This window comes from Flavobacterium anhuiense, from assembly GCF_004151235.1.
Classification (GTDB): domain Bacteria; phylum Bacteroidota; class Bacteroidia; order Flavobacteriales; family Flavobacteriaceae; genus Flavobacterium; species Flavobacterium anhuiense_A.
In genome coordinates this window covers 115343-230685 of sequence record NZ_JUIV01000006.1, presented here as the reverse complement: position 1 = coordinate 230685, position 115343 = coordinate 115343, and the positions used below count along the sequence as shown (strand labels likewise).

Below are 115343 nucleotides of genomic sequence, written 5' to 3'. Positions count from 1 at the left end.
CAATATAGAAAGAACTACCAGTTGAAATGTTCTTAGCGTATCTATACATAGCGCAGCAGCTTCGAACAATACCCTTAGCACCTCGCTCATCCATTCTTTAACTGAATTCCTAAAGCCGTAAGATGCTTTTTCCATTGCAAATTTCACATCATTCCCAATTCCTGCAAGCATACTCTCATCTGAAGGATCAGCGCCATCGTGGGTATATTTGTACCATCTGTCCCTATCACCGCTGCCAGTCCCGCCGACATACATTTTCCATGTGTCTGTTTCTTTGATTGCTTTTTCCTTTTCCTTTAAAAGAACAGCAATTGCATTATTCGATCCCGCAGCCATGGCAGCCGTTGCAGTTACGGTCGGTTTCATAACGCCGTTGATGAGTGCCAGTACAGATGGAAAAATCATAATGCTGAATCCGATCACAAACGGTCTGAACAAGGGATAAAAATCTATTGGTTCGGCATTGGCGATATGTCGCCAAACCCTTGAAGCTATGTACCAGATGGTTCCAAAACCCGCAATTCCCTGCCCCACACCGATAAGATTTGAGCACAAGGGCATCATTTCATCATAAAGCCTATCTAAAACGGAATGAAGGCTCTGCATTTCATCTCCCAATCCCTGAGCAGAACTAAAAAGAGGGATCATCACCAGAATTACAGAAAGGATTTTATTTCGAATTGACAGTTTCATACCCTTAGTTTTTAAGTTCCTGTATTGCTTTGGAGGCATAAACATCTTTTTTCTCTTTTGCTCTCTGGAGAAGCAATACGTTTGCAGATGAACTGAAATCTCGCATGAAAAACAGCTTATCCTGCATCTGCAGATAAATAGTATCAATAGCTTCCAATCTCTCGTCGTCCGACATTCTCAACTTATCGGCGGTAATAACCATTGTGAGCTCATCAAGATTCGTGAGGCTTTCACTCAGGAGGTTGGCATAAACTTGATCAAAATATATTATTTCCTTCTCGCTAAAATTCTCACTTTTTGTTAATCTGCCCAGTGCGTTCCTGCTTTCTTTTACCAGCAAAATCTGGTAATTGACAATATCTCCCACCCTTTTGTAATTCTTTACCATTGGACTTACCTGCATCAGGGCATCTAGAAAAGCCTTATGAAGACTGAAGTTTCCCTCGGACATATCTTTAACCGTCTTGTATCCATTAGACAGAAGTTCGTAACCCTTTTTCATATCGCTAAGTATCTTTTTGAACTGCGATAGTTTTTCAATATTCAATATCAGCTGCTGGATTTCTGCTGACTGTGCATTTGATTTGTCCGGTACAAATAAAAAGATGATGATTATTCCTAGAATTAATATCTTTTTCATAAGTTTTAATTTAATCCATATGAGGCTCTTATACTTTTAGAATCATTTAGATCTGCTCTCTTAGAAAGAGAAAGCAGTTTTGCATCATTGCTGAATGAAGTACAGAAATTGTAATCATCTGTCATTTTTTTGTGCAGCATATCAATCCGTTCAATTCTCTGGTCATCTTTTAGCTCCAGTTTCGAATCAGTTGTGAGGACTAAAAGCTGTTCTAGTGTGTCGTTGCAGCTTTGAAGCAGTCTTACAAAAGAACGTTCCACATAGTCCAGCTCACTTCCATGAAATAAATCGTGCGTTTTTAAACTGACTAAAGTCTCTTTACAGATTTTCAATATCTGAAACTGCAGCGAAATAATTTCTGCTGCTTTGTAGTAGGTTCTGACTTTTGGATTAACTTTTGCCAGAGATGCAAAATAATCACCATGAAGGTTTACTTCCCCTCTTTTGGCATCCCCTATAAAATTGAGTCCTTTCGAAACGGCAGAATAACCTTTTTTCGCATAATCAATATACACCTGAAGTGCTGCAATCTGCAGAAGCAGTTCCTTGCGCTGCTTGGCTTGCGCTTGTAGTCCCTGCTGAAATACAAGTATTAGAAACAAGGGTATTAATAATTTTTTCATGATTTTTATCTGAATTATGGTATTCCGTAAAATTCTTTGACAAGATTTACATCTGCTTCTGTTTTTGCCCTCTGCAGACTCAGTAAAACATTCTGCTGATTGAACATAGTAAGATCATCATAATTAGCATCAATCTGGTCAGCAGCCTTATTAATGATTTCCAGTCTTTTCAAATCAGTCATCTGGGTAGTGAACAAATCCAGTATCAAAAATATCTGATCGATATTCTTCATGCTTTCTTCTAAAATACCGGTATAGACCTTCTCCATGTACCGAATCTCACTTGCTTTAAAGTGCTTATTCTGTCTAAACAGATTCCATGCTCTTTCGTATTCCTGAACCAGCTTTGTCTGCTTCGCAGTAATTTCTTTTATCCTCTGATAGTAAGTGATAATGGATTTCACTTTCGCAAGCTCTTCATAATAACCTTTATAAAGGTCTTTCTGCTTTTGCGTCCATTCTGAGATTTCGTCGAGTTTAAGTTTAGAGAGCACATTTTCGACCTGCTTTTGGGCATTCTGAAGCCAAATCGTTTTGTTCTGCAGTTTTTGGATCCGAAGATCAATAGCTTTGATTACTTTCTTTGTCACAGCTTTAACGATTTCCAGTATTGGCAGTGCTGCTGTTTTTTCAGCTGGTCTGACCGGAGTTGCAACCAGCAGAATACAAATAAAACAACCCGCTAATTTCTTTTTCATTTTCTCTTTTCATTTAATTTCCACTTCGAATTTCCTGAGCCATTGCGGCAATTCCTTTTTTAATGTCCCCGCCGAATTTTTTGGCATAGGCATTCATTTTCACCTTTTCGCTTTCCTCTGTTGTATAAGCTAAGTATTCCTCTAAAGAAACTTCTGTTCTATACACTTTTGATAGCATACCCCCCAGCGAGATAAACACTTCCTTATATTTCTTGCTGGGATCGTTTGCCTTGTTTACCGAGAGCACAAGTGCTTTCTCTTTTTCAGTCAGTCCTAACAGCTCCTGAATCTGATCAAATTTATTCTGGTATTTGCTTTGGTCTAACAGGATTTTACAGTCACTATTGTTGATGATAGCCTGTTTTACTACAGGTGATGAAATTATATCTTCCACTTCCTGAGTGACTACTATAGCTTCACCAAAAAATTTACGGACAGTCTTGAAAAGATACTTTATATATTCGGCCATTCCTTCCTTCGCAATAGCTTTCCAGGCTTCCTCAATCAGGATCATTTTACGAACCCCTTTCAGTTTTCTCATCTTGCTGATGAAGACCTCCATAATAATGATGGTGACTACCGGAAATAAAATAGGATGATCCTTAATGTTGTCGAGCTCGAAAACAATAAACCTTTCTTTTAAAAGTTCCAGATTTTCCGTGGCATTTAACAGATAATCAAACTCACCTCCTTTATAATAGGGACGCAGTACGTAGAGAAAATTGTTGACATCAAAATCCTTTTCTTTAACCTTGTCACTTTCCAGAATGGGAACAAAATCATCTTTTAAGAATTCATAAAAACTATTAAAGCAGGGAAAGACATCTGAATTGATTTCTAACTTCTCATAATACAGCTGAAGGGCGTTAGAAAGTGCGACATATTCACTGCGGTTAAAAGTTTCATCATCTTTCTTCCAAAGAGCCAGCAGCAGTGTTTTAATGCTTTCTTTTTTTTCAGTATCGAGATTATCTCCCTCTGATATGTAAAATGGATTAAAACGAATCGGATTCTTTTCATCATAGGTGAAGTAATAGCCGCCAACCATATCGCAAAGCCCTTTATAACTGTGCCCGACATCTACCAGAACAATATGTGTGCCCTGCTCGTAATAACTTCTTACCATATGGTTGGTAAAAAAAGATTTACCGCTTCCTGAAGGCCCTAAAATGAATTTGTTCCGATTGGTGCAGATTCCCATTTTCACAGGCTCGTCGCTTATATCCACATGAACTGGTTTTCCCGTCAGTCTGTCTCCGAGTCGTATACCGCAAGGGCTAAGAGACGATCTGTAGCCAGTTTCCATATTGAGGAAGCATACAGCCTGTTCTGTAAAAGTGTCGAAAGTATCATTCATTGGAAAATCTGCAGCATTCCCCGGCATTCCTGCCCAATAAATCTGCGGTGCACCTACAGTCTCCTGTTTTGCAGCCGAATCCATCTGCGCCAGTGCTGATGAAACCTTGTTTTTAATATCTTTTAGTTCTTCTTTATCCGCACTCCAGGCAAGTACATTAAAGTGTGCTTTTACAGGAAGTCTCTGCTGGGATATAGCTTCATTAAGAAAATCATTCGTGGCATCTCTGGCAATCAAGTTCTCCCTGCTGTAGGCAGACAGCGACTGAAGCCTCAATCTTTTACTCTCGAGTTTCTGAATTGTTTTCTGCGCATCCTCAATAAACAGATACTGATTATAAATATGATTGCAGGACAATAGCTGACCCAGCGTAGATGCAAAACCAATGCTGAATTTTGTTTTATCGGTCGAATAACGGTCGAAATTAATCCTCGATCCGCATAGTCCAGGCAGGTCTGCAGCATCACCTAAAGTAAACAGCTGGCAGTATTTATCGCCAACCTTCAGCCCTTCATCAAAAACTATGTCGTTAAAAACAAAAGAATCTTCTCTCTCTGATAAAAGACTATACCGTTCAATAATACCAATCTTCCTGCCTTCACTTTTAATGGAATTATTTTTAAGGCGCTCAAGCTTTATAAATCCGCTGTCTTCCATAACCCTGCGAAACTGTCCCGTACAATCAATAAAATCCTGCAGTATTTGAGGGTCCAACGTTTCTTGAGACACCAATGTATTCCTCAAAAGACTGGAAAATAAAGAACTGGAATTTTTCCTCCCTGCCGGTTTCTTAGTCAGCATGATATAGCAGGTATGATCCAGAAAAGGTCTTTCATTAAAGAAGCGCTCACTGCTCCTTGTCAAAAAACTGCTGTCATCGCTTGAAAAGTCCGCGACATGCTTCTTTTCTAGAAACCAATCCTGTTTGTGAAAAATGCAGTGTTTAGGCAGCAATTTCAATGCCTTTATCCAAGACTGGTGAAAGGCTTCATACTCTTGGTCCGAGAGCGTAAAAATTTCGGGAAGCTCCGCCTTGAATACTACAGTTACATCACCTTGTTTTGATAATATGCAATCATGTTCTACTGCTATAATTGGCAATATATCTTCCATCCTCTTCCCCATCTCTCTCCTTTTTTATTTAACGTTTTACAGCTATATCTTTATGAAAACTTCCCTGCTCTTTACATTTATAAATTTTGGAATCTGTTTTTTTGCGAAAGCTTTCATCATTCCATATTCGCCGTATTGGTTGCTCATCCTGTAGATTTTAAAAACCAAAAATCCACCTGCCGTTCCAATTATACCAACACATATCAAAGAAGGAACACCTATGATATACAGAATTGCAAAGAGTATCATAAGAAATACGACTCCACCTCCTAAGTACCAGATGTATTGCGCTTTTAGGCCTTTAAATTCAATACTTTGATTAATTCCCTTATTAATCTGATACACACTGTTCATTAGACTCCGAAAAAAGATTTGATAACAGTTGCCACCACAACAAGAAATACACAGCTGCCAAACCAGGCGGCAGCTACTTTTCCGGTATCGGGATCACCGGCATTCCACTTTTGATATACTTTTACAGCCCCGATAAGGCCAAGAATTGCGCCTACTGCATACATCAGTTCCGTACCGGCATCAAAATAGCTTCTAACTTTTTGATTTGCTTCGTTAATTCCTGCTACTCCGTCTTGCGCATGAATTTTAGTTTCATACACTAGCAGTAATACCAAAATGCAATAGGACAATACTTTTTCTTCATTTACTTCCTTTAACTTCCACCAACATTTTTTCATCACACGTCATTTTAAAGATTATTTATAGTTAAAAAGCAGAGGAAAACCGCCGTTACAGCTCTATCATCTTGTCACACAAAGCCATACCGCACCAGAGAGAACAGGGGTTATTCCTCCGCTGAGTTTTAAGAAATAGTCTCCTCCCATAGTTGATCCGCTTCGGCAAACGTTAAAGAAAACTGAGGGTGCTTTTCGCTTTCGGAGACTATTAAATGATTTATATCTTCACGCAGTGAAGAGATCTTCACATACGGATATTCATCAAGAACCATTCGCAGGTAATTTTCGAATTGTTCTTTAAACAAGTTTTTCTCGGCACTTTCCTTCACAGCTTGAAGTATTCTGGCGGAAAGTTCTTCTGCGTCATCTAAAGTGTCAAAAGATTCTGAAAAAGATGATGACAAACCTGTGTGTATTTTTCTTTGCAGCAAAGATTTAGAACTTGTAGATTTCTTAAACGGGCCATTTCTTTTTTCGCTAGAGAAAAATTCCTTTAAATCGCCTTTATAGAATTTAAGCAGTACTATTAGATACCATACCACTAAGATTACACCTATGACAGTAAGGTAGCTGCCCCATGAAACACTTGCAAACATAATCATCTTCATTTATCATTCAACATTCATCTATCCAAATCAAAATCTTAGAGATATGATTTATTTTACATCCCAAAGGAACGACTACAATGAAGCTTCTACAAGTACAACTTTTCTTGTACCCTTTTGTACCCCTTGAATTTATTGGTCAGCAGAAGATAAAATGTACATATTCACACTGATAAATAAAAAAGGCTTCTGCAGTTAGAATAACCACAAAAGCCTTTCAAATAATATAAGTCGTTTTTATTTTGAACGCATAGCTTTAATTAATTTCGCATTACGTTTATCAGCTCGCGAATTCTGAAGCGATAAAACCGCCCAGATTGCCGCTGGTATCCAGCCAATCAAAGTAATCTGCAGAATGAGACAAATGATTGCTGTAAAAATCTTACCCCTTAAGAAAAAGGAAAGTGAAGGGAAAAATATTGCTATTAATGTCATAATCTAGAATGTTTAGTAGTTTGTCGTGAATATTCAATTTTGTTACGCAGATTGATTATTCAGTATGTCTTAATCTTTTCAATAATTTTTTTAAGTGTTTGGATAGCAATCTCCTTATCCCTGTCCTCAGCATTATAAGATTTACTTCGAACAGATTGATACGAAAGATCTTTTTTGAAAGGCGTAGATAAAAAAGGCACAATAGTTTTAAAAACCAAGTTCATTGATCTTGCTTTTAAAACCCTGGATTCATCACTTGCTCGTAAAATCAAAGCCATTTGATCAGTTGACAGAATGCATTCAACTTTATCATTTGATTTGCCTAATTGTTCTGAAACCAAATGTTCTGCATTAATCTGACTCTCAAGATACGCAGCCTCATAACTAAACCAGTCCAGTAGAATACTTTTAATTTTTTTTGTAGCAGGATTAAAAGTTACATTTTCATTAGAATACAGCTGATTTAACTCTTTTGAATTACACATAAGAAAATTCAGCCTTTCATTTGCATCTTCGATAAGACTAGTATTTTTAGATAAATTGTCGATAAGGAAATCAATATATCTCTTGCTGTTGAAATTAGTTTCAATTAAGATTTTATCTAATGCTGAAAATATAGATAAGGATTGATTGACGTACGATGTTTCCAATAGACGATTCATAAGCTGGCGTTCATACAAAATTTGTCTAAAAGAAGCTTTATTGTGTGAAATTTGAACAGATTCAGATAAAGCATCTTTAATAATATCAATTGTACTTCTTTCCTTTTCCGTTTCAAATGGCCTCTTTTCTAACATTGCAATTTTATGAATTAACTCTTTTCTCGTTACTGCAAGGTAAGTTATCGGTACTCTTTCATCAAGACTCAAAAAATTAGAAAATCTATTTTCCACAAAAGAAAGAAGCTCATCAAGCGTACTTATAATTAGTTCTATAACTTTTGCCAAGTCTTTTTTCTTTAGTTCCTTGCATTGCTGATTTTCAACTGCACTATCAAGAAGATATATTAAATTAGAATGGTACTTACGTACCTGTAATCGTATCTGCCTCTTTTTAACTAATGAAAAAATTTCATTCTTCATGCGAACCTGAATATGATTCGCTTCTTTTACAATATTTTCTGTAATTAATGTTACTTCTGTTTTAGTTAAAATGGTAACATTCGATTTATTTGGATTTAGTATTTGCAGTATAACATAATCTAACCATTCTAAAGGATATATAGTATTCATAGTACACTTGTTTAATGTAGGCCAGACAACGAAAACTATAGAGCAGTAAATCCTTCTGTAGATTTCGAGCGGTAAATAGATGGGGAGGTCGAGGTATGTTTTTTAAAAAAATTACTAAATACTGAAACACTGCTAAACTCCATTTCCTGTGTTATTTCAGCAATAGTATAATGAGGATCATCAAGCAGGATTTTAGATTCAGTAATTAAGGAATCAATTATTAAACTTTTAGGGCTTTTTCCGGTAATTTCTTTTACTACTTTATCTAAATATCCAGCAGTAACAAATAATGCACCAGCATAAAACTTTACATAGTGCTGTTTTTTATAATGTATTGACAAAATAGTTAAAAACTGCATCACAAGGTTTTCCTTTCTATTAAAACTGATTACTGAATTTGCTGAATGTTTCGAATAAATTAGTTTGAGTTCGTAAAGAAATAAACTTAAACTTATCCGAGGCAGATCGCTATCGTTGCCATTTCGCGTAGCATCTAGATTTACAAAATAAATAAGCTTGTAAATGAGTGATAAAACCTGATATTCCTTTTCTTCCAAGGCAATCTTGAGAGGTTCTTTAGTTATAAAAAAGTACAAAGATTCTACTAAATCTTTTTTAAGGCAGTTCTTATGTACAAAATCCGAAGAAAACAATATTAAATATAGCTGTAAGTTGTCACGAACTTCTAAAAAAGTGCAGTAAGAATCTTTAGGGATTACAATAAGTTCATGAGATATTAAATCTTGTGTTATTTCCTGAAGTTTAATTTTTAAACTACCCGATCGAATTAATAAAATCGATAAATTTTCAGTTTTAAACAATTCATCGTTTAAAGTTATTCTTTCATACTTTTTAATAATATGGATATCCAGCCCTTCTATAGGAAGTTTTTTTAGGTCAGTATTAATGAGATCTTTTATCATCTTAATTGGTATTTGATGCTTTTTCGTTAATCTTTAAATCTTATCCTAATCATGAGATAAGACAGTAAATAGAGATTAAGCAGACAGGTAATAAAAAACAGGTAAGCCAGGATGCGGACGGATATTGCACCCTCCTGTCCAGATCGAAGCAGGCTTTCTATTTCATCATACCGAAAAAGATCAATGATGAAATAGAGGCTTGCCAGATTAATTAAGATCAGACATGAATATAAAAAAAGCTGAAGTTTCATATTAAGAGATCTTATCATAATTTTTTAATACAGATTATTGAAAACAACGGCTAGTGTAACCAGTGTAATCTCATTTCCTTTGAGATTAATTCCTTTTGACGGCTTATTGGTTACAGAAGTTTCCCAGTCTCTGTCTCGCTTACGCGCTTCTGCATACAGCGAATACCTTGATATGGCAGAAACCTTTAAAATAGTGTCTTTTTCTTCCTGTATTAGGACAGAATCTGCAATTACGCCGTCTTCATAATCTAGAATGTAGTTATGGACATCATCGTAATCATCATCCTGTTTATCGACTAACTCACTAACGAAATAAGTCAAATTGTTTTTAACTGAGATACTTAAAGACGCATCATTGATAAGCTCAATTAACTTGTTTTCAGGGTCAGCGAGTATCACTGCTATCATTTCAGGTGTGATCGTAATAACACTTTTATTTGTTTTACGCTTTACATCTCCTTTATCGGTCAGATAAAGCAATTGTTCAATAAGTTGGGCTTGGTTTTTTACAGGCCCGTTTTCCAATTCAAAATTTTTAAAATGATTATAATAATCCAGTCCAATTTGATCAAATGGGTTGTTTGGATTTGCTGCATCTGTTACTTTAGAACTAGATTCATCTTTAAAATCTTTGGATAATGTTGGTAATGATTCTTGATCATTTGTACAAGAAAACATTGAAAGTGAAATTGCAATGCATAATAATAAACTTTTCATGATTAAATAGTTTTGAAAGTAAATGAGAATAGTTTCTCAGTTCATTTCATCCGGATTGGCAGAACTTTTATCCAGCACCCTGCTAAACATTTTTGCCCGTGAATTCGAAGCAAATCTATTTCGATAAAAATCCTCACACAAGGCGATATCTGTGGGTTTCCATGAATTTATGGTTTGGAATTCCGTGAATTCCATACTACTTTTAAACGTACATAATTACCTACAATTCAATTATTTAGTTTATATTTGAAGTTGCTTTTTATGACATTATCCTGAATCGTCCACTAATTTTCAAGATCAATTTATAGAAAGAAATGTCTCCCCTACATATTTAATCTATGAAACAATTTTTAATCCTCTTGTCATTACTGTACATTTCTAATTGTATGTTCAGTCAGAAAACCAGCATCAAAGTTCCTGACTCTCTTAAAAATAAAAGTTATAATTATCTCGATGATAAGATGTACAGCTTTAGGAAAGACAGCTCCAAGGCTGCACCATACCTTAACACTTATCTGTACAAGGCATTAAAGGAAAAAAACTGGGAAGAGGTCGTTTATGCGTACCAGAACATATTGCATCAATCTCCTGAAAAAATCAGAATTATTTATGCGGACAGTATGGTCTATGCAGCAAAAAAAAGTACAGATAATGCTTTAATAGGTTCTGCGTACCTTTCAAAAGGGATTGTGTATTATGGACAAAAAAAATATGAAAGCGCTTTTGATAATTACATTACAGCAAATAGTTACATTTCCCTAACTGATGATCAATACCAGCATAATAAGGTGAAATACCATATGGCTCAGGTCAAATATTTACTAGGCTTTTATGATGAGGCAATTTCACTGTTTCAGGATTGTTTAGAATATTATATAAAAGAAGATACAAGAGCCTATTTGAATTGCCTTCATTCACTTGGCGTCCTTAACAACAAAATTGGGAATTATGGATTATGCTCAGAAATTAACAAGAAGGGAATTTCTGAAAGCGAAAGACTAAAGAATTTGGAAATGATTCCTTATTTCAAGCACTCAGAAGGTATAAATTTATACTTTAAAAAAAATTATGGCACTGCAATAGCAGACATAGAATCTTCCCTTGACAGTATTAGGGAAAATAAGGATTTTGCAAATGAGGCCGTGGGGAATTTCTATATTGGTAAAAGTTATTGGGCTCTCAATAAAAAAGAGAAAGCTCTTCCCTATTTTTTAAAAGTTGATAAAACTTTTACAGAGAAGAATTATATGCGTCCTGATCTTCGTGAAGTTTATGAACTGCTTATCAATTATTACAAAAGTAAAAATGATCAGAAAAGCCAGCTTTTGTACATCGACCAATTACTAAAAGCGGATTCTTTACTAAATGAAACCAACAAATATCTAATTACAAAAATTCATAAACAATACGATACCAAAGAGCTGCTTGTTGAGAGGGAAAAAATTCATAAACAGCTTAAAAGGGAAAAATATTATGATGTTATTTTGATCACAATTGTTCTAATGCTTTTTACATTCTCAGTGTTCCTAACCTATCGCTATCATAAAAACAAAAAGTTTTACAAAAAGAAGTTCGACGAAGTAATGCAAAGTCCTGCTTCATTAGATAAACCAATCCTAAAACTTAAAAAAGAAAAAGCAGAAATTCTTGATATTCCTGAAGAAACTATTGCTTTTGTATTGAAAGAACTGGAAAAATTTGAATCAGAAAAGAAATTTCTAGCCAAAGATGTACGATTAACAACGGTAGCCGGTATGCTCCATACGAATTCAAAATACTTGTATAAAATTATATCCCATTATAAAAATAAACGGTTTATCGAATACATCAATGATTTAAAAATTGATTTTATTATTAATTTATTGAAGGAAAATAAAATGGCTCGAAATTATACTAATACAGCTCTTGCTCTTGAAGCTGGATTTAGCAGTACACAACAGTTTGTAAATGCTTTTAAGGCAAGGACTGAAATGCCTGTTAATTTTTTTATTGCAGAAATTAATAAGTAGAGTTCACTGAAGGTTAATATATAGTTTAATTTTAACCTAAATTGATCGTACGATTATCAACTTTATAATCTGTATTTAAATTTACCACATTATATAAAGATGTACCTAAGTGTTTTCTTGTTCTTTCATCAAAAACCTCTATGTGTGCTTTTGAACCAGCATGCTTAGGTGCGCTATCTACAACCCAAAGCTCATTTGAGTCTTTCTTCTTGTATACTGTACGTCCATTATTTTTAGGATAATTTGTCTTTTCAAAAATTAAATTATCTTTTAAAACGGTCTGATAATCTGTTGGAGGGTTTCTTGAATTTTCATCATATATTTCAGCAGGAATAATAAACCCTCTATTTATAAGCCAATTCTCTATATCTTCAGAAGAAATTACAGAGTCAATAAATATCTTTTCTTCCGTATTTTTTAGAACATTTATATTTTCATTACTCCCAAACTTTGACTCACTAAAATTTAAAAGAAAACCAAAAAAATCTTTTGTAACTAAAGATCTTTCTGAAATTTCTGCAACTGATGTACCAACAAAATTTTCTTTATTAAATTCATAACTGCAATCATCAATGTGCATTTGATTTTTTTGCCAGCTTTTAGGATTAAGTAATTGTAAATTCTGAGCAAAAGTTTGATTTAACGCTGGATTGTTTTTTATCAACGATTCGAGAAAAATGCCATCGATACCGGAAAAATAGAAAAAATAATCACTTTTAAAAATTTCCTTATGATTCTTAATTTCAGATATTTTGTTAAGGGATGAAAGAAATATTTTAAAAGCTCTGAAAAATTGATTATTATCATTATACTGACCATGCAGCGAGGATTCATTAATAAACAGCTCCATAACTATATCCCTAATAAATAATTCAAATCTTTCACTGCTTGATCAAAGAAATCAGTTGGCCAACGATCTACACCACCGTCTTCATCAATGATAATTTCCTCGAAGAAATCGACATTTTTATAATCGAAATACAAAACGCTTGTAGACTTAGGTTTGATTATACTATCTTTTATTGCAATTCTAAATCCATTTAGAATATGCTCACTATGCGTTTCAACTAGTACTTGAACTCCACATAGCGAAATTAAACTTAAAAATTTTGCTAATATAGATTGGGCATAAGGATGTAAATGCGCTTCCGGGTTTTCAACTATAAGAATTTCTCCTGGCTTAGCAATCAATCCAGCAACTATAATTGGAAGAGAGTAAGTAAAACCATATCCTACATTCGTAGGTTTAAAGTATGAACTTTTTCCGTCTGAATTAATACGAAGCTTAATTAAATCTTCTCCTTTAATATTAGTAATATCTATACTAGCGCCTTGAAAAATTTTGTTAATCCAATAATTAGTATTATCAAGTATAGTCCAGCTAAGTTCTTCAATGTTTTCCCTAAACAATTTTGCATATTGAGTAAGCATTACCTCATTAACTTTATCACTTCCTTTATGATGTAATACATTTACAGTATTTTCTCCTAATGCTCCGACACTAACAAAGTGACTTAATGATTTGTTTTCATAATAATTCTTTGGTCCAATTCTATCTGCAGAAACATAATGAATACCTACTAAATTAATTCCTGACTTTATCTCTGAGATATTTGTTTCCTTAAAATATTGTTCAATAGTTGCGTCACTAATAAATAAATCAAATAGCGGATACTGCAAAGCTGTTCCTGTTCCGTTTATTACATTTTTTGAATTTAAGTTCGCTTGATACCATTCGTCCATTCTTTTTAAGACGAACTCCGTTTTGTCACATTTGGTTTTAATCTCGTCTATGTAAACTTCAGAAGCATCTGTAGAATTATTATAGAAATAGTAATCAATTGAAAAATTATCAAATTCAAATCCAAAATGAATTTTTTCAGAAAATGAAACTTCTTTATTTTTCACGTCATCAAAACTTCCAAGCTTGACATTTTCACCATTCAGAAATATTCTGTTTGTCGCTCTATTAGAAAAAGCAGATTGACTTAAAAGTAAAAAAACTTGTAAAACAGTAGATTTTCCTCTACCATTGATTCCTGTAAACAGATTCAAATTTGACAAAGGAATTTTTACATTCTCCTTGTATAATTTAAAATTGTCTATTGATACTTGCTTTATCATTATTTGTCTAAAATTTCAAATGTTTTATTATATCTTATTTTCACATTACTTACGCTACCAGTGGAAATTCTTATCGATTCTCTAAATGAATGATCTTTTAAAAGAATATTGTTATAATTTTCCACAATTTTCATCTTTCTATCTAGTAGCTCTTTGTCACTTTTTTTATCAAAATAAACCGAAATACATTCCATCAAAGCTATATTAATCCTGCCACGACTATTTTGAGTTGGAAGTCTAAAATTAGTATATCCAAAAAAATCAAATGTTAATTTCATTACTCTAAAAAATCTATCTGACAAAGAATTAATTTCAGCTTCCGACATTCTATTAATTTTCCTCATCGTTTTACCCAAAAAGTCATCAAGATCTCCTTTATAATCCTCTTGCGCATTGGCTTCTGAAAAGGCAAAAAAACGTAAAATAGCTTCTCTATCTTTCATTCTTAAAGAAGGTATTCCTTTGTCAATAGCCATCTTAAATTCATCTTTCTCAGAAAGTTCTTTCAATAAGTTTGTGGCTTTGCCTATATATATACAATTTCTAATTTCTTGCCTTGTTAATGGTGTCCCGTTAGAATTTATACGATTAAAAATATCATAAACTATTGATAATGGTACGGAAGGTTTAAGAATATATAGTAATAGTTCACGATCCTCAATTCTAGCTTGTAATTCACCTAATTCTGAATAGTATTTGCCATTCAAAGATGGCAGAGCCTCAAGACCTACTAATGCATATTTACCCTTTAAAAAATCAAAAATTGCTGATGATCTCTGTAATCCATCAACAATTATCATTTTACCTTCTAAATCCTGACTAATATAAAAAGGTGGAATTGGAATATTTAAAATTAATGATTCTATAAACCTACTTTTCTGTTGCTGCTTCCAAACCTGATTTCTTTGAAAAGGAGGAATAACAATTTTATCTTGTTCATTTCTTCTCAAAAGAGTTACAACCTGCATGTGAACTTCTTTAATGTCAAGTTCGTCATCATTATTATAACTTGCCGGATAAATACTATCTTTAAAATCAGAATCTTCAATGAAATCATCTTCCTCTAGTTCTTCATTAACTTTGTAAACAGTTTCTTTTTCGTTTTCACCCAACTCTATAATATCGAGCACAATAAGATCTGAGCTTAAAAGCCAGTTAATAATTGTAAATAATCTTCGCGCTATTGTTGATTCAGCACCTTCAATTAAATTTCCTAGATAGTTTAAAATCTCGTTTCGTTTTTTTCCCTCATTTGAGCTTTCAATAAATTTCAATACACTTTTAAATAACTCATTGTCTTTTAAAATTGTTCGAATTTTTTTCTGTCTATGTTGATCATCGAGAACTATAAGCTCTGTTCCAAGCGGTGTAAGATTTGCATTGTTTTTGTTATTTTCAACTAATCCTAAAATCTCAGCAGCAAGTCTATAATATCTCCCTTGTCTGTCTGTAAAACCTACATAATCGGCAATTTGTAAGTCAGTAACACAGCCATTATAGATTGCTTCAACAGTATTGATCACTTTATTTAATTCATCCGCTTGCGGTACTTGTGTAATCGATATTCTCATTTTTAACTAGCTATAAATAAATATTCTTTAACTTTATTGGCATTATTTCCAACATTCTTATTTTGATTACCAATTGAGTAACTATAATCTATCTCTTTTAATTCCACTTTACTTTTATACTTTTTTAAAAGTTTAATCATTTCTTCTTTTGTGGGAATCGAATTTGAAGAATAAGACACCACTAATATACTGTTTTTGTGCAAATTAAACATTCTATCTAAAGCTTCATTTACAGTGTTTTTCGAATCAAATGGAGATGGATATTTTTTAAATTTCTTGGTTTTTGTTTCGTGCTGTATTTCAACACCTCTCCAATTCTTAGATAATCCCTCTACAAAATGATATCTTCTTACGTAATCATTATCTGAATTGGACGTTAAATATGGTGGGTCAAAATATACAAGATCAGCTTTAATATCTAATTTAAAAATATCGGAATTGAAAGATTTATTCTTTCTTCCATTGTCAAAAATTGCTTGATTGAAATTTTCAACATTTTCTATAAAATGTTCTTCAAGAGAAAGTTGCAAATCACGACGTCCATCATCATATCTTTGTCCAACATATGTAAATATGCCTCTCGCTCTTTTTTTCATACATGCTCTACTTATAGAAGATAATGCAAGAGATTTTTTAAATACATCCTCTATAAGATTAATATTCTCAAGTAAATTGTCCAAGAATTTATTGTCTTCGTCGTTGAAGTATAATCCTTCAAATGTATTTAAAATAAAATTTTTAGAATATTTGTTTTTAGATAATAGAAACTCTACATCCTGCTTAGTCAGTTTAATGTTAGAATTCTCTATTAGCGATTTTGTAATATTAGCAGAAAAAGTCATAAAGTCATTACTGTAAACTTCAATTCCTTTTTGCTTTAACATATATGAAACGCAACCACTTCCTGAAAACGCATCTAATACATTATCAAAATCATAACCTTTTATAGAATCCCATAAAAAATGTAAGATTTTGTATTTACTCCCCATATACCGTGTTCCAGGAAAATTTTCTAACAACTCATCGGTAGTATTGATTTTACTTTTCTCCGCAAGTGAATGAATTATTAAATCTTGTCCCGTGCGTTTATCAACTTTACTACTTATCATTCTTTTAGTTTCTATAACATCTCTGTTATAAACATTGTAAAGTTCATTAATAAAATCAGTGTTAGAATTTGTAGACAAAACTTTCACACCAAATTTCACTAGTCTATTTACTTCATTTCTTAAGTTGATTTGATCATCATCATAAAATGAGTGTTTTGTATATCTTTGAAAATCAGAAGTGGCATTTACTGCATCGTATGGGGGATCCAAAAAAACAAAATCACCTTTTTCCGAATATCTTCTTAAAGTGTATTTGTAATCAGCGCAAATTATTTTTGCATTTGCAAGCGCTAAACTGGCACTACGTAGAACATCTACATTTGCAATATTTACATTTTTATTTTTACCAAAAGGCACATTAAATTCTCCCTTCTTATTCTCTCTATAAAGCCCATTAAAGCATGTTTTGTTGAGAAAAATGAACCTAGCCGCTCTATCTAATTCATTAAGATTTTCTACTTTTAAAGACCTAACCTTATAAAACAACTCTTCATCATTAGAATATTTATTTAGAGCAATAATCAACTCTTCTACACGATCTCTAACTATGATGTAACAATTAATAAGCTCCGGATTTAAATCAGATAAAATTGCATTTTGGGGTTGAATATAAAAAAACATTGCACCTCCGCCGAGAAATGGTTCTATATATTTATTGTATTTTTCTGGAATATAGTTATTAAGTTCATCTAGCATTTGTGTCTTACCACCTGCCCATTTCAAAAATGGTTTTATTTTATTTTTAATCACAAGTTTTTCTCGTTTATTTTGCTTCCATACAAAAGTAATTTTTTTTAGTTAGTAAGTGAAGCTAAAATAAATATAAACATTCTTTAAGTTTTAATAACAATTAAAAAATGAAATACAGCATTGGAATTTGAAATTTGTAAAAGAAAATTTAAAATAAACTGAAATAATAATTATTTTTTAATTTTCAGTTCTTTATCCAACTCTTCAACTCTAGTAAAAAAATCTGAGACTGATATTTGGTAGTAATCACACAACTCATAAAGTGTACTAATTGTAATATTTAAATTAGCAGACTCATTTCGTGCTATATGTATAGACAAATTTTTATTCGCCTTAATATCATTAGATACTTGTTCTTGGGTCAAACCAGTTTTTAAACGTAGCTCTTTAAGAACCAACTTAACAGCATTTAGAAGTTTATCATTTTTAATTTGTCCCATAATTTTCAAAGCAACCAAGAAAAAAAATCACAAACAATGACATATTTGTCATTTTATTTTTTATCTTTACTGCAACATATTATTTTTTAATATATTAATTTTGCGATTCTTCATAAAAATATTTGAAGCATTCGCTTTGAATCTCGTTATCGAAAACTGGCGTTTAAAATAACCACGAGATGATAAGTGCTAATGCTCACGCCTTATATTAGGGCGTGGGCTCACTTATTCGTGGTAGGGTACCGCCAGTACCTCGATAACGTTTAAGTTGAGTACCTGCCCTTTTTATTTTAGGTCACTTCCTTTTTGATTCTAGCACTACTTCTATGTTTTTGAAATTGCATTTTGACATTTAACTTTCTTATGCAGTAATTTTAAAAATTTAACCTTATGTAATTATAAAAAAAATCCTCTGAACAGCGACCAAACTATAGCAGAGGACTTATAGCTAATCAAATCATCTTTAACTAACCAATTCCAATATTATGAATTATTTTTCATTTTACAAGGATGGGAAAGCGCTTTATTGCCTTTTTTTTGCTGGCATACTGCTGTCTTTTTCATCATCTATGGCCGGAAATTCGAAACGGCATTTCACTTTCTCTTATCAGCAGCATCAGGTTCAGGGAACCGTCAGCGATGGAACCGCTCCCCTTCCCGGTGTCACCATTGCCGTAAAGGGACGGGGAAATAATGCTGTAATCACAGACTACAACGGACAGTATTCCATAAATGTATCACCCAATGACACACTCTTGGTTTCATTTCTCGGTTTCAAGACAAAACTTGTTCCCGTGAAAGGCAATACTAAGGTTGACATTAAATTGGAGTACGACACCACAACCCTGCAGGAAGTGCGTGTCAATGCCGGCTATTATTCTGTTAAGGAAAGCGAACGTACGGGAAGCATTTCCCGCATAACCTCGAAGGATATTGAAACACAGCCTGTGACCAATGTCCTTGCCGCAATGCAGGGAAGGATGGCGGGAGTTTCGATCATCCAGACTACAGGAGTGCCCGGCGGAGGTTTTGACATTAAGATAAGGGGACAGAACAGTCTGCGGGCTGAAGGAAATGCCCCCTTGTATGTTATAGACGGCGTGCCTTATTCCTCTGACACTGTCGGCCATGGGCAGACCGCGACTCTTTTCCCGACATTGACCAGCCCTCTTAACGGAATCAATCCAGACCAGGTCGAGAGCATTGAAGTGCTTAAAGATGCCGATGCAACCTCTATTTACGGTTCACGGGGTGCAAACGGTGTAGTGCTGATTACTACAAAAAAAGGAAAAAGCGGAAAAACGACATTTACGGTAAATGCGACCACAGGAGCTGGGAGTGTTACCAAATTTATAAAACTAATGGATACTTCCCAGTATTTAGCAATGCGTCGCCAGGCTTATGCCAATGATGGTGTAACCACCTATCCTGCTTCAGCCTATGATGTGAATGGAAAATGGGACCAGAACAGATATACGGACTGGCAGAAAGAGCTCCTTGGAGGCACTTCTGTTTTTACAGATCTACAGGGTACAGTTTCTGGAGGATCACAAAATACCAATTTTCTTCTCAGCGGAAACTATCATACTGAAACTACCGTTTATCCCGGTGATTTCTTGTATAAAAAAGGCGGTTCACAGTTTAGTCTGAACCACCGGTCAGAAAATCAGAAATTCAAAATACAATTCTCAACAGGATATACAATTCAGGATAATGACCAGCCGTCTTCGGATCTTACTATTATAGCACAGACATTGGCTCCAAACGCTCCTGCTTTGTACAAAAGTGATGAAAGCCTCAATTGGGAAGGCAGTACATGGCAGAACCCGCTTGCTAATCTGCCGGCAAAATTCGAATCCAAAAGCTATGATTTCCTTGCCAATACGGTACTGACTTATGAAATAACAGAGAAGCTTCTAATAAAAAGCAGTTTTGGATACAGCGATCTGCGTCATACCGAAACGAGGATTTCGCCTTCTACAATATATGACCCTAAACTTAATTACAACAGTTCGTACTCTACACTATTTCTGAACAATACCAGCCGGAATTCATGGATTGTGGAACCGCAGCTCGCTTGGAACTCAAATCTCAGTGCAGGAAAACTGGAACTTCTTCTTGGGGCTACTTTTCAGAACCAGTTAACCGATCAGCTTGTACAGTCCGGGACAGGATTCCCATCCAATAGCCTAATTTATAACCTCTCTTCTTCTACCACAGTACGTGCAGTTGCAGATACCGAGACCCTCTACAAATATCAGGCATTCTTTGGAAGAGCCAATTATAACTATAAAGAACGTTATATTTTAAACCTTACGGCACGCCGCGATGGTTCCAGCCGTTTTGGTCCGGGAAATCAGTTTGCCTTTTTTGGAGCCGCAGGAGCTGCTTGGCTTTTTTCAAAAGAGAACTTTGCCAAAGGTCTCCATTGGCTCTCATTTGGTAAATTAAGAGCCAGCTACGGAACAACCGGCAGCGATCAAATCGGTGATTACAAATTCCTTGATACTTATTCTGTATCAGGAGTCTTATACAATGGAAATGTAGGTTTACAGCCAACGAGCCTCTATAACCCGAATTTTGCATGGGAAACCAATAGAAAACTGGAAGCAGCAATTGAAACTGGTTTTCTACAGGATAAGCTTTTTTTGACGGCTGCTTGGTACAGAAATCGATCTTCTAATCAGCTGGTAGGTATACCAATGGCTTCAACTACAGGCTTTCAGAGCCTTCAGTCAAACCTTGATGCCGAAGTGGAAAACTCCGGTTTAGAATTTACGCTCCGTACTGTAAATCTAAACAAGGGAGCTTTTCAATGGATTTCAAATCTGAATATCAGCTTTTCAAAAAACAAACTGCTTAGTTTTCCGGGGCTTCAAGGGTCAACCTACAGCCAGAGATACCGCATTAATAAACCATTGAACATTGTTCTTTTATACGACTATAAAGGCATTGATCCCCTGACTGGCATCTATCAGTTTAATGATCTGAATAACGACGGTAAAATAACAGCCGCTGGTGATAAACAGATCATCTGTGACCTGAATCCGGAATATTTCGGCGGACTTCAGAATCAGCTGAGTTATAAAGGCGTAAAGCTTGATTTTTTGTTTCAATTTGCGAGTCAGAAAAACTACAATTATCCGGTAGGTCCTGCAGGACAGATGTATAACCAGCCAGAGAAACTGAACGACAGCTGGCAGAATACCGGAGATACAGCTTCTTACCAGATTTTTACTGCCGGATATAACGCAGCCGCGGTAACTGCAGGATCACGATTTAGTGAAAGCACGGCATCGGTAAGTGATGCCTCCTTCATAAGGCTTAAAAATATTTCATTATCCTATGATCTTCCGCTGACAGGATTTAAGACTCAGTGCAGACTGTTTGCCCAGGGTCAGAACCTGCTCACCTTTACCAAATACAAAGATGGAGATCCCGAATTCATAAGTACAGGATTTCTTCCGCCATTAAAAATAATGACTTTTGGCATACAGCTAACTTTTTAAAAAATAGACCATGAAAAAAATAGTCACAAACCTATTCACAAGGGACTCTAGAATATCCATGAATAAATTGGTACTGTCATTGGCATTTCTAATTATTTCTTGCGATTCTTTTTTAGATATTGATTTGCCGGAGAACCAGCTGACCAAAGAAAGTGTTTTTGAAGATAATCAGACCGCAGATGCCGCTTTGACCAGTATTTACTCCAAAATGAGGGATACCGGAATACTGACCGGTTCTGGAGTGGGAATCTCTTTCCAGCTAGGCTGTTATGGAGATGAACTGACATGGTTTGGAAACCCGCTCAGTACTACTGAAAATTTTTATACCAATAATCTGCTGCCTTCCACTTCCTCTGTGAACGATTACTGGAAAGCAGCCTATAGCAATATATATGCAGCAAATGCCGTGCTTGAAGGCAGCAGGAGTTCTGTATCCCTGTCAACAGCAAATAAACAAAAGCTTGAAGGGGAAGCTCTTTTTATTAGGGCACTGCTGCATTTTTATCTGGTCAATCTGTATGGGGATATCCCATACGTCACCACAACAGAATATAAAATCAATACTGTTGTCAGCAAACTTCCTGTTAAAGAAATTTACCAATTGATTCAGACTGATCTTCAGCTCGCTGCTGTAAATTTAAATACAGCTGAATTAAGCAGTACAAGGGTACGTCCATCTAAGTTTACTGTAAGAGCTTTGCTTTCACGGGTATATCTTTATTCTGGTTTATGGGCAGAGGCTGCCGACAGCGCATCTGCCGTGCTCAATGAATCTGGAACTTTTTCACTTGAAAATATTGATAGTGCATTTTTAAAGGAGTCAAAAGAAACAATCTGGCAGCTGCAGCCTTCAGCTTCAGGAAAAAATACGGATGAAGCGGTGGCATTTATTTTTGCCAGCGGTCCTCCAAGAACAGTTTGTCTGAACAACATTCTGGTAAATTCCTTTTCTTCGGATGATCTGCGAAAAAAGCACTGGATGGGTTCGGTTTCCAGCGGTGCCTCTAAATGGTACTTTGCGTATAAGTACAAGAAAAACAGCACTACTGCGTCTTCTGTCGAGTATTCAATTGTGATGCGTCTGGCTGAACAATATCTCATCCGTGCAGAAGCACGTGCAAAGCAGGGCGATATTATCGGTGCCAGAGAAGATCTTAACAAAATACGAAATCGTGCAGGCCTTACAAGTACGGATATTTCCACAAAAGAAGAACTGCTTCAGGCTGTAGCCGAAGAGCGCAGACATGAGCTTTTTACCGAATACGCCCATCGCTTTTTTGACCTTAAACGTTCAGGAGATATAAACACCATTCTATCAGCTCAAAAGCCGGGATGGAACACAACCGACATCTTATTTCCACTGCCTCAGACCGAATTGGAACTCAATCCAAATCTTCTGCCGCAGAATGAAGGCTATTAAAAGATACATCACATGAATATTTCATATCTAAAAAACAGGGGCGGCTTTACCGCTGTACCTGCTGCAGTTTTATTTTTATTTTTTATTTTGCTATTAGTAGTCTGTCCCCTACGGGGGCAGGCATTGCAAAAAAAAAGCCTTACGGCATCAGATTATGATTCATTTGGTAATTTTCTATTCCATAAACCTTCGCGCAATGGAAACTGGGTCGGTTTTTCAATGTTCTATAAAAACGGAAAAGATACCTTATACGTAAAAAATACATTAAAAAACAAACTGTACTCCTTTCCGCTTGGCACTAAACCTGATTTTCTGGGAGATAATAGTTTTGTTTATCAGGATGCTGATAGAATTCATATTCTAAATCTTCAGAATGGCAACAAAAAAACAATAGCCAATGTCACTGGTTATTTTTCTTCGCCAGACTCTGAGAGATTAGTAGTAATGACAAAATCTCAACTCACAGAAAAGCAGTCCATTAGTGTGTTTGATCAAAATGGAAAGATTTTATCGACAATTGAAAACGTTACCAGCATGAGAATGGGGCCTGCCAATAAAAAAATTCTCTTTTCCATTGCGGATCAAAATTTAAGTTCGATTGGCGTCTTAGAATTAGTGCAAAAAACTAAAACCACATGGATTCATGAGAAAAAATCTGTGAACTTTAAGATGCTGACATGGGATAAAAAAGAAAGGGCAGTATCTTTTTTGACGGAATCCAATTCTGGCACAGAAAACAAAAAACTTTATTATTATATACTGGAGAATAAAAGCCTTTACGTCCTTGATCCAAAGACGAAAGATAATTTCCCATCTCAGGCAGTTATTAATGAAAATGCAGAATATGCTATAACTATTAGCAATGATCTTCAACGGGTATTTTTTTCAATAAGCCATAAAAAAGAGAATTCTTTTAACAGTACAGAAGATGCCGTATCCAAAGCAGAAATTTGGAAAAGCAGCGATACATACATCTACCCTTTTATGCAGAAAAGTTTACGTTTTAAAAAGCAAAATAGTCTTGCTTTATGGCACCCTCTAACGGGAAAGTTTTCCGAAATCACCTCTGATGAATTATCCAAAGTAATGCTTTGCGGCAATGAAAAATATGCAGTCCTTTCTGATCCAAAAAAGTATGAGCCTCAGTTTGAATATGATGCCCCCCGCGATTTTTATATTTTAAATCTGCTGACAGGGGAAAAAAAACTCTTGCTTCAAAATAAAAAAATAAGTCCGTCTGAACCACTTCCTATCTCTTCCCCTGAAGGTAAATATATAAATTACATACTTAATGATAGCTGCTGGATTTATAATACAGCTTCAAAAACATACACAAACATCACCCGCCGAATTATTTCGCAATACCTTTCGCTGACCAATCAAAAAAACAGCAGAAACTTTATACTGACTCCAGTTGGATGGACTGCAAACGACAATAAGCTCGTAGTATATGATAATTATGATATATGGACAATTTCACCTGAGAATTTTACTCTAAAAAGACTTACCAGAGGGAGGGAAAAACAGATCCAATTAAGAATATATGCACCGGGAAAATTTTCGGAAATTGAGAAAAGCTATGATGGCTATACATATAAATCAATTAATTTTTCCCATCCAGTTTTGCTTACAGCTACTGGCGAGGATGGCAGAACAGGATTTTTTAAATGGAAAAAAAATACTGGAGAAATTCCCCTTGTCTATGACAGCTGTTATATTGACAAACTCCACACGACAGACAAAGGAAAAGTACTGTTTTATCAGCAGCAAAGATTTGACAAACCTCCAAAAATTATATTCCAAAAGGATAAAGTTACCCGTACTGTATTTCAAAGCAGTCCGCATCAGGCAGATTACGATTGGGGAAGCGCCTCACTAATTCAATTCCAAAACGAGAATGGAATAAAAATGAGCGCATTGCTTTACTATCCTGCATCATATAATCCCGATAAAAAATACCCTATGATTGTAAATATCTATGAAAAGCAGACTCAAAATCTTTACAAATACTCTTTACCGGATTTAGAAAATGAAGCAGGCTTCAATCCTGTGGTATTAACCAGTCAGGGATATTTTGTGCTTTGTCCCGATATAATATCCGAAAAACAGAATGAAGGCCCTTCCGCTTTAAAGTATACAATTTCAGCCACAAAAGAAATCATCGCCAGAGGACTGGTTCAGCCGGACAAAATTGCTTTGATGGGGCATTCTTTCGGAGGTTTTGAGGTTTGTTATATCATAACACAGACAAAAATTTTTGCGGCGGCGGTAGCAGGTGCGGCAATTACAAACATTAAAAGTTACTACCATACAGTAGACTGGGACACCGGCCGTCCTACTATGAATTATTTCATACACGGGCAGTTGAAAATGATACAGCCTCCATCTGAAAATCCCGAAATTTATAATCTAAATTCTCCTATTGAATTTGTTAAAAATATAACGACTCCTCTACTATCCTATGCAGGAAAGGAAGATAATCATGTTGACTGGCATCAGACAGTAGAATTTCATATGGCACTTCGCAGACTTGGCAAAAAAAACACAATGCTGTTGTTTCCAAATGAAGGACACACTATTACAAATCCCATAAATCAAAGAGACTTAACACGCAAAATAATACAGTGGTTTGGGTTTTATCTTAAAGATGAAACACCCGAGCAATGGATTGATAAAAATTGATATCTCAAAAAAACAATGCAGTTCCAAGAACTGCATTGCTTTTCTGGTTAAACATGATTCAATTGGAAGGACGATAAAGCGTTTCATCACAATTATTATCCTTGCCTTTTGCTTGTTGTCCTGGAGGGGCATAGCTTACACGACAGAGCTGTAAATTAAAGTCTGTGCTGCAATCCACTTCTTTGTTACAAGGGATGTTGTTATCGTCTGTAACATATCCAATTTCAGGAGCAGCACTACCGGCAGTTTTCTGCATGGAAGTGGTTAAAAAAGCCCCAGCTGTACCAGTCACCATTACTATGGCAAATGGCATCATTTTTTTTAAAAATATCGTATTCATAACTATAAATTTAAATTAAACGTGATCTACTTTTTTCTACAGGTTTTCGATCTAATTCCTGATATCGGCCAATATATTTTTCAGCGGTCAGTTTTAAGCTCTGATTCGCGTTTCATTTCACTTTTTAACAAATATCCGAGATTAAAAACCATCAGATTTGTACCTGCTGTAACATAAAGATGATCATCGGTTACAAAAATGTTCTGGATTTTCTGGTTTGGAATTTCCTGGACATAAAAACTAAGGACATAACTATTGTTATCCAAATTATAAACATCTACTACTGAAGATTTTTTCCAAAATTTCTCGTCTTCAAATCTTCCGGGCACTTTCGAATTGATGAACAAAAGATTATTTCTAACTGCACTGATCGAGTTCACTTTTAAGGGAGGAGCTGCCATCTGCCTTTCTGTATTATTTTTGAGATATGCTACTTTAATTTTAGCCTGTTTATTGGTATCAATAGTATTGCTTCTTCTCATAAGCTCCCCATTTCGGTCAGCTGTGATAAACTCATTGCGATAATAATAAATGTAATGGATCTGCTTCCTGTTCTGGTTGTAGAGCAGTATGCCGTCTGTATCAAATATTCCGTCAATCTGCCTTGTAAGAAGGTTTTGCGAATACAAAACGGTATCTTTTTCTGCACTAAAAATTCCTATTACATTCGCTCTGTCATTACCAGTGTTATTCCGAAATGCAATAGTAACGCTGTCCATGGGCTGCGCCAGGCTAAATTTTGGGGTTCTTTTCAATTCTGCCGTTAATTTCCAATCTTTGGTATTTCCTCTGTATATGCGCGGCAGTGTACCATCAAACAAGTAGAACCAGCCGTCTTGAACTACAATTTTTATTGATTTAAAAGATTGGTTACGATAATCTAAATACAGTTTTATCCTCTTTTGTTTTCCATCGCTATCAATGGAAAGAAGATGCAGGGGATCTGTATAATTTGCCAGATAAAGGATATTTTTTTCATAACCTGCAAAATAATAGGAATTCCATCTTAGATCAATAGTCTTATCAAGTTCGATTGCTTTTTTTGGATATCTTCTGACAAAGGGATTTTTATGATGAATAGCCTGCTCTGAGGAAAGGAATAAGATAACAACAGCTGTTGTAGCCATTATAGCAGAAGCCAATAGAGTCCAGATTTTACTGCTATTTTTTGTTATTGAAAAATCATCTTGACGCTTATTTTTAAGAATTATAATTGCAACAGCTGCCATCATGACAAAAAGCGAGTTAAATATCAAATGTGTTTTCCAGCTCATTTTCTCCAGGATACCTCCACATGAACAGGGTATAAAAGAACTATAATGAAGCACTATAAAAATATAACTGGTAAACATGCTCATTAAAACAAATGCAAAATACAAACCTATGATTCTGGTAGCCGAAAATAAAAGCATCCCCGAAATAATCAGCTCAAAACCAATTACAAAATAGGAAATCCATTCAGCATAAATACTAAGTACGGGAGACTGTGCCAGCTGTACCTGAAACCTTTCAAAATCAACAAGTTTACTCGCCGCGGCATAGACAAACAAAAGTGCATATAGAAAACATATCAATTCAATAATCAGCTTCTTATAATTTTCCTGTAGTTTCATAATTGAAATTTTGTATAGTAATTCATTTACTGAAAATGCTTACACAAATTTAAATCGTTCACTAAAAAAAACTGTTGACAAAATCAAGCCAAAAGTTTTCAAAATCAAGCCAATTTCCTGCAAAAAAAATGTGCTTTACAAATCTTGCAGATCTGTAAAGCACAAAAAATTATTTTTTAAAATCAATCTTTGAGGCCGGCACTTAATTCCAAAAGCTTTTGGTTCAGCTCGACAAGACCAGATTTCTGCAGGCAGTCGTCTGAAAAATTTCTAAGCTCATTGACACTTTCATTCGAAAGAATACCTATCAGACTCGCGGCATCTTTTTCAGCCAAGAGTCCTTGCTCTATAAGACGGCACAACAGTAAAACATTTTTTCGTGAAATCCTCAAATCAATCTTCACCATTTCATTCATTCCAGGGATACTCAATACCGTATCATAAACCTTGGACACTTCATTTTTTGTAATCATAACTTCCACGTTTTTAATTAATAATTAGAAATAGTAAATGTAAAAAGCTTTAAAGAATTAAGCCCAGTCATAATTTAGTGGGGATTGCTTATTGCTAAAGCCTTTTCTAATTTAGTTTTTCTTAAAAAGGGTTCAAGATTGCCACGTCCCTGCAATCGGCCAGATGAACGATTGTCGGACAACCGGATCTGGCTGATCTATCCTCGGAACTCGGGATCAGAGATACATGAAAGCTGCTGGAAGTTTAAAAATGAAATCCATATACAAAAAAAAATACAGCAGATTTCTTATTAGAAAATGAGATTGATGAATAATTATGACAGCGAGAATGGAAAGAGAAAATTCAAACAAAACACGAAAAATCACTATTCGTTTGACACCCTCGGAATATACAGTATTAGAGTCAAAATTTAAGACGACAACCTGCCAGAAATTAAGTGAATATATGCGCAAACAATTGTTTGGGAAAGCAATTATTAGTACTTACCGAAACAGGTCATTAGATGATTTTGTTGAAGAGCTAATCGTCCTTAGAAATGAGCTTAATGCTATAGGAAACAACCTAAATCAGACCACCAGAAAACTTCACATATTAAGTCAGATTTACGATGCAAAAGAATGGACCATTGGCTTTGAATTAAAGCAGAGAAAACTCTTTGAAAAGATAAATGAGATTCATAATCATATTCAAAAAATCTCCGAAGAATGGTTTCAATAATCAAAACAGGTAATTCTATAAGAAGTATTTTTAACTACAATGAAAACAAAGTTAAAACTGGCAAGGCTGAGTGCATCGGAGCAGCAAATTTTCTTTTAGAAATATCTCAAATGAGCGATGCAATGAAGCTGAGCCGCTTTACTGAAAGGATTCAATTAAATGAAAATACCAAGCGCAACAGCGTACATATTTCTCTGAATTTTGACCCATCAGAAAATCATTCAAAAGAAAAACTGATGGCAATTGCAAATACATACATGTATAAGATAGGTTTTGGGAAACAGCCCTATCTTGTCTATCAGCATTTTGATGCAGGGCATCCGCACATCCATGTAATAACCATTAATATTGAAAGGGATGGAAAAAGGATTGACCTGCACCATTTAGGGATAAGAAAATCTGAACCGGCAAGAAAAGAAATTGAGGAAACTTTCGGACTTATTAAAGCTGAAAGTCTCAATAAAAATAAACAGTTTAACTTACTGCCTATCTCAATTGGAAAAGTATGTTATGGGAAAATTGAATCAAAAAAAGCTCTTGCAGCAGTTCTCAATCAAGTCTTATACAGTTATAAATATTCAAGTCTTGCCGAACTTAATGCTGTATTGCAATCTTATAATGTATTGGCCGATCGTGGCACTGAGCATTCAAAAGTTTTTTTGAATAAGGGAATGGTGTACCGCATACTCGATGAAAAAGGAATTCCGACTGGTGTTCCCATCAAAGCCAGCGATTTTTATTTTAAGCCTACATTAAAATTTTTGGAGTCTAAATTTACATATAATAGAGCAAGAAAAGAGTCTGATAAAGTCAGGTTAAAAAATGTAATTGACATGACCATTTTACGGGAAAACATTAATAATGTAAATCAGCTTTCCCTATTTTTGGAAAAGGAAGGAATAAAAACCGTTTTTAGAACAAGTAGTGAAGGATTAGTTTATGGCATTACCTACATCGACCATACTACAAAAAATGTTTTTAATGGATCAAGTTTAGGCAAAGAGTATAGTGCAAAGGCAATAATAGAACGCTGTGGAAATAAATTCAATCTGGATAAAAGAGATTGGATTAATAAACGGCTGGAAACATTCTCTTCTGAAAATGCTTCTGTAAAAACTTTCGATTCCTCAGTTATTATACAATTATTAGATTCAATACTCAAACCTGAAAGGACTCTTGAGTATTTGCCTAAGCAGTTTAAAAAGAAAAAACGAAATAGAAGAAAAATATAATAGGATTCAATTTTTTTGAAATACTATCTATAAGTCTTTTTTTGCTTTCTCAAATTTATAAATTAGACTAAAATTGCTCACTTTTATAAAACATTGCACCAAATTTTGTATTATAAATCTACTGAATGAAATACATTTAATATAGCAAAAATCATTTAATTTGTAATAAAAATATTGTTTATAGATTTGTTTATCAATCAGCAAATCCATAATTATAAACCATTTATGGCAGGAACGCCTTCGATAATTCAAATAAACAAATTATGGCAGATCTAAGCATTCAAGAAAAAGCTAAAATTGAAAAATTTTTAGGAATGGGCAGCGGATACGTCGCCGATTTTTCAGACCGAACTTTTCAAGAATTTGTTGGGGCAGTTACAGGGTTAGATATTGATGATCCAAAATACCACTATTCATCTAACTCAAAGGCAAATAGATTAAGACAGTTTATTAAAGTGGAAAACGACAATACTGTTGGAAAGCTTCTTCAAGAAATGTCTCATTACTATTTTGAAAAGCTGAAAGAACAACAATCAACTTCATGGTATCAAAAAGATGAGAAAGAATTTAAAAATAGTGAAGAGCTTTATCAGGAATCCCTCAAAATAACTCAAAGATTACAAGGTAATATAGTGGATGATATTGGTGCCATAAAACCCAATTCAGACGATGTGGATTTTAAAAAACTTTCTGAATCAATTAGGGAGAGTATAGAAAAAAATTTGCCTGAAATTGCATTAGATCGATTACATACCTTTGTAATGAAATATATAAGGGAGTTATGTAAAAAGCACGGAATCAAATATACAGCTGATGAAGCTTTACATAGTATCTTTGGAAAGTATATCAAATTTCTAATTGAAATGGGCTTCCTTGAAACTGAAATGTCCAAAAGAATTCTCAAAACTTCAATTAGTAATTTGGATTCTTTTAATGATATAAGAAATAACAAGAGTTTTGCTCACGACAATCCTATCCTTAATTACGAAGAGAGTGTACTAGTTTTCAATAGTATTTCGAGTATGATAAAATTTATTGAAGCCTTAGAAAATCGCATAAATAAATCAAAGGATGAAAACAAAACTGATTGGAATGATATTTCATTCTAACATCACATTTGCCAGCTAAATATTTCTAATTACTAAACTAAGTAAATTGATATGGGGAAAAAAATCTACTACAGCAAACCATTAAAATATTTTTGGCATCATTACTATGGGACTCAAAAAAAATTCACCCCTGATTTTACCAATGACCAGATATTTACTGTACTTCGGCGAAATATTTTAAATGCCCCTTTGGGTATATCTGAAACTCCGCAGTCTAGAGGACTCATAATATCAGGGCTGGAATTGTGGAGGGACGATTACATGGGAGAACTTTTACATATTTTCTTTCTAGATAGGGAATTGCGTGACTTCCTTGAAAAAACTCCATTATCGGATATAGAAGGCATTAAAAAGTTCCTTTACCAAAATGGGCAGAAAAGAGAAATTCTTCATTTATATTCAAATGAAAAAAGGGAGACGGTAGTGTATAAATTTGCTTTGCACTTACCTTATGAAGCTGATGGTTATGCTTTTTCTTTAAGCATTGAAGCTGATGGCAGCGTAGAGCTGTACTTTGCGTTGGGAGAAAATGGCGGTCGTATGTCGGATAGATTCTATGCAGATGTCAATAAAAAAAATGATGCAATTTCTCTAACTCAAGCAAAAGTATTTCGTTTTGCCATCAATACGATTGCTTATATGAAGTGTTTCCCAGATTGTGTGTCTGATGGAGTGCCACAAAACCTATTACAAAGAAACGAAAATAAGTTGGCAAAAAACTTTACTTTTCAATCATCAGAAAAGATTAAAGAAAATCAAAACTCACCACTATCAAAAATACCTCACTTTAGGCAGGGACATTTTAGAGTACTTCACTCCGATTACTTTGCCAATAAAAAGGGAGAATTAATTTTCGTTACCGAGACTATGGTTAAGGGAAATGCAAAGACTGTTTCTACTTCACCTGAAATCGATAAGTTCACAGGGAATTCAGATAAAAATTAAAATATCTGCATATCCTAAAATCAGTTCTAAATCTTTCTTAGATCGCTTTGCCCATTAAAAAAACAGCGAAATTCAATAATCCTTTATAGGCAAAATTTAACGGGGTTAGGATTCTCCAAAGCTCTTTTCTAATTTAGTGATTGTAAATAATTCTAAATCAGCAAAACATGCAGACGGGAGAAAATGAACAGGCGCTGAGAAAGATTCTGGATATGACAAGACTAATAGCTATTGTGCTTTTAGGCCTGCACTTCTATTATTATGGATATGCCATTTTTAAAGAATGGAACCTTGCATTTACCTTCAGCGATAAACTGCTGGGAAATGTGTTTCATACTGGATTATTTGACAGCTTTCATACCTCAAAACTGCTTTCCCTTATTTTTCTCTTCATTTCGCTTTTGGGTGCAAAGGGCAGAAAAAATGAAAAGCTGACCTTTAGAGGCGCAGTTTACTATCTTGCTTTAGGCTTGCTGTTATACTTTAGCAGTTACTTCATATTAATTGCATTTACTGATTTTGTCTGGTATATCATTATCACTTCAGCAGGATTTCTCCTGATCTTATCAGGCGGCACGCTCCTATCACGTCTGATACAGAGAAAGCTCAATTCCAAAGATATTTTTAATAAGGAGAATGAGACTTTCCCGCAGGAAGAACGGCTGCTGGAAAATGAATACTCCATCAATCTTCCTGCCCAATATTATCTGAAGAACAAGCTTCGCAAAAGCTGGATTAATATAATAAACCCTTTTAGAAGCATACTGGTTGCGGGTACGCCCGGTTCTGGCAAATCCTACTTTGTAATCCGCCATATCATCACCCAGCATATCAGGAAAAAGTTCAGTATGTTCGTGTATGATTTTAAGTTTGATGACCTAACCATTATTGCATGGAATACCTGGAAGAAATTCAAACATCTTTATAATATTGAGCCAAAATTCTACATTATTAATTTTGATGATCTGAGCCGCTCGCACCGCTGCAATCCCCTTGATCCGAAATCTATGAACGATATCACCGATGCCGCCGAATCAGCACGTACCATTCTCTTGGGGCTGAACAGGGAATGGATCAAAAAGCAGGGTGATTTTTTTGTGGAATCTCCCATTAATTTCCTTAGTGCTGTTATCTGGTACCTGCGAAGATATAATGATGGTGAATTCTGTACACTCCCGCATGTAATTGAACTCATGCAGGCGGATTATGACAGCCTTTTTACCCTGCTGCGTACTGAAAAGGAAATTGAAGTGCTCATCAATCCATTTGTCAGCGCCTATCTCAATGATGTGATGGAGCAGCTTGAAGGACAAATAGCTTCTGCAAAAATTTCAATGGCAAGGCTCTCCTCCGCCCAGTTGTATTATGTGCTATCTGGAAATGATTTCACATTGGATATCAATAATCCTTTGGAACCTAAAATAGTATGTATGGGAAACAATCCACAGAAAGTACAGACCTATGGAGCAGTTCTTTCTTTGTTTGTCAGCAGGCTTATCAAACAGGTTAACCAGAAAGGAAAATTGAAAAGCAGTTTGGTTTTCGACGAATTCCCGACTATTTACCTCAATAATATGGACAGTCTTATTGCCACCGCCAGGAGCAATAAAGTAAGCACTTGCCTGGGCATTCAGGACTTCAGCCAGCTGCGTAAGGATTACGGGCGAGAGCAGGCAGATGTAATACTGAACATTACAGGAAATATCATAAGCGGACAGGTCACTGGTGATACTGCAAAACAGCTGTCGGAGCGATTTGGCAAAATAATGCAGGATCGTGAAAGCCTTTCCATCAACAGCTCTGATACTTCCATCAGCAGGTCCAAACAGCTGGAATCCGCAGTTCCCGCTTCTACCATTTCCACATTAAGCTCTGGAGAATTTGTGGGCATTGTTGCAGATGATCCGGACTGCAGGATAGATCTCAAAGCGTTTCATTGCGATATCATAAATGACCATGAAGCGCTTAAAAAAGAACAGGATTCTTTTGAAGATATCACTCCTGTAAGAACCATCAACAGGACAATGGTAGAGCGTAATTACCTTCAGGTAAAACAGGACATCTCAGAACTTATAGATTCAGAACTTCAGCGTATGTTTCATAATCCCTCTCTAGTCCACCTGATAATAAAAAAACAAAAAACTCAGACATGATTTACTCCATTTTAAATTATCTTGCGTGGAATTTCAAAAAGTTCATTTATCTCAATGGCGGCAATTCTGTGGCGCTCAGTCTGCTGTAGAAAATCGTCGCTGAAACTTTAAAGATATTACAGTCATAATAGGGTCTACATCTTGACAGACTTCTGCTTTTTGGCTAATTTTGCGTCATGAATCCCGAAGAAATTAAACGATATTTTGACAATACGCCGCCTCCTTTACAGGTGGATTGGAAGCCTTGGGCAAAGATTACCGATTCCCAGCTATTTTTGAAAAGCTGCTATACAGGGATCAGGACTTTTAACGGCCCTTTGGAAATGTGCCCCGCCTGGTGGCATCTTAAAGATTTTTATCTCCTTATCAAGCGCACTGCTCCGGAAGAACAGAAGACGGAAGTATAAAGTTTGTTTTTTTAGTTTTGTGAGCGTCAGTTAAATGCTTTAGACGATTTGTGTAATCAGCAGGACTGCTATAAAAGAAAGTATTGAAAAAACCATTGCATTGATGATCATGCTTTTTCTTTTTACTGAATCCTGCGCTTTCTCTATTTCACTTGTTCTTTTCTTTTCGTGCGTTTTCATAATATGATATTTTAAATTATTTGAATAAGCGCAAAATTATTACGCAAGGCAGAGAAGCATTTACAGGTTTGCCTTTCCATTTATCATAATTCGAATTTCATTTAAGGAGAGCTTATGATTTTCTGATCGCAGAATTTAATGAGAAGTTTGAATTCTCTATTTTCTTTGTTTCGGTTGGTTGAATCAAAAAAGAGTACGGAAATAGGTTAAACTTTGGATGCAATGGATTCTCAGATTGATCTGTGATTTTCCGAAAGATAAAGTTTTTTGTTTCCTAAGTATAATGCGGATGTACTGCTTAGGCAAGCAGGAATCTGTTGCTGCTTTTTTGGATGCTGCTCCAGTCAATCTCAAATACTTTTTGGAGCAGGTCCTTCAGCCCCTGAAAACTGCTGGGTTTCACAGCGTACAAATCAGTGCCGAGTTTATGGCAGAGCTCGATATTGTCAGCGTTTTTGCTCGTGGAGAGCATTATGATCTTGACTTCTTTCAGGGCATCTTCCCTGCTGCGGATTTCCGCAAGGCAGTCAAATCCATTTTTGATGGGCATATTGATATCCAGGAAGATCATATCAGGCAGGCGGTCTGCGGTCTTCTCAAGGGTATTGAGCAGTTCCTGCCCGTCGCAGGCAGCCTTTACGGCAGCAGGCAGATTCAAATCCTCGACAGCATCCAAAAACAGCATTCTGTCGTCTTCATCGTCGTCAGCTATCAATATGACTTTATGGGGATCGTGGAGTTTTGACATGGCCTATATTTTTTGCAGTACAGAAGACAAGAGTCTAAGAATCTGCAAAAGTCTATATAAAAATATAAGTCTTTGTAAATCGATAAACGGTTGAATTATATCCGTGGAGCGGTTGATAGCTTGTAAATGTACGAATTTTACTCAAATAAATACCATAGCAGGCGCAATAATTGAGCTTTTTCAAACGATCTGCCGATTCCATTGAATAAAAAACAAAAACAGCACACAATAATCTTCAAATAAGCACAAGCTTTTCTTTGATTATCCTCTCTTCTGAAAATTCTGAATAAAGCCACTTATGCATCAAAAAGCTGTTTTTTGGATGCCCTGAAAAATAAGGATTTTTGAATTTTGTTATTATTTAGAACATTTAATTTTTAAAAATTGTTGCTACCTGTACTAATTTTGACAAGTATAAAATGATCAAGATTATGAACCGGGCTATTGTACACATTGACATGAACACCTTTTTCGTATCCTGCGAAAGGCTTACCAATTCTGAGCTTAACGGCATTCCGCTAATTATCGGCGGGGGCGAAAGGGGTGTTGTGGCTTCCTGCTCCTATGAGGCGCGGCGTTTCGGGGTGCGCTCGGCCATGCCGATCCAGATGGCGCTCAGGCTGTGCCCGCAGGCCAAAGTCATGAAAGGCGATATGGAACTCTATTCAAGGCTTTCACATGATGTGACCGAAATCATTCAGGAAAAAGCCCCTGTGGTGGAGAAAGCATCTATCGACGAATTTTATCTGGACATTACCGGAATGGACAAATTCTACGGCAGCTACAAATGGACCGATGAGCTGGCCCGCCGCATCACAAAGGAAACGGGACTGCCCCTCACCTTTGCCCTTTCAATCAATAAAACGGTATCCAAGATTGGAACCGGTGAAGGAAAGCAGAAGCAAAACTTGGAGATCCCCGAACATTTAGTGCAGTCATTTCTAAACCCGCTCTCGGTGCGCAAAATACCGATGGTGGGCGACAAGACCTTCCAGCTGCTCTCCCGCATCGGGATACGCACCATCAAAACCCTATCGGAAATGCCCGCCGAGGCTCTGCAGCGCATGATCGGACAGAACGGAATCGAACTCTGGAAGAAAGCAAACGGCATTGACAATAATCCCGTTGAGCCCTACACGGAGAGAAAGTCTATTTCCACCGAACATACTTTCTCCCAGGATACAATTGATATCGATAAACTGGGAAGGGTTATCCTGGGGATGGTCGAGAAGCTTTCCTATCAGCTGCGCTCCGAGCAGTGGCTGACCTCGACTGTAACGGTCAAGATCAGGTATGCCAATTTTGATACCGAAACGAGGCAGTGTAGGGTCCAGTATACCTCGGCTGACCACATATTGACCCAGACCGCAATGGATCTTTTTGACAAGCTCTACCAGCGCCGTATGCGCCTGCGCCTTATCGGCGTGCGTTTCAGCGGACTGGTGCGCGGAACCTACCAGATTGACCTCTTCAATGATACCGAAGAAATGCTGGCGCTCTACCAGGCCATGGACCGGATGAAAAACCGTTACGGTTTTGATGCGGTGATGCGGTGCGCCGGGGCTTCATTTAAGCCCAATACCAAAGACGAAATTCTAAAACGCAAAAAATAAATCATGTATCTCAACTGCCATTCCTTCCACTCCCTGCGTTATGGCACCATACCGCTTGAGGACCTGATATCCAAGGCAGCAGACTTAGGTGTGAGGGCTATGGCACTCACTGATATCAATACGGTTACAGGAATCTATGATTTCATAAAGGGATGCCAGGCTGCGGGCATCAAGCCAGTTGTCGGAATGGAATTCCGCTCAGGACATAAGCTGCGCTATATCGGGCTGGCAAAAAATGCGGCGGGACTTGCCGAGATGAACCGTTTTCTGACCCGCCATAATTTTGAGAATACCCCGCTTCCTTTGTCTGCTCCCGACTTTGAAAATGTTTTTGTGATCTATCCTTTGGAGAATGTGCCCCCCGTTCTAAAGGAACATGAATTCATCGGCCTGCGTCCCGAACAGCGCCCGACATTGGTGCTGGGCGGCTGGAAGACCAAAATAGATAAAATGGTAGTGCTCCAGCCTGTTACCTTCCGAACCAAAACGGAATTCAAACTGCATAAGATACTGCGGGCTGTTGACCTGAACGTAATTCTTTCACGCCTTTCTGCATCAGATCACTGCAGGCAGACAGAGGTTATGGTGGATATGGAGAGGATCCTAAAATGTTATGAAGACTATCCGCAGATCATTTCCAATACGGAAATGATTATTGAACAGTGCAATTTTGAGTTTGATTTCAAAACGCCTAAAAACAAGAAATACTATACAAACAATAAAAAGGACGACTTGCAGCTTCTGACCACCCTTGCCCAGCAGGGGCTGGAATGGCGCTATGGAAAAAACAATGCAGAGGCTAAATCAAGGATGTTCCGGGAGCTAAAGGTAATTGACCAGCTGGAATTCAGTGGCTATTTCCTCATCACATGGGATATCATCCGTTTCAGCAATTCCCAGGGGTTTCTGCATATAGGACGCGGAAGCGGCGCCAACAGCATCATCGCCTACTGCCTTGGCATCACCGATATCTGTCCTCTGGAGCTGGATCTGTACTTTGAGCGTTTTCTGAACCTGAACCGCAAAAGCCCTCCGGATTTTGATATCGACTGGAGCTGGAAGGAACGCGACGTGATCCTTGAATATATCTTTTCCCGCTATGGCTATGAGCATGTGGCTTTCTGCGGCACCAATGTGGAATTCAAATACCGCTCCATATTCCGTGAGGTCGGCAAGGTTTTCGGGCTTCCAAAGGAAGAACTGGATGCGCTGGCCAAAAACCCGATGACCCTGCATCCCGCCAATGAAGTGGTCCGCGAAGTGCAGCAGTACGGCATGATGCTGGAGAAATACCCCAACCAGAGAAGCATGCATTCATGTGGCATCCTGATTTCCGAGGAGCCCATCACCAATTATTCCGTGCTGGAGATGCCTCCCAAGGGCTTTCCTATAGTGCTTTTTGATATGCATACGGCGGAAGATATCGGGCTTGAAAAGTTTGATATCCTGAGCCAGCGCGGAATCGGACATATTGACGACAGCGTTAGGCTGATTGAGAAAAACCAGGGAATACGGCTCAATATACGTGACACCACGATTTCAAAGGATGAGAAAAGCTGCAACAGCTATCTGTCAATGGGAAAGACCATAGGCTGTTTTTATATCGAGAGCCCTGCCATGCGCGGGCTGCTTCGCCGCCTGAAATGCGACAACTACAAAACCCTTGTGGCAGCCTCCTCCATCATCCGTCCCGGAGTGGCGCAGTCGGGAATGATGAAGGAATACATCTTCAGGCACAATCATCCCGACAGGTTTGAATATTTCCATCCGGTATTCGAAGAGCAGCTCGGGGAAACCTACGGCATTATGGTCTATCAGGAAGATGTGATCAAAATTGCCCTGCATTACGGCGGGCTTCCGGCTGCCGACGGGGATATCCTGCGCCGTGCCATGTCGGGAAAAGGACGTTCAAAGGCCGCCCTGCAGAAGGTAAAGGACAACTTCTTTGCATCCTGCGCGGCGCAGGGGCATCCCATGGCGCTGAGCCAGGAAATCTACCGCCAGATCGAGTCCTTTGCAGGCTATTCCTTCTGCAAGGCACACTCTGCCTCCTATGCCGTTGAAAGCTACCAGAGCCTGTATCTGAAGGTGCATTATCCCATCGAGTTTATGGTAGCGGTGATCAACAATCAGGGAGGCTTCTACCGCACCGAAGTATATGTGCATGAAGCGAAGATGTCGGGAGCCGCAGTGCACAATCCCTGTGTGAACAGAAGCGAATTTGAAACCACCTTATACGGATCTGATGTATATCTGGGTTTCATGCACCTGCAGAGCCTTGAATCCAAAACAGCCCTTCTGATCCAGCAGGAAAGGGAAAGAAACGGGCTTTACAAGTCGCTGGAGGATTTCATCAACCGCATACCCATTGGAATAGAAGCCATACAGATCCTGATTTTCATCGGCGCATTCCGCTTCACGGGAAAAACAAAAAACCAGCTGCTGGTCATTGCCCGTCTGATCCTGGTGAACTTCAAGCCCGAGAACCGCAGCCCGATGCTGCTTCAGGAGCCTGTTAAGGAATTTGTGCTTCCCCAGCTGGATCGCTCCGCTTTTGAAGATGCCTTTGATGAGATCGAGCTGCTGGGCTTTCCGGTCTCCTGCTCCCCCTTTGACCTGCTCCAGACCCCTTTCAGGGGCAATGTGATGGCAAAAGACCTATTGGACCATCATAAAAGACAGGTGCGTATGCTGGCCTATCTGATCTCTCGCAAGCATGTGCCCACCAAGATGGGCGCCATGTATTTCGGGACCTGGATAGATGCTGAAGGGCAGCTTTTTGATACTGCGCATTTTACCGACAGCCTGGCGTCGTACCCTTTCCAGGGAGGCGGATGCTACCTGCTGCTGGGCAGTGTTGAGGTGGATTACCATTTTCCGACCATAACGGTCACAAAGATGGCCAAGATGCCCTTTATACCCGATCCCCGCTATGAGCATGAGAACGACTGGAAATACAGGACGCAGCAGAAAATACGCGAAGATGTGAGCATGACCCACCGTGCGCCGTATCCGCAGGAACATGAAATCAATATTCCAAGGCTCAAAATGGGCAATTGACAGGCTTCTTCCGGCTTTACGATGGCAGCCTGAGTATGAACTAAAAAAATAAAAAAGATGATGCTTTTTGATGATACCGAAATTTTTTCATCGGGTAATGGCGGCAGAAGAATATTTGACGTCCCCGATGCCGACCTGCTGCTGATTGATAATTTTTTCAGCAAAGCCGAATCCGATCATTATTACAATGTTTTATACCATGGCACCCAGTGGAGGGAATATGAAATGCCGATGTACGACAAGGTGGTCACGGCTCCGCGCATGATCTCATGGTATGGGGATTCGGGCAGGCCCGAGCGCAGATCCAATCCCGACTGGCCCTTGGAGCTGCTCCAGATCAGGCAGCGTGTGGAAAAGGAAACCCGCATAAACTTTAACGCCGTGCTGCTGAATCTCTACAGGGACGGCACTGACGGCGTGGGATGGCACAGCGACAAGACTTCATCGAGCAACAAGGACATGAACATCGCTTCTGTGACTTTCGGGGAAACGCGCCTGTTCCGCCTGCGCCATAAAACGCTCAAACATATTGCGCCGATAGAAATCCCGCTGCACCACGGGACCTTTCTGCTCATGGCAGGCCATACCAATACCCATTGGGAGCATCAGGTTCCCAAGACCGCCCGTCCTGTCCTGCCAAGGATCAACCTTACCTTCCGTCAGGTCAGGGAAGTCTAACGTTTTTTTTTTATTATTTATATATCAGCGCTCTTATTTTTCCATTTTTACTGCCATTGATCCATTGCTTTAGATACAGATTATAAATCATTGAATATCATAGCAATCCTATAATATTCCTGTTTTATAATATAACAGCATTGGGTCTGCCCACAGTAACTTTGGATAAACCATTAAAATTAAGAATCATGGAAAATATAAACAGAACAGGGCAAGAGGATAATGCCCATATCGATATCTCCGATCAAAACGAAATACAGCTGTGGGCAGAAAAGCTCAATGTGCCTGAGGAAATCTTAAAAGATGCCGTTAGGGCTGCCGGCACAACGGTAGAGGAAGTTGTGGAACATATCAGCGAGAATCCCCCTTCAAGGGAAAGCGCATCGGAATCGGTCCGCTTGAAAGACGGCCCGTGGCATGATGATGCCCATTATAATCCCCAAGAGAAAAGCATTGAAGAGGCAACGGACCCTTCAAAATTATCACAGCTTTAAGCTTTTAAAAAAGCAGTATATATTGATTTATAGTTTCATTTTTCCTTTAATTATCGATATTAAAGTTTTACACTAGTAATAATACATTAAAATACTACAAATCAAAAAATTGAATGCTTTGCCAAATTTTAATATGACACTAAAAAAAGAAGATCATGTCTAGAGAAAATCAGAATAGATACGATCAGGATGAACGTACCTATCACGCAGCAGATGATTCCATAAATTCAGAACTTTTGGAGAAAAAAGATCCGGCCATCAACCAGCACGAGAATGATACCACCGGAATTCACAGCGATGCTTCAGAACACGCCAATCCACGTCCGGATGAGCGTAACCCCGATGCTGACAGAAGAACCCTTGACGAAGAAAAAGCAGTTGAGGATGACGATGAATTGATTCCTTGAGTTTTGACTGCTGTTTAGGCTAAAGGGGTTTTTACGCCCTGTGACGGATATAAAACTATTTTTTGAACTAGGATCAGACTTATCATAAATAAGTAGCGCAAATCGCATGGAAATGGCTTAAGAGAACAGGATCAAACCGATTGGAAATCTTAAGCATGAAATAAGATCTTGAAGATAGCTTAGCGGCCTTATCGGTTGCAGGTTCCCTTCAGGATTTTTATTATGCCTTATCTTTCCCTCGATCCTCTTTCTGCATGCTGCAAGGGTCTATATAATAAACAGACAGTTTAGATAAAACAACATAAAATCCATTATATAAATGTTTTACAAAAGTATATCTATGGGTTTCACACAAAAACACAATTCTATTTAAGCCTTCGGTACGGCTTGGAAATAATTGCCTAAATTTGCATAACAGGTATTGGTCTGCCTGTCTTGAAATCAACAAGACCAAAAAAATTATTGCTGCAGAAAATGAACGACCCGATTCTAGAAAACCTTAATCCCAGCCAGCTTCAGGCCGTGAAGACCACAGAAGGATACGTGCGTGTTATTGCGGGTGCGGGATCTGGGAAAACAAAAGCCCTTACCTCTCGCTTTGCCTACATTGTGGACAGGCTTGGGATAAACTCCTCCAACATACTCTGCGTTACCTTTACCAACAAGGCCGCCCAGGAAATGAAAAGACGTGTCAAGGCGCTTATCGGAGATACCTATGACCTGGCTTTCATCACCACCTATCATGGCTTCTGCGTAAGGTTCCTGCGTGAGGAGATCAACAAAATACATTATCCGAAGAACTTTATCATACTGGACGCCGAAGATCAGAAAAGCATACTGCGCGATATTTTCAGCGAGCTGCAGATCAATTCCAAACACCTGACCTTCAAACAGGTGCTGCGCTTTATATCCAAGCAGAAAAGCACTTCAAATTACCTGGGCTATATCCTTGAAAACAAAGGCTTTGAACCGGATGAAAGCGATTCGCTCTCCAGCCGTATCTTCCAGATTTATCTGGACAAGCTCAAACGCAACTATGCCTTGGATTTTGATGATCTGATCCATTTCACGGCTTTTATTCTGGACACCAACCCCGATGTGCTTTTGAAATGGCAGGAAAACCTGCATTATATTCAGGTGGATGAGGCGCAGGACAGCTCCGAGAACCAGTTCCATCTGGTGGAAATGCTCTCGCGCCTGCACCAGAACCTTTTCCTTGTCGGGGATCCAGACCAGACCATCTACGAATGGCGCGGTGCCAAGCCCGAATATCTGGTGGAGTTTGACAGCATGTTCCCCGATACGCAGACCATTATCATGAACCGCAATTACCGCTCCACGCCGAACATCCTGAAGATCGGGAACCACATCATCAAGAACAATACGGTAAGGGTGGATAAGGACATGGTCACCGACAAGCCTCAAGGATTTGAAGTGGTGCACTTTCACGGAAAGAATGACTTTGAGGAGAGCCGGTGGATAGCCGCTGAAATCAAGGAGATACTGCAGGCTGAGCAGGCTTCGTATTCTGATATAACCATACTGTACCGCTCCAACCATCTTTCCAGAAATATTGAGCAGGCGCTGATCAAGGACAATATTCCCTACGCCATTTTTGGGGGCATCCGTTTCTTTGAAAGAAAAGAGATCAAGGACGTACTCTCCCTTTTAAGGCTTATCGTACAGGGGGACAATTTCTCTTTCCTGCGCATGCACAACCATCCTTCAAGAGGACTGGGCAAAAAATTCCTTGAAAGGCTCAGCCTTCTGGCAGGCGAACAGAACCTATCGCTCCTGCAGGCACTCGAAAACAATATAACAGACAAGGAACTGGCAAAAAAAGGCGCTGTTGAATTTCTGGGGCTGATTGCAGAACTGCGCGAAACAGCCAAAACGAAATCCATATCGGACCTTGTGAAGATCATACTCGATAAAAGCGGGCTTTCCGAGCTCTACCGCAAAGACGGTGACGAGGACAGGCTGGAGAACATCAAGGAGCTTGTCAATTCCATGCTGCTGCTCGAAAAGGAAAACAACGCTCCTGTGGACATCATCGAATACCTGCAGGAAGTATCGCTGTATACCGATCTGGATGCCGATACCGACAATCAGGACAAGGTCAAACTGATGACCATACACATTTCCAAAGGGCTTGAATTCCCTTATGTCTTCCTATGCGGTTTCACGGAGGGCGTGCTGCCGAGCGCACTGTCGGTCAAGGAAAGAAGGGCGCGTGCCATTGAAGAAGAAAGAAGGCTCATGTATGTGGCCGTCACACGCGCCGAAAAACGCTTCTACATGACCGATTCCGAAGGCTTTAATTTTACCACGGGACTCAATAAATATCCTTCAAGGTTTCTTTTTGAAATCAAGGAGGAATTCTATGTCCGAAAAGGGGTGCTCTCCCAGCAGATCATAGAAAACAGCCGAAACAGCCTGGGCGCTGCTCAGCCTTCGGAAAACACCGCTTTCCGCGAAGGCGATATGGTCCTGCATCCGATCTGGAATAAAGGAAGAATACAGACGGTGAATCTGGAGAAAAAGGAATATCTGGTGGATTTTTTCGATATTGGAAAAGTAAAGCCCATCGATTTCGGCTTCAGGCATCTGACCGCCTTTTCCGAGGACAGCGGGGATTCAGAAGGGCCGAAGGAACTTCTGGAACTTGCCGAGCATCTGAAAACAGCTCCTGACCCTTTTGGGCAGGACCCTGCACTGCAAACGAAGGACAATCCGGAATTTTCCCCCGATGCTATTTTTGATGCGGAGCCGGATGAAAATACTCAAAAAGACAAAAAGGATGCAAAAAAGTGGTGGAAACTTTGAGAAACCTTAAGATTCGTTTTTATTTATTTTTAGCTTATTTGTTATCTTTTAGCTTCTCTGTTTATTTTTAGCTTTTTAGTTTTTTTTGTTTGATCATTATCAATGCAAAAGCCCAGTGCTGTTATCAGCGGCTGGGCTTTTGTACGTTTTTAGGCTTGTATCTCTCCTGCAGAACGGTATTCGTTACAGGCGTTTGATCGGCTTATATCTGATACTATAACGCCGGAAAATGCCTTTTTAGTATGCAGGCGCCGTCTTTACTCCTTCGGGTTCTCCATTCCGCTGATGATTTTGGCCACTTCCGCCTCGGTGGATTTTAGTTTTGCCTGGCAGAACTCGATGAGCTCGGATGCCCTTTTCACTTTGGCCGCCAGCTCGTCCACAGAGATGCTCTCATCTTCCATTTCTTTTGCAATCAGGGCCAGCTCTTTGGCTGCTGCCTCATAAGTCAGTGTGTTTTCCATCGTATTGTATTTTTTCATTGACCGTACTTTTAAGTATGGCATCTTTTAGTACTATCTCTATTTCCTCTCCTTCTTGTATGTTCTCAGCCCCGTTTGCAATTTTGCTGTTTTTACGTATCACGGCATACCCTCTTTTCAGCACATTCTGCGGGGACAGCAGTTTTATGGTTTTCCGGTGATCCTCCAGCTGGAGTTTTCGGCTGCGCAGGTACTGGACGGTAAAGATCTTCAGGCTGCCTTTTAAATATTCAAGGTCGCTTTTTTGCTGCTGGATGATGCGCTGCGGCCTTTGCAGTGCTTTTTGGGCACTCAGCAGCAGGTTCTGCCTTTCTTTCGCCAGCAGGTTTCGGCTTGCCTGCGAAATATGCTGCTTTTGCAGCACAAGCTCTTCTTTCTGCGCGGCGATCAGTTCCCTTGCATTGTGGCTGACCATACTTTTAAGTTCGCTGAGTTCTTTGTAATATCGGAGGAAAAGCTGCTGCGATTTCATGGCTATGGTCCTTTGCAGGGAGAGGATGTGCTGCTCAAAACTGCGGTTGTGCGCTATGATGAACTCCGCCGCCTTGGTCGGGGTTTTGGTATGGGTATGCGCCATAAGGTCGGTGATGCTGACGTTTTTCTGGTGTCCGATTCCGGTGATCACTGGAATGGGTAACTTGGCGACAGCCCTTCCGATATTGTAGTTGTCAAAAATCAGGAAATCGGACTGCGATCCGCCTCCCCTTGTAATGACAATGGCATCGTAAGAAATACCGGTGTTGTAGACCTCGATAAGCTTGTTTAGGAACAGCTTGGCGTTGTTGTCGCCCTGCACGACTGTATGATAGTCATCGATCTGAAAGACATACCCGAAATCGTTATGCTGCATCGTGTGGCGGAAATCCTCGTTTCCCGCAGAACTGCTTGAAGAGATTACCGCCACCCTCTGGATGACCGCAGGAAGCTTCAGACGGCTGTTGAGGGTGGAATACCCCTCGCCTTCTTTGTGTATGAAATCATTCTCTCTTGTCAGCCTTGCCAGTGTGGCATTGCGCTGCTGCTCCAGTATGCCGAGCATGAAATTGCTGTCGATGTCCAGAAGGTTCACCGACAGGCCATACAGGGGATGGTAGTCCACGCTCACCTGCACCAGCACATGAAGGTTGTTGCTGAAGCGCTGTCCGGTTGCGATTTCAAAATCAAGGATCTTCAGCGCTCCGGCTCCCCACGACTTGCCCAGTATTTTGGCTGTAATCGCGCTGCTGCTGGCTGATTTCTCCACCAGCTCAAAGTAATGGATCTTCTTGTCGGCCTTGAAGGAATGGTTGGTGATATCAGCCACAACCCAGTACGTCTGTCCCTTGAAGCGGGAATTGATCGTGTCCTGGATCTGGTCGTTGAGCTGTGAGAGTCTGATATACTGTTCGGGTCCCATAATTGCTGTTAGCCTTTGCAGGGCGTACTTTTCATTCTCTGCTAAGATACTACTATAGTGCGAAATCTCAAAATACACCTGCCGCTGCTTTGAACAATTATTCTGACAATATAAATTCACTATCTTTGAAATAACTATTCGAGCACAAGCACAAGGTCTTTAAATTAAAAAAATCATACTCTTGGAAAACAGCATTCCGGCAGATATCCTGAAACTCTTACGCAACACAGCTTTAATCAGCGCAGTAACACCGTATGCCACCAAACATATCACAGATAGGAAAATCGAAGGAATACTGATCATAGAGGTGGACAGTATCAACGAACCTGTCACTTTTTCCAACTGTCATTTTGATGATGTTTTCATAAAGAACACAACCATGGCAGACAGGGTGGAATTCAGGCACTGTTCCTTTGAAAAGGAATTCATCGTTTTTGATATTGAAGGCGCTGGACTAATTTTCAACAACTGCCTTTTTCATCAGGGGCTTACCATAAATCACTGTAAATTAAAATACCTTACGCTTTCCAAAACAGAATCTACAAATGGCATCACTATAGAAGGCGGCTTTATTCAGGTTCTTGACCTCAAGCCGTTAAATGAAAAAACGCAGATTTCTTTATCGGGTAAATTTCTCCTTGTAGATACGCTGGCCGTCGATTCTTCTTCAGGTGCAACTATTTTTGCGAAAAAAGCGGTCATCAACAATATCAGCCTTTCTGGCTATTATAATGTTTCCTCACGGCTTGATTTCAATAATATCATCAATAAAAAAATAGAATTCAATGATCTCAATAACGACGGTAAATTCTATTTTTCCAAACTAAGGCCGGTCGGGGTCAAAAGATTTACAGACCAGACGCTGGAAAAGTATATCAAGGCATACAGCGAATTTGACAAAGTTCATCATAACGAGCTGCAGATTGTGCACGCACTCTACAGAAAAGGCATAAGCACACTGGAAATTTACAGCGGCTACCACCCTGTTTTAAGATTCAGGGAATTTATAGAACAGAACTACTATACCGATTTTCTGGAGTATTACGATGACCTCTCAGCAGAATTTACCATTAACAACTCCTCTGCAGGCATATTGGAATTAAAAAGCATAATGTTTGAAAGATATGCATTGAAATTACTTAACTCCGACCTGTCTGCTGTTAAACTTATAAATTCCCAGATTCCAGATGTCAACTCCACAGATGATTTTCTGAATTACTATAATATATACAATGACCTGTACTCTTCAGCCGCTAAACAGAACAATACTAAAGATAAGGCGGAATACTACCGGATTTCGCAGCTCTATCTGTATAAATATTTCAGATACGAATCAGTATCTGACCAGCGGCATAGAGGATCGCGTTTCTCAATCATCGTCTCAAAATTTTACAGCAGCCACGGCACTAACTGGCCTCAGGCCTGTATGGTCACAGTTTTAATGTCTTTCCTGTTTTTCTGCTTTTTTACAGCCAGCCTTTCAGCAGTTGGCCTGGATGTAAGCATAACAGGAATCAATACCTTCCTGACCAATTATCTTCCTTTCTTTCCACAGTTTTTAAATCCGCTGCACAGGATTGATTTCATGCAGGATATCGCAGTCTTGGGTGCCTGGAGCGCCTTATTGGATTTCATAGCAAGGATAGCGGTCAGTATTGGCATTTTTGAAATCGTCAGGTCATTCAGAAAACATGTAAGACAGTAGTGCACAAAGTGAGCAGTACAATTCCACACTCTATTGCCTTCCTGATTTAAACATAAAAAACACCGCTGAATTCGGCGGTGCTGCCCTTTGGAGAATTTAGAATCTAATGAAGCAGCAGGCTAGAATCTTGATTCAAAACTCTTGATTTCCCAGCTGCTGTTGCCTTCGTTTAAAACAGCGCACAATATCTTATTGCCATCGGTGCGCACGTTCACCAGTCCGTAGACAAATTTATCTGCAACCCTTAATCTGGATAAGGAAGTGGTCTTGTCTTCCGCATTTAGTCCTCCTGATTTGGTTTGCTTATAGGATACCTGTATCTTTTTTTCGTCTAAGAGGTTCAAGTCAAAAATATTTCCCTGATGTTGGTAGTCTTTATAGCTGACCCTGTAGGGATTCCCGATTTTAAGGCTTCTGGAGATCTCCGTGCTGTAGATCATCGGCGTGAGCAATTTGTCACCTGAGATTTTTCGAAAACCTGTTGCTCCCGATGCGCCGACTATATTAGGCCTTGGATGGGCATGCGTTTCATCATCTCCCGAGGAGATAATGGTGGCTGCAGCCTGCACGTACTGCAGGAAACTATACGAACAGTCATCACTTCCATGATGGCAGGACTTCACCACATCGGCTGCCAGTTCCTGGGTGCTCCCCGCCAGGGCTTCCAGTATATGCTGCTGGCTTTTCTGGTTCAGATCGCCTGTGAGCAGGATTCTGCTCCTACCGTAGTCCAGCCTGAGCAGTAATGAATTCCCATTGGTATTCTGGGAAGGGCTTTTAAAGTCTTTCAGGGCCGGCTGTCCCTGCACAGTGGTTTCGATCGGACCGAGTACTTTTATCGACAGCGGTTTCTCTTTTTCATACCCTGGCAGGTGGCCGAAGTCTTTTTTGGGATTGTAGTACAGCCTTTTGCATTCCGCCTGCGTCGTTTTGATGCATTCCATAAACTTCGCCCACTCTCCCTGAAGTTTGTATTCACCACCTTCGAGGCCTGCTATGATGGAATTGCGGTCATCCAAAAGCGATTTGATATATCCGTTTTCGATCTTTCCAAGGCTTCTCTGCCCATCCTTGGTCCACCAGCCTGCCCCCGCATGATAGAATTTCTTGATCTCAACGCTTGTGCAGTCCAGTTCGGCATTTTCCGCCGCATTGATCAGGTCCCACAGACCGCCGTAATGGTCTGCATCGCAGTGGCTGCAGATCATCTCATCGATAACGATTTTCTGCTCCTTGTAATCGATGGCAAACTTCCAGTCCACAAAATCGGCGACGCTTTTGCCATGGGGCTGCATCTTTCGGGTATAGCCCCCGTCAATCAGGATATGCTTGCGGTCAGGGGTCACGATCAGTATGCCGTCACCCTGTCCCACATCAATGAAGTAAACCTCCTAAAGCGGTTTATCCCCAAGGTATTTGGGGTCTAGATACCCTGACGGCGCCCATCTGCTGTGCACGCGCAGAAGGCCGTTCTGGGGTACGGGGTCAAGGATCTCTACACGGTCTCCCCAGAGCAGTTCGATAAGGACATCTTCGGCATCGCTTGCTTTATAGACTTTCGCTGTTTCTGATTTAAGGTATTTGATCGTTCCCATAATTTTCGATTGGTTAAGAGGTTGGTTTTCAGTTAAAAAGACCCTCAAATCTACAGCTTTGCATTTGTTTTTAGCTGCGTATAAATACTGATTTTCAAAGAATTATATAAAAATCTTCCAATTCAAAACGGGTTAAAAGGGCAGCCAAAGTAGTGTCCGCCCTCACCTGCATGCGCATAACGGCTCCCCGCCGCCCTTCGGGACTTATAGCACTCCGGCTCCTTGCGCCCACTGGTTCTTTGCTTTCTTTTTTCCCGTTTTTTCTTTTGAAAAATTTGCGTTTCGGACGACGGGGAAAGAAAACTCGAACAAGTATTCACTAAAAATTTTATGTCATGGAAATCACAGGACGAATTGTAAAAGATGCCTCAGTTTTTAAAGTAAAGCAAAACCGTGAGGTGGTAAACTTCTCCATAGCGGTCAACGACAGCTACAAGCCCAAAGGAAGCACCGAAACCAAAAAGATTGTAACCTATATCGACTGCTCGTATTGGCTCAGCGCAGGACTGGCGCAGTGGCTCAAAAAAGGGACTTTGGTGCAGCTCTTCGGGCGCATCGGGCTGAATGTCTATATCGGAAATGACGCCCAGGCGCACGGCTCTCTGACCTTTCACACCTCGGATATCAAGATACTGGTATTTGCCCAAACGCAGAATAGTGCGCCTGCACCCGCCCTCAAAAAGCAGGAGGAATCGGAGAATCCCGACGACCTGCCTTTCTAGACTTTTCAAGCCAATTTTTATACACGCCTAAATGAAATATTATGAAAGCCTTACAAAAATCTTCTTATTCCCAGTACCGTGTAAGCGATGCCTTTAACCAAATCATTCTGCGAAGCATCACTTCCTATGACGGAAAACGCAAAGAACAGCTCAAATCCTTTTTCCTTGACCTGCAGAGGGGCGGGTGCATCAGCGGGATGATATCCGAATTTATCTACCACGATGACTGCAGAGCATTTTACATCGAACATATCGATGACCTTGAAAATATAAGAGCCGAACTCGAACAAGCCATCGGCGAACCGATCGAGAACCGTTTTCAGACCCTGCACTACACTTTTGTGTGCTGGCTCTGCTTTGAGGAATACTGCTATGACCTCTATTCAAGGCTCTTTGAGTGAAAATTTTCAATCTTAAATCTCTTCATTATGAAAGCTTCTGAAAATTTTAGAAAAGCCATAGAGAATTATCTAAGCACTTTGGCGCAGGGCGATACAGCCTTTGCGCCACACTACGCCAAAGCTTCCAAGAATCTGGAGAGCTGTCTGAACTACATTTTCGGCGAGGTCAAAAAAACAGGTTTCTGCGCCTTTGACAATCAGGAAATCTTCGACATGGCAGTCAGATACTACACCGATGATTCCATCGGCACGCCCGCCCCTGTTGCATGCAGAGCCGTGGTGCAGACCCCTGCGCCCGCCGACCTGTTCTCACAGCCTGCAGCCCCTGCTGTGCCTATGAGAACCGAGCCTGTTCCAACAATAAAGAAAGACGTAAAACCTGCGGTGCAGACCGCCCTGACACTCTTTGACCTATGATACCCAAAACCATCATCGAAAAGCAGTTGACGGCGCTGAGCGCCTCACTTGCACCCATTAGAGAAGAGATATTTCTGTGGGCGGAGCAGAATATCTTTCTCAAATGGGGCGTATTGTCACGCTCCAAATTTTGCTGTTTGGAATGCGCCCACGTATGGAAACCCTCTTGTGCAGATACCTGCGCCAAGTTCACCACCTGTCCTGCCTGCGCAGGAAAGCTCAAAATGATGCCCTACAATCAGGTGCATTTCAAGGAAACCGAATACTTTGCCGTAGTGGAAACCTGTGCGGGGTTTCAGGTGGTGCGTATGGTTATTGCCCACAAGCACATGAAAAAGAATCTCGCCCCGACCTATTTCCACAAAGAGGTCATGCAGCATTGGATAAGTCCCAAAGGCGACGTGCGCACCCTTGCGCTCTCTACCAATGTATTTTCAAGCACCCACGATGCTTGGAAATTCTACTCCCCGCTCGAAATAAAGCCAAAAGATTTCACCCGAAATGCCAAGTTCTATATCAATCCTTTCAAGGTCTATCCGAAAATTAAAGTGCTTCCAATCTTAAAACGCAACGGTTTTAAATCATCAGTTTATGACATTGCACCCCACCTGCTCTTTGCATCGCTGTTGTCCGACCCCATTGCAGAAACCCTGCTCAAATCCCGTCAGCTGAACCTTTTGCAGTACTATCTCGGCGCATCACGCCAAAACATAAAACGCAATTGGCAGGCAGTCAAAACGGTCATTAAAAACAATTGCAAAATTTCAGATGTGCAGATTTGGGAGGATTATTTGGAACTATTGCGCTATTTCGGCAAAGACCTTTCAAACCCTTTCTTTGTCTGCCCTGAAAACCTGCATGAAGCGCATGACCGCTTAGTGAAAAGAAAAAGGGATCTGCTCAGAAAGAAAAAGCTCCACGACCTTCGCCTTCAAATCGAAAAGGCGCAGAAAAGGTACTCAAGCGACAAGAAGCGCTTTTTCGGGCTGTCCTTTCAGGAAAAAGACTTGAGCATTTCTGTGATAGAAAACGTAAGGGATTTTATGGTCGAGGGCGACGAACTGCACCATTGCGTGTTTACTAATGAGTATTACAGCAGAAAGGATTCGCTGATTCTTTCGGCTAAGGTCGCAGAGAAATCCGTTGAAACCATTGAAATCTCCCTGAGCCGTATGGAAATATTGCAGTGCAGGGGCATGCAGAACGAGCCCTCAAAATATCACAAAAAGATTCTAAGCATGCTTTCCGAGAACCTGTGCCGGATAAGGGACAGGATGAAGAAAAAGAAAGCAAAAAAAGAATTGGCTTGAGCCGGCAGTATGCCGGTTTTTTTTTTTTGGCGCGCAGACACTGTAAGGCATCATTTCCAGTCGGAATCCTGTAAATTTTAAGATGCCCTGATATAACAGCCTTCATTTGGTTTTAGGCTATCTTGCGGGATGTTGAACTGATCTCACCTTAAACTGGAATTATGATGCTATCCTACTTTCTGACAGGCTCGCTGCGTGACCATGACAATGATTTTGAACTGACCATCCGCCAAAACGGTGCGGATGTCCATAACCCTGAGTACATCCTAAGGCTCGAGGACCTCACCTCGCCCGAGAAGCTCTGCTGGGAATCGCTCCCGGCGGGTTTTGCGGACGCCCTTTCGGGGCTCAGCGATTTCGCGGGAAGAAAAACGCATCCGCTTCTATGGCAAAAATGCCACCTCTTCACCTGTGGATGCCCAGATCGACCGACAGCTCCAGGAGTTCATCTACCAAAATGCGCCCGGACATTTATAGCCTCTTATGAAAGCATCTCGGCGGCATCAATGAGGTTTTCATCACTGATGAATGCCCTGATGTAATCCCGCACCTCGGTGCCCCTGTCCGCCTCGGTCTCGAAATAATTGATATGGTACTGCTCGTCCTTGTCAAGGATGTGGATGATTTCCGTATAGCCTTTTGAAATAAGGCTTCCCTTGAGTTTTAGGATCGTATGCTGCTGTCTGGCATCCAAATCTTTTCTCACCTTTAGTTGTATCGCTTTTTCCATTGTGAAAAATTGCTGTTTTTTTGTTTATTCCTCAACCAAATTTAAATATTTAGACCATATGCGCATCAGCGGAATGTGTTAAAAAATGCAGGAAGGCTGCAAGGTGAAAATTTTAAAACGCCGGAACGTAATTGTGTAAAACGGCCTGAGTCCAAAAGAGTACTTTTAAAAATTATATAGGTTGAATAGCCAAACCACAGCCTCTTAAAAGATATCTAATGGAATACGAAAAACATCATTATGCGCCTGAAGGGCTGGGAGAAGATGCAGAACAGGAAGAAGAACTTCTTTTTCATCAAAACGACTGGAAAAAATAAATTGACTACTTTTACGGAAAACCAATGGCAGTCTCCGCTCGGAATTCCTGCCCAAAACCACAGACTTGAACCAAGACCTTACCACTTCAGACTACTACTTCCTTCAGAACGGAGGAGAATCCGCCGAGCTTATTAGAAATATTGACTGGAAAAGCCATTCTTTGGGCACGCCAGACAGCTGGCCTGAAAATTTGAAAAATACCATCGCCACCATACTGTCATCAAAATTCCCGATGTTCCTCTGGTGGGGAGACGGCCTGATCCAGTTCTACAACGACTCCTACCGCCCTATTTTCGGCAAGGAAGGCAGACATCCCAGAGCCATGGGACAGAAAGGCATCGAATGCTGGACTGAAATGTGGGATTTTATCCATCCGCTGATCACAAAAGTATTGACCGCCGGGGAAAGCGTATGGTATGATGACCTGCTCATGCCCATCCTGCGCAACGGTAAAATGGAAGAAGCCTACTGGACTTTCAGCTACAGCCCCGTCAGAGATGACGACCGCAAGATAAAGGGCGTGCTGGTAATCTGCAATGAAACCACCGAAAAGGTAAACAGCAGCATCCAGCTAAAACAAAACAGGGATGAACTCGAATTTGCCATCAATGCGGCTGAATTCGGGACCTATGACCTTGACCCAAAAACACGCCGTTTCTCCGCCAATGCAAGGCTTAAGGAATGGTTTGGGCTCAAAAACAATGAAGAGATAAAACTGACCGCGGCATTTGAGGCTATAGCAGAGAAGGACCGCCAGCGCGTCGCTGATTCAATCAATACCGCCCTTCAGTACGAATCAGGCGGCAGATATGATATCGAATATACCATCATACATCCAAAAACCAGACAGCCCCGTATAGTGCGTGCCCTTGGAAAAGCATGGTTTGACGGCAATAAGCAGGCATACCGCTTCAACGGCACCGTGCAGGACGTAACCCAGCACAGGAAAGCCGCCGATGAACTCCATAAATCCAGACAGCTTACCGACCTTACCATTCAGAGTATGGGGCTGGGGCTGTTCAGCGTGGACTACGGCGCCAATACCCTTGAATATTCACCAGAGTTCAGCATGATCCTCTGCGGCAGCTTCAAACCGGGGCTCAGCAGGAAGGAATTCCTCAAGTACGTGCATCCTGACGACCTGCACCTGAGGGGCAGCGCCATTGAGAGCGGGATGGAAAACGGTACCTTTTACTACACCCCTAGGGTCATCTGGGATGACGGAAGCGTGCACCGCATTGCCGTATCGGCAGCCCGCATCATCAATTCCGATGGGAAGACCGCGGCTTTTTCTGGAACCGTTGCCGATATCACCGAAAGGGAAAACAGCCGTCTGGCACTCCAGCAGGCGGAATCAAGGCTTGAGAAAACAAAACGCGAGGCAGACCGCCATTTCAAGAACGTGACCGACAGTTCTCCTACCGGATTATGGCTCTCCAATGCCGAAGGGATGATCACCTATTTCAATAAGACCCTCATCGACTTTACGGGACTTCCCTATGAAGAGCTGCTGGCAGGCAGATGGACCTGGGTCATCGCAGAAGAGGACTACGGCAGGACAAAAGAAACATATATAAAGGCCCTTGCCGAAAAAACGCACTTTGACGTTCTTTTCAGGGCAAGAAAAAATACGGGCGAGCTCATCTGGTGCCGTGCCGCAGGAGACCCTTTCTATGATACCGACGGGCAGTATGGCGGCTACGCCGGCTTCTGCATGGATATTGATGAAATCATCTCCACAAGGCAGGCGGTAATTGAAAGCCAGTACAAGGTCACTGCCATGATCGAACAGTCCCCGTTTGGGATCTGCCTGTTCACCGGCTATGATATGGAAATTGAGATCGCCAACGATATTATGATAGGATACTGGGGCAAGGACCGGTCTGTGATTGGACAGCCTTTTCTGCAGGCAGTGCCCGAACTTATCGGGCAGCCTTTTATGGATATCCTACGCGAAGTGTACCGCACCGGGGAAACCTATTACGGCCACGCCATGCCGGCGGACCTGAAGCTCAACGGGAAAATCAGCACCTATTATTTTGAATTCACCTATGCCCCTGTAAGGAACGCCAACGGCGAGGTATACGGCATCATGGATATTGCCACAGATGTCACCGAGCAGGTGATCGCCTCCAAAAAACTCGAAGAGGTCCGAATGGCGCTGAGTGGCGCCATCGAACTGGCAGAACTATCTACCTGGACCCTTGACGCCCAAGACAAGACCATAACCTGTTCAGACCGTTTTAAAGAATGGCTCGGACTGGAAAGCAATACAGCGGACCGAGGGGAGTTTCTAGAGCGTATCAGCGAGCCCTACAGGCATAAGGTGGTCGAGGCGCTTCAGGAGGCGCTCAGCGGCTCAGCGGAGCATTTTTATGATTACGAATTCGAGATCGTAAACCAAACAACGGGACAGCACCGCATCATCCACGCCAATGCGCAGGTGCAGTTCGGCAACGAAGGACAGGTGGCTTCCCTGAGCGGTACCGCCCAGGATGTGACCAAGCAGAGGGAACTCCAGCAGGAACTGGCTTTCAAGGTAAAGGAGAAGACAGCAGAACTGCAGTCCGCCAATGCCGAACTGGAAGCCAACAACAAGGAGCTCTCACAGTTTGCCTACATCGCCTCCCATGACCTGCAGGAACCGATCCGCAAGATCAGCGTCTTTACCGATATGATGAGAAGCAACCTGGAGAAGAATCCCCTGAAGGTACATTTCTACATCGACAAGATCATGTCATCCTCCAGAAGGATGGAAAACCTCATCAAGGACGTGCTCCAGTTCTCGAAACTCTCCAATATTGCGCAAGAGTTCGAACCGGTAGATCTTAACGATGTACTGACAGATATACTGGCTGATTTCGACCTGATCATCGAGCAGAAAAATGCTGTGATCCAGATCGGGCAGCTTCCTGTTGTGCAGGCCATACCGCTTCAGATGTCGCAGCTTTTCGGCAACCTGCTCTCCAATGCCCTGAAATATACCAAGCCTGACGCGGCTCCTCGCATCAGCATTACGGCATCAGCGATGCCGGAATCCGAAAAGAGGCTGCATGCCTTGGATCTCGAACTTGAATATGTAAAAATAGAAGTGCGCGACAATGGGATCGGATTCTCCCAGCAGCATGCCGAACAAATCTTCAATATCTTCCAGCGCCTGCATGGAAATGACCAGTTCTCGGGCACGGGAATCGGCCTTGCCATGTGTCGCAAGATCATGCAGAACCATAATGGGGAGATCACCGCTTCCTCACAGGAAGGCATCGGAACTGCCTTTACGGTCATTATGCCGGTACAGCACGAAAAAATCGGGGGATTGTAAGAAAGTGGCGGGGAAAACAGTATATTTACATCCGCTTATACTAGATTATGAACACCATTTTTTTGATTGACGACGATCCGGACGACCGCGAGATTTTTCAGGAAATCCTCGAGCAGGAACATCCGTCGATTATATTCCAGCAGGCCGAAAACGGATCTGCCGCCTTCGGGAAATTAAAATCGAAAGGCTTTTCCAAACCAGATCTTATTTTTCTTGACCTGAATATGCCCATTATGGACGGACGCGCGTTCCTGCAGCAGATCAAAAAGGAAACCTCGCTGCAGGATATTCCGGTAATTATTTACAGCACATCCTCCAGCGAAATAGACAAAAAATTTGCAGCCGAGAACCATGCCGCCCAGTTCCTCACCAAGCAGTATTCCATAGAGCTGCTTCGAAAGGACCTCAATGCCGCGGTGGAAAAATTTCTAACGGTTTGACATATAAAGGGAAATCCCAGTTCAGGGCTTCCCTTTTTTATTTTCATGCACAGGATTACAAAAGCCTTTCAAAATGGATCGGAAGATCATGGATGCGCTTTCCAGCAGCATTGAAAACAGCATTGGCAATCGCCGGGAGCATTCCCACAACGCCGATCTCGCCTACCCCTTTTATCCGCAGACCGTTTATGAACTTTACTGCGTTCAGGGAAGTATAGGACCAGTTGCCATGCATCATAATTTGGATCTCCACTTAAAAAAGCATGAGCCTTTTTTCCGTCTGGTGGCCGCTGGCAATGATATAGTAGAGTGACATTTGACAACAATAAAAAAGCAACAGTAATGAAAGAAATATTTTTCTATGACTGGCAGAGTATAATAAGAGCGGCAGCTACAGCTGTCACTGCATTTATTGTACTATTCCTATTTGTTAGAATTTCCGGAAAAAGAACCCTTGAACAGCTCAACGCTTTTGACTTCATTGCTTCGATTGCACTCGAATCTACTCTCTCCGATATTATGCTGGCTATGATACCAATAGCTGAAGGTGCTGTCGTAGTGTTCCTGATTATTCTGCTTCAGTATATTTTCGCATGGCTGGCAAGATCTTCAACAAAAATGGAAAAGCTTATAAATACCGTTCCCCGGATTGTTTTTCATAATAACATGTTCCATAAAGATACAATGGCGCGCGAAGCACATCAATTTCAGTGCTATGTAAAATAGGCTCCCATTTTAGGGATTCTTTTACTTCCTTTCTTAAAATGTCATTATTCTTTTTCATGGCGCTTTTTAGTTTAAAAAATTAATTCAGTGCTGCAGATCGAACCTCTACAGCAAACATCCTTTTTGTGACAAAAAAAAAATTGATTAAAGAATATGGGAGGGAAAATGATCTTCATCAATCTTAAAAATGACTTGAACCATTATTAGAGCGAAACCTTTTTTATCACAAAAAGTCAAGGCTTTTCTTTAAATTATTTAAAATCTAAGTTTTAGTCAAAAATCGTAGCACAGCAAATTATAAAAGCAGAAATTCAGATAAAGAATAATCAAAGAAATCAAAATTCTACTAAGTCACATGCTGTAACTGGATGTTACTCAAAAACTGAAAATAAAATTTAGAATCATTCTAGTGGAATTACCCTAAAACGAAAGGTATTTTGAGTTAATTTTATTTGGAAAAACAATCAAAATGAATGTTATTGAAAAAGACCTATTAGAAGGCAGTTCTTCTTATTTGCAACCGGGGTACTTAGCAATAGCGATGTCAGCATTGTCAGGTTATATTTTGGTGTTAAGATCCCAAAAGGCAGAATGTGCCTTTTAGCTAATTAAAAAAATTAATCCAATCTTAAGCAATAAAAAAAAATAAGACAGCTAAGAATCCGTTATTTCGTAAATATCTAAAAAAACTAAACTCTGAAATGAAGCTGATTACCTTGTTCCTTTTATTGACAACAGCAATTACCATAAACTGGGAACCTGATTTTAATAATGCTAAAAAAATTGCAAAGGAAAAACACGAATTGATTCTATTGAACTTCTCCGGCTCAGACTGGTGCGGCCCATGTATTGTAACACGTAGAGACTATTTTGAAAGCGAAGTTTTTACTGCCATGGCAAATGAAAATCTAGTGCTTGTCAATGCTGATTTTCCGAGAAAAAAGAAAAATATCGGAACTCCTGAGCAGATTAAACGAAATGAGGATTTAGCAGAAATTTATAATAAAGATGGAAGTTTTCCTTTAACGCTTCTTTTGGATGCTGATGGCAAAGTAATCAAAACCTGGCATGGAAAACCAGAAACTGCTCCTGAACAATGGACTGCCGAAATAAAAGCGATCTGTGACAGCCATAAATAACATATCAAATAAACAGAAATATTCAAAATCCCTGAAACTTATGGGGAACAACTTTACTATAACAGTTGTTGCAGTGAATGAAAAAACAGGAAATGAATATATTAATCTGGCCATTGAAGAAATCAAGCGGATTGAAAAACTATTGACTACCTATAAAGAGGATAGCCAGACGAATCAAATCAATCAGAATGCAGGAATCAAACCCGTCAAAGTAGATTTGGAAGTTTTTAATCTTATCGAAAGATCTATCGGAATCTCCAGCATAACGCAAGGAGCATTTGATATTTCTTATGGAAGCATTGACAAAAGCCTTTGGAATTTTGACAAATCTATGACTATACTGCCAGATGCTGAAACAGCATTAAAAATGGTACATCTTATTGATTATCGAAATATTATCCTTGATAGAGAAAACACAACCGTATTTTTAAGAGAAAAAGGAATGCGTATTGGTTTTGGAGGCATCGGAAAAGGATATGCCGCAGAAATGGCAAAGCAGATTCTTATCAAACATAATGTACAAAGCGGCATTATTAATGCCAGCGGAGATCTTTGCGCTTGGGGACTGCAGCCGAACGGTAAAAAATGGACAATAGGCGTGGCTAATCCTGATGCGCCAAATGCGGCATTTTCTTATATGGAAATATCCAATAAAGCAGTGGCTACATCAGGCAACTATGAAAAATTCGTGACCATTAATGGGAAAAAATATTCGCATACTATTGACCCAAAAACCGGGCTTCCGATAACTGGAATAAAAAGCGTAACCATTATCTCTTCAAATGCAGAATTTGCAGATGCAATGGCGACTCCAATTGCTGTTATGGGAATTAAAGCTGGCTTGTTTTTAATAGATCAGATACCTGATTTATACTGCATAATAATTGATGATAACAACAAAATTTACACATCCAAAAACATCCGTCTAAAATGAAAAGGGCAAAGCGAAAAATTCTCGTATTGTTATGCAGTACTGCTTTTAATGGCATGCTGCTTACCTCCTGCACCTCTGTAAAGGAATACCAAAAGGGAAAACTCAACGATTCTGAAATGGTGCTCTCCAACAGGAAAATCGAAAAAACGGAACTTAGTTTCCAATCCTACCGCGAGGGAGCTTCCGGGGCGAATTCAGGAAAAAGCGGTGGTGGCTGCGGCTGCAACTAATACTCAAAAGCTTAAAAATGAAAAGGGTATTCATAACAGGATTTGCTTTATTGGCATTATTTCAGACAAGGGCTCAAAATGCACCAACTGATTCTACCAGTTACAAAAGCAAAAAATTAAAATTGGAAGAAGTAAATTTAGTGTCAAGCTACTATAAACAGGATGGGAACAATTCTGCAGTTACAGGAGGAATTGGTTCTGAACATCTTACAGATATTGCCAATACCATTGATGTAAAACTGGTTAAATACGGAGAGACAGGAATCAAACATACTTTTGATATAGAAGCCGGAATCGATCATTATACCTCCGCCTCGTCAGATATGATTGATTTGAGTGCAAATTCATCTGCTTCATCTTCAGACAACCGCTTCTATCCTTCTTTGACTTATTTTAGAGAAAATGAAGAAAAAGGCAGAACTCTTGGAATCGGCGTTTCTTCATCGACAGAATTTGATTATCAGTCATTTGGAGGAAATATCAGTTTCTCTCAAAAAACAAAAGACAAAAACGGTGAATTTACTGCCAGATTTCAGACTTTTATTGATCAGCTTAAATTAATTGAACCAATTGAACTCCGTGCTCCTGGAAGCGAAGGTTATGATAGTGCCAACAGGAATACTTTTGCTGGAACCTTGAGTTACTCACAGGTCATAAACAAAAATTTACAGGTCATGATTGTAGGTGATGTTATCAGCCAAAACGGATATTTAAGCCTTCCTTTTCACAGGGTTTATTTTGCAGACGGTTCTGTTCATCAAGAAAAAATGCCAGACACAAGACTAAAAATTCCATTGGGAATAAGAGCAAGCTATTTCTTAGGTGATAATTTGATTATCAGGGCATACTATAGATATTACACTGATGATTGGAGTATCAAAGCGCATACTGCTGATCTGGAGATTCCTGTCAAATTAACTCAGGCATTTTCATTGAGTCCTTTTTACAGATATTACACCCAAAGCGGAACCAAGTATTTCAAACCTTACGGAGAACATACTGCAGCCGATGAATTCTATACCAGCAACTATGATTTATCAAAGTTTGACAGCAGTTTCTTTGGAATGGGCATGAAATTTACACCTCCAAATGGTGTATTTGGTCTCAAACACTGGAATACTTTGGAGATTCGTTATGGCCATTATGCTAGGACTACTAATATGGCTTCAGATATTGTCAGTATTAATATAAAATATAGATAGCCAAAGTTAAAAAATTCCAGCACCAATAACATTCCTGTCCTAAACAAATATGATATTTATTTAGGATAAAGATTTATATAATTTATTATTTGAATCAAATTCTTGTAATAATAAATCAACTAAACTTATAGATTTTAATTTAATAAATATTCTTTAGAGGTTCAATTATATTTTTAAAATAGTCTTTTAGCATTTAACTTCTACGATACATACAAACCGCTTCTAAATAAAAAATTAAAATAATCACCTTGCAAATTCACCTGAAAATATGCTAATTTCTTTAAATCATTCATAAAATGGTTTGTAAATTGCTCAGTAAGGTCATTTAAGGAGACAACTAGCAAATAGTTGTCTCTTTTTTTATGCCCTAATACGTAGATTTTTCAAGCCTTCACAGCATAATATTTGCGGTTCGATTTTTTCACAAGAAATTCTTAGTCTGTTTGAAATAAACAGTGTTAAACTGGCGCTATTAGAGATTTAATCGAAGCTGGACGATCGTTCGAAATCCCATTCAAGATATAGGATTTTTTCTCTTTGGTTTATCATAATTTTTTGATATTAAATATTGTTGTTCAACTGAGTTTAAAAATTGATTTACTTCTCTTTTAAATATAATTGTTGCTCGACTAAAGCAAAAAATTGTTTTATTTTCCATTTCTATGCAAAAGGATAACTAAATAAAACGAAACCCCCAGTAAAGCTTAATTTTACTGAGGTTTTATTGTTTAAGACTAAATTTGTAATGAGAAATTTATGAATTATTGTTCATCTTGATTCATGGCAGACATCAATAAAGTGTAGGCATTTTTCACAACGATTTTAGAAGAATTATTTAACTCATTTGAAGCAACCTGACAGAAACCTTCGTTTTTAACTCCAGACTTCACTTCCACCATTTGAAACTGATTATTACCAATATCTATAAAAACATAAAATTTGCCCTGCCAGCGCACTACAGCATCTTCAGGAATTGTAAGAGCTTTTTGATTCCCTACTTCAACTTCGGCATTGATAAACAGCCCAGGCAAAAGTGACGGATTATAAACATTTACTTTACAGATAATTTCTGCAGCACGATCGCCATTTAAACTTTGATTGATAAAGGCAATTTTTGCCGGGTATTTTTTAGTATCCGAATTATTGGCGAAAGCCATAACGGTCTGTCCCACAGATAAGGAAGCAACATCTTTTTCAAAAGCATTTAGAGTCAGAACTATGTCTTTTTTGTCAATCAATTCAAAAAGCATATCGGTTGGATTTACATATTTCCCCACATTGACATTCACTTTTGATACCAAACCGTTTATTGGTGAAATCACCTTTATCGTATTGCTAATTGTAGAAACCGTAAGCTTTTTTGGATTGATTCCCAATAAAGTGAGTTTATGCTCCAAAGAAGACATTGTAATACGCTGTGTTCTCATTTCGGTAGTAATCTGCTCCAAAACCTTATCACTGCTCGCTTTGTTTGTATTAAGTTCTTTCTGCCTTTTATATTCATTTTGAGCCAGTTCAAATTTTTCTTTCGCCATAAGATAATCCTGCTGCAATTCAATAAACTGCATATCTTCTAATACGGCCAAAACTTGTCCTTTCTGCACATTCATCCCCGCAATCAAGTTCGTGCTTTTTACATATCCTCCTAATGGAATGCTGATGCTCACAACACTTTTTGGAGGAACAGTAACAGTACCTTGCAGCTGTAAAACTTCTTGTATGTTTCTAAGCGTTGGATTGCCTGTTTCTAGTCCTGCGTTTTTAACCTGTTCGGTAGTTAATTTTATAACCGATATACTTTTATCCTCGGCATTCTTGTTCTCTTCATTTTGCTTCTTTCCGCAAGAGATCAGTACTAATGCGCTTGCAAACGCTGAAATATATTTTTTCATTTTAAATATTATTAAGATTTTGCAGTGTAACAACTGCTTTATTATAAGCATCCAATGCGTCTAGATATTCACTTTTAATTGTAATGGCTTGATTTACTACTAAAACCCATTGCAAGTAATCGATATCTCCATTCTGCAATTGGCTGCTTGAAGCTTCGATAATGGTTTGAGCATTTTTTAGTCCGTCCGTTTCATAATACGCCAAGCTTTCTTCGTATTTTTTCAGCTCGCGATCTGCATTTTCAATATTAGTTTTTACTTCTATTTTTAAAGCTTCAGACAACTCTGCATAACTTTCATATTCTGCTTTTGCCGCTCTTTTTCGTTCAGATTGACTCGTGAAAAAAATAGGGATCGAAAGTCCAGCATTTATGTAATTAAATCTTTGTGAACTATCATAATAAACTTCCTGACCTGAAGTGTTAGTTTGAGTTCCGATAATACTTAAATTATTATAACCTAAAGTAATTTCAGGAAGCATTTTGGCACTTTCTGTCTTCCATCTCCATTTGGCAGATTCCGATTCAAATTGCGAACGCTGAACAGCAGGAAGATTTTCTGTTTTTAAACTTTCGATTGAAGCTCTATCTAAAACTGCTTTTAGCTTTTGCTTTTTAGGAGCATGTTCAACTTTATCTTGAAGAATAGCATTGAATGAATTTAAAGCAATTTCGATATCTCTGTTTACCATTACAAGTTGATTGCTGTAGAATTGTCTCGCAGATTGCGAAGCGCTTTTTTCTAAAACATTGGCTTCACCTGCTTTAAATCTTAAATCTGATTTCTTTTCCATGATTCTATAAATGGAATCGGCATAGACCAAAAGTTCTTTTTTGCTGTTCAGCCACAAATAATTGTAATAAATAGTCCGAACTCTCGTTTTAATTTCCTGAGAAGTCAGCTGCACTTCAGCTTTTGCTTTATTAAAATCGGCTTGAAATGCTTTTTTCTGATTGCTGTAAACGGTAGGAAAAGCAAAAGTCTGGCTAATTCCAAATCTCGTGTCTTTCTTTACGCTGTTAAACTGTCCGTAATCGGCATCGATTTGTGTCTGCGGAAGATTATATCCTGTTTTTTGCAAATGGCCCTTAGACTGTTCGTTTAATTTTGCCGATTTAATCGTTCTGTTGTTTTGAATCGCAATTGAAATAGATTCGTCTAGCGAAATTGGTAATTCTTGCGCATTTGCTATGTTACCAATAAAAAGAATGCTCAATAAAATGGTTAGATTATTCATGTGTTTTTTTCTTTTTTGAGAAAACCCTTTAGCGTGAAAAGTCATCAAATAAATAGCTGGAAGTACAAAAAGAGTTAAAAGTGTTGCTGTTACCAATCCACCGATTACCACTGTCGCTAGCGGACGCTGTACCTCTGCTCCTGCACCATTACTTAAAGCCATTGGAAGAAATCCTAATGAAGCCACAGCTGCGGTCATTAAAACTGGACGTAATCTATTTTTGGTTCCTAATAAAATAATGTCAAAAGGATCTGTGATTTCCCCGTGTTTTTGAATTCGGTTAAACTCGGAAATCAAAACAATTCCGTTTAATACTGCAACTCCAAAAAGCGCAATAAAACCAACTCCTGCCGAAATACTAAAAGGCATATCTCGCAAGGCTAAAGCAAACACACCTCCTATTGCAGATAATGGAATGGCGGTAAAAATGATTATTCCTTCTTTAAACGATTTAAAAGCAAAATAAAGCAAAGCGAAAATCATCAATAAAGCGGCAGGAACTGCAACTCCCAATCTCGCTTTTGCCTGCTGAAGATTCTCAAAAGCTCCACCATAAGTGACATAATAACCTGGATCAAATTTAATCTGCTGATTTACTTTCTGCTGTAATTCTTCCACAATTGACTGAACGTCTCTACCTCGAACATTAAATCCGACAATGATTCTTCTTTTGGCATTTTCTCTCTGAATTTGGTTTGGCCCTTCAACTTCATCTACTTTAGCCACTTGATAAAGCGGAATCTGCATTCCTGATGGTGTTGCAATCAACAGATTTCTAACGTCTTCAATACCTTTTCTTCCGTTGTCTTCTACACGAATCACCATATCAAAACGTTTTTCACCTTCGTAAATACTTCCTGCAACAGCACCTGCAAAAGCGGCGTTAATTGTTGCATTCACATCAGCAACACGCAAACCGTATTTCGCCATTTCTGCCCAATTATAATCAATTACGATTTGAGGCATTCCAGTAACTTTTTCTACGTATAAATCGGCTGCACCTTCAACGGTTTTACTTATGTTTCCAAGTTTTTCTGCATATTCAGAAAGTTTCTGAAGATCTTCTCCATAGATTTTACAAACCAAATCTTGTTTTGCTCCTGTCATTAATTCGTTAAAACGCATTTGAACAGGAAATTGAAATCCAGTTGTAACTCCTGGAGCAACTTTTTTTACCGTTTTAGTCATTTTATCAGCCAATTCAGAAAACGAAGAAGCGCTTGCCCATTCCGATTTGTCTTTTAGAACAATAATCATATCTCCACCTTCAATTGGCATTGGATCGGTTGGAATTTCAGCACTTCCAATTCTGGAAACTATTTGCTGAACTTCTGGATATTCTTTTTTCAATTCCTTAGAAATTTTCGTGATGGTTTCAGTAGTTGTTGAAAGATTGGTTCCAAGAAGTAAACGGGTTTCAACGGCAAAATCTCCTTCTTCCAACTGCGGAATAAACTCTCCTCCCATTCTTGCAAACAATAAGACTGCGATTCCGAAAAGTACAAATGCTCCAATGACAATCGATTTTCTAATGCGTAAAGCTTTCGTCAGCCAACCTTCATAAGCATTTTCTAATCTTTCCATAACACGGTCAGAAAGATTTTTTTTATGGCTGATTTTTTTGCTTAAAAATAAAGCACTAACCATTGGCACATAAGTCAATGATAAAATGAAAGCTCCTAAAATGGCAAAGGCAACAGTCTGCGCCATTGGTTTGAACATTTTACCTTCAATACCTTGTAAAGAAAGAATTGGCAAATACACAATCAGAATGATAATTTGTCCAAAAACTGCTGCGTTCATCATTCGTGCGGCCGATCCTGTCACTTCTTTATCTATTTCTTCTTGCGAAATAGAATCTATTGCTTTGTATTTTTTTGAGCTGTGAAGATGATGCAGAATGGCTTCTACGATAATAACAGCTCCATCTACAATTAGTCCAAAATCTAAGGCGCCAAGGCTCATTAGGTTTCCGCTTACGCCAAAAGTATTCATCATAATAATGGCAAAAAGCATAGCTAATGGAATAACTGAAGCTACAATAAAACCGGCTCTTAGATTTCCAAGGAATAAAACCAGAATCAGGACAACGATTAAAGCACCTTCAATTAAGTTTTTTTCTACTGTTCCAATGGCGTTGTCTACCATTTTGGTTCGGTCTAGAAAAGGCTCAATTTTTAAACCTTCTGGAAGAATTTTTTCAATTTCGGCTATTTTGTCTTTTACATTAACAATAACATTATTGGCATTTTCTCCTTTCAGCATCATAACAATTCCGCCGACAGATTCTCCGTATTCGTCCGTAGTCAATGCACCATAACGAATTGCCGAAGAAATCTTAACATCAGCAACATCTTTTACTAAAATTGGAAGTCCGCCTTGTGTACTTTTAACTACAATATTTTCAATATCTTCAATACTTTTAGCTAAACCAGTACTTCTGATATAGGAAACCGTTGGCCCTTTCTCGATATAAGCTCCCCCAGTGTTTTCGTTACTGCTATTTAGAGCTGTAAAAACTTCGCTGATGGTTAGATTTTGAGCTTTCAATCTGGCAGGATTTACTGCAATTTCATACTGTTTTAATTTCCCTCCAAAAGTTGAGACATCTGCAATTCCTGCTGTTCCTAAAAGCTGTCTCCTAATTGTCCAATCCTGAATGGTTCTTAAATCTTCAAGAGAATATTTCTCTTCAAAGCCTGGTTTTGGCTTTAAAACATATTGATAGATTTCTCCTAAACCTGTAGTGACAGGAGCCATTTCGGGTCTGTTGGCATTTCGATCGATTTCTACCTGTTGGAGTCTTTCTGTTATCTGCTGTCTTGCCCAATACACATCGGCATCGTCTTCAAAAACAACACTTACTAATGAAAGTCCGAAGCGAGAAATACTACGGCTTTCTTTAAGATGCGGAATATTGCTGATCGCCTGTTCAATCGGAAAAGTGATCAGTCTTTCTACGTCTTCAGCTCCAAGGGATGGCGCTGTTGTAATAATTTGCACCTGATTGTTTGTGATGTCCGGCACGGCATCAATCGGCAACTGGGTAACCTCATACACGCCATAGACAATCCACAGCAGTGTAAAGATTCCAATTGCCAGTTTGTTCTTAACTGAGAACTGAATTACTTTATTAAGCATAATGTATTAATTGAAAAAATAATAAATGAAGAGCTCGAAACAATACGTTTCAGCCACTTCAATAAAAATTTTAAAAAATAATTATGCGATTGGAGGTCTAAAAAGGGAAAGCAGATTTGGATCTGAAAAAAGATCAGATCTATAAGTTGGTATTTTTGATTGTGGTATCTCCGGATTGAAAGGAACCGGAAGTAAATCTTTGTCCTCTAAAATGAAGACAAAGTGTACTGAACTGCTGTTTATTGTTTTAAAGGGAAGTTGCATGTCACGGTCTGAGTCATTGTCTTTTAAATCTTCTCCCCAATAATGCATGGACAAGAAATCCAAAAAACTTAAGTCCATTAATTGTTTGTGCTCTTGGTAATGCTGCATTAATACAGGCAATTTATAAAACTGCTGCACAAAACTGCTGTTGGAAGCTATTAGAAAAATAAATATGTAGACAATCTGTTTTCGCACGAGGCAAATTTAACATAAATTATTATTATTTCTAACTGCCAAAAATTATTTAAAAATATAATAACTTACAAATTGATGTTTTTTAAATAAAAAATTTAAAACTGCTTTAATGGTTAAATTTGATTGGGAAATTTTAAAAAATATAATCTAAATTCACTTGTAACAAGTTGATTTCCTATTAGTTTAAAAATTTATATTTAAAAGTTTTATAAAATGTTATTACAATTTTGTTTTAGCATTTTTTAACATTTAACCCTAACAGGATATATAAACCGCTTCAAAATAAAAAACAAAAATAATTATTTTACAAAATCACTTGAAAATAAAATAATTTCTTTAAATCATCATAAAATGGTTTGTAAATTGTTCAGTAAGGTCACTACTCGGGACAAAAGAAAAATATCATCTTTTGTCCCGTTTTTTTTTGCCCGTAATCTATTGTTTACCAAATAGATGCAGTTGACCATTTCATTGATTCGGGCGGTGCGGATTTTCTTTTCTTCAAATGTGAAATTTTCAGGAAAAATTAAACCAATCATCTCCCTAGAATCAGCTAAAGTCCCATTTTCAAAGGTCTCGCCGAGTTTTATAAGGTTTTCCAGTCCTGAGTTCGTTAACTGCTCTATATTAGTCCTATCATCCTCTACATTTCCAATCTCTTTTTCCAGCTTACTTATAACAGCATTGTACTCCGCTTTCATGAGATTATAATCTTCAGGATCTATTTTCTCTGTAACCAGCAAATTTCTGGCAACTGATAATTTCTTTTCATAAACTGCAATCTGCTCAAGGGATTTCTTCTTTTCATTGGCGACCACACCTGTATGCTCTCTGTAAGCTTCAAGCAGAACTGCCGTGTATAATTTCTTTACTTCTGCTAAAGGTTTTAATTTATTTAAATGTTCTTTAAATATTTTATTAACTACCTCTGAGTTTATTCTCCATCTGCAATCCTTATCACAATGATAATAGTAATAATATTTACTTCTTCCTTTGCATTTGCTTCCTGTTAATTTCTGACCGCACTGCGGGCAAAGAAAAAAGCCCCGCAAGAGAAAGTTCTCAATAGTCTTAATTTTCGGTCTGTATGTTCTAGCTTTACTGTCCAGAACATCCTGTACCCGATAAAATAATCCCTCGCTGACAATCGGCTCATGCTGTCCATTGACCCATTTTTCTTCTTCATCCTTGTATTTGGGCACAACTATCTTCCCGCAGTAGAGCGGATTTCTTAGAATTACCCATAAATTGCTCTTAGATAAGACAAGCCCTTTATCTTTTGCCATCTGGTAAATAGACTCGGTGCTAAAAACATTTCTTGCAACCTGTTCGAATATCCAAATAAGTTTTGCCGCTTTTTCCGGCACAATAGCAATATATTTCTTTCCATCCTCAGTAATCTTATTTGCATATCCATAAGGCGCCATTCCCATGTGCCTCCCCTCCTTCTTCCCGCGTCTAAGACCTTGAAAAGTATTTAATGCCCGACGGTCATTTTCAACCTCGGGCGCAGCCAGATAAAAGGCAAGCATCATTTTATTTTCTGGAACACTTAAATCAAGCGGCTGTTCTATAGCCTGTGGTTCTACACCCAATTTTCTTAAAACATTGATCATTTGGTAAGCATCACCGGCATTACGACTGAACCTGTCCCACTTCATAAAAAGCACCATGTTGATTTTATTCTTGTATTTTTTCAAATCAGCAAGAAATTTTTTCCATTGAGGCCTGTTGAAGGTCTTTACCGAATGGTCTTCATATATTACATTACGTATCTGTATATGGTTTATACTACAATACTTTCTCATCATTTCCTCCTGATTGCGCTGTGAGAACCCTTTCTCTGCCTGCTCATCCGTACTCACTCTAACATACGGGTCTAATATATGCATTTGTCTTTTGAGATAATTCGCATTTAATCAGTTAAAGCAACCGTCTGTTTAGCTACAAGATCCAAAATGAATTGTGTATTGCAGCATTTTGCATATCAGTTATTAGAAATAACAATATCAATCCTTTCGATGCGAAAAACCTGATTTGAAGCAATAGAAACATCACTCCGTCATGAAGCCGTAATGGCTTTGACCATATTTGAATGCAGCATCAATGCTGCAGTTTATAGAAATATAATATAGGGCAAAGACAAAAATTTTTGTTGTTTATTTCTTTGGGACATGCAGCTTTACATGTTTATTGAAAAAAAAATCTTCTCAAATTGCGCACTGTATAATTATACTCTAAATGTGCAAAGATTCTCTATGAATTCGGCTTATATAAAATATTCTCGAACATCCTCTTGATATAAGTAAGCTGGTTTTAACTTGTCATTTATTTTAAAGTTAATGTTTTTGTTTTAAAATAAAAACTGGACTGATCCAGAAAACAGTTTTCTTCTGTAAATGGCATAATTGATTCTGGATTGCTGTCTGCAACACAAATCATGCTGTTTAAATAATTGCCTTTTTGATTGCTAAAAAGCATAATATCTTCGCCGACTATTCTAACTTTAAAAAAAATATTATGAAGAATACCTCTTTTATTTTAATGTTGCTATGCTGCTTTTCTTTAGCAATTAATGCTAAAAATACAGAAGTTTATCCAACAAATTGGTGGGTAGGAATGAAGACCAATTCCATTCAATTATTAATTCGAAGTACTGATGACTCTTTTACTACAGATAAAATCAACATCAATTATCCGGGAATAGCGATAAACAAAACTTATTCCTTTCCAAATTCAAAATACATTGCGGTAGATATTACTATTTCACCCGAAACTGCTGCTGGTGATGTAATTATTGAATTGAATCAAAAATCTGGGAAACAGAAAATAAAATGGCCTATATACAACCGAAGAGCTGGTAACGGAATACAATATGCGCAGGGAGTGACTTCCAGCGACTTTATCGAATTGATTATGGTTGATCGCTTTAGTAATGGAGATACTGCCAATGATAAAATCAAAGGAATGCGTGACCAGTCCCTTAATCGAAAAGAAATGTATGATCGTCATGGAGGAGATTTGCAAGGTGTGATTAATAATCTGGACTATATTCAGGGGCTTGGAGTTACAGCATTGTGGTTTACTCCGGTTATGGAAAATGATATGGAGGAAAGAACAGAGCATGGTTACGCAATTACAAATCATTACAAAATTGATCAAAGATATGGCGGAGATGCGATGTATGAAAAATTGAGCAATCAGCTTCACTCAAGAGGAATGAAGCTTATTTTTGATGCTGTTTATAATCATATTGGGTCATTTCATTTTCTAGAATTAGATCCTCCTGCAAATGACTGGGTTCACCGCTGGCCCGAATATACTCAAACCAATTATAGAGAGATTCCGCTTTTTGATCCTTACGGAACAAAATCTGACAAAAAGAAAATGAGCGATGGCTGGTTTGATAAAATAATGCCAGACATTAATCAAGATAATCCGTTTATGGCCAATTTCATTATCCAAAATTGCATTTGGCATATTGAAAAGTTTGGTATTGATGGAGTTCGCCTTGATACTTATACCTATAATGACCTGAATTTTGCCAACCGCTGCAACAAAGCTATAATGGATGAGTTTCCAAAGATTTCCATTTTTGGCGAAATAATGGTGCACGGGGTAGCAAATCAGGCTTATTTTGAGCAGAATAATATAGATACACCGTTCAAAAGCAATTTGCCTTCAGTTGTAGATTTTCAGAGTCTGTATTACGGAATCATTCCAGCTTTGACAGAACCTTTTGGGTGGAAAGGCGGAGTCAATCAATTGTATTATACTTTGAGCAGTGATTTTTTGAGTAAAAATCCAATGCAGAAAGTATTGCTTTTAGATAATCATGACGAGGCTCGATTTTTTTCATTAATGGGAGAAAATGCAGAAAAGCAAAAAATTGGGTTTCAGTGGCTGCTGACCTGCAGAGGAATTCCACAGCTATATTATGGTTCTGAAGTTTTGATGAAGGGATTTAAAAATCCAGATGGCTTACTAAGAGCTGATTTTCCAGGAGGATGGAAAGAAGATGAGAAAAATGCTTTTACAGGAAAAGGAATGACTGATGACGAAAAATCGACACAGGAATTGGTTCGCAAGCTGGCTAATTTTAGAAAAAATGCATCAGCAATAAAAACGGGAAAAATGATGCATTATACGCCTGTAGATGGCTTATATGTTTATTTTAGATATGATGACAGCCAAACAATAATGTGTGTGATGAATACAAGCAATTCTGAAAAAGAAATTGATTTTCAAAAATATAATGAAAGGACAGCCGGTTTTGCTTCTGCTAAAAATGTTATTACAGAAGAAAAAATTTCGACTTCTCAAAAAACAGTTATTCCAGCAACAAAAATGTGGGTTCTGGAATTAAGTAAATAAAAAAATCGGCAAAAATAACCAATATGGCTTTACAGCGAATAAAGATTTTGCTGACAGTCTTCTTTTCAATTCAATATTGTTTAGCACAGGAACAGTCTAAAATTGAAAAAAGAAGTTATACCACAAAATCATTAGAAAATAATAAAGCTCCAATAATTGATGGAATTTTAACCGATTCAAGCTGGGATATCGTAGATTGGCAAACCGATTTTATAGAGAATCTTCCCGATGAAAATACAGCTCCAACAGAGCAGACTAAGTTTAAAATTCTTTACGATGCTAAATTTTTATATGTTGCTTTCAAGTGTTATGATAAAGAGCCCGAAAAAATTGTAAAACGTTTGTCAAGACGAGATGGTTTTGACGGCGATTTTGTCGAAGTGAATATTGATAGTTATCACGACAAGCGTACTGGATTTTCGTTTACTATTTCGGCATCGGGAGTTAAAAGTGATGAATTTATTGCAGATAATGGGAATAACTGGGATGCAAGCTGGAATCCGATTTGGTATGTAAAAACAAATATTGACTCAGAAGGCTGGACTGCTGAAATGAAAATTCCGCTCAGTCAGTTAAAATTCAGTGCGGGCAAAGATCAAATTTGGGGTTTTCAAGCTACGCGCAGGTATTTTCGAAAACAGGAGCGATCGGTTTGGCAACGTATCCCGGCTGATGCGCCGGGCTGGGTAAGTGAATTTGGAAATTTAGAGGGTTTAGCCAATCTTAAACCCCAAAAACAATTGGAAATTCAGCCTTACTTTTTAACGCAGCTTGATACATATGAACAAGAAAACGGAAATCCATTTAGAGACGGGGAAGATCTCACATTAAATGCGGGACTTGATGCTAAAATTGGAGTTACAAATGATTTGACGCTGGATTTGACTATAAACCCTGATTTTGGTCAGGTTGAGGCCGATCCTGCTGTAATTGCTTTGGATGGATTTCAGATATTTCTTCAAGAGAGACGTCCTTTTTTTATCGAAAACAAAAACATTTTCGATTGCAATTTTGGAAACAATGAAGACAATCTTTTTTATTCCAGACGTATCGGTCGAAGTCCGCAAGGGATAATTACAACTCAAAAAGAAGATTTTATCAAACGTCCTCAAAATACAACCATTTTGGGTGCCGCAAAATTTAGCGGGAAAACAAAAAATGGTTGGTCATTAGGAATTATGGAAAGTGTTACGGCAGACGAATATGTCAAAATCGATAACGGTCAAGAACGACAAGAAGTTCATGTAGAACCGCTTACCAATTATTTTGTAGGCCGTGTTCAAAAAGATTTTAACGGCCGAAATAGTTTTCTGGGAGCAATCTTAACGGCAACCAGCAGAAATACAGATGAACCGCAATTTCTGCTTTTGCGAAAAGCAGCATATACCGGCGGATTGGATTTCAAGCACAATTGGAAAAATCGGAAATATTTTATAGGTGGAAATGTAATTTCAAGTCATGTCTTAGGTTCAAGAGAATCGATTACGAACACGCAGAAAGAAATTTCACATTTGTTTCAAAGAGCAGATGCTGATTATGTTTCTGTTGATGAAAGCAGAACGTCACTTACGGGGACGGGAGGAAAGATTGAAGCAGGAAAAGCAGCTGAGGGACACTGGCGATATAATGCGACACTAACCTGGCGTTCGCCGGAATTGGAGCTCAATGACATTGGCTTTCTGCGTCAGGCGGATGAAATCAAGCAGACTTTCTATGTAAGCTATCAATCTTTAAAACCTTTTGGGATTTTCAGAAGCGGAATGGTGCGTTTAGAACCTTTTGTAACCTACGATTTTGGAGGTTTTCACAATCGGACTTATTATGATCTTTTGGGGAAATCAGAATTTAAGAACTATTGGTGGGCGAATATCGGTTTTTCTTATAAACCTAGAATCTATAATAATGCCTATTTGCAGGGCGGGCCAAAATTTAGATTTTCAGAAGAATTTGTAAGCTATAATACTTTTGGTTCGGATCCGCGAAAAAAGCTTCGTTTTCAAGCTGGAGTGTTTTTCGCCCAAGGAAAAAACAATTCTTTCTCGTATAAGGCAATAGATCCTAGTGTGACATATCAGCCAACAAATGCGTTGTCGATTACTTTGAATCCAAATTTCAATGTTAATCAGAGTAAAACACAATATGTAACGCAATCAAATTATGAAAACGGAATTCGATATATAACTTCGCATTTGGAACAGCAGACATTAAGCGCTTCATTGCGGCTCAATTATAGCATAAATCCCAATTTTACTATTCAGTATTATGGACAGCCATTTGTGTCAACTGGAAAATATTCAGATTTTAATTACGTTACCAACCCCCGTGCAGCCTATTTTGCAGATAGAGTTGTAACATACAATCAAAAGCAGATTTCATTTGATAGTGCAACAAATATTTATAATGTTGACGAAAATCAAAATGGGACCAATGACTATTCCTTTCGTAATCCTGACTTTTCATTTGTTCAGTTCCGCTCCAATTTGGTTTTAAGATGGGAATATATACCAGGCTCAGAAATTTATTTGGTTTGGTCGCAAGGAACAAATGGTTCGGGAAATCCTATGGACGATTTATTTGTTAATCTGGACACACAAATTTTAGGCAAACAACCGCAGAATACATTTATTTTCAAAATGACCTATCGCTTTTTGCTATGAAGAAAAAACTAATCTCTAAAAAATAAAAAATGTTTAAAAAAAATATACTCTTACTTCTGATTCTTTTTCCTCTTTGTATCTTTTCGCAATCGGATGAGATTGAAAAATCAGTCCAATATTTATCCAATAACAAAAATACGCCAGAGGAATATATTGCTTCAAAATTTGCTCAAAAGGATATAATCCTTCTGTCAGAAGAGCATCGGGTTAAGGAAAATCTTCAATTTGTAAAGAATTTGATTCCTGTTTTATATCAAAATAAAGTATATAATTTAGGAATGGAATTTGGCGCAAGTGAAAATCAAGCGCAATTAGATTCTTTAATTTCTGCTCCTGAATATAACAAGGATTTAGCTCGAAAATTAATGTTTAACTACAATTCAGGGTGGGCTTTTAAGGGGTATACCGATTTGTATGAGGCTGCATGGTCATTTAATAGATCCCTTCCTAAATCTTCGAAAAAATTTCGTATTTTAAATTTAAGCTATCGTTACGATTGGTCTTCCTTTTCTGGACAACGAACTTCTGAAAAAATGAAGAAGGTTTTTTACAAAGGAAACACTGAAACATATCGATTCTCTATTGTGGAGAAAGAAATTGTTACTAAGAGAGAGAAAATTTTGATTCTCACCGGAGATGTCCATGCATTTACAAAGTATAAATTTCCAGTTTATGATTTTTTGGGTACTGATTTTATAAGATTTGAAGATGGCTATTTTGGGAATCAGCTTTATGCTAAATATCCACGATTAGTTTATTCTGTTTTATTGCATAAACCTTTCAGTAATCGTCCTGATACAAAACCGAATTTGATTTCTCCGGCAGATGGAAAAATCGAAATTATAATGGAGAAAATCAATAATACACCAGTTGGTTTCGATTTGGCTGATACTCCACTTGGAAAGCTTAAGGATAATAGTTATTATTCAATGGGATATCAGGACTTTACTTTGGAAAATTTTTATGATGGCTATATATTTCTGGCACCAATAAATAAACTTTCTGGTTGCGATATTGATCCGAAATTTTTAACTGCGAGCAATTGGAATGAAGCCCAGGAAAATGTAGCAGATCCTGATTGGAGGCCAAGGCCAAAAAACATGGAGGAATATTGGAAACAGATTCGGGAATATGGAGATATTGCAAAGAAATATGGTGAGGTAGACAAGTATTGAGGTTAAACGCATTCAAATTAAAAATCCCTATTTCATAGCAGGCCACCGCTTTGCAAGAAACCATACATTATCTAACCGAAGTCATACTGCATAAATGCTGCCTTTACAAATAGCGGTACATGAGAATGCACCGCTAATTGACGCAAAACCATCTATGCCACCAGCTATTCCTCGATTGCTTCGCCAGTTCGTTTTGCTAATGTGCAGTGGAAATCCCTTTGTGAACGCATAGTTGGAAAAGCTCATGAAAAACAATATTAAACCTAAAAAAACATTAAATACAATGACGATACTGATCACCCAAATTAGATTCCGCTGACCATTGCTGATACCTAATTAATTTACTGGCCAGATTATCTGATAGCTATTTTAAGCGTTACCCGCATAACTGGTCCAAACCTTCCTCCCAAAAACAATAGTAGAAATAATTAAAAAAATAAAATGACAACACAGATCTACCGGAAAATGTCGGCCATGATGGCAAGAATTTTAAAAATAAAAACAAGAGGTTCTTACAAATCCATCTTGATTTTTTTGTATATATAATAAATCGAGTTATTGACCATCCATGCATAAGCACATAAACCTTGCCATAGTTTTTGAAAGCCCACCCTTGGGTACGGAAAACCAATAGTCCAAATACGTCAGTAGCTCATCCATATAACTATTGCAGCTCACGGGTATAGCACCTCAGAAGATTACAAGTACATTTAACCCTGCAGATAATCATTCTGTTTTCAATAAATTTAGTAAAAATCAACATCAGTTATATAATATAACCCTTTCGGTCAAGTAAAGATGCAGCCATGCCAGAAAAAACACAAACCAATACCGACAGATGGTGTATTCTAATACCGATTTTTGCTCCAATAGAGATTCCTGCCAGAACCATACTGCTGGAAGAAGGCAGTGTTTCAAAAACAATGTTTTTCATTGAAAAAGGATGTCTTAGGACCTGTACCTAAATCATACAAGTCATCCCACAACATTACATTGCTTCCTATTTTAGGCATCACATCTATATCGCTCATCAGGGTTCTCAACAGGCGATAAAAACTTTTTTTTAAAACAATTGTTATCGATAGTCTGTCTAGTGATTTGCTAATTTTGCGGTTTATCCTTACAGAAGAAAATTACAGAACTATGATACACGCTTTTAGAACATTAGTCAAAAAAAGACACCGATCAATAAAATAAAATCTGTTCTTAATTCAAACTTACAGGACATACAGTCAAATTTTGACCTCGAAGATTTCGATAAAATTCTGCGGATTGAAAGCAGAAAAAAAATAACTTATAATAGATGACTATTTAGCGGAAACATATTACTATTTAGCATTAGCATACAAAAAAGAGAGCAATATAAGTTTGTTCAAAGATTTTTTTAAAAGGCAAAGATTTTTTTAAAAGGCAAAGATTTTTATAAGAAAGGATATGCAATTAAAGAATAATTACACTTATCCCTTGATAAAATTTACTATCAAGAAATAGAAAAATTGTTAAAATAATTTCTTGCCTGATTCTGAAAATAACATGACAAAAAGAATCAGCGAAGCCGATCGAGAAGTGAGCATTATGATTCAAAATATTGTAGCTACAGCAGTGAGGGCTATCAAAAAAAAAAAAGAATATAACCTAACTACGAACAAACTATTGATTGGCAGTAATTTCGATTTGTCCCGATAGCATTATTAAAAAAAGGCCATCCTAAGATGGCCTTTTATCACAATGGAAAATTAATAATTTTTTGTAACAGTGTAAGTTTTTGCAGTGAAGTCAACTACAATAGTATAGTTTCCTGTTGTTACAATTGGAATATTCGTGCCGCCTGCATCTAAAGTTCCATCACTTCCATTATCGCCGTAATTTGTTGCCCAGTCATCATCTAATCTAAATTTGATTTCCCCCGCGGCTAAATCCATCGTGATGGAATATTTTTTAGAAGCTGAATTATAATTTAAGTCAGCATCGGCTGTCCAACCGTCACCACCTGTTGTTGCTGCCGTCGCGCTGCCAATTATGCCCCAGTTTGGCCATGCAGGGTATGGCGTTACGGTGATAGTGTAAAAATTAGATGTTTGCGGCAGTGCGTTAACTGCACCGACTGTAGATCTAATTCGTACATCCAGCTTTCCTTCGACAAAAGATGTAAGCCCAGCATTTAAAGCGACGGCATTTAATTCTTCAACTGTAAAGCTTTTAAATGTAGCGGTGGTTACACTCGCTATAGTAGGATTTTTAAAATCGGTACCAGCTTTTGCCACTTCAATTGTATAATTAATAACTGTTTCAGTTCCCTCATAATGTGCTTCATTCCAAACAAAAGTAGTCGCTAAGCTTGTAGCATTGGCATTTTCGAGCACAATATTAAAATTAGATTGCGGAGTGAGCAGTACTGGCGCAATCCCCTCAGTGATTACCGGTCTGTTTTCAACATCATCAGCATTACATGACACTATTAATATGGCAATTAATGCAGCCAGAATTTTATATATATTTTTCATTTTATTATCTTTTATATGTTAGTTATATCCAGGGTTTTGTTTTAAAGTCGGGTTAGCTTGAATGGTTGTGCTGGGAATTGGCATAATATCTCTGTAGGATTGTGTAGAAGTCCCATTTTGAATGCCTCCCTTCCATTGCCATAGTTTACTTGAACCGGTAAATTTGTCAAATCGAATTAAATCAGTTCGCCTGTGGCATTCCCAAAACAATTCTCTTGCCCTTTCCGCAAGAATAAAATCTAATGTTAAATCGGAAGTTGAAATACTAGTTGCATTAGCTCTTTTTCTGATTTTATTCACGTAACCTAAAGCTGTTTCGATATTGCCGTTTGATGCACCTCTTAAAGTTGCTTCAGCATACATTAAATATGCATCTGATAATCTAAACATCGGAAAATCTGTATCTGGAATATCATTTCTTTGCGCTGCGCTTCCATCAGAATTTACATTAGTGTACTTGGTAACTGCGTAACCGTTTGAAAAAGCACCTACGTTAGCAATATCTAAGGTTTGTCCATTGGTATAGAAAGTGCCTCTGACATCTCCAGTAGCATTTTCATCGGGAAACAATTGAACAAATTCTTTTCTTGTTCTGATGCCTGACCAGCCCCCATCCATCCCTTGGGTCGCGGCATCCATTGTTCCTCCTATAGAAGCGTGCAAAATGAAGCTCATACCTCCGCCTGTAGCTCTAATAGCATTACCGTCATTGATCACCGGGAAAATAAATTCATTTTGCGCTCCATTGACATTATTGTCAGCTGCAAATAAATATCGGTATGGCACATCTGCAAAACTGTAAGCTGAATTAATAACATCATTGCAGGCCGCTATTGCCTCATCATTCTTTGCCGTTCCGCTATATACTTTTGCATTAAGATAAATTTGCGCCAATAAAAATTTAGCAGCTGTTTTATCTATTCTTCCGTATTCATTTGCTCTTGAAGCGGCAAGGCTTTTGTCTAAATCTTTCAATTCGGATTCAATGAATGCAAAAACTTCTGCTCTTGCTTTTTGTTCGGGATAGAAAAAACCAACTGGGTCCTTCTCCGTGATAATAGGCACATTACCAAAGAGATCCATCAAATTATAGTATGAAAATGCTCTTAAGAAGCGGGCCTCTGCCCTAAAGGTGGTAATTTCACTTTTCAGGCTGGCATCAACACCTCTTTCTGCTAATTTTTCATCTGTGGTTTGCCTTAAAAATTCATTAGCAATACTAATATGGTAAAAAGCTCTGGAATACAATCCATATAAGAATTGATTATTGGTGCTCCACGTCTGAAAATTTAATGCTGGCAGACCATCATCTCCCCACGATACAATAGCTTCGTCCGTTGTAAACTCTTGCATTGCAAACAATAACCTCAAATAGCTGCTAAAATCTCCTCCAATTCCAGCAATATCAGCAATTCCATCACCATCATTTCCTCCGACATATAAACCTGCATACAGCTTAGCCAATCCTTGTTTATAGGATGAGGGGTCTTTAAAAAAGGAATCTGATAAAAATTCATCATCGTCTTTTGGGGTCACTTCTAGGTCGCTTGTACACGAAGTAAGCACCATATTTAATCCAAAAATGAATAGAAGAAAATAAGCTATATATTTAAATGATATTTTCATTTTTATTTTTTTAAAATTTGTTCATGAATGTACTATTACAAATTGGCATTAACTCCAAAGAAGTAAGTTCTGGCTCTTGGATAAACATTACCATCAATGCCATTAAACTGTTCAGGATCCAAACCGTCGTATTTTGTGAAAGTCAAAACATTTTGAACTCCTGCAGAAAATCTCAATGCGGCAGACTTTAATATCTTTTTCCCTAATGCATAGCCTATTGTCAGGTTATCTAATTTTATGAAAGATGCATCTTTTATGAAATAATCAGAATAGTTGCGTTGGGTTCCATTTGAATTAGTTTCAGCATCAAAACCCGTGTTATAATAATCTATAGTAACATTGGCCAAATCAGTTTCTCTTCTTAAGCCTGCCTGCAGGTATCCTTTATCAGAGCTTATATTGTCAAAAACATAATTTCCTAAACTAGCTCTCCAATTCATTGTAAAATCAAAATTTTTGTAATTCAATGTGCTGACAAAGCCAAACGTATAATCCGGTGCCGCTTTGTGAAGCCTGTAACGGTCCTCGGTGTTAATTTGCCCGTCTTTATTTCTATCTGCGTAAGCTCCTTGGATCGGTCTTTTATTTGCATCATATAGCTGCTCATAAACATAAAAGGTATTGGGAGCAAATCCTACAGAGTTAATTTGTATCTGATTACCATTACCACCTGCAATACCTCCAGTGGTATATCCTTGAAAACCCGGAACAGTAAAGCCTAAATTGGTTATTTCCTGTTTAATATAAGTTGCATTAAAAGCTAAATTCCAGTTTAAATTATCATTTTTTATAATGTCTGATTCGATGCTAAATTCAACACCATCTGTCTTTACGCTGCCTACGTTAGAAAAACCCTGATTTCTCATATTCGCGCCATCAGGATAAGCAATAAAAGCTAAAAGATCATTTGACTTTTTATTAAAATAGTTGATGGATCCTGTTATTCTATTATTGAATAATCCATAATCTAAACCTATATTGGCTTCAGCTAATTCTTCCCATTTAATGTCTGGATTATAACCTTCAGTCCTTGCTACCCTGTAGATAGTGTTTCCAAAAATATACTGAGAGTTCACCGTGCCCAAAGTCACTCTTTTTAGATAATCGTACGAAGCACTAATATCCTGCTGTCCAGTCTCACCATACCCTAATCGTAATTTAAGATTTGATAAAGCACTATTATCTTTCAAAAACGACTCACTTGAAATGTTCCATGCGAAAGCAGCGCCTGAAAAATTACCCCATCTGTTTTTTTCAGAAAAACGCGAAGTACCGTCTCTTCTATAATTCAATGTTAATAAATACCTGCCATCATATCCTAGATTTACACGACCAAAGTAAGACTGCAAATTAATATCTGGATCCGTTTGAACATCAGGCTCAGTACCGGGAACTCTTATATTATTAGTTGTAAATCCTTCTCTTTGAAACATTTGATAGTTATAGCCTGCCGTAACATCAGTTTTAAACTTTCCTAAATCTTTGCTATAATTAAAATAGGCATTTAAGTTTTTATTTTGGCGCGAGTCCGTATAATGCGTATTTCCTCCTTTATTCACCCAATTTCCTGAGCTAAAAACATTAGGCTGATATCCAGTGGCACTTTCAGTGCTTATATCTATAAATCCGTTGCTATCAAATTTATCAATGCCCAATTCAAGCACAGCCCTTAAATCTTCAAAGAAATGCAAATTATAATCTAACCTTACATTTCCCCATTTTCTAGTAGAGGTTGAACTGTTGTTCGTCTGATCTAATAAAGCCACAGGGTTCCTTCCTGGCAATAAGGGTAAATTGCCATTTGCTTCTAACCATTCGAAATATCCGCCATAACGAGATCCCGTCTGGTATACTGGCTGCGTAGGATCAAATCCTATTGCATTGCCAATCACAGCGCCTTGATTTTGAAATCTATTTTTACCAAAAGACAAATTACCGTTAATATCAACTTTTAAATGGTTATCAAATAAAACAGGATTCATAGTCAATGAAGCAGTAGTCCTCTCAAAGCTTGTATTTTTTAATATTCCAGGGTTGTTTGTGTTGCCTAAAGAAAGCCTAACAGGAAGCTTGCCAAATAGTGCACCGCTTGCGGATACATTATTGTTGGTTGTCAGTACAGTATGAAAAATTTCATCTTGCCAATTTGTATTGGCAGTGCCTAACAATGCCTTCTGAGCTGCTGAACCTTTTTCATTTACTAAATTCCGAAATTGATCAGCACTCAATACATCGACTGTATCAGCAACAGTATCCACGCCGGTTTGAGAATTGAATGAAACCTTCATTCCAGCCTTAGAGCCTTTCTTTGTTGTAATTACAATTACACCATTTGCAGCCCTAGATCCATAAATTGCAGCCGCAGATGCATCTTTTAAAACTGTAAACGACTCAATATCATTAGGATCTATTGTAGCCAAAATACTTGTAGCTCCGTTAGGTACCGCATTACTAGTGGGAAGTCCGTCTATTACAATTAAAGGTTCGTTTGAAGCATTTAACGATGAGCCTCCTCTAATTCTAATGTCCGCTTTTGCTCCAGGCGCTCCTCCGCCTGTTATATTCACGCCTGAAATACGGCCCTTAATTAAACTCTCAGAAGTAACGTTAATCCCTTTATTAAAGTCTTTTGCTGCAATTTGTGAAACAGAACCTGTTGCATCTTTTTTCTTAACAGTTCCGTAACCTACCTGAACTAGAACTTCTTTGAGCTGGTTTGCATCTTCTTCTAAAAAAACATTTAATGTTTTTTGCCCTGTGTAATCAATGGTCTGGGTTTTGTATCCAATGAAAGAAACAACAATTTTGTTTCCGCTTCTAACATTTGACAGTTGGAAATTACCGTCAAATCCCGTAGATGCACCGTTTGGAGCACCTTGTACATTTAAATTTACTCCCGGTATTGGCTGACCCGTCCTTTTGTCAGCAACAGTACCGCTTAACGTGTTCTGGGCTAATACTGTAAAAGGCACCAATAGGAATAAAAATAACAACTTTCTGTAAATTGTTTTCATAAGTTTGGTTTAAATAAGTTTGGTTGTTAGTAATACTGTTTTTGCAAATATCGCTATGATCTAAGGAGAGATTATTTCGATTTCGCTGACACAAAATTATGAAGCGTTTAAAGTCTTAATTTTGACAATAAAAAAAATGTAGCTAAACGAGTTGTTACATACGCGCAAACACCTTAAAAACAAATAATTAACACCATTTAACACCTGTAAAAAGTAGTGCCTATGTAGTAAAAAATCAGATTTGAGCTAGGCAAATCGCATTTGCAAAAAAGTTAGTTTAACATTAGATTTATTACGCTAGTAAAAATTGTTAATTCTTTAATGCTCTGCGCTTCAATCGAAATATTTTAAATTAAAATGCCTTAAAAAAACTAATTGGTTTGATCTCTCTCAATAATCCTGAAGGCACAAAATCTAATATATTTTGTAGAAGATTTTCTGATTTGATCCTTAAGTGTTGATAATGCAGAATATGCAGGAAGATTTTTAATTCTGCCCACCGCCAAAGGTTTGTTTCAATAGTTTTTTCTTGCTAGGAATCTCCAAAAAAAAAGTCACAAAACAGGAAGGAGAAACTTTAAGTTATCAGCCTAAATACGCAATTACAGATCAGAAATTGAATTTTCAGAGTAGCATCCTTGCCGAAATGGCGGGATCTTTTGAGGCTGATATACCGAATATATCTTTTAATTGTGAATATGATCCGCTTTTGAATGCTGATGGCTAAAAAGCCATCTATCATTAAAAACTTGAAGGAGACTAAACTTATAGGAATATTCAGCACCATAATCGTTGGAGGCTCAACTGAAAGAAAGCACTCTAGGAAGTACTTATGGGGATGCATCTTGGAATTGAAATTTTCCGAGTTGAAGTAAAAAGAATATGAATAGGACTGTTTGCACAATGAAGATAAAAACCCCTCAAATTGCTTTGAGGGGTTTAGGGATAATAAAACAGCTTTGATTTTATTTAAACAATTAAATAGGTAAAATTAATTTCCAAAGTCATTAGGCTCTATTTCAATTCAATAATACTTATAGCATAACCGCCTCCCGGAGCAGTATATTGCGCTAATTTAGATTTACTATCAACTTTTATCTTTCGAATAATATAAGCCTGCGGATTGGTTTTGTAATGCGCTTCTTTTGCATCTGCATAAATGGTTGCTTGGTAATTTTTACCTTTTTTTAGGAAATCCAAAGTAATAGATGAAGTTCTTGATTTTTCACCATTTACGTTACCTATAAACCAATCCTCCGTTCCTTTCGCTTTTCTTGCAACTGTGATGAATTCTCCAGGGTCAGCTTCTAAATATTTACTCTCACTCCAGTCTACAGCAACATCTTTAATAAATTGGAAAGCATCTGGAAAACGCTCGTAATTTTCCGGCAAGTCAGCAGCCATTTGCAATGGGCTGTACATTGTTACGTACAATCCTAATTGATTTGCCAAGGTGCTGTTTAAATGCGAATTGTTTTCTGGATTAATTTTGCTGATATTCATTTCAAAAATTCCAGGAGTATAATCCATTGGGCCGCCAATTAATCTGGTAAATGGCAAAATTGTAACGTGATTAGGCTTGGATCCCCCAAAAGCCTGGTATTCTGTTCCTCTAGCCGATTCATTTCCAATTAAATTTGGATAAGTTCTGCAAATCCCTGTTGGACGAATCGCTTCATGTGCGTTGACCATGATTTTATAGTCTGCCGCTTTTTCAATTGCAAACTGATAATGATTGACAAGCCATTGATTATAATGATTTTCACCGCGCGGAAGGATTGGCCCCACATAGCCGCTCTTTACAGCATCATAACCATTGTCTTTCATAAAACGATAAGCTTTGTCCATATGACGTTCATAATTGCGTGTAGAGCCGGAAGTTTCGTGATGCATGATTATTTTAATCCCTTTCGATTTGGCATACTCCTGAATTCCTTTTACATCAAAATCAGGATAAGGGGTTACAAAATCAAAAACATAATCTTTAGACTGGCCAAACCAATCTTCCCAGCCTTCGTTCCAACCCTCTACCAATACCGCACTAAACCCATTTGCAGCTGCGAAATCAATGTATTTTTTTACATTAGCCGTATTGGCGCCATGTTTTCCGTTGGGTTTAGCTTTTGCATAATCGGTAAGCCCTAATTGCACTGTTGGATATTCATCGGTATAGGCCCAAGTGCTTTTCCCTGTAATCATTTCCCACCAAACCCCAACGTATTTCATTGGTTTAATCCAAGAAGTATCCTCGATTTTACAAGGATCATTTAAGTTCAAAATCATTTTTGAAGCCAAAATTTCCGTGGCATCATCACTTGCCATAATAGTTCTCCAAGGCGATTGGCAAGGTGCCTGCATATAGCCTTTATCACCTTTGGCGTCTGGCGTTAACCACGATTCAAAAACCATATTCTTGTCATCCAAATTCAAATGCATACATGAATAATTAATTAAGGCGGCTTCATGCAGATTGATAAAAAGCCCATCTGCTGTTTTCATCATCAGGGCCGTCTGGACTCCTGTCGGCGAAAAAGATTGCTGCGAAACATTTTCGGTAGTGGCTTTTTTAGTCAAACCTCTTATTTCAGACAATTTAGAAGTCGTATAATCGTATTCCTGAGTATCATAATCTCCTGGAATCCAGAAAGCGGTATGGTCTCCATTCATTGCAAACTGGCTTTTTTCTTCTTTAATAATAAAATAAGTTAGATTTTTTTGCAAAGGAAATTCATAGCGAAAGCCTAAACCTTCGTCAAACAATCGGAAACGGATAACCAGCTGTCTATCGGTTCCTTTTTGGTTTAGGGTTACCGCCAATTCATTATAATGGTTACGAATGCTGGCTACTTCTCCCCAAACTGGCTTCCAGTTTTCGTCAAAAGTACTCTTGGCAGAATCAATAACTGTGAAATCATTCAGTAATGATTTTGAATCATTTTTCAGCTCCAATCCCAGTTTGCTCGGCTTAATAACTACCTTGTCCTTATAATTCAAGCTATAAATGGGTGTGCCATCACTTTGTAAAGAAAACTTCATTTGAAATTTTTGATTGGGAGATTTTAATTGCTGCGCCAACAAGCTATTAGATGCCAGGCACAGCAAGGTCAATAGTAAGAAATGTTTCATTTGAATTGAGTTAATAAAATTAATGGTTTGTTTTAGCTTTTTTAGTTCCATCAAATTTAAAGCGTTTTTTCGGCCACAATTCTTGCTATGATGGTTTGGTAGCAAAAAGTCAGCCCTAAAAAGCATAATGAATTTATTTTAAATAACTTAACGATACTTAATCCTACGAAAAAGTAGTAATTTGGTAGAATAATAAAAGCCTTTTTACTATAAGAAGAGTAAAAAGGCGGCAAATTTTAAAAAAAACTATATATTAGTCTCTATTCGCATCACATTTGCTTCAAATTTATCCCGAGGACCTAAAGCTTTATTTCTTAGTTTGGTTCTGTAATTATAAATCGTAGATAAAGAATAGCGCAAAAAATCCGCAATTTTTACACTATCTGAAATTCCTAGTCGGATTAAGGCATATATTCGCAATTCAGTATTCATCAACTCTCCGGGTTTTAATTTAATACACTCATTATCAATAAGCAATTCATTAAATTCTTCAATGAAATTTGGAAAAAGAGACAAAAAAGTCTTGTCAAAATTTTTGTAAAATTCTTTTAATTCCACTTCAATGAATTCTTTAGATTTCACGGCTTTGACTAATTCGGCTGTTTTTCCACTGGAAAGAATAACATTCAATCTACGCTGATATTCCTCTAACTTGCTAATATATAGCGAGCACTGATCCATATAACGCCCAATGTAAATTTCCTTAACCAAATTAGCCTCTATAAGCGTTGAGTTGGCATAATTTAATCTTTCATTAAAACTGTTCAACTCTTTATTTAATTCAACGAGCTTACTGTTGGCCAAACTAATTTCCCTTTTGGCTACGGATTTTTTTTTCATCTCTTTAAATAGCAAAACCAAAGCAACCATTAACAATAGAGATAAAATACTCACACTTATTAAAAACATTATCAATTGCCAACGGTTGGTTTCATTCTGTTTTTGATAAGCTAGATCGATGATAGACAGCATTCTAGAAATTTCGTAGGTCCTCAAACGGGCATTGCAAAAAAGCGCATCTTCCAAAGAGCGTTGGATATATTTATAGGCCCGGTCTACATCATCTTCTTTATACATGATAAAAGCCAAAGATCGAAGTGAAATGTATTCCCTTTTATCTAATTTCAAATCTGAAATTGCCGATTTGATTAACCACTTTTTCTCCTGATGGAAATTTTTCTTCTTTTGGTAGGTTCTAGATATAATATAGGCTACGATTGCTCTATCAGGATCATTTTTATCCATTTTATAAAAATAATCGTGTAACATTTGAAGGGTCTTGTCATATTGCCTTTTTTCAAACAAAATATTCGCTTGAGTAATAACATTCGATTTTGACTCGTACTTAAAAACGGAATCCCGAAACTGTTCGCTCAATTGTTCGTAGCTTTTTTTTTCCTGTTTGGAGGCGGCATATATGGACATATACAGATACAGGGAACTCTGTACGCCGTAGTAGAAGCTCTTAATTTCAGGCGTAGAATGTATATCGATCCCTTGCAAAATATCGGTTGCTTCTTTATACATCCCCAAAGTTCCCATAATGGATGCTAAATTCAATTTTGCAGTATTAATTTTGGTTAAATCCTTTAAGATGTTAGCCGCTATTAAACTTCTACGGGCATAATTTAAAGCTGAATCTGACTGATAAGCCCTGTATTCATTATATAACTTTTCAAATATCTCATATTTCTGAACGTTCGTAGAAGTTAATTTCTTCAAACTGACAAGTTTACTTATTTCAGTTTCCTTTTTATTATGATAGATTTCTCTTTTATCAATAGCCGCATCTAATTCATCTAACAATGAATTAATTTCATCTTGAGAATATAGTTGTACAGGAAGGCAGATAATAAGGAATAAAGTCCAAAATTTATTCATTCTGTGTTTATTTTGTTTAGATTAAGTTTATAGTTTAATATTATTATCTTGCATTATGAAATCCACCAAAATCAAAAGTCGTGGCTCAAAACGCATCATCATGAAAAGATTTTAAGGATTGATCACTACATAAAAAATCTGCTTGATTTCATCCCCCTGACACAGAAGCCAATATCGTTGAGCTCCAATTCCGGAGAAGGCCAGGTTAGTGTCGCATTATATCGCCAGTGTCCTTCAGAGGCCTTTCCTGCTTCAATCTTTCCTCCCGTCCCCGTAAGTGACGTTCTGCTTTTATCAACAGAAATATAATCAGCATCTGCTCTTTGAAACAAATGTGAAATTTCTCTCTGCGTGTTCGTAATCGATTCTCTTGAACCTAAGACATGGCTGGAGATTGCATTTCCACCAATAAAATATTTCCTGTTTTTCCAATTGTGCTTGAAATCCAATCCGCCGGAATACGCTGCTTTTCGCAAAAGCAGAAATTGCGGTTCATCCGTATTTCTGCTGGTTGCCGTTACAATTGCTCCCAAAAAACTATTTCGGCCGTTAAAATCCTTTTAACATAACCAACAAGATTATTGGTAAGCGGTTCTATATGCACTTCTTGTCGTTCTTGACCACTATCGATTTTGACATATTAGTCTGTCATTACACTTTCCAGAATACCGAGAGACCAACCGTTCTTTAAATTAATCACTCTTTACTCTCGATATTTATGGCAAATGAGAACCCCGGTCTTTTATCATGGTAGCTGTCAGTATTAACGTCAACCGACCGCCATCAAAGCCATCACTTCTCGACAAACGTTTTATGATTATCCGGTTCATTACCATATTATCTAAAAGCAAAGTACAGGAATTTGGAATCACAGAGTATTTTAGATTTCGTCTGCTCTGTTGGCGGTGTATTCTCATCAGAAAGATTTCCTATAAAATCTGTTTGCCCCCTCAATATCCAAACAGGCATCGTGTTCCTAATGATTTTATGGCATTAACTTTCTTTTCGATTTTGGAAATATCCTATCCTAAACAAATAAAAAGAGAATAGGAATGCCAGAAAAAAAACCGCATTTCATTGTATAGCCGTACAATTTTATTTGGGTTTAAATTATTTGAATTTTGAGTATGAATTATTTCTTGATTTTAGCCCAATTGCGTAACAATTCCCGTCAGCGCTTCCAAAATAAACAGTGTTATTGGAAATAAAAGGAGAAGAAACAATGGAGCCCAATTTATAAAATTGATCCATCACGGTTTTATTGACATCGTAAAAAGAAAGATCAGCCCCTTTGGCAGCATAAGAAAAGTCAAGGAAGCCATTATTTAATATTTCAGAGGCATATAACATTCTGCTATCTGTGCTGAAACAGTTCCATTGCTTGCCCGAAGATTGAACGTTTACTGCAAAGAAATTACCGGTAAAATCTCCAAAGTAAGCCGTATCACCAGCAATCGCCGGAGAAGAATATACATAACCGTTTGCTTTAAACTTATATAATTCTTTTCCACTTTTTGCATCCAGGGCCAACAGTGCAAAAGTGTCGGATGTGCCGACATACAGAACGTCATTCGCTACAACTGGCGAACTGATAATCCAGGAATAAGCCGCGTCATACTTCCAAACCAATTTTCCGGTTTTGGCATTGAGCGCAAATAAAAAAGGATCACGAGCGCCAAAATAAACCATATCATTAGCAACTGCTACGCTAGATTCAATTCCTTTAAAGCCCAATTGCATTCCTGTTGCAAATTTCCATTGCATTTTTCCAGTCTCTGTATCTACGGCATACAGATTAGCATCCCAACTACCAATATAGAGTGTGTTCTTATACAGGACAGGACTGCAGTGAATCGATCCTTTTGCCGCAAATTTCCATTCCAACTCTCCTGTATTTGCATTGAGTGCATATACATTCCCATCACTGCTGCCAAAGAAAATTCTTGGATTTTTATCGTCGGGTTTTATAACAGGAGAGGACAAAAAGAAATCCCACAAATCATCCATGCATTTGTCCACAGGCTTAAAACTCAGAAAACCTATTTCGTCAAACCACTTTTCTCCACCTGTTTTGAATTTCCATTTCATATGACCTGTGTGGATATCAAGAGCATAATAGTAGCCATCAAAACTTCCAATATAGACAGTGTTTTTGAAAACTGCCGGAGAGCTGTGTACCGCACCTCCCGTTTTAAATTTCCAATGTGTTTTGCCCGTTTTCTGATTGATAGCATAAAGATTGCCATCCTCACTACCTATATAAACAATACCATTATAAATAATAGGTGAAGAAAATATTTTTCCACTTGTTTTAAAAGCCCATTTTAAATCGCCTAATAGCATGTGTTTATCTCCGTTAAAAACGCGATTTTGAAATACACTTACAGTTGTGTTTTTTTTCTGCTGTCCAAAAACTGGTAAACTGCTTATTCCAAAAAGAATTCCTATTACTGCAATTAAATACATTGGCTTCATGCTCGGTTTGGTTAGTTTTTTTTTATGACTTGTAGAATTACTAGCATTTGCAATAAATGCTAAAGACATTAAAATCAAGAAAAAAAAGATTTTTTTTTTCATCTTTGGTTATTTTTTAAGTTAGTTTTTGAACGAAAGTTATTTTTCTTTTTCATTCCAAAAAAAGAATTTATTTAAACAACATGATTTGCATTGCAGACAACAATTTTGATTTGAAATAAAGCCTTATTTTTGCATTAATATAAAACTTGACCAATTGGGGCAAATCAGCTACAATCCCGAAAACAAATCTCAAAAGATAAAACTCTATACCTTGTACTGGTTGGGTTATATTTTACTGTTTAGTATGATCCAGGGACTTCCGGAAGACGATTTCATTATGGCTTGGCGAAACGAATGGTACAGCGTTTTGCCTAAGATACTGTTCGTGACTATTATTGTTGAGTTTTTAATGCCTAATTTGTTATTTAAGAAAAAAACTGCCATTTTTATCGGTTGCTATGTTCTTCTGATTCTAGTTTTTGCATTCTTGCAGCGGCTAATTGACAATTATATAATATTACGTTATTATATGACTTTCTGGAAGAGAGAACCTCTTTTGTCGGCACCAGTCTTTTTGTACAATGTGAGTAAATTACAATTTGTAGTTACAACGCCAATTGCATTTAAACTTTTATATTATTTAGCAGAAGAAAAAAATAAGGTCCAGACGATTTTATCCGAAAAGCTTCAAGCAGAATTATCCTCGCTCCGAAACCAGTTCCATCCACATTTTCTATTCAATGTCCTGAATAGCTTATACTCTAAAATTTTGAACAAATCAGATGATTCTGCTGAAATTGTGATTAAAATATCGGATCTGCTTCGGTTTTCGATTTACGATTTGAACAATAAAAGTATCTCTCTGCAAAACGAAATAGATTATCTCAAAAATTATATTTCGTTACAACAGCTGCGTTTTGAAAATCAGCTTCAATTGAGTTTTAGCCTTTATGGAAATGTTGAGAATCATTTTATTGAGCCTTTTTTGATACTTCCATTTATCGAAAACAGCTATAAGCATTGTTTAGATGAGAACAATCAGGGCTGGATTACAATTGCTATTAATGCAAGCGATGAATGGCTTGTGGTTAAAATTGAAAATAGCCTGCCTAAGCATTATAATACTATAGGAGATAATGTGCGCAGCGGAATTGGAATTGCAAATGTAAAAAGGAGATTAGAGCTGCTATATCCTGCAAAACATACTTTGACCATAAAAAATGAGATGTTAAGTTTTTTTGTTTCCTTAAAAATAAAGATAAAAGATGTCAGCAATTAATTGTATTATAATTGAAGATGAATTACCGGCCTCTATTTTACTGGAACTTCATATTGCGAAGTTTGATTTTCTGGATTTGAAAGGAAAATTTACCAGTGTTTCCAATGCGCAGAATATTTTAAAATCGTACAAAATTGATCTTATTTTTTTAGATATAAATTTACCGGGAAAATCAGGAATAGAATTTGCCAAAAGTCTGCATGCAGAAACCGCTGTAATTTTCACAACTGCTTATACAGAATATGCTGTCCAAGGATTTGAGATTGATGCTATCGATTATATTTTAAAACCAATTTCTCTAGAACGTTTTACGAAAGCTATAAATAAATACAGTAAAGCCAGAGAGTTCAATGAAACGATATTACATTCTAAAAAACAAGAGAAAGAAAATCCGTTTATTTTTGTGAAATGTGAAAGAAAGATGGTGAAACTTTTTCTGGAAGAAATAAGCTATTTTGAATCTCAAGGCAATTATTTGTTGATTTTTACCACTACAGAATGTTATAAGACCTACCAATCCATTACTGAAATGCAAGAGAAACTGCCTGAAGGTTTGTTCTGTAGAATTCATCGTTCATTTTTAGTAGCAACAAATAAAATAACAGGCTTCAGCACTAGTATTGTCAATATCAAAAATAAGCAATTGCCTATCGGAAGATTTTATCATGCATACGTATCTCGTATCTTAAATTCTTTACATAATTACCACTGATTTCTGTCGATTCCACTCCACTTCTTATGGATGTAATATCCATTACTATTACAGGGGTATGTTATAAAAGTGCTATAGAGGGTTTTCATAGGAATTAATTTTGGCCTGGATATTACTTTTTGCAAATTCGGATTCTAATTCTATAAATGCTTCATGTATACTGGTATTGATAAATTCATCAACAGATGATTTATCATGAAAAGAAACAATCTGCTTTAGGCGCTCTTTCCAAGATGCTCCCGACCAGGGAACGGTAGTGCGGGAAAAATCTTTTTCATAATACTTTCTATCTATAGAAAGAGCTTTCATAAGACTTACTATAAAGAGCAGCATTATTATTGAAAACGGAAGTGCAGTAATCAATGTCATGCTCTGAAGTGCTGCCAAACCACCGGCATTAAGAAGCATCAATGCAAGCACTGCCAAAAGAATTCCCCAGCTTATTGTCTGCCATTTAGGAGAATTTTCAGCATTTTTGGTTGCAATGCTATTCATTACAAAAATTCCACTGTCTGCTGAAGTTACAAAGAAAATAATAATGATCGAAATTACAATGAAACTCAACGCTCTTGTCAGAGGAAGATATTCCAAAAAACTAAACATCAAAGCATCAGGATTACCCGCTAATGCACTCAGTGCGCCGTTGGCTGTATGCAAATCAAACCAAATGGCGCTTCCGCCAAAAACAGACATCCAGATAAAATTAAACAAGGTCAGCAATATCAAAACAGCGCCAACAAACTCTCTAATAGTTCTGCCCTTAGAAATTCTAGCAATAAAAAGTCCAACATAAGGCGACCACGAAATCCACCAAGCCCAGTAAAGAATGGTCCAGTTATAAAACCAAGGCTGGGTATTTTCTTCATAAATGTGCGTATTAAAAGTAAGGCTGAAAAAACTATTGATATAAGTACCGATTCCTTCTGTAAAACTACCAATAAGACAGACCGTCGGACCCAGAATCAATACAAAAAGAAGCAAAAGTATTACACTTGCAATATTGATTCCGCTGAGAATTTTAACTCCTTTATCCAAGCCACTCACCGCTGAAAAAATGGACAAAGAAACTAATACGGCAACAATCATAACCTGATAAACAAAACTGTTTTCAGGCACAACATTCAACATCTGTAACCCTGAATTGATCTGCACCACACCAAAGCCCAGCGTTGTAGTAATTCCAAAAAATGTACTGCAAAGCGCAAAAACATCAATTATATTTCCCCACCTGCCTTTAATTTTATCTTTCAATAAAGGATAAAAGCAACTCCTAAGCGAGAGCGGCAATCTGTATCGGTATGTAAAATAAGCTAAGGAAAGCCCGACCACTCCATAAATTGCCCAAGCATGGATTCCCCAATGAAAAAAGGTATAAAGCTGGGCATTCTGAGTTCTTTGAACAAGAGTTTTTCCAGCAAAAATTTCATTGGAATAATGCTGCATCGGTTCCGCAACGCTAAAATACATCAAACCAATTCCCATTCCTGCAGCAAAAAGCATTGAAATCCACGAGAAAAAAGAATAATCTGGTTTGCTATTATTCCTTCCAAGCCGGATATTTCCGTATTTGCTTATCATTAGATAAATCAAGAACAAAACAAAAATGGTAACTGACCAAACGTATACCCAGTTCAGATTAACAAAAATGAAATTTTTCATGACATTCAGAAGATCTTCAGTAAAGCCTGGAGAAATAGCCGACAGCACACAAATTCCTATAATAAAAACCAAACTGGGCACCGTAACACCTATACTAAGTGTTGTTTTTTTTTGTGAAATTGCTGCATATAATTTCTAATAATTAGGTTAAATGAAAAATAATCAGAAAAAATCCGATATTAACTTTAAATTCCAAAGAAATATAAAACTAAATACAAGCTGTTACAAATGAAGTTTTGACAGAGAAGATAACAGACCTACCTAACAAATATAAAGAAAATAAATAAAAAACAGGAATTAAATCAAATATGGAGTTGCCTTCAAAAGTACCACAAAAAGTTTAGGCGGATTTGCAAAGAATTTTCCATTTCAAATTTTATGGCAGAATCCTGCCCTTAAGCCTTTACCTTGCACCTAGTTCCTTAAAATCAAGCTCTTCACCGCTGAGATTTGAATCGCAGAGCGTCTTTTTTAAAAAATCAGAAATCATGTAAACCATTCAATGAATAGGCAGATTGCTTTTTTTTACTGAACTACTTATTAATCTACTGTTCTACTGAAGCTAAAATTTGGTTTGCTTCTCTAATGATCTTTCAAAAAGAAGGGAAACTATTTTTTTCAATTAAAGCCATAGAACGAATATCAATTAGTTTCAACTTGCCAAAATGCTTATAATATTATGGATTATGGTGGAAGTCTTTATTTTTTAAAAGACAAAAAAATAAAATTAGCTCAATGAAAGTGAGCCTGTCCAGAGCCCGGAATATAGAATTCATTAAATTACCTTAAACTCTATTATTCAGAATACAGAATTCACAATACCTATTTTACTTAACAAATTATCCCATATTATTTTCTCGGGAATAATTTAAGAAATCATATTGATTTTTAAATCAATCCCAAACAGTACACCCACACCAAACTCATAATGCCAATAAAAGACAACCCCTGCTTGCAGGCCAAATCTCGCCTAGTGCTTAAAATTTTGGTTTAAAAAATTCCGTTGCAATAAAAAAACATACCACATCATCAGACAGCAGGCTCATCTCTCCCTGTCTGGCAGTTTAACTCTTCTCAGCTTTAAATTTAATAGCTGTTTATGGAAATAGTATCGGCAAGATTCTCCGAGCTGATGAATCCCGAAATATATTCCTCCACTTCCCTGCGATGCTCGGGTAGCGTTTCAAAGCTGTTAATATGAAACTCATCGTCCTGGTCCATAATGTGGATAATTTCTGTATAGCCCTTTGATATAAGGCTGCCCTTTAATCTGATAAAGGTGAGCTGCTGGCGGGGGTCCAAATCTTTTCTCACTTTTAATCGTATAGCTTTTTCCATAGCAAAAGATCTGTTGTTTGAAACTTTTTGTATTCTCATCCCAAATATAAAATTTAATCTTTTTCCGAGATAGTGAAGTATGTTAAAAATTGTAGTTTTCCCAATAAAAACAGCTCTTGATTACTCCGCATTCATTTCCGGATGATCTGGCCGCGTCATGTTATCAAAAAGTAGAAGCTCAGAAAAATACGGTAGTGACAGATTTAGGTTCGAAACGGTCCATCCAATAAATCCGAAATATTTTTTTACGAACGAGTTCGAGTCCTTTTCCCGCTAAGGCAAAAAGCTTAAAAGAAACCTGAAGCTTTTTTTTGTTTTTAACGATCTTTATAACTCTCTTTGTCTACATTCAACATAATTTCAATTTATTTAAATGAAAAATACTCTACTACTGGTTATTTTAATTTGCCAGATTGGTAAAGCGCAGAGTTTAAATCAGAAAGTTATTGTTTTACCTGAAAACACTTCGGTAGAAGATTTCTCTTTTTTAAAGGAAGAAATAAAAGAAGCTCAAGTGGTAATGCTTGGCGAAAAAACACATTTTGACGGAAATGTTTTTGAAATGAAAACCAAGATTGTTGAGTCCTTGCATCAAGAAATGGGTTTTAATACCATCTCATTTGAGTCTGGTATTTATGATGTTTGGAAAGCGCAAAAAAACATTAATAAAGGAGTTATTACTAAAGAAGCCCTAAAAAAGTCATTGTTTACAATTTGGGCTAAACGAAAAGAATTTCAAAATTTCATCAATTATTTTGATCGCAACAAAAAAGATTTAAGCTTTATAACCTCATTTACCGCCCACCTATTTCCACACATTTATTGCAGCCCAGCTGCAGTCAAAAATTGTTTTGTCCATCCTTCTCAATCATGATAATCGGGAGATATCAAATAAAATTTTCTAATAAATAAAGTCAAACCATTGCTTTTATGGCATCGTTTGTTTAAATTTGTGACTCTTATGAAAAATTGGTGCACTAAATTTTTACTTTCAATAGTCATTCTCTTAAATGGATATGGGAATGTTTATGCACACAATAACATTGTTTTATATAAAAAGTTTTCGTTCTGTACTCTTGCAGATCATACTCAAAGTGAATCCAAATTAAATCGAGGACGTTCATTTGAATCTTTTAAAAGAAAAATATGCCTTTTCGATAATGAAGAAAACGAGGATAATTTTTCGGCTACCCAAAAAAAGCTTGTAAAAAACAACTACTTTTTAATTTTTCATACAAGTAATCATTTTGTCGTTTCTGCGACTGCTTTTACCCAAAAAGTAAATAACTGCAAAATTTTCAGTTTACTTGACAATAAAGTATATCTGTTATTTCAGGTTTTTAGAATTTGATTTTTAACGCTATTGCTTGCCAATAGCCAATCACTTTATAGTTTTATCCTCTGTGTTCTTTAGTTAGATAATAGACGGATATGAACTTCTATAGTCTATTCCCAAAGACCTTTTTATCTAAAATCAAAAATAAATTACGTTTTAATGCTGAAATAATTATGAAGAGAATTTTCATGATCATGACTTTATGCGCCTTAGTTTTTGCGGGCTGCAATTCTAAAAAAGAAGAAGAAAAAGAAGAAAAAACCAAATTTCTGGTTACAAATCCAATCGAAAAAGATACTACCATTACAAAAGATTACGTATCACAAATACATTCTATTCAACATATTGAGATAAGAGCTCAAGAGCGCGGTTATCTTGAAAAAATATATGTAGACGAAGGACAAATGGTAAAAAAAGGTCAGCTCCTATTTAAAATCATGCCTGCTCTTTATGAAGCCGAATTAAAAAAATCAAAAGCTGAAGTAAGTTTCAGTTCAATTGAATATCAAAACGCTAAAAAGTTAGCTGATGAAAAGGTGGTTTCTCTAAATGAACTGGCAATGGCAAAAGCTAAATTAGAAAAAGCAAATGCTGAAATGGCTTTAAGCAAAGTTCATCTTCAGTTTACAGAAATCAGAGCGCCTTTTGATGGAATCATTGACAAGTTTCACGTACGTCAGGGAAGTTTAGTTGATGAAGGAGAATTGCTTACAGAATTGGCAGATAACAGCTCAATGTGGGTATATTATAACGTTCCAGAATCTGAATATTTAGATTATCAGGAAAAGACCGGAAAAAGCGGTAAAATGAAAGTTAATCTTTTGATGGCTAACAACAAAAAATTCCAATATCCTGGAGTTGTAGAAACCATTGAAGCCGACTTTGATAATGAAACCGGAAATATTCCTTTTAGAGCCACTTTTCCTAATCCAAAAAGATTATTAAGACACGGAGAAACAGGAAGCATTCAAATGCCTATCGAACTTAAAAATGCTATGCTAATACCTCAAAAAGCGACATTTGAAGTTTTAGACAAAAAATATGTGTATGTAATTGATAAAAATAATGCTGTAAAATCTAGAGAGGTTGTTATTGCTGCCGAAATGCCTCACCTATTTGTAATAAAGGAAGGTTTGTCTCTTCATGATAAAATACTTTTAGAAGGGCTTCGTCTTGTAAAAGAAAATCAAAAAATAGACTACGAAGTGGTAAAACCGCAATCGGTTATGTCCAATTTAGAATTGTATGCAGAATAACCGAATCTAAAAAAAGAACACATGTTTAATAAATTTATACATAGACCCGTTTTTGCAATTATAATTTCGATTATAATTGTCTTTATAGGTACGCTGTCCATCAAACAGCTTCCTATATCGCAATTTCCACAAATTGCGCCCACAACCGTAAATATCTTTATCGCTTATCCAGGTGCAAGTGCCGATGTACTTGTAAAATCTACCTTAATTACCTTAGAGAATTCGCTTAATGGTACACAAGGTGTTCGTTACATGGCTACAGATGCAACGAGTGCCGGAGAAGCAACACTTAGAATAATTTTTGAACCAGGAACCGATCCTAATGAAGCTGTAATTAGAGTTAAAACAAGGGTAGATCAGGTAATGCCATTATTACCTGAACTGGTTCAGCGTGAAGGAGTCGTTATTACTCCTATTCAACCGAGTATGTTAATGTATATCAACCTTTACTCGAAGAGCAGAAGCATGGATGAGAAGTTTCTCTACAACTATGCCGATGTAAAAATGATTCCAGAAATTAGCCGTGTTAAAGGTGTTGCGAGAACTCAGATTCTTGGAAGCCGTAAATACGCCATGCGCGTTTGGTTGAATCCTGATAGAATGAGAGCTTATAAAATTTCTGTTGAAGAAGTTATGCAAGCACTTCAAGAACAAAGCATTATTGGTCGTCCTGGGCGATTAGGACAAAGTTCTGGTATTGCTGCACAATCTTTAGAATATGTGCTGACGTATAAAGGAAGATATGATGAACCTAAACAATATGAAAATGTAATTGTACGTGCCAATTCTGAAGGTGAAAGCATTCGATTAAAAGACATTGCAAAAGTTGAATTAGGAAGCGAATTCTTTGATATTTATTCGAATCTAGACGGTCATCCTTCTGCAGCAATTGTATTAAAACAAAACTACGGAAGTAACGCGAGTGACGTAATTAATGATGTTAAAGCAAAGCTCGAAGAAATGAAAGCGAGTTTTCCTCCAGGAATGAATTATAAAATTAGTTATGACGTTTCTCAATTCTTAGATGCTTCTATCGACCAAGTTGTTCATACTTTGAGAGATGCTTTCATTTTGGTTGCTTTGGTTGTATTTATATTTTTAGGAGATTGGCGTTCTACTTTAATTCCAATTATTGCCGTTCCCGTATCTTTAATTGGCGCTTTCTTTGTGATTCAGCTGTTTGGAATGTCAATCAACTTGGTTACTCTCTTTTCATTGGTATTAGCAATCGGAATTGTAGTCGATAACGCTATTGTCGTCGTCGAGGCCGTCCATGCCAAATTTGAAGAATTTCCGCATATTACACCTTATCATGCCGTTAAATTAGTATTGGGCGAAATTGGAGGTGCCATTATTGCTATTACAGCCGTTATGGTTTCTGTATTTATTCCTGTTTCGTTTATGTCTGGTCCCGTAGGAACTTTCTACAGACAATTTTCGGTTACGATGTCGAGCTCAATTATTATTTCTGCCATTGTAGCTTTGACCCTTACTCCTGTTCTCTGTGCCATTCTTTTGAAAAACAATCATGGAAAACAGAAAAAAGGAAATATCCTGACAAAATCTCTAGATGCTTTTAACAGATGGTTTGAAAGACTTACAGGCCGCTATGTTGTGGTTTTAAAAACAATTGTAAGCAGAAGAGTTTTAACTTTCGGAATTCTAATTGCCTTCTGTGCTTTTATTTTTATAGAAAATAAAGTACTTCCTTCTGGATTTATTCCGAGCGAAGATCAGGGAACCATTTACGGAATCATTCAAACGCCTCCTGGCGCTACTTTAGAAAGAACCAATCAGGTTGCTCAAAAATTGCAGAAAATCTGTGAAAAAGTCGAAGGCGTTGAATCTGTTTCTTCTTTGGCAGGTTATGAAATCATGACAGAAGGTCGTGGTTCTAATGCTGGAACCTGTTTGATTAACTTAAAATCATGGTCTGACAGAAAACATTCTGTAACAGAAATCATGGAAGAATTAGAAAAGAAATCTAAAGATCTAGGTGCTGTCGTAGAGTTTTTTGAACCGCCTGCAATTCCAGGATTTGGTTCTTCTGGCGGTTTTTCTATGCGTTTACTAGACAAAACTACCAGCACCAATTATCAGGAATTTGATAAAATCAACAAGCAGTTTATGGCAGAACTAGGCAAACGTAAAGAGCTTTCTGGTTTGTTTACTTTCTTTGCCGCCAATTATCCGCAGTATGAATTGGAGATCAATAATGATTTAGCAATGCAAAAAGGCGTTTCTATTGGTAAGGCAATGGAAAACTTAAATATTTTAATTGGAAGTACCTACGAACAAGGTTTTATCAAATTTGGACGTTTCTTTAAATTATATGTGCAATCTGACCCGAAATTTAGAAGACTCCCATCAGATGTATTGAATCTCTTTGTAAAAAATGATCATGGAGAAATGGTGCCTTATTCTGCTTTTATGACTCTTAAAAAAACACAGGGACCTAATGAGATCACGCGTTACAACATGTATAATTCTGCTGCTATTCAGGGTCAGCCTGCAAAAGGATACACTACTGCAGATGCCATTAAAGCGGTACAGGAAACCGCTCTTAAAACACTTCCTAAAGGGTATGATATTGCATGGGAAGGTCTTTCTTATGATGAAGCTGGAAGAGGCAACGAATCGCTTTATATCTTTTTAGTGGTATTGGCTTTCGTTTACTTCGTATTGGCTGCACAATATGAGAGTTTTATTATTCCGTTGTCTGTAATTTTATCTATTCCTGTTGGAATTTTAGGTTCGTTTGTCATTCTACAAATAATGGGCTTGCAAAACGATATTTACGCTCAAATCGGATTGATTATGCTGGTCGGATTGCTTGGTAAAAATGCCGTACTGATCGTCGAATTTGCTGTATTAAAACATTCGCAAGGCGCGACAATTCTCGAAGCTGCAATTGAAGGCGCCAAAGTTCGTTTTAGACCCATCTTAATGACATCATTTGCCTTTATTGCTGGTTTGATACCGTTAATTTTTGCTTCTGGAGCGGGCGCAATTGGAAACAGAACTATTGGAGGATCTGCGCTTGGCGGAATGCTTTTCGGAACCATTTTCGGAGTAATCATAGTTCCTGGACTATATTACATTTTTGGTTCATTGGCACAAGGCCGAAAACTAATTAAAGGAGAAGAAGAAAGCTCTTTATCTGATGATTTCATACATCATGTAGATGATTTTTCAAAAAACAATCAAACGGAGGAAAATGAAGAATAACAGAAATATAAAATACGCAGGTCTTATCTGCGTATTACTATCTATAGCGGGTTGTAAAACAACTTCTATTGTAGAAAAAACAGAAAATAAAACGGTACCCGAAAACTATGCTGATAATGGTTTAGACACTCTAAATACCGGAAAAGTTAAATGGAGAAGCTATTTTACAGATGAAAATTTGGAGAATCTGATTGATATTGCATTGAAAAACAATCAGGAATTGAATATTACGCTTCAAGAAATTGAAATTGCTAAAAGCGAAGTAAAAGCACGAAAAGGAGAATATTTGCCTTTTGTTGGTTTTAGCGCTGGTGCCGATTTAACCAAATCTGGAAGATACACCAGCACAGGTTCTGGCGAAGCAACAACAGATATTATGCCTGGCAAAGAAACACCTGATCCGCTTCCTAATTATCGTTTTGCACTGACTTCAAGTTGGGAAATAGATATTTGGAACAAACTTCATAATGCAAAAAAAGCCGCTTTAAACCGTTATTTAGGTTCTATTGAAGGAAAGAATTTTGTGATTACCAATTTGATTGCAGAAATAGCCGATTCGTATTATGAACTTTTAGCATTAGATAATCAACTAGAAATCACCAAACAAAACATTGACATTCAAACCAATGCTTTAAAAGTGGTTAAAATACAGAAAGAAGCTGCAAGAGTGAACGAACTGGCTGTACGTAGATTTGAAGCGCAGATTTTGAGTACGCAAAGTCTTCAGTTTGATATTCAGCAGCAAATTACCGAAACGGAGAATAAAATCAATTTCTTATTAGGGCGTTTTCCTCAAAAAATTGCTAGAAGCAGCAATACTTTCAGCACTATTACTCCGGCAGATATTCACGCAGGAGTACCTTCCCAGCTTTTAGAAAATCGTCCAGATATTAAAAAAGCAGAAATGGAACTAATTGCCGCAAAACTGGATATTAAAGCTGCTAAAGCGAAATTTTACCCTTCGCTAGGCATTTCAGCAGGGATTGGATATGAAGCTTTTAATACCAAATATTTACTGACTTCTCCAGAATCTTTGTTGTATTCTATAGCAGGCGATTTGGTTGCTCCTCTAATTAATAGAAATGCAATAAAAGCAGAATATCTTACCGCTGGAGCTAAGCAAATTCAGGCTGTATACAATTATGAAAGAACATTGGTAAATGCTTATGTTGAAGTTGCCAACCAATTGTCTAAAATTCAAAATACGGCAAAAAGCTATGACTTGAAGTCACAGCAAGTTGATGCTTTAAACGAATCTGTTCAGATATCTAACAATTTGTTTAGTTCTGCCAGAGCAGATTATATGGAAGTTTTATTGACTCAAAAAGATGCTTTAGAATCTAAATTTGAACTTATCGAAACCAAAAAACAGCAGATGAACGCCTTTGTTAATGTTTACAGAGCATTAGGAGGTGGCTGGAATTAGTAGTTTTCATAAATATTTCCATCAGAAAATAGGCCTTCTTTTGTGAAGGTCTATTTTAATTCGGAATGGAAATTGCTGCATTATATTAGAGATATTAAACCCTTTAATTAAATTGATAAAAAAATGAGTTTTAAAGAAGTTATAATTAATGCAGGTGCCCCAAGAGATTTACGGCATCTGCTTAGTTCTTTGCATATAGACCACCAGCAGTCGTTAGAATTATGCTGGGCAATCCGTGGCAGAAAATTGCCCCTTAAAGAATTAAAAATTACGCCGACTGGCATTACAGCAATGAATTGGCCCAGCATTTTGAGATAGAGAAAGAATTTATTTTTCCTATATTAGGAATGGAAAATGAACTCATAAAAAAAGCATTATCTCTGCCAGAAGAATAAAAAAACATTTTAAAAAAAATCTTGAAATTGAAAAATCATTAAGCCGCATTGAGGAAGATCTTGAAATATTGATACGTTTCGAAGAGAAAAATATATTTGTTTTAATCAGAAACAATATGGCATCTAATCAAATTACAGTAAACACGAAAGGTTTTTTTACAAATAAATAATAAAGAATGTGAAGACCTCTTTTGGCTTTAAAAAAATCTTTTAACAATCTACTACTAAATTTCTACGTAAAAAATAGAAATTATAAATAACATATTTTAATACATAACCTTGTTTTTTTTAAACAAAAAATATTTACCCGCTCAATGGAAAGACACAAGATAATTCATCGAAATTACTTTAAACTTATGCTTATATCTATTTTTGTTGGGCTCTGTGGGGCATTGCTCGCATTTTCACTAAAAAAGCTGACAGAATTTTTTGAACGCTTCCTGTTTAATATTGCCAGCAATTATTCAATAGGAATAATTTTATTTCCTACCATTGGAATTACCGCGATTTATTTTTTGAGAAAATATGCATTCAAGAATAGGAAAAACAAAGGAATAACCGAAATATATAAAACACTTGATCAGCGCAAAGACCATTTGCCGCTATTTAAAATCCCCTCGCATTACATCAATGGATTTCTAACAGTAATATTTGGAGGGTCAACAGGTATAGAAGTATCCACTGTAGTGGCTGCGGCCACTATTGGGAACTTTGCCTACAAAAAGGATCTGTGTGCAAAAATATATAAAACGGAATTAATCTGCGCGGGAGTGACCGCGGGAGTTGCTGTTTTATTTTGCAGCCCTCTAGCCGGCTGGCTATTCGCAATGGAGGTTATTGCAAGGAAAATAAACAGAACACTGGTTATCGCCTGTACCTGTTCAGCATTGGCAAGTTGGCTGTTTATTTCTTTGTTTGATAATAAGCCTTTGCTCTTATATACCATTGCAGATTGGAATTGGACGGCTTTTCCGTTTTTTATTATTTTAAGCCTTCTTTCAGGGTTATTGGCAGTTTATTTCACACTTTTAGTTACCCGGATTAAAGGCCTTTTCGGGACTATTTCGAACAATTTCATACGCGTTAATTTAGGGGCTTTAACTGTTGGTGCATTAATTTACTTGTACCCAGGCTTATACGGCGATAGTTATGATGCCCTTCATGAGGTGCTGCATGAATCCATAAAGGCACCAGGCGTTTCATTTTTTTTCTTATTAATCATTACAATGCTAAAACCCCTGGCGGCATCCCTTACACTTGGAGCAGGCGGAGACGGAGGCGTATTTGCGCCCAGCATTGTTTCAGGAGCATTTCTAGGGCTGCTTGTCGCCTCTATTGGCAATGCTTATTTTTCAGCAGATTTAATCCCTTTAAACTTTGCCTTGGTAGGGGCGGCGGCTGCTTTATCGGCTTCTCTTTCCGCTCCCTTAACTTCTTTGGTTCTGATCTGTAATCTGCTTCCAAACGGATATTTATTGTTTGTCCCTATTGCGCTTGGAACTGTAATTTCGTATTTTTTTTCAAAAAAACTGCTTCCTTATAATGTATATTCATATGACTTTTATCTAACAGCAAAGCAATAGCCGATTAAGTACAGGGAATGAAATTTAGCCTGAACCGCTTTATTTAAAATTAGTTTTTTTATGCCAGCTCAAAAAAACATCAGTTTTTTGCCGCGAAGCAATCAGAATCGGAGGGATTTTTATGGCTGGCACATTAGGTATTAATCCCTCCTTCTAATTATGGTTTGTCGCTTCGCTTTAATAATATTCGAATACATTTGCAAAACTTGTAGCTATACTGTAAATAGTGCTGTCCGGGAACATCATATTATACATGATGGGTAATTGAAAGTTCAAATCTATCGGAAAAAACAATAAATTTAAAAAACATTGCACTTTAAGCTCCAAATAAATAAAAACTAAATACTGTTTTGCCATGCATTCTTTTTGTTGGCACACTTAAGAAGGAGAAATAATCTGTCTGCATTACTTGCCGTAGCAAGTGCCCATTTCTAAAACTGTTTTGTACAATTTGTTTACGGCATAAAGTATCAATTCCCTAAACTTCACATTCGGCATGCAAAATAAACCTTCTTTAAATCCATGCAAAAAAATAAAATAGACCTGAGCACAATTTCTCAAAACAGCCTTGGAAAAGTTTAGATTTTAACCAAGTCTTCTGTATTTTTGCAAATAAATACGTACTACAGATATCCCGCTTACATTAATTCCAAATTTTCAGCATCGTATCCATTTTTTCACATTCTCCGTATTATATAAAAAAGTATTTCCTCTTCAAGTTCTCTACATAAATTTTCAGATTCTATTGTTTGGCAGAAACACTTATTGGGACTATTTATTAATTTCCTATTATTCTTTATGCTTCTGCAATAGGTATTACAGATCAGCTTAAACCGTTGATCAGCTGCATACATATTCTTCATTTCTTTAAAATGTTCAGCAAACTTAAGATTATATAATTCATCCGGCAGATACATAAATTCTATTGGGTTAAAGAAAAAAGGCTATGAAAATTTTACCGGTTCTAAAACTTCCTTAAGGTACGAAATATAAAACAGATAAAAGTAGTTAAGTTTATTTAATTCACTTTTCAATAACTGAGACTATTATAAACTAATAAACAAAAAAATCAATTTTTAATCAGTTTAGGATGCTTCCATGAGCCGTTCAAAGCTTCTTCTTTTGGCCAATACAATCGCATTATCAGAGCAAAATCACCTTTTGGAGCTGGAAGCCAATTAGATTCCTTATCTTTTCCTGGAGAATCTGCTTGAATATAAAACGTAAATCCTCCGTCAGCATCTTTTTTAAACTGCCCAAGCATTGTTGAATTTAACAGATAGCGATTAAGCCGATTTGCAACAAGAAGACTTGCCGGCTGGTCGTACATTGTAAGGGACCAGAATGAATTGACTGGAGGAAGCTGTCCTGGAGGCAATTTGAAAGTGTACTTATTTTTACCATTTAATTTTTCGCCATTCGAATCAACATAATAAGATGGATACACTGCCTCTTCTATTGAATTTCCATAAATACCTAAAAACGCTCCGCTCATCCTAAAAAGATAATTATTTTTAAGAAATTCTCTCGTTCCAAAAGCGTCTCCTGACGAAAGCTCACCCGTTACGATCCTTTTCTTTAACTCAGCTATTTCAAGCCATGCGTCTTTTATTCCCTCGTTCATGGCATTTTTAACATCAGCGCTTAAACTGTCAGGATTGAAAGCTTTACCTTCTTGAACTCCAATTTTTGCAAATCGAGCTCTTAAGTCCTTTTCGGAAGCATTTACGGGGCAAAATTGTAAAGCAAAATTTAGATTATTAAAAAACTCCAATGATTTTTTTTGTTCTTCCGGAGAAAGCGGTTTTATAAAATCAATTGGTTTTGCCTGCACTGGAGCTGCTTTGCCTAAAAACGCTGAAAGCGTTTTAACATCATACTTTTTCTGTATTGCTTCAACATTTTTTAAATCACCTGGATTAAAAAGCTGTGTTCGGATTATTCCTAAAGCAATTTCTGTTTCGCACGGAATAACTTTATCAATCCCTTTGGGTTTTTCTCCCTTCCAATTAGGGCCGGAAAGCATATAAACGCCTCCATTATTTCCCGTTGTGCGGCTTCCCAAATAGGCAAAATTAAAAGTATACAAATCAATTAGCTGCAGGCTCCAGTACCTGTTTTTTTCAATTGGAGGTATCACAAAAACAATAGGTTCGCTTCTTAAATCTAATCCAATCCAAGAATAAGGCGTATCTGAGTTGGGAGTTTGAACCGCTTTATCTTCTGAGGTAAAAACTCTGGGAACATTACGAATCTTATTCCACGGAGCTTTGTATTCTGGATTTTGTTTATCTACAAAATATGCATATTGAATCCTGCTGTTATCTACAATAGGAAATCCGTAAATATAAGCCTCCTTGGTAATTTCCCTAATCTCTTTTAGATCAATATTACTTGCATCGGCAGCTGATATACTAGTCTGACCTTCTTTACCTTCTTTTTTACAGCATACAAAAACCATTGTAGCAGCTGCTAAAACAAAAATTAATATTTTATTTTTCATAATTCTTCTTTTTGGAATTGCTTTTGGAAGTTCAATTTACTTTTTCAATTGCTGGAGGCGACCATGTACCATTCAGGGCAGATTCTTTTGGCCCATAAATCCGTGTCATTAGATAAAATTCTTCTGCAGGGGCTGGAAGCCAGTTAGCCTCTAGAGATTTATCTGGTTTTTGGTTTTGAATATAAATTGTCAAGCCTCCGTCTTTATCATAAACCAATCCTTCTGTAGTTGAATTAATCAGAAATCTATTGATTGGATTTTTGATTAAATATCCTCCTGTTCCATCTGCACTTTTATCATACATAGTTATGGACCAAAAATATTTTGCAGGCGGAATTTCATCTTTAGAAAAATGAATTTTATACTTGTTTGTTTTTCCGTTTAAAGTCTGCCCTTCTTTATCATTGTAAACAACAGGATAAAAAGCTTCAATTTTATCATTTCCATAGATTCCAACCATAACAGCGGCAGCGCGCAAAAGATGGTCTTTTTTGTAGAATTCTCTATTTCCGAAAGGATCCATCATATTCCATCCATTTTTCTGCTCGCTGATATGAGCGGCTTTTTCCTTAATTGCCGTTATTCCTTCCTGAACACCATCATTAATGGCTTTGAGGGTTTCTTCGTTTAGCTGTGAAGAATCAAAATCGGCTCCCGCTTTTATTCCAATTTTTTCAAATTTTGCAAGATCCTCGACATCTTCTTTATTGAAAGGTTTAACCAAGTCCAGATAGACATTCATATATTTAATGAAATTTGCATCTTCTATGTCTTTTGGATTGAAGGCAATCCAATTAATTTCAGATGCTTTTTTCGGAGATGCAGTGCCTAAAAATTGGCTCAATGAAGTAACTTTATACTTATCCTGAATCTGGATAACATTTGCTAAATCTTTGCTGCCCAATAGCTGGGTCCTTCCAATGCCAATTGCAAGCTGGCTCTCTACATTAAAAACCTTTTTAAATTTTCCTTTTGGTATTTCTCCTTTATAATCCGGACCGACAAACAGATAATCTCCTGCTTCGCTGCCTGTGCTTCTTGTTCCTACATAAGCAAAATTATGCGTAAAAAGATCCGTAAATTGAAATACATAATATCTGTCTTTTATCGCAGGAACAGACAATACAATAGGTTCTGCCCTTAAGTCAAGAGCAAATAAAGAATAAGGCGTGTCCGCATTCATGGAAACTACATCTTTTCTCGTATCATCTGCCGGACGTCTGTCATGGGTTATGATATTAAAGCCGCTTCGGTAGGCAGGACTTTTTTTATCCACTGTAGAGGCATACAAAGCCCGATAGCCCATTAACATTGGATAGCCATAAATGTATGCTTCCTTTGCGATAGACTTTGCTTCTTCAGCACTTAATGCGTTTTGTGTTGTTGTTGTTTCTTTTTTACAGCTTATAAAAAGCAGAAAAGCAGCAAATAGTAAAAGTGATCTCTTCATAATCTTAAAATTTATTATTTATTTATTCTTAAAAAAATCTTTATGTGAAACCAGATGGTGCAACAGGTATTAATTCAAAAAAAACAAAAATTATTTAAAAAAAGCTTTCAGAAGACAGCGGACAAATTCCTGACAAAACTTTTAAATTATGAGTAGGTAAAAAAAATACTTTAGGGATTATGGTAAATTTAACAAAAAAAATCTAACACTGCTATTTCTATTCGCATAAGATATAGAATAATTATAATTCTGGAAATGCAAACAAAAATCGAATTCGCAAATAAGATGTTTTTCTTTTTGCCATTCCTTAAAATTTCTGTTTGCATGACCTATTTTTTTAAGCATTCTAAGCTGAAAGGGATTACATTTGTGCCACAAAACCTAAATAGCATAAAGTAATCCATAGAGCCAAAGAAAGACAATTCTGCCTTAACTATAACAATCTTTTCAAATGCTCCATAATATTTATAAATTTATATTAGTGTTATGCCATGAATCAATTGAGTTTTTTATAATTTTTGCATCAATCCCCAACAGGACATCTAAACCAAATTTACATAGCCAATGGAAGACAGACACTACATATAGAAAGCCAATTGCTTCAAATCATCCAAAAATGATGTTGTAATTTGTCCTGTCCCCGTCCCCCAACAGGACAAAATAAACCACTTCCTAAAGCCACATAAACAACTGATTATCTTTACATTAATTACAAAATATAAAAAAGTAAAAAATGGAATTTAATCAAAATCATACTGGAAAAATCACACCTGAAAAAGCACTAAAAATGTTAACTGACGAAGGAATGGATGTTACTCTTGCACAAACAGCCGAAATATTGTCATTTCTTAGGTTAATAGCTGGAATTAGCGTTAAAAAAATCTTAGAAGATCCGGAAACTAATAAAATTACAAAAGAAGAAGAAGCTTTACATGAAAATCTCGAAAATAAAAACAAGAAAATAAAGATAAAGAGTCCATATAAAAAGATAACCTATTGTAAAACCTGCAATTTTTTGAATAATAATTTCTAAAAAATCTAAAAATCATTTAATCCTAAAAAAAATAAAAAACGCCTTACCTCTATTTGGGTAAAGCGTTAAAAAAATTGCTAAAGAAAAAACTTTATTCTAAAGAAATTCTGCCTGCTGCGTCCCTTTTCTTCTGGTCAATTACCTTCGCATATATCTGCGTTGTCTTAACGTTCTTATGACCAAGCATTTTAGATATGGTAAAAATATCAGTTCCAGCCGTCAGCTGTAATGTAGCATAAGTATGCCTGAAACAGTGAAAGGTAATATGCTTATTGATGCCTGACAATGCCACCCATACAGGAAGCGTACGGTCAACATCCCATTTGTTCAAATCTTTAAATACCTTCTCATTTTCTCTCCGTCTCTTGCCAAGCAATTCGAAAGCTTCATCGGAGATCGGTATGGATGCAGTGCCTTCCGTTTTCTTTTGCCTGAAAATAATATAGTGCCCGTCATTCTCAACATGTTGCAATTCTGACCAGGTCAGCTTGGCAATATCGGAATACCTCACGCCTGTAAGAACTGAAAACATAGAAATTCTTCTTACAATCAATTTCGGGCAGGGAGTTTCAAACAGCCTTCGGGTTTCCTCGAGAGTCAAAAAATTACGTTGGGATTCCATTTCCTTTATTGATCCTATCTTTGCATTGATATCTGTTTTAAGCTTATCCTCTCTATAGGCTGCTTTTAGAGTAGTTTTAATCTTGTTATAATAAGAGAGAGCAGTGTTACGCGACAGCTGCTTCTTATTCTTCCTTAAACTTTTAGCTTTCAAAAGATAATCTCTGTAATCTTCAATTAGAGTAACTGTCACCTCTTTAAATGATAAATCCCTTCCTTTTAAAAAAGCCTCAAAATGAATAATAGCACAGGCCCAGATTGATAAATTGTTACCAACCTTTTTATTCCCTAAATTTTTATAATACTGCAGAAAAGATTCATTCCCGACTGCCTGAATTGCCAGCTGCTCTTTTTCAAATGCGGAATAAATTTCACTTTTGTTGATTTCATTCTGTCTACGTGCACGAATGAGCTCCGCTGTATGTAGACTTTCTTTATTGGCTATTTTCTGGTACTGGTCAGCTGGTTTTTGATATACGTAGATTTTTAAAAACTCGCGTCTGGTATAATCGTTAATTGCCGAATTCCATACGGGAGGATAAAAATCTAAATAAAGAGACATCCTCCCCTGAGAAATAGCTTTTTTTCTAAGTGTTACGATACTTTTACTCATGGCTCTCAACGTTAAATAATTCATCTAAATCTCTCTTGGCAGTATAGACAAACTTGCCGTAATTATATTTCAAGATCCCTTTTCTTTTCAGTATACCATATAAAGCAGAAGGGGAAACCTTAAATTTTATCTGGGCTTCGGACATTGTATAGCAGTTTTCAATTCCTGGAAATTTTCTTGCTTCTTCTTTGTCTGTCCAGCTTTGATGCAGATTCTCTTTAAACTGAGTGATATCTGACCGCTCGATAAAAGTTCTGGAACCACACTTACCGGCCTTAAGTTCTTTTCTAGATATGGCTCTGTAAAGGGTTCTTCTGCTTATTCCTATAAAAATGCTGGCCTCATCAATGCTGAGAAAGTCAAGTTCTCCAAGTCTTTGAATTTCGGCATTATTAACCGCTTCCCTTTGCAGTCTTGCTGCCTCTTTTTTATTATCCCTGCTCCTTTTTTTGTAGCTCTTACTCCCGCAGGCAAGGGAGCAGAATCTTGTTTTGATCGTTTTTGCCGTAAATTCATTATTGCAGAATTGGCAGACTTTGGTAATCCTAATGTTTGAACTCATAATTTTAAAATTTAGGTTTCCTACATTACTTAAAAGCTCTTTGAACTGTAGCAATCATCTCCCAAACTCATTTTCTATATAATATATTCTTTAGAAATATCTTTGGACAGATAACTAACGATGTGGTTGTTTTAAATATTTTTGCTAACTTCTTTACCTGAAATTAACACTTTATAAAACCTTTAAAAAGTACTCAAGTGTGTCATAATTCATCCCTTTTTGTCACAAAGTTTGTACCTCGGAAACCGAGGTACAAATGAGGTATAAATTTTAACAAAACAACACTCAAATATTCCAAAAAACAATTGAATAAAAAAATAGCCAAAATGTTAATTACCAACATTTTAGCTATTTTGTTTGTTTTTATTTTGTGTTTCTTTGCGCCCTCTATTTGCCGATGCAGAAATTGGCGAAGATATTCCCCAACAACTCATCATTAGATACTTGCCCAGTAATCAGTCCGAATTGATACAGAGCTTCGCGAATATCTAGTGCCATAAGATCGCTTGAAAGACCTGACTCTAAACCAAATTTCACTTTCTGAATTTCATCTAAAGCTTTTAATAGAGAATCGTAGTGTCTTGTGTTAGTAACAATCGTTTCATTATTACGGAGCGCTCCTGTATTTACAAAAGACAATAATTCATTTTTTAAATCCTCTACCCCTATTTTTTCTTTCGCAGAAATCAATAACAGTTTCGCATTTAATTTTTCTAACTGATTGGTAATATTCGCTACTTCATCAGCAGATAAAATATCTTTTTTATTTACCACAATAATTAGCGGTTTTAGCGGATATTTATTCTTAATCTGTTCGATTTCATTTACAAATTCTGAACTTGAAGTTTGGAATTTCAATCCGTCAAATAAATAAATTACAACTTGAGCTTGATCGATTTTTTCGAAGGTTTTCTTTATTCCGATGCTTTCTACAACATCTTTCGTGTCACGGATTCCGGCTGTATCAATAAATCTAAATCCGATGCCGCCAATCACTAATTCATCTTCAATTGTATCGCGAGTGGTTCCCGCAATGTCAGAAACAATGGCACGTTCTTCATTTAATAAAGCATTTAATAAAGTTGATTTCCCAACATTAGGTTCGCCAACAATTGCAACTGGAATTCCGTTTTTAATTACATTTCCAACTGCAAACGAATCAATCAGACGTTTTAAAACAAATTCAATTCGATTCAATAATTCATGAAACTGCGTTCTATCAGCAAATTCTACATCTTCCTCTGCAAAATCCAATTCCAATTCAATTAAAGAAGCAAAATTCAAAAGTTCTTCTCTAAGTTTTGCAATTTCATTACTAAATCCGCCACGCATTTGCTGCATCGCAATTTGGTGAGAAGCTTCGTTATCTGACGAAATCAAATCGGCAACCGCTTCTGCCTGTGATAAGTCTAATTTTCCATTTAAGAAAGCTCTCAATGTAAATTCACCTGCATCTGCCATTCTACAGCCATTTCGCAATAACAATTGAATAATCTGTTGCTGAATATAAGTCGATCCGTGGCAAGAAATTTCAATTGTATCTTCTCCCGTGTAAGAGTTAGGTCCTTTAAAAACAGAAACTAACACTTCGTCTAGCGTTTTGCTTCCGTCTACAATATGTCCTAAGTGAAGCGTATGCGTTTTCTGCTTAGTTAAATCTTTGTTTTTAATAGATTTAAAAACCGAATTACCAATGGTAATAGCCTCGGCTCCAGAAATACGAATTATGGCGATAGCTCCAGCTCCCGAAGGCGTAGCCAAAGCAACTATAGAATCTTGATTTATCATGCTGCAAAGGTATAAAAAAACGCTCAAATTCTTTTCTGCGTTAAAGCAACTCCATTCAAACACGAAATCTTCAAATTAATTGAGATTAATAAATCATTAAGTGTTAAAATACTGATAAATATCAGGTTGTTTTCTTCGCAGAATGAGTAAATTTGAGAGACAAACCTTAATCTTAAATACTATGAAAAAGATATTATTTCCAACCGATTTCTCTGACGCTGCTACCAATGCATTTGTTCATGCTTTAGAATTTGCTAAAGTTGTAAACGCCGAATTAATCTTACTTCATACATTCGAGATTCCTGTTTACGACAGCCAATTCTTCCCAGAGAATTACGCTTCTATATACAGTTCCATCGAACTAGCAAAATTTGAAATGTTTAAGGATGAAATTCCGAAACTAAGAACTATTGCAGCTGAACGTAATTTAGAAGATATTGTAATCAAACACCGCCTAATGGATGGTGACCTCATTTATAATCTAAAAAACGCAGTTGAAGAAGATAACATCGATTTTGTCATCATGGGTACAAACAGCGCTTCTGACTGGACAAAATTCTTTACGGGTTCTAATACCGAATCTGTTATTTCTGGAGTTGAAGTTCCTGTTTTATGTGTTCCTATCGACGCCAAATACAAAAAGGTAAAAACGATTGGTTTTACCACACGCTACCGTGAAAAAGATAAAAAAGAACTTAAAAAAATCTTGAAAATCGCTAAAAAAACCGATGCAAAAGTGAAAAGCTTATACGTTAAAACCTCTAATTCTGATGTGACAGAAGAAACTCTAAAAGAATGGGAAAGAGATTTCGCTGGAGAAAATGTGGAATTTTTAGTTTTACCAAGTGATGATGTCAAAGAAACCATTCTGGATTTTATTCTATACAAAGACATTGATGTTTTAACTACAATAACACATAAACGCTCATTCTTTGAAAGCTTATTTGACTCAAGCTTTTCAAAAAAAATAGCCAAAGAAGTGACCATTCCGATTTTGGTTATGCATGAAGATTAATCTTAATCGATGATGATTTTGTGACTTAAAGTCTATATTTGTAGTTCAAGCAAAATAATAGAATGAAAGCATATCCAGACAACGTTGCAAAATATTCAGAACTCTATAATAAAACCAACAAAAAATACAACAGCATAAGCCTTTTGAGGCTATTAAGTATTTTCCTTTTCTTGATTTTAATGTTTTATTACATCAAGACAGATCAAATACTTTATGTTATTCTAGCTGTTTTGTCTTTTGCTGGTTTTATTTTTTTTATGAGAATACATTCAAAAGTATCATTTC

Annotated in this window: 88 protein-coding genes (2 of these 88 running past the window's edge); 44 read left to right on the top strand and 44 right to left on the bottom strand. The window is 37.3% G+C overall.

Features of this window, described 5'->3' with window-relative positions; translation table 11 throughout:
* The 12 genes from traJ to NU08_RS10370 all read right to left on the bottom strand — a co-directional run.
* On the bottom strand, positions 1-693 hold the 5' portion of the coding sequence (gene traJ, locus NU08_RS10425; protein ID WP_129747057.1) for a conjugative transposon protein TraJ. Its footprint begins 504 nt before the window's first position; the window shows 693 of its 1197 coding nt (coding positions 1-693); its start codon is at positions 691-693; the stop codon falls past the left edge of the window.
* Positions 694-697: 4 nt separating this feature from the next.
* Positions 698-1333 (bottom strand): TerB family tellurite resistance protein, encoded by a 636-nt coding sequence (locus NU08_RS10420; RefSeq protein ID WP_129747056.1) that lies wholly within the window; start codon positions 1331-1333, stop codon positions 698-700.
* Between the two features lie 5 nt (positions 1334-1338).
* Positions 1339-1956 (bottom strand): hypothetical protein, encoded by a 618-nt coding sequence (locus NU08_RS10415; RefSeq protein ID WP_129747055.1) that lies wholly within the window; start codon positions 1954-1956, stop codon positions 1339-1341.
* Positions 1957-1970: 14 nt separating this feature from the next.
* Positions 1971-2654: a conjugal transfer protein TraI gene (locus NU08_RS10410; protein WP_129747054.1), complete on the bottom strand. Its 684-nt coding sequence runs from the start codon at positions 2652-2654 to the stop codon at positions 1971-1973.
* A gap of 13 nt (positions 2655-2667) precedes the next feature.
* Positions 2668-5136, bottom strand: a complete 2469-nt coding sequence (locus NU08_RS10405; RefSeq protein WP_129747053.1) for a TraG family conjugative transposon ATPase — start codon at positions 5134-5136, stop codon at positions 2668-2670.
* Between the two features lie 30 nt (positions 5137-5166).
* Complete coding sequence (locus NU08_RS10400) at positions 5167-5478, bottom strand: DUF4133 domain-containing protein (RefSeq protein WP_129747052.1); 312 nt, start codon at positions 5476-5478, stop codon at positions 5167-5169.
* Positions 5478-5816: a DUF4134 domain-containing protein gene (locus NU08_RS10395; protein WP_129747051.1), complete on the bottom strand. Its 339-nt coding sequence runs from the start codon at positions 5814-5816 to the stop codon at positions 5478-5480. The genes NU08_RS10400 and NU08_RS10395 overlap by 1 nt, the downstream gene beginning before the upstream one ends.
* Before the next feature lie 125 nt (positions 5817-5941).
* Positions 5942-6412: a hypothetical protein gene (locus NU08_RS10390; RefSeq protein ID WP_129747050.1), complete on the bottom strand. Its 471-nt coding sequence runs from the start codon at positions 6410-6412 to the stop codon at positions 5942-5944.
* 246 nt (positions 6413-6658) lie between these two features.
* Complete coding sequence (locus NU08_RS10385) at positions 6659-6856, bottom strand: YqaE/Pmp3 family membrane protein (protein WP_129747049.1); 198 nt, start codon at positions 6854-6856, stop codon at positions 6659-6661.
* Positions 6857-6915: 59 nt separating this feature from the next.
* Positions 6916-8088 carry a hypothetical protein gene (locus tag NU08_RS10380; protein WP_129747048.1) on the bottom strand — a complete coding sequence of 391 codons (1173 nt, stop codon included), beginning with the start codon at positions 8086-8088 and terminating at the stop codon, positions 6916-6918.
* 35 nt (positions 8089-8123) lie between these two features.
* Positions 8124-9011 (bottom strand): helix-turn-helix transcriptional regulator, encoded by an 888-nt coding sequence (locus NU08_RS10375; protein ID WP_129747047.1) that lies wholly within the window; start codon positions 9009-9011, stop codon positions 8124-8126.
* Between the two features lie 275 nt (positions 9012-9286).
* Positions 9287-9979, bottom strand: a complete 693-nt coding sequence (locus tag NU08_RS10370; protein WP_129747046.1) for a hypothetical protein — start codon at positions 9977-9979, stop codon at positions 9287-9289.
* A 338-nt stretch (positions 9980-10317) separates the two neighbouring features.
* Between NU08_RS10370 and NU08_RS10365 the strand changes: the two genes are divergently transcribed.
* Entirely contained in the window at positions 10318-11988 is a 1671-nt protein-coding gene (locus NU08_RS10365) for an AraC family transcriptional regulator (protein ID WP_129747045.1), read from the top strand.
* A 31-nt stretch (positions 11989-12019) separates the two neighbouring features.
* Here NU08_RS10365 and NU08_RS10360 read toward each other — a convergent pair whose 3' ends face one another.
* From NU08_RS10360 to NU08_RS10340, 5 genes are all read right to left on the bottom strand, one after another.
* On the bottom strand, positions 12020-12838 hold the full coding sequence (locus NU08_RS10360; RefSeq protein ID WP_129747044.1) for a hypothetical protein: 819 nt from the start codon (positions 12836-12838) through the stop codon (positions 12020-12022).
* Between the two features lie 2 nt (positions 12839-12840).
* Positions 12841-14112 carry a DUF3696 domain-containing protein gene (locus NU08_RS10355; protein WP_129747043.1) on the bottom strand — a complete coding sequence of 424 codons (1272 nt, stop codon included), beginning with the start codon at positions 14110-14112 and terminating at the stop codon, positions 12841-12843.
* On the bottom strand, positions 14112-15683 hold the full coding sequence (locus NU08_RS10350; protein ID WP_129747042.1) for a DUF262 domain-containing protein: 1572 nt from the start codon (positions 15681-15683) through the stop codon (positions 14112-14114). Before NU08_RS10350 ends, NU08_RS10355 begins: the two co-directional genes overlap by 1 nt.
* Before the next feature lie 2 nt (positions 15684-15685).
* Positions 15686-17542 carry a Dam family site-specific DNA-(adenine-N6)-methyltransferase gene (locus tag NU08_RS10345; RefSeq protein ID WP_207214066.1) on the bottom strand — a complete coding sequence of 619 codons (1857 nt, stop codon included), beginning with the start codon at positions 17540-17542 and terminating at the stop codon, positions 15686-15688.
* Between the two features lie 170 nt (positions 17543-17712).
* Positions 17713-17982: a helix-turn-helix domain-containing protein gene (locus NU08_RS10340; protein WP_129747041.1), complete on the bottom strand. Its 270-nt coding sequence runs from the start codon at positions 17980-17982 to the stop codon at positions 17713-17715.
* 569 nt (positions 17983-18551) lie between these two features.
* Here NU08_RS10340 and NU08_RS10335 point away from each other — a divergent pair.
* Genes NU08_RS10335 through NU08_RS10325 form a run of 3 tightly spaced genes read left to right on the top strand, consistent with a single transcriptional unit; the run spans position 18552 to position 25593 of the window.
* Positions 18552-21491: a SusC/RagA family TonB-linked outer membrane protein gene (locus NU08_RS10335; RefSeq protein ID WP_317126354.1), complete on the top strand. Its 2940-nt coding sequence runs from the start codon at positions 18552-18554 to the stop codon at positions 21489-21491.
* A 10-nt stretch (positions 21492-21501) separates the two neighbouring features.
* Positions 21502-22911, top strand: coding sequence for a RagB/SusD family nutrient uptake outer membrane protein (locus NU08_RS10330; RefSeq protein WP_242502533.1), 1410 nt, complete (start codon positions 21502-21504; stop codon positions 22909-22911).
* Between the two features lie 12 nt (positions 22912-22923).
* Positions 22924-25593, top strand: coding sequence for an alpha/beta hydrolase family protein (locus tag NU08_RS10325; RefSeq protein WP_129747038.1), 2670 nt, complete (start codon positions 22924-22926; stop codon positions 25591-25593).
* A 58-nt stretch (positions 25594-25651) separates the two neighbouring features.
* Here the strand turns inward: NU08_RS10325 and NU08_RS10320 are convergent, their stop codons facing one another.
* The 3 genes from NU08_RS10320 to NU08_RS10310 form a co-directional block, all read right to left on the bottom strand.
* The gene (locus NU08_RS10320; protein WP_113678676.1) at positions 25652-25933 is read right to left on the bottom strand and encodes a hypothetical protein; all 282 of its coding nucleotides are present in this window, start codon (positions 25931-25933) and stop codon (positions 25652-25654) included.
* A gap of 80 nt (positions 25934-26013) precedes the next feature.
* The gene (locus tag NU08_RS10315; protein ID WP_129747037.1) at positions 26014-27546 is read right to left on the bottom strand and encodes a MauE/DoxX family redox-associated membrane protein; all 1533 of its coding nucleotides are present in this window, start codon (positions 27544-27546) and stop codon (positions 26014-26016) included.
* 182 nt (positions 27547-27728) lie between these two features.
* On the bottom strand, positions 27729-28019 hold the full coding sequence (locus NU08_RS10310) for a hypothetical protein (RefSeq protein ID WP_113678673.1): 291 nt from the start codon (positions 28017-28019) through the stop codon (positions 27729-27731).
* Positions 28020-28347: 328 nt separating this feature from the next.
* On the opposite strand from NU08_RS10310, the gene NU08_RS10305 reads away from it, so the two are divergent.
* From NU08_RS10305 to NU08_RS10280, 6 genes are all read left to right on the top strand, one after another.
* The gene (locus NU08_RS10305; protein WP_129747036.1) at positions 28348-28737 is read left to right on the top strand and encodes a plasmid mobilization protein; all 390 of its coding nucleotides are present in this window, start codon (positions 28348-28350) and stop codon (positions 28735-28737) included.
* Positions 28725-29969 carry a relaxase/mobilization nuclease domain-containing protein gene (locus tag NU08_RS10300; protein WP_129747035.1) on the top strand — a complete coding sequence of 415 codons (1245 nt, stop codon included), beginning with the start codon at positions 28725-28727 and terminating at the stop codon, positions 29967-29969. Before NU08_RS10305 ends, NU08_RS10300 begins: the two co-directional genes overlap by 13 nt.
* Before the next feature lie 263 nt (positions 29970-30232).
* Entirely contained in the window at positions 30233-31078 is an 846-nt protein-coding gene (locus NU08_RS10295; protein WP_129747034.1) for an abortive infection family protein, read from the top strand.
* Between the two features lie 51 nt (positions 31079-31129).
* Positions 31130-32023: a hypothetical protein gene (locus NU08_RS10290; RefSeq protein ID WP_129747033.1), complete on the top strand. Its 894-nt coding sequence runs from the start codon at positions 31130-31132 to the stop codon at positions 32021-32023.
* 167 nt (positions 32024-32190) lie between these two features.
* Positions 32191-34176, top strand: a complete 1986-nt coding sequence (mobC, locus tag NU08_RS10285) for a conjugal transfer protein MobC (protein WP_129747032.1) — start codon at positions 32191-32193, stop codon at positions 34174-34176.
* Between the two features lie 176 nt (positions 34177-34352).
* Positions 34353-34583, top strand: coding sequence for a DUF6965 family protein (locus NU08_RS10280; protein WP_113678669.1), 231 nt, complete (start codon positions 34353-34355; stop codon positions 34581-34583).
* A 39-nt stretch (positions 34584-34622) separates the two neighbouring features.
* On the opposite strand, the gene NU08_RS22315 is transcribed toward NU08_RS10280, so the two are convergent.
* Positions 34623-34763: a hypothetical protein gene (locus NU08_RS22315; RefSeq protein ID WP_162789385.1), complete on the bottom strand. Its 141-nt coding sequence runs from the start codon at positions 34761-34763 to the stop codon at positions 34623-34625.
* A gap of 298 nt (positions 34764-35061) precedes the next feature.
* A complete protein-coding gene (locus NU08_RS10275) occupies positions 35062-35511 on the bottom strand; it encodes a response regulator (RefSeq protein ID WP_129747031.1) in 450 nt (149 codons plus the stop codon).
* A gap of 431 nt (positions 35512-35942) precedes the next feature.
* Between NU08_RS10275 and dinB the strand changes: the two genes are divergently transcribed.
* From dinB to NU08_RS10245, 6 genes are all read left to right on the top strand, one after another.
* On the top strand, positions 35943-37124 hold the full coding sequence (gene dinB / locus NU08_RS10270; RefSeq protein ID WP_207214067.1) for a DNA polymerase IV: 1182 nt from the start codon (positions 35943-35945) through the stop codon (positions 37122-37124).
* 3 nt (positions 37125-37127) lie between these two features.
* The gene (locus NU08_RS10265) at positions 37128-40184 is read left to right on the top strand and encodes a DNA polymerase III subunit alpha (protein WP_129747029.1); all 3057 of its coding nucleotides are present in this window, start codon (positions 37128-37130) and stop codon (positions 40182-40184) included.
* A gap of 57 nt (positions 40185-40241) precedes the next feature.
* Positions 40242-40862, top strand: a complete 621-nt coding sequence (locus NU08_RS10260; protein ID WP_129747028.1) for an alpha-ketoglutarate-dependent dioxygenase AlkB family protein — start codon at positions 40242-40244, stop codon at positions 40860-40862.
* Between the two features lie 188 nt (positions 40863-41050).
* Positions 41051-41356: a DUF3606 domain-containing protein gene (locus NU08_RS10255; protein ID WP_129747027.1), complete on the top strand. Its 306-nt coding sequence runs from the start codon at positions 41051-41053 to the stop codon at positions 41354-41356.
* Positions 41357-41511: 155 nt separating this feature from the next.
* Positions 41512-41763 carry a hypothetical protein gene (locus NU08_RS10250; protein ID WP_129747026.1) on the top strand — a complete coding sequence of 84 codons (252 nt, stop codon included), beginning with the start codon at positions 41512-41514 and terminating at the stop codon, positions 41761-41763.
* Between the two features lie 474 nt (positions 41764-42237).
* On the top strand, positions 42238-44589 hold the full coding sequence (locus NU08_RS10245; protein ID WP_129747025.1) for an ATP-dependent helicase: 2352 nt from the start codon (positions 42238-42240) through the stop codon (positions 44587-44589).
* Between the two features lie 257 nt (positions 44590-44846).
* Here NU08_RS10245 and xseB read toward each other — a convergent pair whose 3' ends face one another.
* Positions 44847-45071, bottom strand: a complete 225-nt coding sequence (xseB, locus tag NU08_RS10240) for an exodeoxyribonuclease VII small subunit (protein WP_242502532.1) — start codon at positions 45069-45071, stop codon at positions 44847-44849.
* Positions 45031-46467, bottom strand: a complete 1437-nt coding sequence (gene xseA, locus NU08_RS10235) for an exodeoxyribonuclease VII large subunit (RefSeq protein ID WP_129747024.1) — start codon at positions 46465-46467, stop codon at positions 45031-45033. The genes xseB and xseA overlap by 41 nt, the downstream gene beginning before the upstream one ends.
* Positions 46468-46648: 181 nt before the next feature.
* On the opposite strand from xseA, the gene NU08_RS10230 reads away from it, so the two are divergent.
* A complete protein-coding gene (locus NU08_RS10230) occupies positions 46649-48172 on the top strand; it encodes a hypothetical protein (RefSeq protein WP_129747023.1) in 1524 nt (507 codons plus the stop codon).
* Between the two features lie 119 nt (positions 48173-48291).
* Here NU08_RS10230 and NU08_RS10225 read toward each other — a convergent pair whose 3' ends face one another.
* A complete protein-coding gene (locus tag NU08_RS10225; RefSeq protein WP_165352446.1) occupies positions 48292-49545 on the bottom strand; it encodes a ComEC/Rec2 family competence protein in 1254 nt (417 codons plus the stop codon).
* 557 nt (positions 49546-50102) lie between these two features.
* Between NU08_RS10225 and NU08_RS10220 the strand changes: the two genes are divergently transcribed.
* From NU08_RS10220 to NU08_RS10205, 4 genes are read left to right on the top strand one after another with little or no spacing between them, the layout of a single operon-like run.
* Positions 50103-50489 (top strand): single-stranded DNA-binding protein, encoded by a 387-nt coding sequence (locus NU08_RS10220; protein ID WP_129747021.1) that lies wholly within the window; start codon positions 50103-50105, stop codon positions 50487-50489.
* 41 nt (positions 50490-50530) lie between these two features.
* On the top strand, positions 50531-50890 hold the full coding sequence (locus NU08_RS10215; RefSeq protein WP_129747020.1) for a hypothetical protein: 360 nt from the start codon (positions 50531-50533) through the stop codon (positions 50888-50890).
* A gap of 27 nt (positions 50891-50917) precedes the next feature.
* Positions 50918-51307: a PcfK-like family protein gene (locus tag NU08_RS10210; protein WP_129747019.1), complete on the top strand. Its 390-nt coding sequence runs from the start codon at positions 50918-50920 to the stop codon at positions 51305-51307.
* Positions 51304-52617 (top strand): PcfJ domain-containing protein, encoded by a 1314-nt coding sequence (locus NU08_RS10205; RefSeq protein WP_129747018.1) that lies wholly within the window; start codon positions 51304-51306, stop codon positions 52615-52617. The genes NU08_RS10210 and NU08_RS10205 overlap by 4 nt, the downstream gene beginning before the upstream one ends.
* Positions 52618-53098: 481 nt before the next feature.
* Here NU08_RS10205 and NU08_RS10200 read toward each other — a convergent pair whose 3' ends face one another.
* Positions 53099-53347, bottom strand: coding sequence for a hypothetical protein (locus tag NU08_RS10200; protein ID WP_129747017.1), 249 nt, complete (start codon positions 53345-53347; stop codon positions 53099-53101).
* Between the two features lie 382 nt (positions 53348-53729).
* Here NU08_RS10200 and NU08_RS10195 point away from each other — a divergent pair, with 382 nt between their 5' ends.
* The 8 genes from NU08_RS10195 (at position 53730) to NU08_RS10160 (ending at position 61658) form a co-directional block, all read left to right on the top strand.
* Positions 53730-56987, top strand: a complete 3258-nt coding sequence (locus tag NU08_RS10195; protein ID WP_129747016.1) for a PAS domain S-box protein — start codon at positions 53730-53732, stop codon at positions 56985-56987.
* Positions 56988-57034: 47 nt separating this feature from the next.
* Complete coding sequence (locus NU08_RS10190) at positions 57035-57427, top strand: response regulator (RefSeq protein WP_129747015.1); 393 nt, start codon at positions 57035-57037, stop codon at positions 57425-57427.
* Positions 57428-57500: 73 nt separating this feature from the next.
* Complete coding sequence (locus tag NU08_RS22310) at positions 57501-57740, top strand: hypothetical protein (RefSeq protein ID WP_165352445.1); 240 nt, start codon at positions 57501-57503, stop codon at positions 57738-57740.
* Positions 57741-57769: 29 nt separating this feature from the next.
* Positions 57770-58153, top strand: coding sequence for a DUF421 domain-containing protein (locus NU08_RS10180; protein WP_129747013.1), 384 nt, complete (start codon positions 57770-57772; stop codon positions 58151-58153).
* Between the two features lie 701 nt (positions 58154-58854).
* Positions 58855-59292, top strand: a complete 438-nt coding sequence (locus NU08_RS10175) for a thioredoxin family protein (protein WP_129747012.1) — start codon at positions 58855-58857, stop codon at positions 59290-59292.
* 40 nt (positions 59293-59332) lie between these two features.
* Positions 59333-60226 (top strand): FAD:protein FMN transferase, encoded by an 894-nt coding sequence (locus NU08_RS10170; RefSeq protein ID WP_129747011.1) that lies wholly within the window; start codon positions 59333-59335, stop codon positions 60224-60226.
* Between the two features lie 53 nt (positions 60227-60279).
* The gene (locus tag NU08_RS10165) at positions 60280-60456 is read left to right on the top strand and encodes a DUF4266 domain-containing protein (protein ID WP_242502535.1); all 177 of its coding nucleotides are present in this window, start codon (positions 60280-60282) and stop codon (positions 60454-60456) included.
* A 17-nt stretch (positions 60457-60473) separates the two neighbouring features.
* Entirely contained in the window at positions 60474-61658 is a 1185-nt protein-coding gene (locus tag NU08_RS10160; protein ID WP_129747009.1) for a DUF3570 domain-containing protein, read from the top strand.
* A 761-nt stretch (positions 61659-62419) separates the two neighbouring features.
* Here NU08_RS10160 and NU08_RS10155 read toward each other — a convergent pair.
* From NU08_RS10155 to NU08_RS10140, 4 genes are all read right to left on the bottom strand, one after another.
* Complete coding sequence (locus tag NU08_RS10155) at positions 62420-63550, bottom strand: efflux RND transporter periplasmic adaptor subunit (RefSeq protein ID WP_129747008.1); 1131 nt, start codon at positions 63548-63550, stop codon at positions 62420-62422.
* A gap of 1 nt (position 63551) precedes the next feature.
* Complete coding sequence (locus NU08_RS10150) at positions 63552-67928, bottom strand: CusA/CzcA family heavy metal efflux RND transporter (RefSeq protein ID WP_129747007.1); 4377 nt, start codon at positions 67926-67928, stop codon at positions 63552-63554.
* Between the two features lie 81 nt (positions 67929-68009).
* A complete protein-coding gene (locus tag NU08_RS10145; RefSeq protein WP_129747006.1) occupies positions 68010-68387 on the bottom strand; it encodes a hypothetical protein in 378 nt (125 codons plus the stop codon).
* Positions 68388-68731: 344 nt separating this feature from the next.
* Entirely contained in the window at positions 68732-70279 is a 1548-nt protein-coding gene (locus NU08_RS10140) for a recombinase family protein (protein ID WP_129747005.1), read from the bottom strand.
* Between the two features lie 628 nt (positions 70280-70907).
* Between NU08_RS10140 and NU08_RS10135 the strand changes: the two genes are divergently transcribed.
* From NU08_RS10135 to NU08_RS10120, 4 genes are all read left to right on the top strand, one after another.
* Positions 70908-72761, top strand: a complete 1854-nt coding sequence (locus tag NU08_RS10135) for an alpha-amylase family glycosyl hydrolase (RefSeq protein ID WP_129747004.1) — start codon at positions 70908-70910, stop codon at positions 72759-72761.
* A gap of 23 nt (positions 72762-72784) precedes the next feature.
* Positions 72785-75418: a DUF5916 domain-containing protein gene (locus NU08_RS10130; protein ID WP_129747003.1), complete on the top strand. Its 2634-nt coding sequence runs from the start codon at positions 72785-72787 to the stop codon at positions 75416-75418.
* A gap of 29 nt (positions 75419-75447) precedes the next feature.
* Positions 75448-76593 (top strand): ChaN family lipoprotein, encoded by a 1146-nt coding sequence (locus tag NU08_RS10125; protein ID WP_129747002.1) that lies wholly within the window; start codon positions 75448-75450, stop codon positions 76591-76593.
* Positions 76594-77399: 806 nt separating this feature from the next.
* Positions 77400-77558, top strand: coding sequence for a hypothetical protein (locus tag NU08_RS10120; RefSeq protein WP_204251866.1), 159 nt, complete (start codon positions 77400-77402; stop codon positions 77556-77558).
* Between the two features lie 771 nt (positions 77559-78329).
* On the opposite strand, the gene NU08_RS10115 is transcribed toward NU08_RS10120, so the two are convergent.
* Genes NU08_RS10115 through NU08_RS10105 form a run of 3 tightly spaced genes read right to left on the bottom strand, consistent with a single transcriptional unit; the run spans position 78330 to position 83737 of the window.
* Positions 78330-79097, bottom strand: a complete 768-nt coding sequence (locus NU08_RS10115; protein WP_026729738.1) for a SusE domain-containing protein — start codon at positions 79095-79097, stop codon at positions 78330-78332.
* Between the two features lie 18 nt (positions 79098-79115).
* Positions 79116-80723, bottom strand: a complete 1608-nt coding sequence (locus NU08_RS10110; protein WP_026729737.1) for a RagB/SusD family nutrient uptake outer membrane protein — start codon at positions 80721-80723, stop codon at positions 79116-79118.
* Between the two features lie 35 nt (positions 80724-80758).
* Entirely contained in the window at positions 80759-83737 is a 2979-nt protein-coding gene (locus tag NU08_RS10105; RefSeq protein WP_026729736.1) for a SusC/RagA family TonB-linked outer membrane protein, read from the bottom strand.
* Positions 83738-84266: 529 nt separating this feature from the next.
* Here NU08_RS10105 and NU08_RS10100 point away from each other — a divergent pair.
* Positions 84267-84464, top strand: a complete 198-nt coding sequence (locus tag NU08_RS10100) for a hypothetical protein (RefSeq protein ID WP_111376080.1) — start codon at positions 84267-84269, stop codon at positions 84462-84464.
* Between the two features lie 287 nt (positions 84465-84751).
* Here the strand turns inward: NU08_RS10100 and NU08_RS10095 are convergent, their stop codons facing one another.
* The 4 genes from NU08_RS10095 to NU08_RS10080 form a co-directional block, all read right to left on the bottom strand.
* Positions 84752-86863: a glycoside hydrolase family 97 protein gene (locus NU08_RS10095; RefSeq protein ID WP_026729735.1), complete on the bottom strand. Its 2112-nt coding sequence runs from the start codon at positions 86861-86863 to the stop codon at positions 84752-84754.
* Between the two features lie 246 nt (positions 86864-87109).
* On the bottom strand, positions 87110-88744 hold the full coding sequence (locus NU08_RS10090) for a DUF6377 domain-containing protein (RefSeq protein WP_129747001.1): 1635 nt from the start codon (positions 88742-88744) through the stop codon (positions 87110-87112).
* A 125-nt stretch (positions 88745-88869) separates the two neighbouring features.
* Positions 88870-89277, bottom strand: coding sequence for a hypothetical protein (locus tag NU08_RS10085; RefSeq protein ID WP_129747000.1), 408 nt, complete (start codon positions 89275-89277; stop codon positions 88870-88872).
* A 577-nt stretch (positions 89278-89854) separates the two neighbouring features.
* A complete protein-coding gene (locus NU08_RS10080; RefSeq protein ID WP_242502531.1) occupies positions 89855-91321 on the bottom strand; it encodes a PQQ-binding-like beta-propeller repeat protein in 1467 nt (488 codons plus the stop codon).
* 154 nt (positions 91322-91475) lie between these two features.
* Between NU08_RS10080 and NU08_RS10075 the strand changes: the two genes are divergently transcribed.
* Positions 91476-92540, top strand: a complete 1065-nt coding sequence (locus NU08_RS10075) for a sensor histidine kinase (RefSeq protein ID WP_129746999.1) — start codon at positions 91476-91478, stop codon at positions 92538-92540.
* Positions 92527-93252, top strand: coding sequence for a LytR/AlgR family response regulator transcription factor (locus NU08_RS10070; RefSeq protein ID WP_129746998.1), 726 nt, complete (start codon positions 92527-92529; stop codon positions 93250-93252). The genes NU08_RS10075 and NU08_RS10070 overlap by 14 nt, the downstream gene beginning before the upstream one ends.
* A gap of 72 nt (positions 93253-93324) precedes the next feature.
* On the opposite strand, the gene NU08_RS10065 is transcribed toward NU08_RS10070, so the two are convergent.
* Complete coding sequence (locus tag NU08_RS10065) at positions 93325-95031, bottom strand: BCCT family transporter (protein WP_129746997.1); 1707 nt, start codon at positions 95029-95031, stop codon at positions 93325-93327.
* A 966-nt stretch (positions 95032-95997) separates the two neighbouring features.
* A complete protein-coding gene (locus NU08_RS10060; RefSeq protein WP_129746996.1) occupies positions 95998-96249 on the bottom strand; it encodes a hypothetical protein in 252 nt (83 codons plus the stop codon).
* 373 nt (positions 96250-96622) lie between these two features.
* On the opposite strand from NU08_RS10060, the gene NU08_RS10055 reads away from it, so the two are divergent.
* The 5 genes from NU08_RS10055 to NU08_RS10035 all read left to right on the top strand — a co-directional run bounded on the left by NU08_RS10055 (position 96623) and on the right by NU08_RS10035 (position 105473).
* Complete coding sequence (locus NU08_RS10055) at positions 96623-97123, top strand: hypothetical protein (protein ID WP_129746995.1); 501 nt, start codon at positions 96623-96625, stop codon at positions 97121-97123.
* Between the two features lie 635 nt (positions 97124-97758).
* The gene (locus NU08_RS10050; protein WP_026729727.1) at positions 97759-98841 is read left to right on the top strand and encodes an efflux RND transporter periplasmic adaptor subunit; all 1083 of its coding nucleotides are present in this window, start codon (positions 97759-97761) and stop codon (positions 98839-98841) included.
* 21 nt (positions 98842-98862) lie between these two features.
* Positions 98863-102069: an efflux RND transporter permease subunit gene (locus NU08_RS10045; protein ID WP_129746994.1), complete on the top strand. Its 3207-nt coding sequence runs from the start codon at positions 98863-98865 to the stop codon at positions 102067-102069.
* Complete coding sequence (locus NU08_RS10040; RefSeq protein ID WP_026729725.1) at positions 102059-103495, top strand: TolC family protein; 1437 nt, start codon at positions 102059-102061, stop codon at positions 103493-103495. The genes NU08_RS10045 and NU08_RS10040 overlap by 11 nt, the downstream gene beginning before the upstream one ends.
* Before the next feature lie 751 nt (positions 103496-104246).
* Complete coding sequence (locus NU08_RS10035; RefSeq protein WP_317126353.1) at positions 104247-105473, top strand: chloride channel protein; 1227 nt, start codon at positions 104247-104249, stop codon at positions 105471-105473.
* A gap of 1069 nt (positions 105474-106542) precedes the next feature.
* Here NU08_RS10035 and NU08_RS10025 read toward each other — a convergent pair.
* On the bottom strand, positions 106543-107976 hold the full coding sequence (locus NU08_RS10025; RefSeq protein ID WP_129746992.1) for a DUF1254 domain-containing protein: 1434 nt from the start codon (positions 107974-107976) through the stop codon (positions 106543-106545).
* Between the two features lie 31 nt (positions 107977-108007).
* Complete coding sequence (locus tag NU08_RS10020; RefSeq protein ID WP_008469372.1) at positions 108008-109426, bottom strand: DUF1254 domain-containing protein; 1419 nt, start codon at positions 109424-109426, stop codon at positions 108008-108010.
* A gap of 733 nt (positions 109427-110159) precedes the next feature.
* Here NU08_RS10020 and NU08_RS10015 point away from each other — a divergent pair.
* Positions 110160-110459: a hypothetical protein gene (locus NU08_RS10015; RefSeq protein ID WP_129746991.1), complete on the top strand. Its 300-nt coding sequence runs from the start codon at positions 110160-110162 to the stop codon at positions 110457-110459.
* Between the two features lie 91 nt (positions 110460-110550).
* Here the strand turns inward: NU08_RS10015 and NU08_RS10010 are convergent, their stop codons facing one another.
* From NU08_RS10010 to mnmE, 3 genes are all read right to left on the bottom strand, one after another.
* Positions 110551-111693 carry a site-specific integrase gene (locus NU08_RS10010; protein WP_129746990.1) on the bottom strand — a complete coding sequence of 381 codons (1143 nt, stop codon included), beginning with the start codon at positions 111691-111693 and terminating at the stop codon, positions 110551-110553.
* Positions 111686-112255, bottom strand: a complete 570-nt coding sequence (locus tag NU08_RS10005; protein ID WP_129746989.1) for a helix-turn-helix domain-containing protein — start codon at positions 112253-112255, stop codon at positions 111686-111688. Before NU08_RS10005 ends, NU08_RS10010 begins: the two co-directional genes overlap by 8 nt.
* Before the next feature lie 387 nt (positions 112256-112642).
* Positions 112643-114043, bottom strand: coding sequence for a tRNA uridine-5-carboxymethylaminomethyl(34) synthesis GTPase MnmE (mnmE, locus tag NU08_RS10000; protein ID WP_129746988.1), 1401 nt, complete (start codon positions 114041-114043; stop codon positions 112643-112645).
* Positions 114044-114224: 181 nt separating this feature from the next.
* On the opposite strand from mnmE, the gene NU08_RS09995 reads away from it, so the two are divergent.
* Both NU08_RS09995 and NU08_RS09990 read left to right on the top strand, forming a co-directional pair.
* On the top strand, positions 114225-115058 hold the full coding sequence (locus NU08_RS09995) for a universal stress protein (RefSeq protein WP_129746987.1): 834 nt from the start codon (positions 114225-114227) through the stop codon (positions 115056-115058).
* A 62-nt stretch (positions 115059-115120) separates the two neighbouring features.
* Positions 115121-115343 carry the 5' portion of a MutS-related protein gene (locus NU08_RS09990; RefSeq protein ID WP_129746986.1) on the top strand. 1550 nt of this gene lie beyond the right edge of the window, so only the first 223 of its 1773 coding nucleotides appear in the window; the start codon lies at positions 115121-115123; the stop codon falls past the right edge of the window.

Bases quoted from the DNA above. Each gene is read 5' to 3' on its own strand.
- NU08_RS10420 (WP_129747056.1), bottom strand. From the start codon at position 1,333: ATGAAAAAGATATTAATTCTAGGAATAATCATCATCTTTTTATTTGTA.
- NU08_RS10415 (WP_129747055.1), bottom strand. From the start codon at position 1,956: ATGAAAAAATTATTAATACCCTTGTTTCTAATACTTGTATTTCAGCAG.
- NU08_RS10410 (WP_129747054.1), bottom strand. From the start codon at position 2,654: ATGAAAAAGAAATTAGCGGGTTGTTTTATTTGTATTCTGCTGGTTGCA.
- NU08_RS10405 (WP_129747053.1), bottom strand. From the start codon at position 5,136: ATGGGGAAGAGGATGGAAGATATATTGCCAATTATAGCAGTAGAACAT.
- NU08_RS10400 (WP_129747052.1), bottom strand. From the start codon at position 5,478: ATGAACAGTGTGTATCAGATTAATAAGGGAATTAATCAAAGTATTGAA.
- NU08_RS10395 (WP_129747051.1), bottom strand. From the start codon at position 5,816: ATGAAAAAATGTTGGTGGAAGTTAAAGGAAGTAAATGAAGAAAAAGTA.
- NU08_RS10390 (WP_129747050.1), bottom strand. From the start codon at position 6,412: ATGTTTGCAAGTGTTTCATGGGGCAGCTACCTTACTGTCATAGGTGTA.
- NU08_RS10385 (WP_129747049.1), bottom strand. From the start codon at position 6,856: ATGACATTAATAGCAATATTTTTCCCTTCACTTTCCTTTTTCTTAAGG.
- NU08_RS10380 (WP_129747048.1), bottom strand. From the start codon at position 8,088: ATGAATACTATATATCCTTTAGAATGGTTAGATTATGTTATACTGCAA.
- NU08_RS10375 (WP_129747047.1), bottom strand. From the start codon at position 9,011: ATGATAAAAGATCTCATTAATACTGACCTAAAAAAACTTCCTATAGAA.
- NU08_RS10370 (WP_129747046.1), bottom strand. From the start codon at position 9,979: ATGAAAAGTTTATTATTATGCATTGCAATTTCACTTTCAATGTTTTCT.
- NU08_RS10365 (WP_129747045.1), top strand. From the start codon at position 10,318: ATGAAACAATTTTTAATCCTCTTGTCATTACTGTACATTTCTAATTGT.
- NU08_RS10360 (WP_129747044.1), bottom strand. From the start codon at position 12,838: ATGGAGCTGTTTATTAATGAATCCTCGCTGCATGGTCAGTATAATGAT.
- NU08_RS10355 (WP_129747043.1), bottom strand. From the start codon at position 14,112: ATGATAAAGCAAGTATCAATAGACAATTTTAAATTATACAAGGAGAAT.
- NU08_RS10350 (WP_129747042.1), bottom strand. From the start codon at position 15,683: ATGAGAATATCGATTACACAAGTACCGCAAGCGGATGAATTAAATAAA.
- NU08_RS10340 (WP_129747041.1), bottom strand. From the start codon at position 17,982: ATGGGACAAATTAAAAATGATAAACTTCTAAATGCTGTTAAGTTGGTT.
- NU08_RS10335 (WP_317126354.1), top strand. From the start codon at position 18,552: ATGGCCGGAAATTCGAAACGGCATTTCACTTTCTCTTATCAGCAGCAT.
- NU08_RS10330 (WP_242502533.1), top strand. From the start codon at position 21,502: ATGAAAAAAATAGTCACAAACCTATTCACAAGGGACTCTAGAATATCC.
- NU08_RS10325 (WP_129747038.1), top strand. From the start codon at position 22,924: ATGAATATTTCATATCTAAAAAACAGGGGCGGCTTTACCGCTGTACCT.
- NU08_RS10320 (WP_113678676.1), bottom strand. From the start codon at position 25,933: ATGAATACGATATTTTTAAAAAAAATGATGCCATTTGCCATAGTAATG.
- NU08_RS10315 (WP_129747037.1), bottom strand. From the start codon at position 27,546: ATGAAACTACAGGAAAATTATAAGAAGCTGATTATTGAATTGATATGT.
- NU08_RS10310 (WP_113678673.1), bottom strand. From the start codon at position 28,019: ATGATTACAAAAAATGAAGTGTCCAAGGTTTATGATACGGTATTGAGT.
- NU08_RS10305 (WP_129747036.1), top strand. From the start codon at position 28,348: ATGGAAAGAGAAAATTCAAACAAAACACGAAAAATCACTATTCGTTTG.
- NU08_RS10300 (WP_129747035.1), top strand. From the start codon at position 28,725: ATGGTTTCAATAATCAAAACAGGTAATTCTATAAGAAGTATTTTTAAC.
- NU08_RS10295 (WP_129747034.1), top strand. From the start codon at position 30,233: ATGGCAGATCTAAGCATTCAAGAAAAAGCTAAAATTGAAAAATTTTTA.
- NU08_RS10290 (WP_129747033.1), top strand. From the start codon at position 31,130: ATGGGGAAAAAAATCTACTACAGCAAACCATTAAAATATTTTTGGCAT.
- mobC (WP_129747032.1), top strand. From the start codon at position 32,191: ATGCAGACGGGAGAAAATGAACAGGCGCTGAGAAAGATTCTGGATATG.
- NU08_RS10280 (WP_113678669.1), top strand. From the start codon at position 34,353: ATGAATCCCGAAGAAATTAAACGATATTTTGACAATACGCCGCCTCCT.
- NU08_RS22315 (WP_162789385.1), bottom strand. From the start codon at position 34,763: ATGAAAACGCACGAAAAGAAAAGAACAAGTGAAATAGAGAAAGCGCAG.
- NU08_RS10275 (WP_129747031.1), bottom strand. From the start codon at position 35,511: ATGTCAAAACTCCACGATCCCCATAAAGTCATATTGATAGCTGACGAC.
- dinB (WP_207214067.1), top strand. From the start codon at position 35,943: ATGAACCGGGCTATTGTACACATTGACATGAACACCTTTTTCGTATCC.
- NU08_RS10265 (WP_129747029.1), top strand. From the start codon at position 37,128: ATGTATCTCAACTGCCATTCCTTCCACTCCCTGCGTTATGGCACCATA.
- NU08_RS10260 (WP_129747028.1), top strand. From the start codon at position 40,242: ATGATGCTTTTTGATGATACCGAAATTTTTTCATCGGGTAATGGCGGC.
- NU08_RS10255 (WP_129747027.1), top strand. From the start codon at position 41,051: ATGGAAAATATAAACAGAACAGGGCAAGAGGATAATGCCCATATCGAT.
- NU08_RS10250 (WP_129747026.1), top strand. From the start codon at position 41,512: ATGTCTAGAGAAAATCAGAATAGATACGATCAGGATGAACGTACCTAT.
- NU08_RS10245 (WP_129747025.1), top strand. From the start codon at position 42,238: ATGAACGACCCGATTCTAGAAAACCTTAATCCCAGCCAGCTTCAGGCC.
- xseB (WP_242502532.1), bottom strand. From the start codon at position 45,071: ATGAAAAAATACAATACGATGGAAAACACACTGACTTATGAGGCAGCA.
- xseA (WP_129747024.1), bottom strand. From the start codon at position 46,467: ATGGGACCCGAACAGTATATCAGACTCTCACAGCTCAACGACCAGATC.
- NU08_RS10220 (WP_129747021.1), top strand. From the start codon at position 50,103: ATGGAAATCACAGGACGAATTGTAAAAGATGCCTCAGTTTTTAAAGTA.
- NU08_RS10215 (WP_129747020.1), top strand. From the start codon at position 50,531: ATGAAAGCCTTACAAAAATCTTCTTATTCCCAGTACCGTGTAAGCGAT.
- NU08_RS10210 (WP_129747019.1), top strand. From the start codon at position 50,918: ATGAAAGCTTCTGAAAATTTTAGAAAAGCCATAGAGAATTATCTAAGC.
- NU08_RS10205 (WP_129747018.1), top strand. From the start codon at position 51,304: ATGATACCCAAAACCATCATCGAAAAGCAGTTGACGGCGCTGAGCGCC.
- NU08_RS10200 (WP_129747017.1), bottom strand. From the start codon at position 53,347: ATGGAAAAAGCGATACAACTAAAGGTGAGAAAAGATTTGGATGCCAGA.
- NU08_RS10190 (WP_129747015.1), top strand. From the start codon at position 57,035: ATGAACACCATTTTTTTGATTGACGACGATCCGGACGACCGCGAGATT.
- NU08_RS22310 (WP_165352445.1), top strand. From the start codon at position 57,501: ATGGATCGGAAGATCATGGATGCGCTTTCCAGCAGCATTGAAAACAGC.
- NU08_RS10180 (WP_129747013.1), top strand. From the start codon at position 57,770: ATGAAAGAAATATTTTTCTATGACTGGCAGAGTATAATAAGAGCGGCA.
- NU08_RS10175 (WP_129747012.1), top strand. From the start codon at position 58,855: ATGAAGCTGATTACCTTGTTCCTTTTATTGACAACAGCAATTACCATA.
- NU08_RS10170 (WP_129747011.1), top strand. From the start codon at position 59,333: ATGGGGAACAACTTTACTATAACAGTTGTTGCAGTGAATGAAAAAACA.
- NU08_RS10165 (WP_242502535.1), top strand. From the start codon at position 60,280: ATGCTGCTTACCTCCTGCACCTCTGTAAAGGAATACCAAAAGGGAAAA.
- NU08_RS10160 (WP_129747009.1), top strand. From the start codon at position 60,474: ATGAAAAGGGTATTCATAACAGGATTTGCTTTATTGGCATTATTTCAG.
- NU08_RS10155 (WP_129747008.1), bottom strand. From the start codon at position 63,550: ATGAAAAAATATATTTCAGCGTTTGCAAGCGCATTAGTACTGATCTCT.
- NU08_RS10150 (WP_129747007.1), bottom strand. From the start codon at position 67,928: ATGCTTAATAAAGTAATTCAGTTCTCAGTTAAGAACAAACTGGCAATT.
- NU08_RS10140 (WP_129747005.1), bottom strand. From the start codon at position 70,279: ATGCATATATTAGACCCGTATGTTAGAGTGAGTACGGATGAGCAGGCA.
- NU08_RS10135 (WP_129747004.1), top strand. From the start codon at position 70,908: ATGAAGAATACCTCTTTTATTTTAATGTTGCTATGCTGCTTTTCTTTA.
- NU08_RS10130 (WP_129747003.1), top strand. From the start codon at position 72,785: ATGGCTTTACAGCGAATAAAGATTTTGCTGACAGTCTTCTTTTCAATT.
- NU08_RS10125 (WP_129747002.1), top strand. From the start codon at position 75,448: ATGTTTAAAAAAAATATACTCTTACTTCTGATTCTTTTTCCTCTTTGT.
- NU08_RS10120 (WP_204251866.1), top strand. From the start codon at position 77,400: ATGCCAGAAAAAACACAAACCAATACCGACAGATGGTGTATTCTAATA.
- NU08_RS10115 (WP_026729738.1), bottom strand. From the start codon at position 79,097: ATGAAAAATATATATAAAATTCTGGCTGCATTAATTGCCATATTAATA.
- NU08_RS10110 (WP_026729737.1), bottom strand. From the start codon at position 80,723: ATGAAAATATCATTTAAATATATAGCTTATTTTCTTCTATTCATTTTT.
- NU08_RS10105 (WP_026729736.1), bottom strand. From the start codon at position 83,737: ATGAAAACAATTTACAGAAAGTTGTTATTTTTATTCCTATTGGTGCCT.
- NU08_RS10095 (WP_026729735.1), bottom strand. From the start codon at position 86,863: ATGAAACATTTCTTACTATTGACCTTGCTGTGCCTGGCATCTAATAGC.
- NU08_RS10090 (WP_129747001.1), bottom strand. From the start codon at position 88,744: ATGAATAAATTTTGGACTTTATTCCTTATTATCTGCCTTCCTGTACAA.
- NU08_RS10080 (WP_242502531.1), bottom strand. From the start codon at position 91,321: ATGAAAAAAAAAATCTTTTTTTTCTTGATTTTAATGTCTTTAGCATTT.
- NU08_RS10070 (WP_129746998.1), top strand. From the start codon at position 92,527: ATGTCAGCAATTAATTGTATTATAATTGAAGATGAATTACCGGCCTCT.
- NU08_RS10060 (WP_129746996.1), bottom strand. From the start codon at position 96,249: ATGGAAAAAGCTATACGATTAAAAGTGAGAAAAGATTTGGACCCCCGC.
- NU08_RS10055 (WP_129746995.1), top strand. From the start codon at position 96,623: ATGAAAAATACTCTACTACTGGTTATTTTAATTTGCCAGATTGGTAAA.
- NU08_RS10050 (WP_026729727.1), top strand. From the start codon at position 97,759: ATGAAGAGAATTTTCATGATCATGACTTTATGCGCCTTAGTTTTTGCG.
- NU08_RS10045 (WP_129746994.1), top strand. From the start codon at position 98,863: ATGTTTAATAAATTTATACATAGACCCGTTTTTGCAATTATAATTTCG.
- NU08_RS10040 (WP_026729725.1), top strand. From the start codon at position 102,059: ATGAAGAATAACAGAAATATAAAATACGCAGGTCTTATCTGCGTATTA.
- NU08_RS10035 (WP_317126353.1), top strand. From the start codon at position 104,247: ATGCTTATATCTATTTTTGTTGGGCTCTGTGGGGCATTGCTCGCATTT.
- NU08_RS10025 (WP_129746992.1), bottom strand. From the start codon at position 107,976: ATGAAAAATAAAATATTAATTTTTGTTTTAGCAGCTGCTACAATGGTT.
- NU08_RS10020 (WP_008469372.1), bottom strand. From the start codon at position 109,426: ATGAAGAGATCACTTTTACTATTTGCTGCTTTTCTGCTTTTTATAAGC.
- NU08_RS10015 (WP_129746991.1), top strand. From the start codon at position 110,160: ATGGAATTTAATCAAAATCATACTGGAAAAATCACACCTGAAAAAGCA.
- NU08_RS10010 (WP_129746990.1), bottom strand. From the start codon at position 111,693: ATGAGTAAAAGTATCGTAACACTTAGAAAAAAAGCTATTTCTCAGGGG.
- NU08_RS10005 (WP_129746989.1), bottom strand. From the start codon at position 112,255: ATGAGTTCAAACATTAGGATTACCAAAGTCTGCCAATTCTGCAATAAT.
- mnmE (WP_129746988.1), bottom strand. From the start codon at position 114,043: ATGATAAATCAAGATTCTATAGTTGCTTTGGCTACGCCTTCGGGAGCT.
- NU08_RS09995 (WP_129746987.1), top strand. From the start codon at position 114,225: ATGAAAAAGATATTATTTCCAACCGATTTCTCTGACGCTGCTACCAAT.